Source organism: Sphingomonas sp. Marseille-Q8236, from assembly GCF_965112005.1.
In genome coordinates this window covers 752,501-862,090 of the sequence record NZ_CBCOPO010000001.1, presented here as the reverse complement: position 1 = coordinate 862,090, position 109,590 = coordinate 752,501, and the positions used below count along the sequence as shown (strand labels likewise).

Here is a 109,590-nt window from a genome sequence, read left to right as displayed (position 1 = left end):
TAGTCGGCGAACGCCTTGGCGGGCGCGGTGCCGCCATGAAGCCCCGCCACCGGGCGGTTGTTGTCGCGACCCATCCACACGCCGGTGGTGATCCCACTGGAGAAGCCCAGGAACCAGCCATCCTTGGAACTGCTGGTGGTGCCGGTCTTGCCCGCGACCGGGCGGCCGATCTGCGCCGCGCGGCCGGTGCCGGTGTTGACCGCCGTCTGGAGCAGATCGGTCATCTCGGCGGCGACGAAGGGGGCGACCAGCACATGGCTGCGATCCACCTCATGCGTATAGATGGTCTGGCCATTCGCCACGACCTTGGTGATGCCATAGGGAGTGACCTTCACCCCCTTGTTCGCGACGCTGGCAAAGGCGCTGGTCATGTCGATCACGCGCACTTCCGACGTGCCCAGCACCATCGAGGGGTGGGTGTTGACCGGCGTGGTGATGCCGAACCGGCGCGCCATGTCCGCGACGGTCTGGAAACCGACTTCCTGGCCCAGCTTGGCCGCGACGGTGTTCAGCGAATAGGCGAAGGCGGTACGAAGCGAGACGCTGCCCGAGTTGCGGCGCGAATCGTTGCGCGGGGACCAGCCATCGATGGTGACGGGTTCGTCGACCACCTGGTCCTCGGGCTTGTGCCCGGCCTCCAGCGCGGCGAGATAGACGAACAGCTTGAAAGCGGACCCCGGCTGGCGGACCGCCGTCACCGCGCGGTTATAGTTGGTGGAGACATAGTCCTTGCCGCCCACCATCGCGCGCACGGCGCCGTCGCGGTCCAGGCTGACCAGTGCGCCCTGCGTCCCCTCGGGCGCATCGGCGCGAATCGCGGCATCGGCGGCGCGCTGCATGGTGAGGTCGAGCGTCGTCCACACGTCGAGCGGGGCGGTCTGCTCGTCGATCAGCAGGTCGAGTTGCGGCAGCGCCCAGTCGGTGAAATAGCGGACCGAATTCTGCTTGGGCTCGGGCGCGAGCTTCAGGGCCTGGGGATCGGCGCCCGCAGCCTGCGACGCGGTGATGAAGCCGTTGCGCTCCATCTGGCTGATGACCACGCCCGCGCGCCCCACGGCGGCCTCGGCATCGGCGGTCGGGGAATAGTTGGACGGCGCCTTGACCAGCCCCGCGATCACGGCGGCTTCGGACAGGCTCAGATGATCCGCGCCGTGGCCGAAGAACTTGCGCGATGCCGCGTCGATGCCATACGCGCCACCGCCATAATAGACCTTGTTGAGATAGAGTTCGAGGATCTGGTTCTTGGAGAATTTCAGCTCCATCGCCAGCGCCAGGATCGCCTCACGGAATTTGCGACCGAACTTCTTCTGGTTGTTCAGGAAGATGGTGCGCGTGATCTGCTGGGTGATGGTCGAGCCGCCCTGTTTCCAGCGCCCCTTTTCCAGACGCACCTCGACCGAGCGCGCGATGCCGATCGGATCGACGCCGGGATGCTGGCGGAATCGGCGATCCTCCACCGCGATCGTGGCGTCGCGCATCACGATCGGGATGCGGTCATAGGGCAGCCACTCGCCATAGCTGGGCCCGAGCGACACGATCACCGTGCCGTCGGCGGCATGGACGCGGATCATCTGGCCGTTGGGCGAGGATTTGAGCTCCTCGAAGCTGGGCAGTTGCGACTTGGCGACAAAGACCGCGATCGCCAGCGCACCGACCGCCAGTACGGCCAGGCCGATCAGAATTTGCAGGGTTACGACGATCCGGCGCCGCCAGGGAGAGCGGGGCTTGGAGGAGCGGGGCCGGGGTGACCGGGAAGACGACGCGCGAGGCATGGGACAGATCGCGAATTACAGGGCTTTGAACATGACCACAAGACGGCGATGCCCGACCCCATATTGCGCCGTGATGAACCAAAGATCGGCACGTCTCTGCAAGGCTGTTAATTTTTTGTCCGTGATGCGTTAATAGAGAAGGGAAGCCGAATTCCGTCAGGGGGCGTAATTGGCGGGAAGGATAGGCATGGAACAGATCGAACAGCAGGAAAGCGCCTCGGCTGAACGTCGTTCGGGCCAGCGGCATTCGGCTGTACTTCTGCTTGGCAAGGTGTGCGGCGACGTGCCAGGCGTCTGCCTGGTCCACAATATCTCGGGCAGTGGCCTGATGGCACGGTTCGTCAACGTGCCCGCCGTCGGCGATTCCATCTGTATCGAGGTACGCGGCCTGCCGCCCGTTCCCGGCACGGTCCGCTGGGTCCGGGGACAGAAGGCGGGCGTGCAGTTCGACACGCCGCAACCCTATCAGAACATATTCTCGGCGGAGAACGAGGACGGTACGATCCCGCGCCCGCCGCGCTTTCCGGTGACGCTGGCGGCCGACGTGCGGCTGAGCGACCGGAAATTCGCCAGCGAGTTGATCGACGTGTCCGCCGGCGGGGCCAAGCTGGTCGCCAGCGGTGCGGTCCAGCCGGGGTTGGCGGGGCATATCATCATCCGCCCGATGGGCACCGCATTGTTCGGCACGATCTGCTGGGTGAAGGACGGGCGTTTCGGCTTTCGCTTCGTGTCGCCGCTGCCCCTCGATACGCTGGCTTCGATCGTCGCGACGCGGTGATTTCGGGGTCCCTGACGCCGGGACAGGATTTCATGCGGCCGGTCGCACGCTGATCGTCGCGGCTCCGAATGGAGACCCCGCGGGTCGGGATTAGCGATGTTCCGGGAAAAATCTGGTGCGGTCGAGAAGACTCGAACTTCCACGGCCTTTCGGCCACAACGACCTCAACGTTGCGCGTCTACCAATTCCGCCACGACCGCACTCGATAGTCACCACCGGCAAGCCGGAGGGCTGGTAGGCGGGTGCCCCTAGCAAAGCGATACGGGCAGCGCAATGCCTTTCGTGAGGCGATGTCGCTTCGGCGACAATCCATGGCTTTCGCGAATGGCGCTTCGGGCATAGGGGAGGGGCCATGACGTCCTTCCTCCGCCCCGATCGTGCCGAGGCGCGCCGTCTGCTCGGGCTCGCCTGGCCGGTGATGCTCACCAGCCTGAACTGGACCATCCTGCACGTCACCGATGTCGTGGTGGTGGGGCGCGTCGGCGAGCATGAGGTCGCCGCGCTCTCGGCCAGTCGTTCGCTGACCTATGTCGCGATCGTCACGGGGCTGGCCTGGCTGTCGGGCGTGCTCGTCCGTGCCTCGCGCGCCGATGGGGCGTGGGATTGGCCCGAGACCGGGCAGGCGCTGCGCGACGGACTGGTGTTGGGGCTGATCCTGGGTATCGCGGCCATGCTAATCCTGGGACTGGGGGGGGCCGGGCTGTTGCGGGGAATCGGCGTCGATCCCTCGCTGGTCGAGCCGGGCGCGCGGGTCGTCGCGGTGATGGCGCTGGGCTATCCGTTTCAGCTGGTGCTGGTCGCCGCCAGCTTCTTTCTGGAGGGGATCAGCCGCCCGCGACGGGTGACGATGGTCAATCTGTCGATCCTGCCGATCAACGCGGTGTTGGCCTGGGCGCTGGCGGGGGGAGAGATGGGATTGCCCGCGCTCGGTGCGGTTGGCGCGGCGCTGGCGACGGTGATCGCCTCGGCATTGGGGGCCGTCGCGATGGTGGCGAGCGCGATGACCCTGCCGCGCGGTGCCTTGCGCGGCGTGCGTCGGATGGACCGCGCCGCCTGGGCCCCGACCTGGCGCGGCGCGATCGGCCTGGCGCGGTTCGGCTTCGTCCCCGCCATCGCGTCGGGACTGGAACTGGCGGGGTTCGCCATCCTGATCGCGCTGTCGACCCGGTTGGGCGACGCCACCGCCCATGGTTTCCAGATCGTCTTTTCGGTCCACAACGTCACCTTCGCGCTGGCGCTCGGGCTGGGTTCGGCGGCGGGGGTGCGCGCGGGCAATGCGGTGGGCGAGGGCGTGGCGTCGGCCGCGATCGCCCGCACCCTGCTGGCGGTCGCGCTGGCGGCGCTGGCCATGGCCGCCTGCGGCCTGGTGATGCTCGTCGGTGCGGGGCCGCTGGTTGGGCTGTTCCCCGCCCAGGCCGATGCGCGGGCGGTGGCGGTGGCGATGCTGGTCATCTGGGCGCCGTTCATCCTGTTCGACGGAATCCAGGTGGTGCTGGTCTATGCGCTACGCTCGCTGGGGGATCAGGTGGCGGCGGGGATCAACAGCATCATCGCCTATTTCATCGTCACGGGCGGCGCCGGATGGTGGCTGGTCGCGCACGGGTGGGGCGCACAGGGGCTCGCCATCGCGTCGGGCGCCGGGATGCTGATCGCCGCGCTGCTCCATGGCGCGCGGTTCGGGATCGTCGCCCGGCGGCTTCGGCGGGCTTAGTTTCCGCTTCCCTCGCCCGCAAAGCTCAGGTCCAGCCGCTTGGAACTGGGCGGGACGTCGAGCTTGGCCGAGTTGAAGTCCATCGAGGCGCCCGGCCCCAGGGTCCGCTGCTGCGGCGCGATCGCCCAGGAGAAGACGACGCGCCCCTGCGCATCCTTCAGTTCGGCGCGCAGGTCCGGCACCCGCTGCTGCGTCGAGGAGGGGTTGATGATCTGGCCCGAAATGGCGAACAGTTCCGAGCCATTCTCCAGCTCGCGCCGCTCGATCGGGTTGGAACGGAGTTCCAGCGCCGACTCGGTGCTGCCCAGACCCAGCCAGCCGCCGATGCCCGGCATGCCGGTCCACAGGATCGCGGCCGTCGCGATCAGCATCAGCAGCCCCGCCGCGACCGCGCCGATCGTCCAGCGCCGCACGGGATTGCGCCGCGCGCGGAATGGCGGGCGATGCGCGAAGGCGTCGAAGCCGGGCTCGTCCTGCGACAGGATCGGCGGGGCGGGGGACGGCGCGACGATCGGGGGCGGTGGCGGCGGCGGCGGTGCCTCGACCGCATCGTCCGGAACCGTCTCATCCGGCTCTGCGGCCAGGACGGGCGGAAGGGGCAGTTCGGGATCGGGTGGCGACTGGAACCAGCTGTGTCGGCAATTGGCGCAACGCACGGTCCGACCCTCCAGCCCGATCGCGCTGTCGGGCACCAGATAGCGGGTGCGGCACTCGGGGCATTCGAGGATCATGCGGTCGGGCACTTCAACGGACAGGACGGATCGACAAACGGACAGGCCATCCGGATCAGGCCCCCCGAAAGTCCAGTAAGCACGCCGCCCATATGCGTGGCAAGCTTGAAGCGCGGGGCGGGCCATGCCAAGGCCATGAGAGCATGGCGAACATCGTCCAGTTCGAGAATGTCGGCCTTCGCTATGGTGCGGGCGAGGAAACCCTGTGCGACGTCAGCTTTACGTTGCGCTCGGGGCAATTCTATTTCCTGACCGGGGCCAGCGGTGCGGGAAAGACCTCGCTCTTGCGGCTTTTATATCTGTCGCAGCGTCCCAGTCGGGGAATCATCCGGTTATTTGGCGAGGATGCGGTGATCCTGCCGCGCGACCGTCTGCCGGGATTCCGGCGGCGGATCGGGGTGGTGTTCCAGGATTTCCGCCTGATCCCGCACCTGTCGGCGGCGGACAATATCGCGCTGCCCCTGCGGGTGGCGGGCATGGCCGAATCGGAGATTGCGCGGGCGGTGCGCGAGATGCTGGCCTGGATCGGCCTGTCCGAACGGTCGGGCGCTCGCCCGGCGACGCTTTCGGGCGGCGAGCAGCAGCGGGTGGCGATCGCGCGGGCCGTGATCGCGCGCCCCGAATTGCTGGTCGCGGACGAACCGACGGGCAATGTCGATCCGGTCATGGCGGAACGGTTGCTTCACCTGTTCAACTCGCTGCACCGGCTGGGGACGACGGTGGTGATGGCGACGCATGACTGGCATCTGATCGACCGGATTACGGGCGCGCACCATATGCATCTGGAGCATGGACGGCTGGTCGATCCCGAACCGCCCGAGGCGACCACCCCGCCAGGCGTCGCCCCCAGGGCCGAACCACCCCGGTCGACCATCGTGCGGAGCGGGTTGTGACGCGTACCGACACGACACGGCGCGCGACGGGGGCGGAGGCGCGGGCGCTGGACGATGTCGGCGGTGCGCATGTCATGAGTTGGGTGATCGCGATCATGTTGTTCCTGACCCTGCTGGCCGGGGCCGCCGGACTGGGCACGGCGCGGGCGGCGGGGGCGCTGGACCGACAGATGGCGGGGCGACTGACCGTTCAGATCGTCGAGGGCGAGACGCAGCGTCGCGACGCCGCGGCCGCGCGGGTGCTGGCCGTGCTGCGAACCCTGCCCGATGTCGCCCGCGCAACGCCGGTGCCCCAGGCCGAGCTGGCGCGGATGCTGCAACCCTGGCTGGGGGGTGATGCCGCCGCCGCCGGGCTGCCGGTGCCCGCGCTGATTGATGTCGATCTGACCAGCGACCGGAGCGGCGCCATCGCCCGCGTCGGCGCGGCGGTGGCGCGCACCAGCCTGGCGGCGCGGGTCGATGCCCATGCGACCTGGCTGGGCCCCGTCGGGCGCCTGCTCGACACCGCCGCCTGGCTGGCGGGGGCGATCATCCTGTTGATGCTGGGGGCGACGGCGGCGGTGGTCATGCTGGCGGCACGCGCCGGTCTGGAGGCGCACCGCGCGACGATCGAGGTCATCCATATGCTCGGTGCGACCGACCGGCAGGTCGCCCGGCTGTTCCAGCGGCGAATCGCGCTCGATGCCGGAATCGGTGCGGTGGTGGGCAGCGTGGTCGCGGGCGGCGCGATCGCGCTGGTCGCGCGGCAAGTGGGTGCGCTGGACTCGGAATTGCTGAGCGGCATGCGACTGGGGATGGGGGATGTGGCGATGCTGATCGCGCTGCCCTTCGCCTTCATCGCGCTGGCGGTGGTCGCGGCGCGGCTGGCGGTAATGGCCCAGATGCGGCGGATGCTCTGATGCTGCGCCTGTTCGGTCTGGCGGCGCTGGCGTGGTGCCTGGGGTTCGCGGTCTTCATGCTGACCCTGCCGCACCCGCTGGAGAACAACACCACCGATGCGATCGTGGTGCCGACGGGCGGCCCCGGGCGGATCGATCGGGGGATCGCGCTGCTCAAGGCGCATCAGGCCAAGCGGATGCTGGTGACGGGCGTCGCGCCGGGGGTGCGGCCTATCGATCTGGCGCGCACCTATCACACTTCGCCCACGCTGTTCGCCTGCTGCATCGATCTGGGCGGCGAGGCGGTCGATACCCGGTCCAATGCCGAGGAGACGGCGAACTGGGTCCGCGAACATGGCTATCGCACGGTGCGGCTGGTCACTTCCGACTGGCATTTGCCGCGCGCGAGGATGGAATTGACCGCGACCCTGGGCTCGCAGGTGCTGGTGCTGGGGGACGGCGTGCCGTCCGAGCCGCGGTTGGGGACGCTGGTCAACGAATATAACAAGCTGATCCTGCGCAGGGTCGCGCTTTGGACGGGGTTTGGTGCGTGATTCTGCTTCGTAACATCGTCTTCGTGGCGATCTTCTATCCGGTATCGGCGATCATGGCGCTGCTGTCGCCGGTGATCGCGCTGGGTGGGCGTCAGGCGGTGATCCACTGGGCGACCGGTTGGACCCGGTTTCACCGGATCTGCACCCGCTGGATCCTGGGCATCCGCGTGGTGGTGGAGGGGACGCGCCCGACCAGCCCGGCGCTCTACCCCGCCAAGCATCAGGCGATGTTCGAGACGATGGAGTTGCAGCGGATGCTGGGCGCGCCCGCCATGGTGCTGAAGCGCGAACTGGCGAATATTCCGCTCTGGGGCTGGGCGGTGCGCAAATATGGCGCGATCGTGGTGGACCGCAGCGCCTCGGCCAAAGCGATGCGCGGGATGATGCGCGACGCCCAGGTCGCGGTGGGCGAGGGGCGGGCGATCATGATCTTTCCCGAGGGGACGCGGGTGAAACCCGGCGAGACGCCGCCGCTGAAACCCGGATTCGCGGGACTATACCGGATGCTCAACCTGCCGGTGGTGCCGGTGGCGACCGATTCTGGGCTGGTCTGGCCGCGCAAAGGCTTGAAGCGGCCGGGCGTCGTGACGCTGCGCTTCGGCGAGGTGATTCCGCCCGGCCTGCCACGTGCGGAGGCGGAGGCCAGGGTTCATGCGGCGATGAATGCCCTGGAATCCTCGCCGGCGCGGGGCGGTGGCAGAGCATAAGCCCTGACCGAGAGGTGCTTTCGCAAGGGGCGCCCTTTGCGTCTCACCCCTCCGCCATGCTCCCCATGGCCTGGGGACGATTTATCCCCCGTGACTCCGCCCGAAATCCTCGCGGGCGTCGTCCTGGCCCTGGTCGATGATCGAGCGACGGATGGCGCGGGTGCGGCTGAACAGGTCGAACAGGGTATCGCCATCGCCCCAGCGGATCGCGCGCTGAAGCATCGTCACATCCTCTGTCAGGCGTTGCAGAATCTCCAGCACCGCCTCGCGATTGTTGAGGAACACGTCACGCCACATGGTCGGATCGGAGGCGGCGATCCGGGTGAAGTCTCGAAAACCGCCAGCAGAGAACTTGATGACTTCGCCTTGTGTCACGTCTTCCAAGTCGGAAGCGGTGCCCACGATCGAATAGGCGATCAGGTGCGGAACGTGGCTGGTCACCGCCACGACGAGGTCGTGATGGCGCGGTGTCATCAACTCGACATTCGCGCCCAGCGCTTCCCAGAAGGCGCGCAGCCTGGCAACCGGGGCTTCGGGGCAATTCTCCTCGGGGGTCAGGATGCACCAACGGCCGCGGAACAAGGTCGCAAAGCCGCTTTCCGGGCCGCTATTCTCCGTGCCTGCCACCGGATGGCCGGGTACCAGCATCGCATCCGGCAAGACGGAACGCAGCGCTGCGACCACACTTTCCTTCGACCCGCCGACATCGCTGACGATCGCCTCGGCGGGCAGGTCGTCGGCGAACGTGGCCGCGACCGCCGCCATGGCGCCGACGGGCACGCACAGCATCACCAGATCGGCATCGATCACCGCCGTACCCGCGCTGTCGGCGACATCGTCACACAGGTCGATCCGCCGTGCCGTCTCGCGCACGTCGGCATCGGCGTCATAGCCGGTGAGCCTCGCCGTGGGCATGTTCGCGCGCACCGCGCGCGCGACCGAGGAGCCGATCAGCCCCAGGCCGATGATGGTGATCCGGGCAAAGGGCAGCATCAGTCCGCAGCCATCCGGCGGAGCGCGGCGATCACGCCCTTCACCTCATCCTCGGTGCCGATGGTGATGCGCAGGGCATGGCCCAGCCCCTGGCTCGGCAGCCAGCGGACGATGTAACCCGCGTCCATCAGTCCATGATAGGCGCGCTCTGCGGTCAATTTGCCCTCGAACAGGACCAGCGAGAAATTGGCCTTGGATGGCACGCAGCGAAGCCCGGCATTGCCGAGGTTTGCGATCTGCTCCTCGAACCAGGCCAGCCAGCGGGCGTTATGGGCACGCGACGATTCTACGAAGGCGCGGTCGCGGATCGCCTCGATCGCGGCGTTCTGCCCGGCGATGGTCACGTTGAACGGCGCGCGGATGCGGTGCAGCGCATCGATGATCGGCGCGGCGGCATAGCCCCAGCCGATCCGCTCGGCGGCGAGGCCATGGATCTTGGAGAAGGTGCGCGAGACCAGCACGTTCGCCGCGCGTTCGGCCAGCGCCAGCCCGCCATCATCCTCGCCCTCGGCCAGATATTCGGCATAGGCCTGGTCGAGGACCAGCAGGACATGGGGCGGCAGCCCGGCGTGCAGCCGGGCGATCTCACCCGCGCCAGCATAGGTGCCGGTCGGATTGTTGGGATTGGCGACGAAGACGACCCGTGTCTTGTCCGTGACGGCCGCCAGGATCGCGTCGACATCGGTGGCGTATTCGTGATCGGCGACCACCACCGGCTCCGCCCCGACGCGCCGGGTGGCGATCTCGTACACGGAAAAGCCGTAGCGGACATGGATGACCTCATCCCCCGGCCCCGCGAACGCACCCGCCGCAAGGTGGAGAATCTCGTCCGAGCCGGTGCCATAGATGATTCGCGCCGGGTCGAGGCCGTGGACCGCGCCGATCGCCTCGCGCAGCGCGGTCGCGCCCGCATCCGGATAGCGCTCTAGATTCCGCGCGGCGGCGGCGAAGGCGGTGCGCGCCTTCTCGCTGGTGCCCAGCGGATTCTCGTTGGACGAGAGTTTGGCGACCTTGCGCCCGTCATCGGTCGTCGCGCGGCCGGGGACATAGGGCGCGATCGCCTTGACCCAGGAGATCGGTTCGGGGGCGGTAAGCTCGGTCATGGCAAACGCCATAGCGGCCATGGCCTTGCGTTGCCAAGCATCGCGGCCTAGCGGATAGGGCTCCATGGCCGCTTCCGTTTCCGCACAATCCCTTGGCGACGACCAGCGTTTCGGTCTGTCACGCCATATCGTGCTGCCCGGGCCGCTTCGGCTCGATGGCGGGGGGCTGCTGTCGCCGGTCGAGATCGGCTATGAGACCTATGGCACGCTGAATGCCGATGGCTCGAACGCGATCCTGATCTGCCACGCGCTGACCGGCGACCAGCATGTCGCCTCGCCCCATCCGCGCACCGGCAAGCCCGGCTGGTGGACGCGGCTGGTGGGGGAAGGCAAGCCGATCGATCCGGCGCGGCATTTCATCATCTGCTCGAACGTGATCGGCAGTTGCATGGGATCGTCCGGCCCCGCGACCACCGATCCCTCCACGGCCGAACCCTGGGGAATGCGCTTTCCCGTCATCACCATCCGCGACATGGTGCGCGCGCAAGCCATGCTGCTCGACCATCTGGGCGTGGGGCAGTTGAAGGCGGTGGTCGGCGGATCGATGGGCGGGATGCAGGCGATCAGTTGGGCCGCGACCTTTCCCGAGCGGGTCCGCGCCTGCGTCATGGTCGCCTCGACCGCTAGGCATTCGGCCCAGAACATCGCGTTCCACGAGGTCGGGCGACAGGCGATCATGGCCGACCCGAAATGGCGCGGCGGCGCCTATTACGAGGCCAACGATCCCCCGGCGGCGGGTCTGGCGGTCGCGCGGATGGCGGCGCACATCACCTATCTGTCCGAGGCAGGGCTGACCGAGAAGTTTGGGCGGCGGCTCCAGGCACGGCCCGATCGGCCGGACGGCGCCAAGAGCTTCGGTTTCGACGCCGATTTCCAAGTCGAAAGCTATTTGCGGCATCAGGGGTTGAGCTTCGTCGACCGGTTCGACGCCAATAGCTACCTCTACATCACCCGCGCGCTGGATTATTTCGATCTCGCCGAGGAGCATGGCGGGCTGCTTGCCAACGCTTTCCGGGGGACGAAGACCCGCTTCTGCCTGGTCAGCTTCGACACTGACTGGCTCTATCCGACCTCCGAGTCGCGTTCCGTGGTGCAGGCGCTCAACGCGGCGGGCGCGGCGGCGAGTTTCGTGGAATTGTCGAGCCCCTATGGCCATGACGCCTTCCTGCTCGAAGCGCCCGAGATGAACCGGGTGATCGACGGCTTCCTGCGGGCCGAGCCATGAGCGAGGTGCTTCGCCCCGATCTGGCGATCATCGCCGCGCATGTCGCACGGGGCGCTCGCGTGCTCGATATCGGATGCGGCGACGGGCAGTTGATGGCGGCGCTGCGCGACGATTCGGGCGTGGATGCGCGGGGGCTGGAGATCGACCCGGCCAACGTCGCCTCCGCCGTCGCGCGCGGGCTGGCGGTGGTGCAGGGCGACGCCGACGTCGATCTGGCGGGCTATCCCGACAAGGGGTTCGACTATGCGATCCTCAGCCAGACGCTTCAGACCGCGCGTGCGCCCGACCAGGTGCTCGACCATCTGCTGCGCATCGGCCAGCGGGCTTTCGTGTCCTTCCCCAATTTCGCGCATTGGCGGGTGCGGCTGTCGCTTTTGTGGGGCGGGCGGATGCCGGTGACGAAATTGCTGCCCGAACAATGGTATGACACGCCGAACATCCATCATGTGACGATCGACGACTTCCGCGCCTTCGTCCGGCAGCGGCGGATTACCGTGGAGGGAAGCTGGTTCCTGTCGCGCGGGCGCCCCACCAGTGCGGCGGCGGCGAACGTCCGCGCGGAGCACGCCGTATTTTTGTTGCGTCGTTAGAACCGCTACACAGTCGGAACTTTATTTCGATCAAGGCCGTTATTGGCGAAAGTGACGGGAATTTGACATGAGACAAACCGCCCTGATCGTGGAAGACGAAATTTTCGTGGCCCTCGATCTAGAGCGCATTCTGACCGATGCGGGCTATCAGGTGGCCGGCATAGCGGCAGACAGCCGCACCGCCTTTGAGACCGCGCCGGGTTGCTCCTTTGCCTTTGTCGATGTGAACCTGCGCGACGGGGCGACAGGCCCGGATATCGCACGTCGGCTGGCCGACGATTATGGGGTGAAGATCGTCTTCGTCACTGCCAACCCTGCCCAGATTTCGACCGATATCGAAGCGCTCGGCTATATCCGCAAACCGTTTAGCGAGCGGGCGATCCTGGCGGCGGCGGCCATGGCCACCGGTTCCGCCGCGGACATGATGTCCGAGGAATTGATGCCGCTCAAGCTGGCGATGTAAAGCCTTTCCCGTCGGGGCCTTTCATGGCCCAGGCCTCTTTGCCAACCCATGATCATGCGTTCGGAAAGCTGCTCAGCGGCAGGGGCCCAGCCCCGCCGGACGGCTGAACGCGGCCAGCGGGACCTCGATCGTCACGACCAGTCCTTCGGCACGCCAGTCGCGCCCGACCGTGCCGCCCAATTGCCGCACCGCCGACAGCTCGACCAGTTGCGATCCGAATCCGATCCGGGTCGGCGCGGCATCGAGCGCAGGGCCGCCATGCTCCTGCCAGCACAGCGTCACCATGTCGTCGCGCCGCGTCACCGTCAGCGCGACATGCCCGGTCATCACCGATAGCGCGCCATATTTGGAGGCGTTGGTCGCCAGCTCGTGGAACAACAGCGCCAGCGGCGTCGCCGAACGGTCGTCGACCGGCACATCGTCCCCGTCCAGCCGGATGCGCGCCTCGGTATCGCCGCGATAGGGCTCGAACAGATCGCCGAGCAGGCCGTGGAGCGAATCCTGCCGCGCCTTGGGCTGCGACTGCGGACTATGGGGGCGGACGAAGTCGTGCGCACGGCCCAGTGCGGTGATCCGGTCGCGCAGGTCACTGGCGATCGCGCCAAAGCCCGGATGGCTGCGCGCGGCAAAGGCGATCAGGCCGGAGATCACCGCAAAGATATTCTTGATCCGGTGGCTCAGCTCCTGGCTGACGATCTCGCGTTCTTCCAGTGCCAGCTTCTGTTCGTGAATGTCGGTGCAGGTGCCGAACCAGCGGGTGATCTGCCCGTTCGCGTCCCGGATCGGCAGCGCGCGGCCCAGCACCCAGCGATAGGTGCCGTCGCGATGGCGCAACCGATATTCGATCTGATAGGGATCGCCGGTCGCCAGGCTATGACGCCATCGCGTCCAGGCGCGCTGCTGGTCGTCCTCATGGAACATGCCGTTCCACGCCTCGCCATCGGTCGAGCCGTCGGGCATCCCCGTAAACTCGTACCAGCGCGCATTATAATAATCGTGAAAGCCGTCGGGCAGCGTCGACCAGACCATTTGCGGCATGGTGTCGGCCAGGGTTCGAAAACGCTGCTCGCTATCGGCGACGCGCGCCTCGGAGGCCTCGACCGTCTGTTCATGCTCGCGCTGGGCACGACGGTCCTGCAACCGGCCCATGACGGCGGTCGCCAGGATTTCCAGACCGCGCTGCTGGAATGGGGTCAGCCCCTGCGGTCGGGGCTCGGGCGAGATGACGCAGATCGCGCCCAGCGGTACCCCCTCATGCGACAGGAGCCGCGCACCCGCATAGAAGCGGATATAGGGCGGCCCCGTGACGAGGGAGAAATCGGCGAAGCGCGGGTCGGCGCGCGCATCCGGCACCACCATCGTCGCCTCGCGGCCGATCATCGCATGGGCGCAGAAGGATGTATCGCGAGGCGACTGATCCGCCTCCAGCCCGACCACGGCGAGAAACCGTTGGGTCTCCTCCTCGACCAGGCTGACCAGTGCCACCGGGGTTGCGCAGAGTTCGGCGGCAAAGGCCGCCAGATCGTCCAGGCGCCCGCTTTCGCGATACCCCGCCAGGTCATAGGATCGGATCAGCGCCGCGCGCCGTTCGTCCGTCATCACCGATGGGTCGAGCATATCCGTCTTCCCATCCGTCTGGCCGAATATCAGGCCGGTCCTAAAACCTTCTCGATCCATCCTCGCACCGTGGAACCCGTGCCCCGATCAGAAGGGAACGTCGTCATCCAGATCGTCGGCGAAACCGCCGCCCTGTCCGAACCCGCCACGATTGCCACCGTTCCCGCCCGAGGACGAAGAACCGCCGCGCTGACCGCCGCCATAGCCGCCGCCCGACGATCCGCCGCCGAATCCGCTCGATCCGCCGCCAAAGTCGCCGCCGCCGAAATCATCGCCACCGCCGAAATCGCCGCCGCCACGGCTACCGCCGCCGCCGCCCTGACCGCCGCCAGGGCCGTCGAGCATGGTCAGCACCGAGTTGAAGCCCTGCAGCGTCACTTCGGTCGAATAGCGGTCATTACCCTGCTGGTCCTGCCACTTGCGGGTGGTCAGCGCGCCTTCGATATAGACCTTCGAGCCCTTGCGCAGGAACCGCTCGGCGACGTTGGCGAGGCCTTCGTTGAAGATCTTGACCGTGTGCCACTCGGTCTTTTCCTTGCGCTCGCCGCTATTGCGGTCCTTCCACGATTCGGACGTGGCGATGCGCAGCTCGACCACCTTGCCGCCATTCTGGAAGGAGCGGCTCTCGGGATCGCGTCCCAGATTGCCGACGAGAATCACCTTGTTGACGCTGCCCGCCATGTATTCAGTCCCGTGCTTGGTTCAGAGGCCGGCGAAAACAGCCAGCCAATATGTGATGCCCGCCATGACATAAGCGGTTACGAAAAGGTACCCCACCATGAAGGCGGGCCAGCGCCATCCGTTGGTTTCCCTTCGCGTCACCGCGATGGTCGAGATGCACTGGGGCGCGAAGACGAACCACATCAGGAAGGCAAGCGCGGTGGGCAGCGACCAGTTGCGCTTGAGCTTGTCGGTCATCGCCTTCTGCCCGCCCTCATGCTCGGTATCGTCGATGGCATAGACGGTACCGATCGCGGCCACCGCCACTTCGCGCGCGGCCATGGCGGGGACGAGCGCCAGGGAGATATCGCGGTTGAAGCCGATCGGGCGCACCACGACCTCGATCCCGCTCGCGATGCGGCCCGCGACCGAATAATCGACCGGCGAGATGCCCGAGCCTTCCGGCGGCTTGGGGAAGGACAGCAGCGCCCACAGGATCACGGTGGTCAGCGCGATGGTGGTGCCCGCGCGCTTCAGGAAGATCAGCGCACGGCTCCACAGGCCGAGCAACACGTCGCGGATATGCGGCCACTGGTACTTCGGCATCTCCATCATGAAGCCCGACGAGGCGCCCTTGGTGACGGTGCGCCGGAGCAGCAGCGCGGCGACGAACGCACCGACAATGCCCATCAGATACAGGCCGAGCAGCACCAGCCCCTGTAGCCCGACAAAGGGCAGCACCTGCCGGTCGGGAATGAATGCGCCGATGATGATGGTGTAGACGGGCAGGCGCGCCGAACAGGTCATCAGCGGCGCGATCAGGATGGTGGTCAGCCGGTCCTTCTCGTCATCGATCGTCCGCGTCGCCATGATGCCCGGCACCGCACAGGCGAAGGACGACAGCAGCGGAATGAAGGCGCGGCCCGACAGCCCGACCTGCGCCATCAGGCGGTCCATCAGGAAGGCGGCGCGGACCATATATCCGCTCGCCTCCAGCACCAGGATGAACAGGAACAGGATCAGGATCTGCGGCAGGAAGACGATGACCGCGCCGACACCGGCGATCAGGCCATCGGTGATGAGGCTGCGAAACCAGCCCTCGGGTAGGGCGGCTCCGACCTGGGCCTCCAGCCAGACAAAGCCCTGCTCGATCCAGCCGACCGGCGCTTCGGACCAAGCGAAGACCGCCTGGAACATGACGAAGAGCAGCGCGACCAGCAGGATCGGCCCCGCAATGGGGTGCAGCGCGACCGAGTCGAGCATGTGCGTCCAGCGGCGGACGGGCGTCTCCGCCACGGTCGCCGCCGCCGCGATCTGGCGGGCGCGGCGTTGCAGCGTGACGATGTCGTCGATCTGGTCGGCAGGGGCGATCGGACGGGCACGCTCCTCGGACACCAGCCGGTCGACCTCGGCCTTCAGCACATCGAGGCCACGGCGGCGCACCGCGACGGTCGGGATCACCGTCACGCCCAGTTCGCGCGCTAGAATATCGGGATCGAGCGTCAATCCGTCGCGCTCGGCCAGATCGACCATGTTCAGCGCGACCACCACCGGCAGGCCCAGCGCGATCAGTTGCAGCGCGAAGCGCAGATGATTGTCGAGATTGGCGGCATCGACCACCACGACCAGCGCATCCGGGCGCCGCTCGCCCGCTTGCGACCCCATCACGACATTGCGGGTGACCTGCTCGTCCAGGCTGCCCGGATCGAGACTATAGGCACCGGGCAGGTCGACCAGTTCGACCGGTCGGCCATCCTCCAGCACGAGGCGGCCCGAATGACGCTCGACGGTGACGCCGGGGTAATTTCCGACTTTCTGCCGCGCGCCGGTCAGCGCGTTGAACAGGGCGCTTTTGCCGGCATTGGGATTGCCGACGAGCGCAACCAGCGGTGCGGCGTTCATCAGATCAGGCGAACCTCAAAAATTCAGGCGCCGGTCGCGACGCGGATCGATGCCGCAACCCGGCGACGCAGCGCCACGGTCATCCGGCCGATCCGGCAGGCGATCGGCCCACCGCCCAGCGTTGCGCGGTGCAGCACTTCCACACCCACGCCTTCATCGAAACCCAGTTCGCGCAGCCGGCGCGCCTCGGGCAGCGCCAGTTGAGCCCAGTCGATCGCGGCCACGGTCGCCGGTTGCCGCCGGGGAAGGGTTTCGAGACTGCTGAGCATCGCCATGGGGACTACATAACCCCGGTGCGATTGATTATCAATTACCCGTTGATGAAATGGATGTCGGGGTTTGCGGGCCTGGCCTTCGACTTCGCTCAGCCTGAGCGAAGTCGAAGGCCAGGGGAATCCCTCAACCCCGAACCGCCTCACACCGCCGGATAGCGCAACCGCCCGATAAACCGCGACAGGCTGGGCATATTCTCGCCCCGCTTGACCATGCCGGCCTTCCATTTCTCGAACCGCATGATCCCCTCGATCCAGCGAGCCAGGAACGCGCGGGTGTCGGCATGCCCTTCGCTCTCGTCGTTCAGGAAGGCAGCGATGGTCGCGGCATAGACGGCGAATAGCGTCGCGCGCTTGGTATAGTGATTATAATCGGTCGCCGTATCGCCCGCCTGCGCCCAGATCGTGTCGACCGTCCGCCAGCCGAGTCGCGCCCCGCTCGCGGCATTTTGCGGCATGGCGAGAATGGTCAGCGCGCGGCGCAGCGCCTCGCGATTGGGGGCGAGCGCCGCCAACCGCGCCTCGACCAGTGCGGTGATGCGCTGGCGGATCTTCATCGCGGCGGCCTGTTCGCGCGGCACCGCCGCGACCATCGCGGCATCGATCGCGGCAAACCAGGCGTCGATCATCGCAACCGGCCCGTCCTTGAAGGCGAGCCGGGCGATGTCGCGGTCGATACCGGCCGCATCCGCCGCCATGTCGCGCGCTTCGTCACCCCAGCCGTCGAACGCGGCGTTGGACGCGATGCCGTCGGCCAGCGCAACGCGCACCTCGTCGAGGGTCAGGTTCTGAACATCGGTCATGGCAATCTCGGTCATAGGCTTCTCTCGTCGTCCCTATCGTCCGGCTTGGCAACCGCCTTGGATGATCCGCGCCGCACCAGCACCAGCGCGACCGCCACCATCGCTACCCCCGCCAGATCGGGCAGGGCCAGCGTCTCGCCATAGACGATCCAGCCGATCGCCGTCGCCACCATCGGCTGCACCAGCAGCGCGAGACCGACGACCAGCGGGCTGAGCAGCCCCAGCGCATAGATCATCAACCCCTGGCCGATGATCTGGCTCCCCAGCGCCAGCAGGATCAGCGGGCTCCAATGATCGGGCCACACCCGCTCGCCCAGTACCACCGCGAAGACGAACAGCGGCACGATGCTCGCCAGTGTCGACCAGGCGAGCGCCGGCACCGGCGGCATGGCGACGCGGACCCGCGACATCAGGATGAAGTAAAAGGCATACAGCACCCCCGCGAGCACGCATAGCAGATCGCCGACCAGATGGCGCGGGTCGACCTGATAGCTACGCCCCATCAACAGCCCGGCCCCCACCGCCGCCAGGATCAGCGCGATCCCCTGCATCCGCGAGGGCCAGGCGCGTGCGACCAGAAAGCCATAGAGCGGGAAGATGAAGGTCGCCGAATTGCCGAACAGCGTGGCGTTGGCCATCGTCGTCTGGCGGATGCCGATATGCCAGGCGCCCAGATCGCCCGCAAAGGCGATCCCGCCGATCAGCAGCAGCGCCCAGAGCCCGGCCTGCCCCCGGCCCGGCATACGCGGCCGCGCAGAGCCGAGCAGCGTGACCAGCACCAGCACGGGCGCGGCCAGCGTGATCCGCCAGAAGGCCGAGGCGACCGGCCCGGTATCGGCCATCCGCACCAGCAGCGGCCCGAAGGCGAGCGCGACATTGGCGAGGATGACCGCCGCGAAGGCCAGAGGCGGCGTGGTGGTGGGCCCGCTCCGGTCCGAAAGACGAACGCTTTCAGACAATTCACTTTTTCTTGGGGGGGCGGATACGGGCATGGGCTCCCTTAACGCCCTATCTGCGTTGCGTCAGGCCGGAAAGGCCACAGAAGGATTTGATTTTGATGCCAACGCTGTTCGATCCCATCGATCTGGGTGCCATTCACGCGCCAAACCGCATCCTGATGGCCCCGCTGACCCGCGCGCGGGCGACGCGCGAGGCGGTGCCGACGCCGATCATGGCGCAATATTATGCCCAGCGGGCGAGCGCGGGCCTCATCATCTCCGAGGCGACCGGTATCAGCCGCGAAGGCCTGGGCTGGCCCTATGCGCCGGGCCTGTGGACCGACGAACAGGTCGAGGCGTGGAAGCCCGTTACCGCCGCCGTGCACAAGGCGGGCGGCCGGATCGTCGCGCAGCTCTGGCATATGGGCCGTCAGGTGCACAGTTCGGTGACGGGGATGCAGCCGGTCTCGTCCTCGGAGACCCGGACCGAAGGTCAGGCGCATACCTATGAGGGCAAGCAGGAATTCGAGACCGCCCGGCCGCTCGAACTGTCCGAAATTCCGCGTCTGCTCGACGATTATGCGCTCGCCACCCGCAATGCGCTGGCCGCCGGGTTCGACGGGGTGCAGATCCATGCCGCCAATGGCTATCTGATCGACGAATTCCTGCGCGACAACGCCAATCATCGCGAGGATGAATATGGCGGCTCGCCGGAGAATCGCATCCGCCTGCTCCGCGAGATCACCGAGCGGGTGATCGCGGTCGCGGGCAAGGAGCGGGTCGGGGTGCGCCTGTCCCCCAATGGCGACAGCCAGGGCGTGGACGACAGCGATCCGGCCTCGGTCTTCGTGCCCGCCGCGAAGATGCTGTCGGACCTCGGCATCGCCTTTCTCGAACTACGCGAGATCGGGCCGGACGGCACCTATGGCAGCACCGACGTACCCAAGCTGTCGCCGCAGATCCGCAAGGTCTTTACCGGTCCGCTGATCCTCAACAGCGACTTCGACAGCCGGGAAAAGGCGCAAGGAGCGCTCGATTCGGGCGTGGCGGATGCCATCGCGTTCGGACGCACCTTCCTGGCCAATCCGGACCTGCCCGAACGCCTGCGCACCGATGCGCCGCTGACCCAGAGCGACATGAAGACTTGGTACAGCCAGGGGCCGGAGGGATATATCGACTATCCCACGCTCGACGAGCAGGCCCGCGCGGCGTGAGCGATGGGGGGCGGGGGGTGATTCTCCCGCCTCCACAGCATCCCTGCTGACCTATATTCCCTGTTCCGTTCAGCCTGAGCGAAGGCGAAGGCCAAGGGAGTCCGAAGCGTAGGCTGCGACTTCGCCCAGCGTGAACGGAGGTAGGGTTATTCGGTGGTATCCAGCCCGTCGAGAAAGGCGGTCACCTGATCGCGCACCGTCTCGCGGGTCTTGGAATTGAACAGCAGCAGCGGTGCTCCCCAGGCGATGGGAATGGCGAACGCCAGAACCACCCAGATGACCACCATCGCCACCAACCCGGCCCCGGCATAGCGCAGCTTCTGCATCGCGCCTGTATCCAGCGTCAGCGTGCGCGGCCCTTTGGCGTCGTAGAAGCTATCGGTCGCCCAGCTTCCCCCGCCGTCGAAGCGCAGCTTCTCCGGTAGCTGGAATCGCGGCTTGCTCGGCGAGGCGATCGGGCGCGGCGTCGGCGTCCGCTGCGCGGGCGGCGATTTGCCCGCCTGGGTGTCGATCACTTCCAGCCGCCGGCCCCGCTCGACGACGCGAAAGCGGGTGGGCGGCATGTCGGTCATGCGGAGGCTGTATCTCGCCGGGCGCGCCACTGGTCGGCGCTTTGGCCCCAAGCGTCCACCCGGAAACTCTCCAGCGGTGCGGGCAGGCGAGTCGGTCCCTCGTTCACCGCCCCCAGCCGCTGCGCCAGCCTGATCGAGCCGATATTCTCCGGGTCGATGGTGTGGATCACATGGTCCCAGCCCAGCACATCGATGGCATAGTCGATCGCCGCGACCGCCGCCTCATGGGCATAGCCGCGCCCGGCGAATTCCCGCGCCACGCCCCAGGCGACTTCGTGGCCCGGCCAGCCCTCGGGCTGCCATGGCCCGATCCGCCCGACCCAACGCCCGGTGTCGCGCTCGATCACCGAGAACATGGCGAAACCGCGCACGCTCCACGCGCCCACCATGGTGCACAGGCCTCGCCATGCCGCACCGCGCGCCTGCACGCCGCCCAGGAAGCGCATCGTGTCCGCCTCGGCATGGAACGCCGCCCAGGCCTCGAAATCCTCCGCCGAGGGCAGCCGTAAGGTCAGCCGTTCGGTCTGGAGGACAGGCGATGTCACCCGAACCGGCCTTTCAGCGCCAGCATGGCGAGCGCCGCCTTGGCCGCCTCGCCGCCCTTGTTCTTCTCGTCCGGCTTGGCACGGGTCAGCGCCTGCGCTTCGTTCTCGGTGGTGATGATGCCGTTGCCGATCGGCAGGCCATCCATGGTCAGCGCCATCAGCCCGCGCGCGCTCTCGTTCGAGACGATCTCGAAATGATAGGTCTCGCCGCGGATCACCACGCCGATCGCGACGAAGGCGTCGTAACGCCCCGTGTCCGCCGCCATCGCCACCGCGCCCGGAATCTCCAGCGCGCCGGGGACGGTGATCGTCTCATGGCTGTGGCCCGCCTCCTCGATCGCGGCGCGCGCGCCCGACAGGAGCAGGTCGTTCAGATGCTCGTAGAAGCGCGCCTCGACGATCAACACATGCGCCATCAGGCGTCTCCCTCAAAATTCTCGATGCGACGTTCGCCGACGATCGACAGGCCGTACCCGTCGAGCCCGATCAGCGTGTGATGGGTGTTGGTCAGCAGCACCATGTCCTGCACGCCCATTTCGGCCAGGATCATCGCGCCGACGCCGTAATCGCGCAGTTCCTCCATGTCGATCTGCACCTCCTCGCCCGCTTTCAGCCGGACGGCGGTGGTGAAGGCGTCGGTGCGCGGGCGGTTGATGACGACGATCACGCCCGAGCCCTCCTCGGCGATCATCCGCATCGACTTGGCGAGCAGATGGCCCCGCGGCCCGGCCTCGCCGAACATGTCCGCAAAGGGCGTCATGGCGTGCATCCGCACCAGCACCGCCTTGTCGGTGTCCAGCTTGCCCTTGACCAGAGCGACCTGCTCGGTGCCCGTCGCCTTGTTGCGATAGGCACGCGCGGTCCAGGTGCCGCCCCATTCGCTCTCGAACGTGGCTTCGGATTGCAACTCGACCAGATGGTCGTAGCGGCGACGATAGGCGATCAGGTCGCGGATCGTGCCGATCTTGAGATTGTGGAGCTGCGCGAAGGAGACGAGGTCGTCCATCCGCGCCATCGTCCCATCCTCGTTCATGATCTCGCAGATCACGCCCGAGGGGTTGAGCCCCGCCAGCCGCGCGACATCGACCGCCGCCTCGGTATGCCCGGCGCGCACCAGCACGCCGCCGTCGCGCGCGACCAGCGGGAAGACATGGCCCGGCGTCACCAGCGAGTCGGGGCCTTGGCTCGCGTCGATCGCCACCGCGATGGTCCGCGCGCGATCGGCAGCCGAAATGCCGGTCGTCACGCCATCGCGCGCCTCGATCGAGATGGTGAAGGCGGTTTCGTGCCGCGTCCCGTTCTTGGGGCTCATCAGCGGCAGGCCGAGCGTGTCGACCCGCTCGCGCGTCATGGCGAGGCAGATCAGGCCGCGCCCGTGCCGCGCCATGAAGTTGACCTTCTCGGGCGTCGCCATCTGCGCGGGGATGACCAGGTCGCCTTCGTTCTCGCGATCCTCGTCATCGACCAGGATGAACATGCGGCCATTGCGCGCCTCGTCGATGATCTCTTCGGGGCTGGACAGGAAGCCGCGCCGCAGGCCGGCCAGAGCGTCGGGATTAGCGGCCACGATAATGCTCCATGCGCTGCAGGTAACGGGCAAGCACATCGATCTCGATATTGACGCGCTGGCCTTCCACGATGCCGCCCAAGGTGGTGACCGCGGCGGTGTGGGGGATGATGTTCAGACCGATCACCGTGCCGTCGTTCGTATCCTCGACACTGTTGACGGTCAGCGAGACGCCGTCGATCGTGACCGAACCCTTGGTCGCCATGAAGGGGGCGAGGTCGGACGGAACGGCCACGAAGACGCGGTGCGATCCGCCTTCCTCGGCGACCGACACGACGGAGCCGACGCCGTCGACATGGCCGGTGACGATATGACCGCCCAACTCGTCGCCCAGCTTCATCGCGCGTTCGAGGTTCAGGCGCTGGCCGCTGATCCACTGGTCGGCGGTGCGCCCGATCGTCTCGGCCGAGACGTCGACCGCAAACCAGTCGGGGCCCTTCTCGACCACGGTCAGGCAGACGCCCGAACAGGCGATCGACGCGCCCAGGTCGATGGTCGCCGTATCATAGGCGGTGGCGATGACGACTCGCGTGTCGCCGCGCGCCTCGACGGCGGTGACGGAGCCGATGTCGGTGACGATCCCGGTAAACATATCAGTCGCGCTCGTAGACCTCCAACCGGTCGCTGCCAAGCATCCGCGAGTCGGCAAGGCGCCAGCGGCCATGCGCATCGGCCAGCCTGTGCAATCCGATATCGCCCAGCGCCGCGCGACCCTCCCCAATCAGGATCGGCGCGCGATAGAGGAGCAGCCGATCGACCAGATCGGCGGCGAGAAAGGCGGACGCGGTTTGCGCCCCGCCCTCGACCATGAGACGGTCGACGCCCGCCAGATCGGTGACGGCATGGGGGGAGGGGATGGTTTCCCAACCGGGCGCGGGGGTGCGGGAGAGCAGGATTCGGCGGGGGCTGCGGTCTTCCAGGCCCGGCAGGCGGACGTCTAGCCGGGGCGAATCGGCCTCCAGCGTGCCGCGCCCGACCAGGATTGCCTCATGGCGGCTGCGCTCCAGATGGGTATGAGCGCGCGCCTCGGGCCCGGTGATCCAGCGGCTCTCGCCATCGGGCCGCGCGATCCGGCCGTCGAGCGAGGTGGCGAGCTTCAGCGTGACGAAGGGGCGGCCTTTTTCCCGGCGAGTCAGGAAGCCCGCAATCATTGCGCGGGCTTCCGCCTCGCGAATGCCCGTCGTCACCGAAATCCCGGCGGCGCGGGCGCGGGCAAAACCCTGGCCGTTGGTCCGTGGATCGGGATCGCCCATCGCCGCGACGATTCGCGCAACTCCGGCGGCGATCAGCAGGTCGGTGCAGGCAGGGCCGCGGGGCGAGATATGGGCACAGGGCTCCAGCGTGACATAAGCGGTCGCCCCACGCGCCGCCTCGCCCGCCTCCGCCAGCGCCATCGCCTCGGCATGGGGGCGCCCGCTTGGCTGCGTCCATCCGCGCCCCAAGACGCGACCGTCACGAATCAGAATGCAACCGACATTGGGATTGGGCGCGGTCCGCCCGACGCCGCGACCCGTCAGGGCCAGCGCGGCGCCCATCCAGCGATGATCGGTCAGATGCCCCACTTGTTCAGCGCATCGTCCACGCGTTTGAATTCGGCCTGGCGCTGATCCTTGGCGGCCTTCTCCTCGGCCAGCCGCTGCTTTTTCTTCCCATAATCGATCTTCTGCTGCGCCCGGATCTCCGCATCGGTGCGGTCGGCGCGCCATTGTTCGACATAGATGATGTCCGGCTTGTACGGCACCGGCACATAATCGTCGCGGGCAAAGGCATAGATGAAGAAGCCGGTGATCCCGACCGCGATCATCAGGAAGACCAGCTCATAGGGCTGGCGCTGCGACAGGAAGAATCGCAGGTCGCGGATCGCGCGAACGGGGGAGAAGCGGCCGAAGAACGACATCGAGAGAAGATAGGCGCGGCGCGCGCGGGATGCCAGTGGGGATGGAAATACGGCTCGGCGTCATTTTCGGAAAAGCCCCTCTCCCGGCCCGGGGACGGAGGGGGGGAAAAGCCGTTCGCGGCCCGCCTGTCCAATGGGCGCAATCCACCACACGCACGAAAAAGGGCGGCCGCATCGGCGACCGCCCTCTTCACTTTGGTGATGGAACCCTTCGCGGATTAGGCGACGGTCTTCATCTTTTCGGCGGCGACCGCGAAGCGGTTGCTCAGCGGCTGAGCGATCTCGCCGGCCAGCTTCATCATCGTCTCGGTCGAGCGCGAGGTCTGCGCGACCATCGAGTCGAAGGCCGAACGGGCGAAGTCCGACTGGAGCTTCAGAAACTCGGTCGGCGACTTGACCGACGACAGGGTCTGGAGCGTCTGGGTCGCGGTTTCGAACGAACGCTTGGCATAGTCCGCTGCGCCCTGGCCGAGCGACTCGGCGCCCTTGGCGGCGATCTTCGACGATTCGACGACCGCTTCCAGATTGCCCTTGTTGAAGGCGACCATGTCCTCGAACAGCTTGGCGCTCTTCTCCATGGTGGCCTGGGTGCGGGCCTGGGCGTCGCCGAAAAAGGCCTGGGTCTTGGCGGCGGTGTCCTGGGCGGCGTTTTCGATGGTGCTCGTGGCGTCCATGATCATGTCCTTGGGCTTTGAGTCCGCCGAAACCGCGGCGGTCGGGGAAGAAATTTCGGGGGCCTCCGCCACCGGAGCCGGTGCCGGAGCGGGCTTGGGCGGCTCCACCGGCTTGGCTTCGGGCGCCACCGCCACCGGCTTGGGGGCAGGCTTGGGCGCGGCGACCTTCGGAGCCTTGGGCGTCGGGGCAGGCTGCGCGAGCTTTACGGCCAGCGGCGCGACGGGCTTGTCGGCGACCGGTGCGGCGGGCTTGGCCGACTGGCTTAGCGGCAGGCTCGGGCTCTCAGGCGCGGCAGTCTCGATGGCGACGGGCTTGGCGGTCGGCGTAGGATCGGAAGGAAGGCCCGGCAGCGTCTTGGCGGCGACCGGCTTGGCCGCGCGACGCGCTTTGGCCGCTGGCTTGGCAGCGGTGACGGTCGGCTTGTTCTTGTCCAACAGCACTCTCCCGATTTGTTGCGCTGCACAATAGCGATTCGCGGGCGAAAATCAAGTCCATTGTGCAGTGCAGCAAAAGCGGATCAGCGTTGCCTGACGTAAAGTCCGGGGGCGTCTTCGAGGGCGGGGAGAGAGCCTTGTCCTGGTATGCGCGCGCCTTCCGCCACGATGGTGGCGGCGTCGCGGGTGCGAAGCCACTCCGCCCAATCGGGCCACCAGCTACCCTTCGTCTCTTTCGCCCCGGCGACGAACTCGGCGAGCGTTTCGGCGGGCGTATCATTGGTCCAATATTGATATTTGCCCGCCGCCGGAGGATTTACCACGCCCGCAATATGCCCCGACCCCGCCAGCACGAAGCGCAAGGGGCCGGTAAAGGCCTCGGTGATCTTCCACACGCTTTCGGGTGGGGCGATATGATCCTCTCGCCCCGCCTGGATATAGGCCGGGGTCGCCACCTTGGTCAGATCGAGCGGCACCCCCGCCACTGCCATCGCGCCCGGCGTCATCAAAAGATTGTCGCGGTAAAGGTCGGTCAGGTAGCTGAGATGCCATTTGGCGGGCAGGTTGGTGACGTCGCCATTCCAGTGGAGCAGGTCGAACGGCATATAATCGCGCCCGAGCAGATAGTTGTTGGTGACGTAATTCCAGATCAGGTCGCGCCCGCGCAACAGGTTGAAGGTCGCCGCCAGATAGCGTCCGTCGAGGAAACCATCGGGCGACAGCGCGCCGATCAGCGCCAGTTGCTCGTCATCGACGAAGTGGAGCAGCTCGCCCGCCTTCGAGAAATCGACCTGCGCGGTGAAGAAGGTGGCGCTGGCGACCTTGGCCGCCTCGCCTTCGGCCGAAAGATAGGCGAGCGTCGCGGCGAGCGTGGTGCCCGCGACGCAGTAGCCGACGGTATGGACCGCTTCCACGCCGAGCAGGTCGCGCACCGTGTCGATCGCGTCGACCTGCGCGGTGACGTAATCGTCCCAGATCACGTCCTTCATGGTGGCGTCGGCGGATTTCCACGACACCATGAAGACGCTGAACCCCTGGTCGACCAGCCATTTGATCAGGCTTTTCTCGGGCGCGAGGTCGAGGATGTAGAAGCGGTTGATCCAGGGCGGAAAGATCAGGATCGGCACCGCCGCCACCTGTCCGGTGGTGGGCGTGTACTGGATCAGTTCGTAAAGCGGCGTGCGCTTCACCACCTTGCCCGGCGTGGCGGCCAGATTGCGGCCGACCTCGAATGCGCGCGAATCGCTATGGGTGAGCTGCCCGCGGCCCAGATCGGCGAGCATGTTCTGCAAGCCTTTCAGCAGATTCTCGCCGCGCGTCTCGACTATCTTGTCGAGCACTTCCGGGTTGGTCGCGGGAAAATTGGTCGGGCTCATGGCGTCGACAAAGGCGCGCGCGGCGAAGCGGATCTGCTCCTTCTGCTTGGGCTCCACCCCCTCCAGCGCGTCGACGCCGCGCAGCATATGGTCGGAGATCACCTGGTAGCTTTGCCGAATCCAATCGAAGAGCGGCGACTGCCACTGTTCCGCCTTGAATCGACGATCGGGCTTGGGGGCGACGCTGGGTTCGGCGGCCGGGTCGATGAAGCGTTGCCACAGCTTCATCGAGTCGGACCAGAAGTCGCGGACCCGTTCGACGGTGGCGGGGTCATTGAAGCCCGGCACCACCGGCACGCCCTCGGGCGGCGGGGTCAGCGCGGCCTCCATCATCATCTGCTGCGCCCGGCCCATCACCCAGGTCCAATGCTGCAATTCTTCCAGGGTCGGCAGGGCACCTGTGGAATTGGGGGCTGTCGCGTGAGCGGCCGTCATCGCATCCTCTCGTTCGTTTGGGCCCACTCTAGCGTCAGGATATTGCGCCGTCATGTCGGGTCGCGTTGTTCAACGAAAGGCGCTAAGTATCGGGTCCCAATTCGTTACACAGAGGGACCCATGTCCGAAGAGTTCTACCGCATCAAGCGCCTGCCACCCTATGTCATCGCCGAAGTCAATGCGATGCGGGCGGCGGCGCGCGCGGGGGGCGAGGACATCATCGATCTGGGCATGGGCAATCCCGACCTGCCGCCGCCAGACCATGTCCTCGACAAGCTGGTCGAGGTGGCCAAGAAGCCCGACGCGCACGGCTATTCCCAGTCCAAGGGGATTCCGGGCCTCCGCCGCGCGCAGGCGAACTATTATGGCCGCCGCTTCGGCGTCGATCTCGACCCCGAGACCGAGGTGGTCGTCACCATGGGGTCGAAGGAGGGGCTGGCGTCGCTGGCCACCGCGATCACCGCGCCGGGCGACGTGATCCTGGCGCCCAATCCCTCCTATCCGATCCACACCTTCGGCTTCATCATCGCGGGCGCGACGATCCGCGCGGTGCCGACCACGCCCGACGAAGCCTATTTCGAGAGCCTGGAGCGGGCGATGCACTTCACCGTGCCGCGCCCCTCGGTGCTGGTCGTGAACTACCCGTCCAACCCGACCGCCGAGACGGTGGACCTGGCCTTTTACGAACGGCTGGTGGCGTTCGCAAAGGAGCATGAGCTGTGGATCCTGAGCGACCTCGCCTATTCCGAGCTATATTATGACGGCAATCCGACCCCCTCGATCCTGCAGGTCAAGGGCGGCAAGGACGTCGCGGTCGAGTTCACCTCGCTGTCCAAGACCTATTCGATGGCGGGCTGGCGGATCGGCTTCGCGGTCGGCAACAAGAAGCTGATCGCGGCGATGACGCGGGTGAAGTCCTATCTGGATTACGGCGCCTTCACCCCGATCCAGGCGGCGGCCTGCGCCGCGCTCAACGGGCCGCAGGACATTGTCGAGCGGAACCGCCAGCTTTACCACAAGCGTCGCGATGTGCTGGTCGAAAGTTTCGGGCGTGCCGGGTGGGACATCCCTTCCCCCCGCGCCTCGATGTTCGCCTGGGCCCCGCTACCCCCCGCACTGGCGCATCTGGGCAGCCTGGAATTCTCCAAGCAGTTGCTGACCGAGGCCAAGGTCGCGGTGGCGCCCGGCGTCGGTTATGGCGAGAATGGCGAGGGCTTCGTCCGCATCGCCATGGTCGAGAACGAGCAGCGCCTCCGCCAGGCAGCGCGCAACATCAAGCGCTATCTGCAATCCATGGGCGTCAACACGCCGGGTTCGGCCAAGGCGCTGTAAGGATGCGGGCGGCGGCAGGGTGATTCCCCGCCGCCGCTTGGCCTGTCGCATAGGCGACCGGGCTGCCGGCGTGGCGAACGCGCTTGATCGCATACATGGCGGCATCCGCCTGCTCGATCAGGGAATCGAGATTGCCATTGACCCACCCCCGCGACAGGCCGATGCTGAGCGAAGGATAAAGGGGTCCGTCCGCCAGGGCCGCGACCGCGCGGTCGAAACGGTGGGACAGCCGGGTCGCGATCGACCGCACCGTCATTTCGTCATGATCCGGCAGGATGCACAGAAACTCGTCGCCGCCGATCCGCACCAGGGTGCCGCCCGTTCCCATTTCCCGCTGCGCGAGATCGGCCAGCATCCGCAGCGCCGCATCGCCCGCCGCATGTCCCTGTCCATCGTTCAGCGCCTTGAACCGGTCGATGTCGATCAGCAGCAGCGTGACCATGCCGCGAAGCTTCGACTCGATCTCTCCCATGCCGAACCGGTTGAGCGCCCCGGTCAGATGATCCCGCGAAGCCTGCTCGCTCAATCCGCGTTGCACCCGTTCCGCATTGATCAGCAACAGCGCGAAATGGCTAAGCGAGACGAGGATGATTGCGATGCCGATGCTCCAATCGGCGGTCCATTGCGCGGTGTCGGCCCAGCTCGGGTCGTTCCACGCGGCCAGCAACAGCGTGGTGCGCACCACGAACAGCGGTACCGATGCCGCGAACAACAGCCCCATGACCCAGGCAGTCCGCAGCTTTTCCGCTTGCGCGATGGAGATCAGCATCCAGGCGGTGGTCGCGTTCAACACCGTCCGCGTGCCGCCGAGCACGACGATCGGCAGCCGGTAATCATGATCGCTGTACAGCAACAGCAGCACGCTGAAGCTCATCATCCCCGCCAGGAAAAAGATCATCGCGGGTGGCAGGCGACGTCGCGAGAAGATCGACAGGCCGGTGACGCACAAACACAGGCCGGTGAGAAGGAACAGGTCGCTGATCCGCTCGAGAAGGGAAAGCCGGCTGCCGTCAAAACACAGGCCCAGGGCATTGCTCGCGCCGACCAGGATCTTGCCGGTGCCCCACCAATAGGGCCAGCGTCCGGGCTCACGAGTGACCATGCCGGGGAAAAAATGGATCAGCCCGGATAATATGCTGCCGAGCGCCGCCACGACTTGCAGGCTGGCTATATCAAGTGTGAGCAATCCGGCCCCCGATTCGTGTCGGCGGCCCCCCGGCGAACACATGCTGGTCTTAATGCAGGATAAGTTACCAGGTCATTTCGTGAAGATGGTAAATTTAACGCGGGCCTCGTGGGTTTTGCGCGACCCGGGAGGCCGGTGACCGCGTGAAGGATTGATCCGGGCCACCCCTAGCCGCTACGGCGGGGGCAATCCCGCAAACCGGTCCGGCTCGCCCTCTTCGGGGCGGACCATGCGGCCGACGGAGTGAAGAGTGAGCAACGAACTCGAAAACATGCGCGAGCATCTGCTCGTCGCGATCGCCGCCGCCCCCGCGCTCGACGCGCTGGAGGTGGTTCGCGTCGATGCGCTGGGCAAGCAGGGGCGGATCACCCAGCTGCTCAAGACGCTGGGCAAGATGAGCCCCGAGGAGCGACAGGTCGAAGGCCCCAAGATTCATTCGCTGCGCGAGGCGGTGACCGAGGCGCTGGCGACCCGCAAGGCCGCGCTGGAGCAGGCGGCGCTCGACGCGCGGCTGTCGTCCGAGCGGCTGGACATGACCTTGCCGGTCGAGGGAAGCGGCTTCGGTACCGTCCACCCGGTCAGCCAGGTGATGGACGAACTGGCCGAGATCTTCGCCGATCTGGGCTTCGCCGTCGCGACGGGGCCGGAGGTCGAGACCGACTGGCACAATTTCACCGCGCTCAACATTCCGGAGACGCATCCGGCGCGCGCGATGCACGACACCTTCTATCTGGCGGGTGTCGAGGCGGGCGGCGACGAGCGGACGGTGCGCCGCGTGCTGCGAACCCATACCTCGCCGGTGCAGATCCGCACCATGCTGGACCAGAAGCCGCCGATCCGCATCATCGCGCCCGGCCGCACCTATCGCTCCGACTCGGATGCGACCCACACGCCGATGTTCCACCAGGTCGAGGGTCTGGTGATCGACAAGGGCATTACGCTCGGCCATTTGAAATGGACGCTGGAGACCTTCCTCAAGGCGTTCTTCGAGCGCGACGACATCGTGCTGCGCCTGCGCCCCAGCTATTTCCCCTTCACCGAACCCTCGGCCGAGGTTGATGTCGGCTACACCATCGAGAAGGGCAAGCGCGTCATCGGCGGTTCGGGTGGCGGTTGGATGGAGGTTCTCGGCTCCGGCATGGTCCACCCCAAGGTCATCGAGGCATGCGGGCTCGACCCCAATGAGTGGCAGGGCTTCGCCTTTGGTTGCGGCATCGACCGCCTCGCCATGCTGAAATACGGCATGGACGATCTGCGCGCCTTTTTCGACGGCGATATCCGCTGGTTGAAGCATTACGGGTTCGCGAGCCTCGACGTACCCACGCTGTCGGGAGGAGTCGGCGCATGAAGTTCACCCTGGGCTGGCTGAAGAGCCATCTGGACACCGACGCCTCGCTCGACGCGATCGTCGAGGGGCTGACCCGTATCGGCCTGGAGGTCGAGGGCGTCCACAATCCGGGCGAGGCGCTGTCCTCGTTCCGCGTCGCGCGCATCCTGTCGGCCGAGCGGCATCCGCAGGCGGACAAGTTGCAGGTCCTGTCGGTCGATGCGGGTGACGGCCCGATGCAGGTCGTATGCGGCGCGCCCAATGCCCGCGCAGGCCTGGTGGGCGTGTTCGGCGCGCCGGGGGCCTATGTCCCCGGTCTCGACGTGACCCTCAAGGTCGCGGCGATCCGCGGCGTCGAGTCGAACGGCATGATGTGCTCGGCGCGTGAGTTGCAGATCGGCGAGGGCCATGACGGCATCATCGAGCTGCCCGAGGATGCGGTGGTGGGCACGTCCTTCCCCGATTATGCGGGGCTCAACGATCCGGTCATCGACGTATCGATCACGCCCAACCGGCAGGACTGCATGGGCGTGCACGGCATCGCGCGCGACCTCGCGGCTGCTGGCTTGGGCACGCTGATCGCGCCGACCGTGCCGGACGTGAAGGGCGAGGGGGTTGGTCCCGACGTCCGCATCGAGGATGCGGAGGGCTGCCCGGCCTTCTACGCGCAGGGCGTATCGGGCCTGACCAATGGCGAGGCGCCCGAATGGATGCGCCAGCGGCTGACCGCGATTGGGCAGAAGCCGATCTCTGCCTTGGTCGACATCACCAATTACATGACGGTCGATCTCGGTCGCCCGCTGCACGTCTATGACAAGGCCAAGCTGTCGGGCGCTCTGGTCGCGCGCAAGGCGCGTGAAGGCGAGACCGTCGAGGCGCTCAACGGCAAGACCTATACGCTGTCGGAAGGCATGACCGTCATCGCCGACGACGTGGCCGTGCACGACATCGGCGGCATCATGGGTGGCGAGCATTCGGGCGTGTCGGAGACGACCACCGACGTCATCATCGAATGCGCGTACTTCACCCCCGAGGCGATTGCCCGCACCGGCCAGAAGCTCGGCCTGACCTCCGACGCGCGGACGCGGTTCGAGCGGGGCGTGGACCCCGCCTTCCTGGACGACGGCCTCGCCATCGCGACCTTCCTCGTCCAGCATATCTGCGGCGGCAAGGCGAGCAACGTCACGCGGGCCGGTGAGCCGCCGGTCGTGGCGAAGACCATCGCCTATGATCCGAACCTCGCCGAGACGCTGGGCGGCCTCGCCATCGCGCCCGATCGGCAAAAGGCGATCCTCGAATCGCTGGGCTTCACCGTCACCGCCGACTGGCAGGTCACGGCGCCGAGCTGGCGTCGCGACGTGGACGGCCCCGCCGATCTGGTCGAGGAAGTCATCCGCATCGAGGGGATCGACCATGTTCCCCCGGTCGCGCTCCCCCGCGCCCCCGGCGTCGCGCGTCCCACCGCCACGCCGCAGCAGAAGCTGGAGCGTCGCGCCCGCCGCGCCGCCGCCGCGCGTGGGCTCGATGAAGCGGTGACGTGGAGCTTCATCAGCGAGGCGCAGGCTGCGCCCTTCGGCGGTGGCGCCTTCACGCTCGCCAACCCGATCAGCGAGGATCTGAAGGTCATGCGGCCCTCGCTCCTTCCCGGCCTGCTCGCCGCGACCGAGCGCAACATCAAGCGCGGCGCGACCAGCGTGCGGCTGTTCGAGATCGGCCGCCGCTATCTGGAGGAGGCCGAGCGGCCGACTTTGAGCGTGGTGTTGGCGGGCGACAAGACGCCCCGCAACTGGCGCTCGGGCAAGGCGCAGGGCTTCGACGCCTATGACGCCAAGGCCGAGGCGATCGCGCTGCTGGCGCAGGCCGGTGCGCCTGTGGATAACTTGCAGGTGATGGGCGAGGCGGGCGAGGCCTGGCATCCCGGCCAGTCGGGCACGCTGCGGTTGGGGCCGAAGACGGTGCTGGCGGCGTTCGGCATGGTCCACCCCTCGGTGCTCAAGGCGTTCGACCTTGACGGCGCGGTGGCGGCGGTGGAGCTCTATCTCGACGCGATCCCGCCCAAGCGGGCCACTGGCTTCATGCGCCCGGCCTACACCCCCCCGGCGTTGCAGTCCGTGAAGCGCGACTTCGCCTTCCTGGTGCCCACCGATCTGGCGGCCGACCAACTGATCCGCGCGGTGCGCGGCGCGGACAAGGCCGCGATCACCGCCGCGCGCGTGTTCGACGTATTCGCCGGACAAGGCGTGCCCGAGGGGCACAAGTCGGTCGCGGTCGAGGTGCTTCTGCAACCTTCGCAGAAGAGCTTCACCGACGAGGAACTCAAGGCCATCGCCGACAAGATCGTCGCGGCGGCCGCCAAGCAGGGAGCGCAACTCCGTGGCTAATGAGGAAAACTGGGTCCGCATCGGCAACGACCATCTGTCGGCGGCGATCAATCCGTTCGGCGCAGAACTGTCGTCATTGCAGGACGCCGAGGGTCGCGAGCTGATGACCAATGCGGACCCGGCTTTCTGGACCGGCCGCGCGCCCTTGCTGTTCCCAGTGATCGGCGTGACCCGCGACGGCATCCGCCTGAACGGCCAGCACTACCCGATGGCCAAGCACGGCTTTGCCCGCCACTCCATGTTCGAACTGGTGACGCACGAGGCCACCCGCGCGGTCTTCTCGCTGGGCGACAGCGAGGAAACGCGCACCTCCTATCCCTTCGCCTTCCGGCTGGAGGCGGAGTTCCGGCTGGAGGAGGCGACGCTGGTGATGGAAATCCGCGTCCTCAACCGGGGCGAAGAGCCGATGCCCGCCAGCTTCGGCTTCCACCCCGCCTTCGCCTGGCCGCTGCCCTATGGTGAGGCCCGCGCGGACCACCGCATCCTCTTCGAGAAGGACGAGCCCGCCCGCCTGCGCAAGATCGCGCCCGATGGCCTGATCGCCGAGGATCGCCGCGATAGCCCGCTCGACGGCCGCGTGCTGCACCTGGCCGACGATCTGTTCACCGACGACGCGCTGGTCTGGGACCCGGTCGAGAGCCAGTCGCTGACCTATGGCGTCAAGGGCGCGCCGCAACTCCGCATCGCCTTCCCCGACACGCCCAAGCTCGGCATCTGGACCAAGCCGGGGGCCGCCTATGTCTGTGTCGAGCCTTGGCACGGCATTGCCGACCCGGAAGGGTTCGACGGCGACTTCGCCGACAAGCCCGGCGTCTTCGTCGTGCCGGTCGGGGGTGAGAAGGTCATGCAGATGACGGTGACGCTGGCGGGGTGACACCTCTGTAGCCCCTCCCCTTCAGGGGAGGGGTTTGGGGTGGGGCCTCGCCCCAAACCCCGCGCCTGCGGGTCCGCCCCACCCCGGCCCCTCCCCTGAAGGGGAGGGGAGCTTTGTGAGGGCCTGTCTTGTGCCACAATTTGCTGTAACAGGCGCAGCATATCGGGCGCTCGGATGCGCCATTTCCCTATTCGACAGAGCCGCCCATGACTTCCCCCCGCCGTACCTTCGCGATCATCTCGCACCCTGACGCCGGTAAGACGACGCTGACCGAAAAGCTGCTCTATTTCGGCGGCGCGATCCACTTGGCGGGCGAGGTCAAGGCGCGCGGCCAGAACCGGCGCGCACGGTCGGACTGGATGAAGATCGAGCAGCAGCGCGGCATCTCGGTCACGTCCTCGGTCATGACGTTCGAGAAGGACGGCGTGACCTTCAACCTGCTCGACACGCCGGGCCACGAGGATTTCTCGGAGGACACCTATCGCACGCTGACCGCGGTCGACTCGGCCGTGATGGTCATCGACGCGGCGCGCGGTATCGAGGCGCAGACGCGGAAACTCTTCGAGGTGTGCCGCCTGCGCTCGGTGCCGATCATCACCTTCGTCAACAAGGTCGATCGCGAGGGCCGTCCGCCCTTCGAGCTGCTCGACGAGATCGCCGACATCCTGGCGCTCGACGTCGCGCCGATGAGCTGGCCGGTCGGCATGGGCGGGCTGTTCGAGGGTATCCTCGACCTGACCACCGGCAAGGTCAGCCGTCCCGAGGGCGACAGCCGCGCCTTCCTGGGCAAGGTCGACGACGCGCCAACGCTGCCCGCCGAAATTGCCGAAGAGGTTGAACTGGCCCAAGCCGGGTACGCTGCATTCGATGGCGAGGCCTATCGCAACGGCGACCTGACGCCCGTCTATTTCGGCTCCGCGCTGAAGGATTTCGGGGTCGCCGAGCTGATCGACGCGCTCAGCCGCCACGCGCCGCCGCCCCGGCCCCAGCCTGCCGAGCCCGCGCCCGTCGCGCCGGAGAACAAGGAAGTCACCGGCTTCGTGTTCAAGGTGCAGGCGAACATGGACCCGCAGCACCGCGACCGAATCGCGTTCATGCGGCTCTGCTCGGGCACCTTCAAGCGCGGCATGAAGCTGACCCCCACGGGCCATGGCAAGCCGATCGCGGTCCACTCGCCCATCCTGTTCTTCGCGCAGAATCGCGAAGTCGCGGACGAGGCGTTTCCGGGCGACATCATCGGCATCCCCAATCACGGCACGCTCCGTGTGGGCGATACGCTGTCCGAAAAGGCGGATGTCCGCTTCACCGGCCTGCCCAATTTCGCCCCCGAAATCCTGCGCCGCGTCGCGCTCAAGGACCCGACCAAGACCAAGCAGCTGCGCAAGGCGCTGGACGACATGGCCGAGGAGGGGGTGACCCAGGTCTTCTACCCGGAGATCGGGTCGAACTGGATCATCGGCGTCGTCGGGCAGCTCCAGCTCGACGTGCTGCTGTCGCGGCTCGATGCGGAATATAAGGTCGCGGCCGGGCTGGAGCCTGCGCCGTTCGACACCGCGCGCTGGATCACCGCCGAGGACCCCGCCGACCTCAAGGCGTTCATGGACCTCAACCGTTCGGCCATGGCCAAGGATCGCGACGACAACCCCGTCTTCCTCGCCAAGAGCGCCTGGGAGGTCGGCTATGTCGCCGATCGCTATCCCAAGGTCCGTTTCCTCGCCACGCGCGAACGATAAGGGAACCGGCGGGCCGTTTCGCGGCTTCAACGGTCCATGCACGAACAGGGACCCATCATGGACCGTACCGCGATCGAAGCGACCTTCGAGGCCAATGAGAAGCTGATCCGTCGCCGCGCGTTGAAGGCCGGAGCGAAAGCGCTGACCATCGGCACCGAAAGCCTGGCGGAGATGATCGACCAGATCGGCGATGCCTATGGCCTGACCGGCGCGCAGCGGCGTCAGCTGGAACCCGGCATGGCGATCGAGGCGCAGGAGATCGCGGCCAAGCTCAAGGGCTTTGTCGGCCCGGCCGCGATCCTCGGCGACCTGCGTGGCGGATCGGGCCTGTTGTCGCAGGCGCGGGCGGCGGGAAAGCTCGCCAAGACTGCGCGGCGGATCGGGAAGGGCGGGCTGGCCGCTGGTCGGATCGCCGCGCGTGGCGGACGGGCGGCGCGGGCTGTTCCGTGGGCGGCGCTCGGCGTGGCGGCTTGGGGCGTGGGCAATGGCGGCTGGTTCTGGTGGCGTGCCCATGCCTATAACCGGGCGTGCCGGGATTTGCTGCTGGGCGGGCAGGGCGGCGTGATCGAGCCGGCTAGATAGGGCGAGCGGGTTTCGACGTCGTTCGGCCTGAGCCACGTCGAAGCCCACGCCTGCAAATCCTATTTTTCCGCCCGGTCATCCCATGCCAGCGCTTCGGCCAGCGAATCGCGGATATGGCGTAGCGTCGTCGCCGGGTCGTCCTTGACGCGGGTTTCGCTCTCGAACAGTTGCTGCACCCCGCGTACGGTATAACCCTGCTGGTTGAGCAACCGGTCGATCCGGCGGATCAATGTCAGGTCGGCGGCACGATAATAGCGCCGGTTGCCCGCCCGCTGAACCGGCTTGAGTTGCGGAAAGCGGCTTTCCCAATAGCGCAGAACATGTTGCGCTACGCCGGTCTCGCGCGAAACCTCGCCGATGGTGCGCAGCGCACCATCGGTCTTGCCGCCGTCCGAGGGGCGTTCGGGTCTATCCAGCCGCGACAATACGATCGCGGATCATCTGGCTCGCGCGGAAGGTCAGGACGCGGCGGGGTGCGATCGGCACCTCGATCCCCGTCTTGGGATTGCGGCCGATCCGCTCCCCCTTGTCGCGCAGCACGAAGGTTCCAAAGCCCGAAATCTTGACATTCTCTCCCCGCGACAGCGCATCGCACATCTCGACGAGGATCTGCTCGACGATATCCGCCGAATCGGCGCGGGAAAGCCCCACTTCCTGATGCAGCGATTCAGCGAGATCGGCGCGGGTCAAAGTTCCGGCTTTGGTCATTTTCCATCCCCCAATGGTGTAATCGATCGCCTAACACATCGACTAATGGGACCGAAAGGGATTTATCTTGGTTAATGTCAATCGATTGTTTAAAAGCGAATGACCGCCGCCCCCCATGTAAACCCGCCGCCCATCGCCTCCAGAACGATCAGATCATTCTGCCGGATACGTCCGTCGCGAACGGCCGTATCCAATGCCAGAGGAACCGACGCCGCCGAGGTATTGGCGTGTCGGTCGACCGTGACGATGACTTTCTCCGCAGGCAGGTTCAACTTGCGTGCAGTGGCGTCGAGGATGCGGGCATTGGCCTGATGCGGCACGATCCAGTCGACATCCTGGGAAGACAGGCCGGCAAGGCCCAGCGCTTCTTCCATCACCTGCGCCAGATTGACGACGGCGTGGCGGAAGACCTCGCGGCCTTTCATCCGAAGCTTGCCGACCGTGCCGGTGGTGGAGGGGCCGCCATCGACATAGAGCAGGCCGTTGTGGCGGCCATCGGCGTGGAGCTTGGTCGCCAGGATGCCGCGACCGCCCTTTTCGTCGCTCTCGCGCGCTTCCAGGACCATCGCGCCGGCACCGTCGCCGAACAGGACGCAGGTGGTGCGATCTTCCCAGTCGACGATGCGGCTGAAGGTTTCGGCACCGATCACCAGGGCGCGACGCTGCACGCCGCTGCGCAGCATCGCATCGGCGACCTGCACGGCATAGAGGAAGCCCGAGCAGACCGCCGCCACGTCGAACGCGACGCAGTCGTCGATGCCCAGCATCGTCTGGACCTTGGTGGCGGTGGCGGGAAAGGTCTGGTCCGGGGTGGCGGTCGCCAGCACGATCAGATCGATATCCTGCGCCGACAGGCCCGCCGCCGCGATCGCGGCCTTGGCGGCGTCGGCGGCCAGCGTGGCGGTCGTTTCCTCCGGCCCCGCGATATGACGGAAACGGATGCCGGTACGCTCGACGATCCACTCGTCGGACGTGTCCACCTGCTGCGCCAGTTCCTCGTTCGATACCCGCCGGGTTGGAAGCGCCGAACCCGTACCCGTGATGATCGAACGAATCATGCGGCATCCTCGAAATTCAGGAGATCCTCGGCGATACGCCGGGTCAGGTCGGCGCGCACCATCTTGGCCGCATTGCCGATCGCGGTGGCGACGCCCAGTTCGGTCGCGCCGCCATGGCTCTTCACCACCACGCCGTTCAGGCCCAGAAAGACCGCACCATTATGATTGTTGGGGTCGAGGTGATCGCGCAGCAATTCGGTGGCGGGGCGCGAGATCAGGAAGCCGATCTTCGACCGGGTCGAGGAGCGGAAGGCGCGCTTCAGCAGATCGCCGACGAAGCGCGCGGTGCCCTCGGCGGTCTTCAGCGCGATATTGCCGGCAAAGCCGTCGCACACGATCACATCGACATCACCACGGGCGATCTGGTTGCCCTCGATAAAGCCGGTGAAGTTCAGGGGCAGATGGCTCTGTCCGCGCAGCACGGCGGCCGCGTCACGAATCTCGTCGGTGCCCTTCTGATCCTCGGACCCGATATTGAGCAAAGCGACGCGCGGATTGTCGAGTTCGAGCAGGATGCGGGCATAGGCCGCGCCCATCACCGCGAACTGGACGAGGTTGCGTGCATCGCACTCGGTATTTGCGCCGAGGTCGAGCATGACGACGTCATTGTCGCCCAGCGTAGGCAGTGGCGCGGCAAGCGCGGGCCGGTCGATGCCGGGCAGGGTGCGCAGGGACAGCTTGGCCATCGCCATCAGCGCGCCAGTATTGCCCGACGACACGGCGGCGGCGGCGCGGCCACGCTTCACCAGATCGATGGCGATACCCATCGATGTCGTGCGCGCACGCCGAATCGCCTGGCTCGGCTTCTCGCTGGAGCCGACCACTTCGGGCGCGTGCACGATTTCGGACGCGGCGGACAGATTGGGATGGGTCTTCAACCCCTCCGCAATCTGCGCCTCGTCCCCGACCAGCAGGAAGCGCATGCCCTCGAAACGGCGTCGCGCTCTGGCGACACCGGCGAGCATCACCGCCAGCCCGTCGTCGCCGCCCATCGCATCGACGGCGATCCAGGCGTTATCGGCCATGCGTTCCTCTAACGGTCGTTCAGTTCAAAGGTAGAGGGATCAGCCCTCGACCGACACGACCTCACGGCCGTTATAGTGGCCGCAAGCGGTGCACAGATTGTGCGGACGCTTCAGCTCGCCGCAGTTCGGGCATTCCTGGAACGCGGCGATCGACAGCGAGTCGTGGCCACGGCGCATGCCGCGCTTGGAGGGCGAAGTCTTTCTCTTGGGGACGGCCATTGCGGCACCTTATCAATTCGAACAATGGGTGGAATACGCCACGGTCAGCACCCATTGCGCGCCCGGATCGAAGACCCGGCCGCGTGAGCACCCAGCCGGACGCATCGCGAAGCCCCGCGCCTATAGCGAGTTTTGCCGATGTTGCAAGCTTTGCCACGGAATGGCAGGCGGTGTTCGGGTTCAATATACGGAGAATGCGGCGCTTATGGTCTTACCCGTCACGCTCAGCATCGCGGCGGCGGCCGCATTGGTCAATTTATGGCTCGCGCTGCGAATCGTGGTCGGGCGGGTAAAGGGCAAGGTTCTGCTCGGCGATGGCGGCGATTCGCGACTCGCCAGCGGCATGCGGGCACAGTCGAATTTCGTCGAATACGCTCCCTTCGTCCTGATCCTGATGGGACTGGTCGAGCTGGCGGGTGGGTCGCCCTTCTGGCTGTGGATATTGGGCGGCGCGTTCATCCTGGCGCGCATCGGCCATGGCTGGGGCATGATGCGGCCCGCGCCCAATGTCGGGCGCGCGGGCGGCGCGATCGGAACCTGGGCGATACTGGCGCTGTTGGCGGGCTGGGCGATCGGAATCGTCTATACCGCTCAGAGCGCGCCCGCGCCGACCACCACCATTGTAAGGATCGACCGCTGATGATTCGCTTCCCCCTCATCGGTCTGGCCGCCGTCGCGCTGACTGCCGCCGCACCCGACCCCATCTCGCCGTCGCGCCTGTCGGCGGATGTGAAGGTGCTCGCCTCCGACGGGTTCGAGGGGCGCGCGCCCGGCACCCCCGGCGAAGCGAAGACCGTCGACTGGCTGGTCGCGCAGTTCAAGGCGATGGGCCTCCAGCCCGGCGGCCCGGATGGACAGTGGACGCAGGCCGTGCCGCTGATTCGCACCCAGATCGGTCAGGGCGGGATGCGTGCGGGGTCGATGCCGCTGGTGCAGGGGCAGGGCGTCTATGTCTCGACCGTCCGTCCGGTCGACCGGGTCGCCATCGCCGATGCGCCGATGGTCTTCGTCGGCTATGGCGTCCATGCGCCGGAGCGCGGCTGGGACGATTTCAAGGGCGTCGACCTGAAGGGCAAGATCGCCGTCTTCCTGGTCAACGACCCCGATTTCGAGGCGGTCGATGGCGACGATGCCAAGGGCAAGTTCGGCGACCGGCGGATGACCTATTATGGCCGCTGGACCTATAAGTTCGAAGAAGCGGCGCGGCAGGGCGCGGTGGGTGCGCTGATCGTCCATGACACGCCGGGCGCGGGCTATGGCTGGGCGACCGTCACTGCCCCGGCCGGCGAGAATTACGACATCGTCCGCTCCGATCCGACTTCGCGTGTGCTGCTGCAAGGCTGGCTGTCGGGGGAGTCTGCAACGAAGCTGTTCGCCGCCGCCGGGCTGGACCTGGCGCAGCAGCGCAAGGCTGCGCGACGGGCCGATTTCCGCCCCGTCGAATTGAACGGCCAACGATTCTCCGCCGATCTGCCGGTCACGACGGTGCGGGCGGAGAGCCGCAACGTTCTGGCCCGGCTGCCCGGCAAAACCCGTCCGGACGAGGTCGTCATGTTCGGCGCGCACTGGGACGCCTATGGCAAGGGCGCGGCGGATGCGGACGGACGGGTGATCCGCCCCGGCGCCAATGACGATGCGCTGGGCGTTGCGGGGGTGCTGGAACTGGCGCGCGCGTTCAAGGCCGCGCCGCAGACCGACCGCAGCCTGGTCTTCGCGCTGTGGACGGGCGAGGAGCGCGGGCTGCTGGGGTCGGAAACCTATGCGGTGAAGCCGGTCTATCCGCTTTCCAAGACGGTCGCGAACCTGACGCTGGACATCCTCCAGACGGCGGGGCCTGCCAAGGACGTGATGCTGGTCGGTGACGGGCAGAATGATCTGGAAGACCGGCTGAAGAGCGCGGCCGCCGCACAGGGGCGCAGCGTGACGCCCGAGGCGCTGCCCGAACGCGGATTATTCTACCGCGCGGATCATTTCTCGGTCGCGCGGCGGGGCGTGCCGACGCTGCTGCTGATGGCGATCAGCGGGGCCCCAGATCTGGTCGAGGGTGGGCGTCCGGCGGGGCAGAAGTGGCTGGACGGCTATATGCGCTGCTATCACCAGACCTGTGACGCCTGGGACGCCAACTGGGATTTGCGCGGGGCGGCGGCGGATGTCGGGCTGTTCTATCGGATCGGGCGGGGCCTGGCGGATAGCCGGGACTGGCCGGAATGGCGTGCGGGTTCGGAGTTCAAGGCGATTCGGGCGGAGAGTGTCGCGGAAAGGAAGTGATTCCCTTGGCCTTCGACTTCGCACAGGCTGAACGGGGTTGGGGAAGCAATCCTACCCTCCGTTCAGGCTGAGCGAAGTCGGAGCCCACGCGAACCGCTTACCCCAGACCCAATACCCGGTCCGCCACGAACGCATTGCTCTGCCGCTCATGCCCGAAGGTGCTGGGCTGGCCGTGCCCCGGAATGAACGCCGTCTGATTCCCCAGCGGCCAGAGCTTCTCCACGATCGAGCGGATCAGCGTATCGTGGTCGCCACCGGGCAGGTCCGAACGCCCGACCGAACCCTGGAACAGCACGTCGCCGACCAGCGCGAAATGCGAGGGGGCATGGTGGAAAATCACATGCCCGCGCGTATGCCCCGGCGTCTCGTACACATCGAGCGTCAGATCGCCGATCATGACCGTATCGCCCTCCGACAGCCAGCGCGTCGGCTCCAGCACCTGCGCCGGGATGCCATAGGCCTGCCCGTCCTCGTCCAGCCGGGCGAGCCAGAAGCGATCCTCTTCCTGCGGTCCCTCGACCGCTACGCCAAGCGCATCGGACAGCGCCTTGGCACCGCCCGCATGATCGATATGGCCATGGGTCAGCAGGATCTTCTCCACCGTCACGCCGGTCTTGGCGATGGCGTCGTGGATGCGGGGCAGGTCGCCGCCGGGATCGACCACCGCCGCCTTCATCGTCGCGGTGCACCAGACGATCGAGCAATTCTGCTGAAGCGGGGTCACGGGGACGATCGCGGCGCGCAGCGGCGGGTTCTGGGGGGCATTAGTCATGCAACCTGGGATAGAGACTGGGACAGTCGCGGCCAATCGATACTTGCATGCGCGGGGGAGGGCCGTGCATGGATCGTCCCCCATGCTGCGCCTCGATGCCCCTTTCGTGCTGCTCGACGACGCCCGTGACGGAGGAGCGGCGGCGCGGCTCTATACCGCACCGGTCGACATCGTGGTCGCGCATCTGCCGCACGAGGTCGCGCCCGCGCTGGAAAAGCTGCGGCAGGCGCGGTCGCGCGGGCTGCACGCCGCCGGGATGATCGCCTATGAGGCGGGAGCGGCGCTGGAGCCCGGCGTGCCAGCCCCGAAGGCGGGGGACGGGCCGCTTTTGTGGTTCGGGCTGTTCGAGGATTATCGAAACCTGTCGGTCGAAGGCGCACTGCCCGATCCGGCGGGGGCGTGGATCGGCGCCTTGCGGCCCGAATGCGACGAGGAGCGTCATGCCGAGCAGTTCGCCGAGGTGCAGCGGCTGATCACGGCGGGGGACCTTTATCAGGTCAATCTGTCCTTCCGCGCGACCGCGCCGGTGCTGGGCGATCCGCTGGCGCTCTATGCCGCCTTGCGCGCCCGGTCGCGGGCGGGATGGGGCGCGGTGGTCGCCACCGGGGAGGCGACGATCCTGTCGCTGTCGCCCGAAATGTTCTTCGCGCTGGAGGGCGGCCGCCTGACCGCGCGGCCGATGAAGGGCACGGCGCGGCGCGAGGAGGACCCCCGTGCCGATGCGCGCGCCGCCCGGACGCTTCACGGCGATCCCAAGCAGCGCGCCGAAAATCTGATGATCGTCGACCTGATGCGCAACGATCTGTCGCGGGTCGCGCGGGCGGGCAGCGTCGCGGTGCCCGAACTGTTCGCGGTCGAACCCTATCCGACCGTGCACCAGATGGTATCGACCGTCACCGCCGATCTGGCCGAAGGGCGCGACGCGGTGGACGTGCTGGCCGCGCTCTTTCCGTGCGGCTCGATCACCGGCGCACCCAAGATTCGCGCGATGCAGGCGATCGCCGCGATCGAGGATTCCCCGCGCGGGCTTTATACCGGTTCGATCGGGCGGCTGGACGCGGATGGCGACGCGATGTTCAACGTCGCGATTCGCACGCTGACCTGGCCCAATGGCGCGACGGACGTGACGCTGGGGATCGGATCGGGGGTGGTCGCCGACTCGGCGGCGGCGGCCGAATGGGACGAATGCCTCGCCAAGGCGGCCTTCCTGTCCGGGGGCCAGCCCGATTTCGACCTGATCGAAACCATGGCCTTCGATCCGATCGAGGGCATCCAGCATCTGGAGGCGCATCTCGCCCGGATGAAGGCGAGCGCGGCGGCATTGGGCTTTGCCTTCAACCGGCATGATGCGCGCAACGAGTTGCAGGCGGCGACCTTCCGCCTGCGCGATGCGCGGCGGATCCGCCTGTTGCTCGCGCCCGGCGGGGCGCTGGTGGTCGAGGTGGCGCCGCCCCCCGCTCCCTTTGACGGGGTGGTGCCGGTGCGCATCGTGCCGCTCCCGGTCTCCCCGGAGGATCTGCGGTTGCGGCACAAGACCAGCGCACGGGGTTTCTACGATGCCGCGCGGGCCCGAGCAGGGACGGCGGAAGTCGTGTTCGAGGCCCCCGATGGCAGCCTGACCGAGGGCAGCTATACCTCGCTGTTCGTGCCGCGTGGCGACCGGCTGGCGACGCCGCCACTGGCCCATGGGTTGTTGCCCGGCGTGCTGCGCGGCCATTTGATCGAGTCGGGGCAGGCGGTCGAGGAGCGGTTGACCCGCACCGATCTTCGGGATGGATTCTTGCTTGGCAATGCGCTTCGTGGATTGTTTCGTGCGGAGGTGGTTGCGGATTGACGCGACGGCGGGCTAAAGCGCGCCCGCACTCTCCTGTCGCAAAGGTTCCGTTCCATGCAGCCCTCCGCCGCGCTCGGCCGTATCAGCCCGTCCCCCACGCTCGCCATCACCAGCCGCGTGATGGAGCTGAAGCGCGCCGGCGTCGACGTGATCGGGCTGGGCGCGGGCGAACCCGATTTCGACACGCCGGACTTCGTGAAAGAGGCCGCGATCCAGGCGATCCGCGACGGCAAGACCAAATATACGAACGTCGACGGCACGCCCGAACTGAAGGCCGCGATCGCGGCGAAGTTCGCGCGCGACAACGGCCTGACCTACAAAGCCGACCAGATCAGCGTGAATGTCGGCGGCAAGCACACCCTGTTCAATGCGATGGTCGCGACGATCGACGCAGGAGACGAGGTGGTGATCCCCGCGCCTTACTGGGTCAGCTATCCCGACGTGGTGCAGTTCGCGGGCGGCGTGCCGGTGATCCTGAAGGCGGGGCCGGAACAGGGTTACAAGCTAACCCCCGAGGCGCTCGATGCCGCGATCACGCCGAAGACCAAGTGGGTCATCCTGAACTCGCCGTCCAATCCGACGGGTGCGGGCTATACCGCCGACGAGCTGAAGGCGCTGGGCGAGGTCATCCTTCGCCACCCGCATGTCTGGGTCTTTGCCGACGATATGTACGAGCATATCGTCTATGACGGCTTCCGCTTCGCCACCATCGCGCAGGTCTGCCCCGAACTCTACGAGCGCACCCTGACCGTCAACGGCTGTTCCAAGGCCTATGCCATGACCGGCTGGCGCATCGGCTATGCGGGCGGCGCGCCCTGGCTGATCAAGGCGATCGCCAAGCTCCAGTCGCAGTCGACCTCCAACCCCTGCTCGATCGCGCAGGCGGCAGCGACCGCGGCGCTGACCGGCGACCAGAGCTTCCTCGCCGAGCGCAACCAGGCGTTCCAGGCGCGGCGCGACATGGTCGTGTCGATGCTCAATGCAATCGACGGCATGACCTGCCCGACGCCCGAAGGTGCCTTCTACGTCTATCCGTCCTTCGCACCGTTGATCGGCAAGACGACGCCCTCGGGCCGATTGATCGATAGCGACGAGGCGTTCGTCGGCTATCTGCTCGACGATGCGAAGGTCGCGGCGGTGCAGGGCGCGGCCTTCGGCCTCTCGCCCGCGATGCGGATCAGCTATGCGACCTCGAACGCGCTGCTTCGTGAGGCGTGCACCCGCATCCAGACGGCCTGCGCCGCGCTGAAATAAATTTTCGCTTTTGCGATGCGAAAGCCAGTCGATCGGGCCAAGTGGCTCGGTCGGCTGGCTTTTTCATTGGCGACCATGCGCCGCAGCAATATGGCTTAACTGTGGCATGAACGACACGTCCACGTGCCGTTAATGCTGTGTTTCTATAAACGCCATTGTCGGAACGGCGCCGATCGACCAGATGGCGCCCGGAAGATCGCCGCCCATTCGGGGGCGACCCGTTTTAGACAGGTGAAGACGAATGCGTGCCCTCCTCAAGTCCAGCTTCGTGTGGCAGTTCGCCGGCGGATTTGCGCTTGGCGCCCTGGGTCTCGTGGTGCTTCACCCGGGCGAGGCGCCCAGCCGTTATGCTTCGGCCCCGGTTGAGGCGGTTCGCTAAGACGGATTGCTGGCGAGGTGATTCCCATGGCCTTCGACTTCGCTCAGGCGGAACGGGGGCTGGGCAATAGTCCTGCCCCATAACAGCCGTTCACGCTGAGCGAAGTCGAAGGCCGCGCTGACACACCAGCCCCTGGCCGAACCCCAAAAACACCCCATATTCCGGTGATGCGCAATAGACTCTGCATCGCCTTGGCCGCGACCGCATTCGGAGCGGTCGCCTTGTCCTCGCTTCCCGCACGCGCCGAACGCGCCGTGCCGCTGCCCAAGGCGACGATCGACCTGCCTGCCATGGGTCGGTCGCAGACGGCGGTGCTGGCGGGCGGGTGCTTCTGGGGCATGGAGGCGGTGTTCGAACGGGTGAAGGGTGTGCGCGGCGTCACCGCCGGCTATGCCGGGGGCGGGGCGGCCGATGCCAATTACGCTGCCGTCTCGACCGAGCAGACTCGCCATGCCGAGGCGATTCGAATCACCTACGACCCCGCTCAGGTCTCCTACGCCACCCTGCTTCGCGTCTATTTCTCGATCGCGCATGATCCGACCCAGGTCGGCGGTCAGGGCCCGGACCGGGGGCCCAGCTATCGCTCCGCGATCTTCGCCCAGTCGCCGCAACAGGCGCAGGTCGCGCGCGCCTATATCGCGCAACTGACCAAGGCCCATGCCTTCGCCAGACCGATCACCACCCGCATCGAGCAGGGTGGCTTCTTCCCGGCTGAGGCCGAGCATCAGAATTTCTACGATCGCAATCCGATGCACCCCTATATCATGCGCTGGGACAAGCCCAAGGTCGCGGGGTTCCGCGCGGGCTTTCCCGACCTCGCACGCGCCGGATAGGCGTCAGGCCGCGACGGGGAAGCGCAGCATCCGGTCGCGCACCGGGACCAAGGCTTCCGCCGAGCGCCCCACCGCCTCGATCAGCGCGGGGTGATCCACGTCCAGCCCGCCGGTCAGCGCCCCGAAGGCGGGCAGGACGAGCTTGTTGACGGTGCCGACGAAGCAGCGGCGCGCGACCAGCTTGCCCCGCACCCGCAGGCGAAGCTTGGGATGGAAATGGCCCGACAGTTCGGGCCGCGTTTCCGCCGGATCGGCCTCGTGGCGCAGGATCAAGCCATCGACCAGCGCCTCGTCCACCACCGCGCCGCCGCATCGGTCGCGAAGCACCGGGTCATGATTTCCCGTGATCCAGGTCCAGTCGGTCGCCTCGGTCAGCGCCAGCAACATCGCCCGCGCTTCGGGAAGCAGCCGGTCGCACCCTTCCGCATCGTGAAAGCTGTCGCCCAGGCACCAGACCTCCCGCGCGCCCGTTCGCGCCACGATCGCGGTTAACTCGCTCAACGTGGCGAGCGAGTCGTACGGGGGCAGCATCTGCCCACCCCCCGCATACCAGCTCGCCTTTTCCAGATGCAGGTCCGCGACCAGCAGCGCGGCCCGCGCGGGCCAGAACAGCGCGCCATCGGCCAGCGCCTGAAACGCATGCCCGCCGAACGAAAAGGGAACCATTTGCCGTCCATGCGCTTGACGCTCGGCAATATCAAGCGTTTGCAAAGGGTATGGGAAAGCCCTTGCTTCCGAGACGGAGAAGCGTAAAGCGCGCCGTCCTTTTGGCTCAGGGGGTTCCGGCGGACATGACGGGGACGGCAACCGACATTACGAGCGACCAGACCGCGGCGGAGACCGCGCACCGTCACCCCGCGCTGGCCGCGCTGACCATCGGGGCGATCGGCGTGGTGTTCGGCGACATCGGCACGAGTCCGCTCTACGCCTTTCGCGAAGCCCTGTCGCAATCCGCTGGCGACGGCATCGACCCCAGCGAGATCCTCGGCGTGCTCAGCCTGGCGCTCTGGTCGCTGATCCTGGTGGTCACGATCAAATATGTCGTCTTCCTGATGCGCGCCGACAATCAGGGCGAGGGCGGCGTGCTGGCGCTGGCCGCGCTGGCCCGCCGCTCGGTGGGGATTCGGTCGAAACTGGCGCTGGTCCTGGGGGCGGCGGGCGCATCGCTCTTTTATGGCGATGCGATCATCACGCCCGCGCTGTCGGTCCTGTCCGCGATGGAGGGGCTGCACACCATTCCCGCCGCCGCGTCGATCTTCAACGAAGACGTGATCCGGATGTGCACCATCGTCATCCTGGTCGCCTTGTTCTTCATCCAGTCGCGGGGCACCGCCTCGGTATCCAAGCTGTTCGGCCCCATCTGTATCCTGTGGTTCCTCGTCATCGGCGGGCTGGGCCTGTGGCATATCGCCGACGAACCCTCGATCGCGCGGGTGATCTGGCCGGGCTATGGCATCAGCTTCTTGGCGAGCCATGGCGTGGTCGGGCTGTTCGTGCTGGGCGCGGTGTTCCTGACCGTGACGGGGGCCGAGGCGCTGACCGCCGATATGGGGCATTTCGGGCGATTGCCGATCCGCATCGGCTGGTTCTCGCTGGTGCTGCCGGCGCTTGCGCTCAACTATTTGGGGCAGGGGGCCTTTGCCCTGTCCGCGCTGGAGCAGGCGAGCGCCAATGGCCAGCCCTTTACCAATCAGGACTGGTTCTTCCTGATGGCGCCCGAGGCGTTTCGCCCCGCGCTGATCGTGCTGGCGGGGCTCGCCACGGTGATCGCGGCGCAGGCGGTGATCACCGGCGCCTTTTCGCTGACCCAGCAGGCGATTCAGCTCGGGCTGCTGCCCCGATTGCGCGTCCGTCAGACGTCGGCTGATTTCCAGGGGCAGATCTATCTGCCGGCGATCAACTGGCTGTTGCTGTTCGGGGTGCTGGTGCTGGTCATCCAGTTCAAGACCTCCTCGGCCATGGCCGCCGCCTATGGCATCGCGGTGACGGGCACGATGGTGGTGACGACCTGCCTCGCCTATCTGGTCGTGCGGCATCGCTGGTGCTGGTCGCGTCCGCTGGCACTGGCGGCGATCCTGCCCTTCCTGGCGCTCGATCTCGTCTTCTTCGGGGCCAATATCCTGCGCGTGATCGAGGGGGGCTGGGTGCCCCTGCTGGTCGGCGCGGCCGTCGGCACGATCATCCACACCTGGGTGCGGGGGCGCGGCATCGTCGCGGCCTTCGAGAAGCGGCAGGCCATCCCCCTCGCCGACCTCGCCGCCGCGCTCGCCAAGCGTCCGCCCGAGCGGGTGCCGGGGACGGCGGTGTTCCTGACCGCCAATCCCGCCTCGGCACCCGGCGCGCTCCTTCACAATCTCAAGCACAACAAGATCCTGCACGAGCAGAATCTGATCGTGACGATCCGCACCGCCGACCGCCCCGTCGTGTCGAGCGAGCGGCGGGCGCATGTCGAACGGCTGGACGACAATTTCGCCACTGTGGCGCTGACCTATGGCTTCATGGAAACGCCCGACGTGCCGCGCGATCTGCCCCGCGACCTGGGGGTGGAGATGCGTTCCTCGGGGCTGGACCCGATGAAGACTAGCTACTTCATCGGCCGCAACACGCTGAAACCCGAAGCGGAAAAGGGCATGCCGCCCTGGCAGGACCGGCTGTTCATGTTCCTTCAGCGCAATGCGAGCGACCCCACCGACTTCCTGCGCATCCCGCCGGGCAAGGTGCTGGAGCTGGGCGAGCAGGTGACGGTGTAGGCGACCACCACCGGGCTCTTGCCCGGTGATGGGGCGGCTATAGCCCGTCCTTTGTTACAGCAAGACCTTGGGCGGCTTGGCGGCCTCGACCGCGACCAGCACCATCTTTTCCCAGACCGCAGGGTCGCCTGCCTCGGCCATCGCCTGATCGGGTTCGCGCAGGGTGCGCAGGACCGCCAGCGCATCGGCCATATGCTCGCGCCAGTGATCGTCGACCAGCCGCGCGGCCGATTCCGAATCGCCCCCGGCATTGGCGCTGAGCCGTTGACCGCACAGCACGCGCGCGATGCGTTCGGCGGCGGGGGTGTGGGCAATATCCATGGCAACCTCTCCTGATGCGCGGATCGTTACGCGATCAACGCGGGAGAGGGGTGGGAGTTCACATGGCGGCGTCCGGCCAATGGCGAAGGGCCCGGCCTTCGCGATGGGCGTGGGACAGCCGTTCGGCGGAGAGCTCTATGGCTCTCCGCCGCATCGAATCAGCCCTGTGCGCCGCGACCGGCACCACCGCCGCCACCAGGGCGACCCTGACCGCCACGGCCACGACCGCCGCCGCTGCGACGACGCGGCTGACGGCCCTGCGGCGCGCGGGCATCGGTCGCGCGCGGGGAATGCGTGGCGCGGGGCCGCGCCGGATCGCGCGGGCGGTCGACGCGGGGCGCGGGATCAGCGCCGATCGCCTTCACCCGCTGCGACTTGATCGTTTCGGCGCGCTTCACGAAATCGGCGGGCAGCGGCACGACGGTGATCTTCTGCCGCGTCAGCTTCTCGATATCCTTCAGATACGGACGCTCATCCTCGGCGCAGAAGGCGATGGCCAGGCCCGACCGACCCGCACGCGCGGTGCGGCCGATGCGGTGGACATATTGCTCCGCGACATTGGGCAGCTCGAAGTTGAAGACGTGGCTGACGCCCGGAATGTCGATGCCGCGTGCGGCGATGTCGGTGGCCACCAGCACGCGGGTCTGGCCCGACCGGAACTCGCCCAGCGCGCGCTCGCGCTGGCCCTGGCTCTTGTTGCCGTGGATCGCATTGGCCGCGATGCCGTTGCCCGCCAGCAGCTTCACGACGCGGTCCGCGCCATGCTTGGTGCGGGTAAAGACCAGCGCCAGCTCGATCGCGGGATCGGCAAGCAGGATGGTCAGCAGCGCCTGCTTTTCCTGTTGCGTGACGAAGGTCACCGACTGCTCCACGCGCTCGGCGGTGGTCGAGACCGGGGTCACGGTGACGGTCGCGGGATTGTCGAGGAACTTGTCGGCCAGGTCCCGGATCGCGGCGGGCATGGTCGCCGAGAAGAACAGCGTCTGGCGCTTGCGCGGCAGCATCTTCACGATGCGGCGCAGCGCGTGGATGAAGCCCAGGTCGAGCATCTGGTCGGCTTCGTCCAGCACCAGGATTTCGATCATCGACAGGTTCAGGAAGCCCTGCTCGACCAGATCGATCAGACGGCCCGGCGTCGCGACCAGGATGTCGACGCCGCGCGACAGGTCCTGACGGTTCTTGTTCAGGCTGGTGCCGCCAAAGACGGTCGCGACCGCCAGCTTGGAGAATTTGGCATAGCCCTTCGCATTCTCGGCGATCTGGCTGGCCAGTTCACGGGTCGGGGCGAGCACCAGCATCCGGCAATGGGTCGGCAGGACGCGCTTGTTCGCCTCGACCAGACGCTGGATCGACGGCAGCACGAACGCGGCGGTCTTGCCGGTGCCGGTCTGCGCGATGCCCAGCAGGTCGCGGCCTTCCAGCAGCGTCGGGATCGAATCGCGCTGGATGGGGGTGGGTTCGGAATAGCCCTTGGCCTCGAGCGCGCGGACGAGCGGCTCGGCAAGGCCGAGTTCGGAAAAGGACATGGAATTGCTTTCGATCATGGCGCGCGAGTCACGGAAGGGCCGCGAGGAGCGGCGCCGGGGTTGATGACACCCCGCGTGACAAGGGAAGCCTGAAGACAGGGTCGGGGCGGAGCCGGGACCAGATGGTCCGTTCACGCTGCGAGTGGACGCCTCGACGAGTGGGCATGTGCTCCCTGCCTTGCGAAAAGTCAAGTTTAAGGCAGGATCGGCATGCGGTGGCGTGACAACCGTGGGCAGATGGTTACATCTGATACCAAGCAGCGAAGAGGAGCCCTGATGAAACTCGCCAGTCTGAAACACGGTCGCGACGGCAAGCTGGTCGTCGTGTCGAGCGACCTCGCCTGGTATGCGGATGCGGACCATATCGCCCCGACCCTGCAGGCCGCGCTCGACGATTGGGACCGGGTCGCCCCCGCGCTCGCCAATCTGGCGACCGACCTGGATCACGAAGCCATTCCGCGGGCGCGCTTTCATGAGCATGACGCGGCCTCGCCCTTGCCGCGCGCCTATCAATGGGCGGACGGATCGGCCTATGTGAATCATGTCGCGCTCGTCCGGCAGGCGCGGGGCGCGGAACTGCCCGACAGCTTCCGGCACGACCCGCTGATGTATCAGGGCGGGTCGGACGGGTTCCTGGGGCCGCGCGACGCGATTCCGCTGGCCGACGAAAGCTGGGGCTGCGACCTGGAGGGCGAGGTCGTCGTGGTCACCAGCGACGTGCCGCTGGGTGCGAGTCGAGAGGAGGCGCTGGCGGCGATCCGGCTGGTCGGGCTGACCAACGACGTGTCGCTCCGGGCGCTGATTCCGAGCGAGCTGGCCAAGGGGTTCGGTTTCTTCCAGTCCAAGCCCGCCTCGGCCTTTTCGCCGGTGTTCGTGACGCCCGAATCACTGGGCGACTGGTGGCGGGACGGCAAGCTGCACCGGGTGTTGAAGGTCGATCTCAACGGCCAGCCCTTTGGTCGCGCGGATGCGGGGCAGGACATGACCTTCGACTTCGGCACGCTGGTCGCTCATGCGGCGAAGACCCGCGCGCTGGGGGCGGGGACGATCATCGGTTCGGGCACCGTGTCCAACCGCGACGCCGATGGCGGGCCGGGCAAGCCCGTCGCCGAGGGTGGTGTCGGCTATAGCTGCATCGCCGAGGTGCGGATGATCGAGACGATCCAGGGCGGCGAGGCCAGGACGCCGTTCCTCAAGAAGGGCGACACGGTGCGCATCTGGATGGAGGACGACCGCCACCATCCGATCTTCGGCGCGATCGAACAGACGGTCGAATAAGAGCCGATCCTCCCCATCGGCGATGGGGAGGATTCATGCGGGTCAGCCCACCAGCGCGTCGATGGCCTCGGCCATGTCGATGTCACGCGCCGACAGGCCGCCCGCATCATGGGTGGTCAGCATGATGTCGACCCGATTCCAGACATTGGACCATTCGGGATGATGATCGGCCTTTTCCGCCAGCAAGGCGACGCGGGTCATGAAGCCGAACGCCTCGTTGAAATCGGCGAAGACGAACCGCCGGGTGATCGCATCGCGCGCCTCGTCCCAGTCCCATTCGGGCAGGCCGTCCAGCGCCTCGTCCCGGTCCAGATCGTTCAGCCGCTCCACCATCGCCGTCCCTTTGCTTCTCTTGTCCTTTTGGCGGGCACAGCGGTATGACGACGCGCATGAGCGGGCAAGACGGGATCGGCGAACCACCGGGTGCCGAGGTGATCGAGGCGATCGCGCGGGCCACGATCGCACGCCTGCCCGCCGCATTCGCCGCGCACCTGCGCGACGTGGTGTTGATCGTCGAGGAATATGCCGATGGCGAGACGCTGGCCGCGCTGGGCATAGAGCATCCGCTCGACCTGACCGGGCTGTATCATGGCCGTCCGCTGGGCGAGAAAAGCTCGATGGATTCAGGCGGACTGCCCGATCGCATCCATTTGTATCGCCGCGCGATCCTGGACGAATGGATCGACACCGGCGTCCGGCTCGACGATCTGGTGGCGCATGTGACGATCCATGAGATCGGCCACCATTTCGGCCTGTCCGACGATGATATGCACGCGTTGGAAGACGCGGTGGATGTGCCCGCCCCGTGATCCTTTCATTGTCCGATGTCGCCTGTGCGCGGGGTGGGCGGCTGTTGTTCGCGCGATTGTCGCTGACGCTGGCGGCGGGGGAGGCGGTGGTCGTCACCGGCCCCAACGGCATCGGCAAGTCCAGCCTGTTGCGGCTCGCCGCCGGGTTGATCGCGCCGTTCGAGGGGCAGGTCGAGCATCGGGGACCGACCGCGCTGATGGTCGAGGATTTGGCGCTCGACAGTGACCGGAGCCTGACCGGCGCGCTGTCGTTCTGGGCCAGGCTGGATGGTCGGGACGACCCTGGCGCGCGGGTGGAGGCGGCCTTGGCAGAGGTCGGCCTAGCCGGTCTGGCGGCGATACCGGTGCGGCTCCTGTCCACCGGCCAGCGGCGGCGCGCCGCACTGGCCCGCGTGCTGGCGTCGGGGGCGGCGCTGTGGTTGCTCGACGAACCGGGCAATGGGCTGGATACCGCGGGGCTGGCGATGCTGGAAGAGGCGGTGGCACGGCACCGCGCCGGGGGTGGCGCGGTGATGCTGGCGACCCATCAGCCGCTGGCTGTGCCGGGTGGCAAAGCCATCGCTCTCGATACCCTGGTTCCCGCTTGAGCGCGGCGCTGACCCTGATCGCGCGCGACGTGCGGCGTGGCTATGCCGGGGGCGGGGCGGCTTTGGTGTCCGGCTTTTTCCTGCTGGCGGTGGTGCTCTTTCCCTTTGCCATCGGTCCCGACCGGATGATGCTGATGCGGATCGGGCCGGGGGCGATCTGGGTCGCGGCCCTGCTCGCGGCGCTGCTTCCGGTCGAACGGCTGGTCGCGCCCGATTGCGAGTCGGGATGGTTCGACCAGATTCGGGTCCATGGCCTGTCGCTAACGCTGGTGATGGTGTTGCGGATCGTAGCGCATTGGCTGGCCTTCGCGCCGCCATTGATGATCGCGGCGCTGATTGCGGGGGGCTTGTTCGGGCTCGACGCGGCGGCCCTCGGGCGGGTCGAACTGGCGCTGCTGCTCGGTACGCCGGGTCTGGCGGCGCTGGCGGTGGCGACGGCGGCGCTGACGGCGGGGTTGCGCGGCGCCGGGGGGATTGCGGGGTTGCTGTTGCTGCCCTTGGCCTTGCCCCTGCTGATCTTCGGTGCGGGCGGCGCGGATCTGGGTGCGTTCAAGCTGCTGGCGGCGGTGTCGCTGATGCTGGTGGCGGGCGCGCCCTGGCTGGCGGCGGCGGCGATTCGGTCGGTACGCGATTGAACGGGGCGGTGGCAGTGGTGACGGAGCATACCCCGACCCGGATCGCGCGCGCCTTCGACGGGGCGGCGGCCTATGACGTGCATGCGGTTGTGCAGCGGCAGGTCGCCGACTGGCTGGCCGAGCGGATCGTCGCGGTCGCGCCGCCCGGTCCCCGCGTGCTGGAGGTGGGATGCGGCACCGGGTTCCTGACCGGCGCGGTTCGGCCCCGGCTGGAGGGGGCCGATTGGCTGATGACCGACATCGCTCCCGCGATGCTGGCGCGCGGACTGGCGGGGCAGCCGGGCGCGCGGGGGCGGGTGATGGACGGCGAACATCCCGACCTGCCCGACGAAGCGCCGTTCGACCTGATCGTCAGCAGCCTCGCGGTGCAGTGGTTCGCCGATCTGGCCAGCGGGTTGCAGCGGCTGGCGGGCCTGCTGCGCCCCGGCGGGCGGATGCTGGTGACGACGCTGGTCGAGGGGACGTTCGCGGCCTGGCATGAGGCGCATGCGGCGGAAGGGTTCGTGGCGGGGAGCCCGGTTTATCCGCCGGTCGGGTCGCTGGGTTGGCCGGTCGAGACCCGGCGGTTCGAGCAGCGGCACGGCTCGGCGGCCGCGTTCATGCGCGCGCTCCGGGCGATCGGGGCGGGAACGCCGCGCGAAGGGCACCGACCGATCCCGCCGGGCGCGATGCGGCGGATCGCGAAGCGGTTCGAGGCTGGGGGTGCGGTGGCGACCTATGAGGTCGCTTTGATCGAAATCGCCGCGCCGCAACCCCCGCTACGTTCGTGCTGAGCGAAGTCGAAGCACATGCCCCGCCGCTATGACCGTGCGTGGCCTTCGACTTCGCTCAGGCTGAACGGAGGGTGTGTCTTTACCGGCTCCACCGCGCCCAGATGGCGGTGGGCAGGGTCAGGGCGCGCGCTTCCTCGCGCACGCCGAGTTCGCCGCATTCGACCTTGCCGGGCAGGTCGGCCATCACCTGGCGCATCATCTCGCCGATCGCCATCGCCGACATACGCACCGCATACACCGTCAGGAACAGGAAGCGCGAATCACCGTCGAGCAGCTGGCGGCAATTGGCGATCAGGCCGGGCAGGTCTTCCTCCAGCCGCCACACCTCGCCCTCCGGCCCACGGCCGTATTTGGGCGGGTCGAGCAAAATGCCGTCATAGCGCCGTCCGCGCCGCACCTCGCGCGCGACGAACTTGGCGGCGTCGTCGATGATCCAGCGGACCGGCGCGTCGCCCAGGCCCGACAGCATCGCATTGCCCCGCGCCGCCTCGACCGATTTCTTCGACGCGTCGACATGGACCATCTTCGCGCCCGCGCTCGCCATCGCCAGCGTGCCGACGCCGGTATAGCCGAACAGGTTCATGCACTCCGGCTCGGCGAGGCCATCGACCTGCTCGCGCATCCAGCTCCACACAGGGGCCATGTCGGGGAAGAAGCCCAGATGGCGGAACGGCGTGTTCTGCGCGGTAAAGCGCACCTCGTTCCACTTCAGCGGCCAGCCCTCGCGCGGGACCGGCTCGTTGAAGTTCCAGCGGCCGCCGCCATCCTCGTCCGAACCGGGCACGAACTCGGCCGCAGCGCGCCAGTCGCTGGTCGCCGGGGCCCACATCGCCTGCGGTTCGGGGCGGATGAAGCGGAACCGGCCATAGCGTTCCAGCTTGCGGCCATGGCCGGAGTCGACCAGCCCGTAATCCGCCCAGGGCTCGCCGATCATCGTTTCGAGTTTCATACGTGCTGCGTTAGCGCAAACCGTGCCCGTCGATAAAGGCCGTCACCGCATCGAAGGTGGCAGGCAGGGTGGTGAAGCGTTCCTCGCGCTCGAACAGGTCACCGACGCGGGGGGGCAGCGGCGGCCGGACGCCGGTCGCACGTTCGACCGCATCGGTGAATTTGGCCGGGTGCGCGGTGGCCAGCGTCACGACCGGCGCGCTGGTGTCGCTCGCCCGTGCGGCGGACAGCGCGATGGCGGTGTGCGGGTCGAGGATCTGCCCGGTCGACTCGGCGGCCCAGCGCATCGCGCGGCTCATATCGTCGGCATCGACCCGCGCGCTGGTGAAGAGCGGGGCGATATTCTGGCTCTGCGCATTGGTCAGCCGCATCGCGCCCGACGCCTCGAACCCCTTCATCTGCGCCGCCAATGCAGCGCCGTCGCGGCCGTTCGCGTCGAACAGCAGCCGCTCGAAATTGGAGCTGACCTGGATGTCCATCGACGGCGTCGCGGTCGCCTGCACCTGCCCCTTGGAATAATCGCCCGAGGACAGCGCGCGGTGGAGGATGTCGTTGACGTTGGTCGCGACGATCAGCCGCTCGACCGGCAAGCCCATGCGCGCCGCGACATAGCCCGCGAACACGTCGCCGAAATTGCCCGTCGGCACCGAGAAGGCGACGGCCTTGCCCGGCGCGCCCAGCCGGACGGCGGCGTAGAAATAATAGACGACCTGCGCCATCAACCGCGCCCAGTTGATCGAGTTGACCGCCGACAGGGTATGGCGATCGGCAAAGGCGCGGTCGTTGAACATCGCCTTCACCAGCGCCTGCGCGTCGTCGAAATTGCCCTCGATCGCGATGTTATGGACATTGGGGGCGAGGACCGTGGTCATCTGGCGCCGCTGGATCTCGGTCACGCGCCCCGCCGGGTGCAGCATGAAGATGTCGATATTGGCGCGTCCCGCCACCGCGTCGATCGCCGCCGATCCGGTATCGCCGCTGGTCGCGCCGACGATGGTCAGCCGCGTCTCGGTGCCGCGCAGGAACCGCTCGAACAACAGCCCCAGCATCTGGAGCGCCACGTCCTTGAAGGCGAGGGTGGGGCCGTGGAACAGTTCGAGCAGCCACTGGTCATGGTCGAGCTGGACCAGCGGCGTCACGGCGGCGTGCGAGAAGCGGCCATAGGCGGCGTCGCACAGTCCTTGCAGTTCCTCCGCGCTCAGGCTGTCGACGACGAACGGCGCCATGATCTTCGCGGCGGTCTGCGCATAGGTCAGACCCGCCAGCCCGGCAATCTCGTCGGCGGTCAGGCTCGGCCACTGTTCGGGGACATAGAGCCCGCCATCGCTGGCAAGACCGGCAAGGGTCGCCCCACGGAAATCGAGGACGGGGGCGGAGCCACGGGTACTGAGATAGCGCATGATGCGCTGCGGCTTAACGGCGTGCGTCGGTCACGACAACCGTTCGATTGCGCCGAAGGACGGCCAAAACATAGATTGTTGCGGCGATGGCGGCGAACAGGAACCATTGCACGGCGTAAGCGAGGTGATTGTTGGGGACGCCGCCAATGTCGGGGCTGGGATTGGCGTCCAGACCGGGCGCGGGCGAGTCGGCGACCAGCAACATCTCCTGCGGGCGGTGGTCGAAGGCGGACTCGATCAGCGATCGACTGTCGGGCGCGTGGGAGACATAGCCGGTCACACCCCCGCCCGGCCAAGTGGTTTCGGCGCGCGGATCATGGGTGGTGCCGAGCTGAACCTGCATCTTGCCTCGCGGTACCGAACAGGTGGCGATCAGCCGGAAGCCCGCCGCGCCCGCGCCCGCGCGCCGGATGACGATGGGTGGGCGGCAATCGGCGACGGTGCGGCGGAAGAGCAGGCGGTCATCGGGATAAAGCGGGAAGGCAATGGCCGGTCGCACCGGGTTGGCGGCGAGTTGCGCGAGATAGGCCTGCTTTTGCGGCAACCGGTCGAGCCATTGCCAAAGGCCCAGCGCGATCATCGCGGCCACCGCCAGGCCGACGATCAGCGTGGGAAGGATCGGCACCCGCCTCATGCATCCTCGTCCCCGGTACGGACGATGGCACCCTCGCGCGCTTCGTTGCGATATTCCGCCGCCATCAGCGCGCCCTTGGCGAGCCGCAGGCTATAGACCACGCCCACCGCCGTCAGCGGCAGCCAGATCAGCATATGCAGCCAGAGCGGCGGGTGCAGCGTTATCTCGACAAGGATCGCCGCGATGGTGATGACCGTCCCCAGGATCAGGGTCAGGAACGCCGCCGGGCCGTCCCCCACATTGAACCGGGTGAAGTCGAGCCCGCAGGCCGCGCACCGATCGGCGAACCGGACCGGTCCCGCAAACAAATGGGGCTGGCCGCAACGCGGACACAGCCCCTTGAGCGCGGCCTGCGCGATGGTCGGGGACGCAGGCTCAGCCACTATGGACCGGCGCGCCCCAGCCACCCCAGACATAGATGGTGACGAACAGGAACAGCCACACCACGTCGACGAAATGCCAGTACCAGGCCGCGGCCTCGAACCCGAAATGCTGGCGCGGGGTGAAGTCGCCGCGATAGGCGCGGATCAGGCAGACGATCAGGAAGATGGTGCCGACGATGACGTGGAAACCGTGGAAACCCGTCGCCATGAAGAAGGACGCGCCATAGTTGATCCCCTTGAAGGGGAAGGGGGCGTGCATATACTCATAGGCTTGGATCGCGCTGAAGATCAGGCCGAGCACGACGGTCAGCCATAGTCCCTTCAGCACGCCGTCGCGGTCGCCGACGCCCAATGCACCCCAAAGACCGCGCTTCTCGCCGCCCCGCTGGTTGTGGATCAGCGCATGGTGCGCCCAGGTGACGGTGGTGCCGCTGGTCAACAGGATCATCGTGTTGAGCAAGGGCAGCTTGAAGGCGTCGATCACCTCCAGCCCCTTGGGCGGCCAGGCCGCGGCGATGGCGGCGGCGCCTTCGGTCGCGCGCTCCACCTGTCCGTCGACGAAACTCATCGCGGTCGGGAACAGCGCGAAGTCGAAAAAGGCCCAGAACCAGCCGACGAAGAACATGACTTCGGACGCGATGAACAGGATCATGCCATAGCGGAAGTGAAGCTGGACCACCGGCGTATGGTCGCCGTGATGCGCCTCGCGCACCACATCCGCCCACCAGCTTCCCATGCAGAACAGCACCGCCGCCAGTCCCGCCAGGAATGCCCAACCTCCGCCGGGCGCGCTGTGCATCCACATGATCGCACCCGAGGCCATCAGCAGCGCCGACATCGAACTGGCCAGCGGCCAGGGGCTCGGCGGCAGGATATGATAGTCGTGGTTCTTCGCGCCAGCCATGATCCCGTCCCTATATTTTGCTATTTTGAGGACAGGCTAACCCGCTTTCTTCGCCGAATCCACCGGGTAAAATGTGTAGGACAGGGTGATGGTTTCGATGTCGCGCGCGTCGGGATCGTTCAGGATCTTGGGATCGACGAAGAAGATGACCGGCATCCGCACCGTCTCGCCGGGTTTGAGCGTCTGCTGGGTGAAGCAGAAGCACTGGATCTTGGTGAAGTAGCGCCCCGCCTGATCGGGCGTCACGTTGAAGGTCGCGGTGCCGGTGATCGGCACCTTCGCATTGTTGGTCGCGGTGAAGAACACCATGTCGCGCGCGCCGATATCGACCGTTTCGTGCGGGTTTTCAGGCTTGAAGGTCCAGGCCAGGCGCGAGGAGACATTGGCGTCGAAATCGACGCGAATCTGCTTGTGGACGCTGCCCGGCGCCGCCAGTCCCCGCTGCGTCGTGCCCTGATAGCCCGTCACCTGGCAGAACAGGCGATAGAGCGGCACGCTGGCCCAGGCGAGGCCGGTCATGAACACCACACCGAACAGAGCGAACACCACGGTCCGGCCCTGGCGCGTCAGCCTCATCCGTGCATCCCCGACCGGATCTTGGACAAGGTGATGAAGAAGATCAGCACCACCAGGAATCCCAGCAACAGCGCCATCGCGGTGGCGCGGGCGCGCTGCTTGGCGCGAATGCGATTCGAATCGTCGGGCGTCATGCCCAACGATCCACCACCAGCGCGCCGAAGAGAAGGAAAAGATAGAGGATCGAATATTTGAACAGCCGCTTTTCGGGCTTCATCGCATCGTCGGGCTGGGTGTGGCGAAAGGCTACGATGGCGGCGTAGAGCGCGAACAGCGCGGTCCCCGCTGTCGCGATGAGGCCATAGACCGACCCCGTCAGCCCCAGCGGCCAGGGCGCGACCGCCGCGATCGCCATGGGAATGGTGTACAGCCCGATCTGCGCCCGGGTCACCCGCTCGCCCGCGACGACGGGGAGCATCGGCACGCCCGCATTGGCGTAATCGGTCTTCACGAACAGGGCCAGCGCCCAGAAATGCGGCGGCGTCCAGAGGAAGACGAGGCTGAACAGCAGAAAGGGCAGCAGCGCGATCTGCCCCGTCGCCGCGGCCCAGCCGATCAGCGGCGGAAACGCCCCCGCCGCGCCGCCGATGACGATATTCTGCGGCGTCCGACGCTTCAGCCAGACGGTGTAGACGAGGACATAGAACAGGATCGAGACGGTCAGGATTCCGGCGGCGACGTAATTGACCGCCAGCCCCATCAGCAGGACCGAGAAACATGCCAAGCCGACGCCGAAATGCAGTGCCGACTCGCGGCTCATCCGCCCGGCGGGCAGGGGGCGTTTGGCGGTACGCTTCATCAGCGCGTCGAGATCCGCCTCATACCATTGGTTGAGCGCCCCCGCCGCGCCCGCCCCCAGCGCGATGCACAGGATGGCGGTGAAGCCGATCACCGGATCGACCCTCACCGGCGCAGCCAGCATCCCGCACAGGCCGGTGAACACCACCAGCGTCATCACTCGCGGTTTGGTCAGGGCGAGGAAGTCGCGCCAATCGGCGGGAACGAAGACGGAGGAGGGAACGCTGGACATGGGAGCCCTGCATATAGGCGTTGGCGGCGGGGCGGGCAAATTGAAGCGAATGCAAATTCCTTCCCTGCAAGGGGAGGGGGACCATGCGCAGCATGGTGGAGGGGTGTCACCCTGTCGAGAACGGGACACCCCTCCGTCAGGCCTTCGGCCTGCCACCTCTCCTTAAAGAGGAGGAATAGGGTCGGCTCAATCCTTCAACGTCGCCATGTCGATGACGAAGCGATATTTCACATCGCTCTTCTGCATCCGGTCATAGGCGGTGTTGACCTCGTCCATCGCGATCATCTCGATATCGGCGGTCAGGCCGTGTTCGTGACAGAAGTCGAGCATCTCCTGCGTCTCGGCGATGCCGCCGATCAGCGAGCCCGCCAGCGCGCGGCGGCGGAAGACGAGGTTGCCGACCGAAGGCGACGGATGCGGCGAGTCGGGCACGCCGACCAGCGTCATCGTCCCGTCGCGCTTCAGCAGCATCAGGAACGCATCCAGGTCGTGCGGCGCGGCGACCGTGTTCAGGATGAAGTCGAAGCTGTTGGCATGGGCGGCCATCTGCTCCGGGTCCTTCGACACGATCAGCTCCTTGGCGCCCAGCCGCTTGGCATCCTCGGCCTTGTTGGGCGAGGTCGAGAAGACATAGACCTCGGCCCCCATCGCGGCGGCGATCTTCACGCCCATATGGCCCAGGCCGCCCAGACCGACGATGCCGACCTTCTGGCCTGGCCCGACCTTCCAGTGACGCAGCGGCGAATAGGTGGTGATGCCGGCGCAGAGCAGCGGCGCGACGGCGGCGAGATCGGCGTCGTCATGGTTGATCTTCAGGACGAAGCCTTCCTTGACGACGATATGGTCCGAATATCCGCCGAAGGTGTGGCCGCCCATGACAGGATCGGGGCCGTTATAGGTGCCGACGAAGCCGGTCGTCTCGCAATATTGCTCCTCGCCGTCATGGCAGGAGGGACAATGGCCGCAGCTGTCGACCATGCAGCCGACGCCGACCAGATCGCCGACCTGGTATTTGGTGACGGCATCGCCGACCGCAGTCACCCGGCCGACAATCTCGTGTCCCGGCACACACGGATATTGGGTGCCCGCCCATTCGCCGCGTGCGGTATGCAGATCGGAATGGCAGACGCCGCAATAAAGGATGTCGATGGCGACATCGTCGGCTTGGGGGTCGCGGCGCTCGAACGAGAAGGGGGCGAGTGCGGCATCGGCCGACTGGGCGGCATAGCCCTGGGCGGGAGTGGGCATGGAAGCTCCTCTGAAATGGGGGCGACCATATGGTCGCGGCGCCCATATGGGGCCCGCCGGAGTCCATGCCAGCGAACGACCTGGCCAGTTTTTCCGATCGCGGCTGATCGGAAAGTTACGCAAGCGCAATATGTTATATCGTTGCGATAGGCTCGGTGTGCCGGTCGCTTACCCCATGAAGCCCTGATTCCAGGTCGAGGCGTCGTAATTGCCGATATTGGGCAACACGGTGCGCAAACCGCCCGAGTCGATGCCGAACCAGCTGGCCAGCGTCGCGGCATATTGATCGACCGACATGGTGGGGATCAGTCGACCCTGGCCGACATCGTCGTCGGTGTTGGTGCCGACGATCGGTGCCTTGCCATAGAAGCGCTGCCCCCGCACCGCGCCGCCGACGATGAAGTGCATCCCGCCCCAGCCATGGTCCGATCCGTCGTCGTTCGACTGGAGCGTGCGGCCGAAATCGGATGCGGTGAAGCTGGTCACCTGGTTGGCGAGTCCCAGTGCGGCGGTGGTGTCGTAAAAGGCCTTCATCGCCGCCGATAGCTTGGCCAGCAGACCCGGATGCTGCGCCACCAGATTGTCGTGCAGGTCGAACCCGCCCATCGATACGAAGAAGACCTGCCGCTTCAGCCCGAGCGTCTGGTTCACCGAGATCATCCGCGCGACCATCTTCAACTGGTCGGCGAGCGAATTGCTGGAGGGGAAGAGCGGGAAATTGGCGGCGGGCGCCCCGGCCAGTGCACTGCTCAACTGCGCCTGGATATCCAGTGCGCGCTTGCTGATCCGGGCGTGTTCGTTGGCCATGACCGGCCCCGATTCGGTCGTCATCAGCGCGCGCAGCGTGTCGAGCGCGCTCGACGAGCCGTACAGCGTGCGGCTGCTGTTCAGCAGGGCGATCGGGCCGCCGGTGCCGACCGAATATTGGATGGCATTGCGCCCGGTCAGATAGACCGCATTGCCGCTGGTGTTGATGCAGGTGAGCGCGGCATTGCCATTGCCGTTCTGGAACACGTCACCGATCCGCCCGCCCCAGCCGCTGCCCGCACCCTCGGGGCTGGACGCCTGGAAGAAGCTCTGCTGGTCGTTATGGCTGAACAGCTTGGGAGGCAGTTGCACGCTGCGCCGTTGATATTGGGATTTGCTCGTTGGTTCGACCAGCGTGCCGACATTGAGCGCGACGGCCATCTTGCCGGCCGCGAACAACTGGCTCATTTCGGGCATGCTGGGCGACAGGGCATAGGCGCGGCCGTCGGGCAGCGCGACCGAGGGGCTCAGGACCGTCCCCGCCAGCGCATCGCGCTGATAGCCGATATTGGCGCGCGCGGTGCGATAGGCGGCAAAGCTCGCCTCGTCATAGGGGACCAGCGTGTTGGCATAGTCGTTGCCGCCATAGAGGAACACGCACACCAGCGCCTTATAGTCCGACGCGGTGGCGGCGGCGGCCTCGCCGATCGCGGCCAGGCTGGAGACGAAGGGGGTGGCGGTCCCGGCCAGGCCGAGCAACGCGCTGCGCTTCAGGAAAGCGCGCCTGGACTGATCATGGGGGGATTGGTCTTGCATCATGCTCATCACCGCAGGGTCAGGTAATCGGGGGAGGCCATGGTCAGCAGGATCGCGATGCCGACCCGGTTGATCGGGCCGTTGGTCGCGGTGGCGGACACGCTGTCCACCGCCGCGCGGATCGATGCCTGGGTAGCGCTGGACAATTGTCCGGCGGCGAGGATCAGATTCACTTCGTCCACCAGCGTCTTGCTGTCGGCGGCCAGCGTCAGCATCGCGGCGTAATCGGCCTTCACGTCGCCGATGCCGTTGGCGATCAGGCCGTACATGAAGTTCACATAGCCGATGACGCTCTGTTCGTTGGTGATCTGGAACTCCGGCGCGACCAGCCCGCTGCTCGCCAGGCTGGTGCCGGGCGGTGCATAGCCGGGGCGGTAGAAGTTGAAGACCGAGGGGCTGTGCCCTTTGGCCTGGCCCAACCGGTTGGACGGATTGCTGGTGTCGCCGATCGCCCAGGCGCTGGACGGCGAACTGGCCTTGAACGCCCTGGCCCAGCCGGTCAGGCGCAGCACCGGTTCGCGCAGCTTGCCCGCGGTGGCGGCGGTCGGCAGGGTGCGCGCCTCGCTGTCGAGCAGGATGGCGCGGATCACCGCCTTCATGTCGCCGCGCACCCCCTGGCCATTGTCGGCGAACTTGGTGGCGACGCGGGTGACATAGGCGGGCGACGGATTACTGGTCACCAACCGCTGGATCAGCTGTTTTGAAATGAAGGGCGGCACATTCGGATGCGCGAAGATCGCATCCAGCGCGGCGTTGATCGCCGCCATGCCGCCGCCGCTGACCGTCGTGCCCAGAAAGGTCGAGGCGCCGGTCTCGTTGTTCGCCGCGTTCATCACCAGCGGCTGGCGCAGGCGCGCAGGCGTCGAATTGTCGCTGCTGGCCGGCACCAGGCCGGTGAAGATCCGCGCCAGTCCCGTCACATCGGCCTGGCCATAGGTGTCGATCGACTGTCCGCCGTTCAGCTTGGGCGTGCCGTCCATGTTCAACTGACTGAGGCCCAGGGTGAACAACTGCATCAATTCGCGCGCATAATTCTCGTCCGGCTGGGCACCGGTCGAGGCATTGGCCTTGCGATTGTGCAGATAGGTCATGAAATTGCCCATCGCGTAATTGGTCGTCACCGCGCCCAGCAGGGTGCGGTAATTGCCGAAGGCGTTGTCGAGCAGAAGGTCGACATAGGCCCCCATCGCAAAGGCGCGCCAGTTATCGCTGGACGTGTCGATACCGACGACCAGAATGTCGAGCAGCGCCATGCCGATCCGCTGGCGAAGCTGGTCGGGCTCGACGATCATCTGCCGCCACATTGACGGGTCGAAACCGTTGATCGAATTGCTCTTGGCGGTGTCGTACCCGTTCGCGGTCAGCCAGTCCCAATGGCTGGTCGCCCGTGGCAGCGCGAACTGGTCGGTCAACCAGCCGTCATAGCCGCGCGAGAGCACCGCATCGATGTCCGCCCGCGTCGCGCCCATGCTGGCCTGTGCCAGGAAGCGGCTGGCCTCGGTCGCGGTGGGCGGTTGGGTGACGACGACGATCGGGGCGGAGGTGTCGGCCGGGGCGCTCGAACCACCCGCCGGGGTCGCCGCCGTCGTGCCGCCGCCCCCACCGCCACCACCACAGGCAGCCAGCGCGAATAGCGGGAGCAGCGAAGCACCACTGCTGGCGCGTGCCACGGCGGCGTTCGTCCCCTTCGGCATCGCAGGCGCGCCCGCCTCTTCGGTGGTGGCCGCCATCCCTGGCGACCCGTACCGTTCGTCCCACCCCGTCATTAATTGAATCCCGCAAAGCCCGCTCATTGCGGGCCACGCTCAAAATGCGGCGAGCATGGCTAATAAAGCGTGAAATGGTTCCTCGACTCGTCGCATTATTTGCGAAGTTGATCTCCGGTGAATTATTACGGAGTTGCAACAAAAAAGGCCCCGGAGCGATGCTCCGGAGCCTTTCGGGACTGGTGAGATCGAGGTCAGTCGATGCGTGGCAGCGTCTCGAACTGGTGATAGGGCGGCGGGCTGGACAGCGTCCATTCCAGCGTCGTTGCGCCATCGCCCCAGGGATTGTCCCCGGCGGGCTTGCCCGCGACCAGCGACCAGATCAGGTTGACGAAGAAGATCGCCATGCCTGCCGCCATGATCTCATAGCCATGGGTGGCGACCGCGTTCCATGTCGCATAGGCGTCCGGATAGTCGGGATAGCGACGCGGCATCCCCTGCAACCCCAGGAAGTGCATCGGGAAGAACAACAGGTTCACACCGATGAAGAACACCCAGAAATGCAGCTGGCCGAGCAGCTCGCTATACATCTTCCCCGACATCTTCGGGAACCAGTAATAGAAGCCCGCGAACAGTGCGAACACCGCGCCCAGCGACAGGACATAGTGGAAGTGGGCGACGACATAATAGGTGTCGTGCATGTAATCGTCGATGCCGCCGTTCGCGAGCACCACGCCGGTCACGCCGCCAACCGTGAACATGAAGATGAAGCCGATCGCCCAGACCATCGGGGTCTTGAACGATAGCGAACCACCCCACATGGTTGCGATCCACGAGAAGATCTTGATGCCGGTGGGCACCGCGATGATCATCGTCGCGGCGGTGAAATACATCTTGGTGTTCACGGAGAGGCCGGTGGCGAACATGTGGTGCGCCCACACCACGAAGCCGACCACGCCGATCGCGACCATGGCATAGGCCATGCCCAGATAGCCGAAGACGGGCTTGCGGCTGAAGGTCGCGATGATCTGGCTGACGATGCCGAAGCCCGGCAGGATCATGATGTACACTTCGGGATGGCCAAAGAACCAGAAGAGATGCTGGTACAGGATCGGGTCGCCGCCCCCGGCGGGGTCGAAGAAGGTCGTGCCGAAATTGCGGTCGGTCAGCAGCATGGTGATCGCGGCGGCCAGCACCGGCAGCGACAGCAGCAGCAGGAAGGCGGTGACCAGCACCGACCAGACGAACAGCGGCATCTTGTGCAGCGTCATGCCCGGCGCGCGCATGTTGAAGATGGTAGTGATGAAGTTGATCGCGCCCAGGATTGACGAGGCGCCCGCCAGATGGAGCGCCAGGATCGCCATGTCCACCGATGGCCCCGGCTCTCCGAAGGTCGATAGCGGGGCGTAAGCGGTCCAGCCCACGCCCGCGCCCGACCCGAAAAAGGGCGAGGCGAGCAGCAGCGTGAAGGCCGGGATCAGCAGCCAGAAGGACACGTTGTTCATACGCGGGAACGCCATGTCGGGCGCACCGATCATGATCGGCACGAACCAGTTGCCGAACCCGCCGATCATCGCGGGCATGACCATGAAGAACACCATGATCAGGCCATGCGCGGTGATCAGCACGTTCCACAGGTGCAGCGACTGATCGAGGCTCTGCGCCCCGCCGTGCAGCATCCCCGCCCAGATGCCCAGATACTGGATGCCGGGCTCCTTCAACTCGGCGCGCATCAGGCCGGAGATCGCGCCGCCGATGATCCCCGCGACGATCGCGAAGATCAGATAGAGGGTGCCGATATCCTTGTGGTTGGTCGACAGGAGCCAGCGCGCGAAGAAGCCCGGCTTGTGATCGGCATCATGATGCGCGTGGTGATGGTCTTCATGACCGACGAAAGCCGATCCGGGGTGAAGTGCGGTGTCGGTCATGGCTTATTGTCCAGCGTTGCCGGGGCCCGCCGGATTGCCGGTGGCGCCTTGCGCGGAAGAAGGGGATATGGCGGGCGTGGAGGCGTTGTCGGCCGGACCCGTCACCGCCTCGGAGGCATTGGCCTGCGCGGCTTCGGAGGCCGAGCCCTCAGCCCCCGGCTGCGGGATCACCGAGGAGGAGGGGGCGGCCGAACCCGGCATCTTGCCGCCCTTGGCCGCGACCCAGGCGGCGAATTGCGCCGGGGGCACCGCCTGCACCGCGATCGGCATGAAGGCATGGCGCGCACCGCACAGTTCGGAGCATTGCCCGAAATACAGGCCCGGCTTCTCGATGGTGAAGCTCGTCTCGTTCAACCGGCCGGGCACCGCGTCCAGCTTCATCCAGAAGGCCGGGATCGCCCAGCTATGGATGACGTCGTTGGAGGTGGTGATCAGGCGGATCGGCACGCCGACGGGCAGGACGATGCGATTGTCGACCGCCAGCAGGCGCGGACCGTCGGCATCGGTGCGCGCCCGCTCGCCCGGCGCCACCTGATCCTTTTCCTTCAGCATGTTGGCGGTGATCTCGATCCCGCCATGATCCGGATATTGATAGGTCCAATACCATTGGTTGCCGATCGCCTTCAGCGTGACGGCCCCGGCGGGGGCGGGCTTGAACTGCGCCTGGAGCAGCCCGATCGAGGGGATGGCGATCAGGACGAGGACGACCACAGGGCCCAGCGTCCAAAGCACCTCGACCAGCGTATTGTGGCTGGTCTTGGACGCCACCGGATTGGCGGCGCGGCGATAGCGGAACACGACCCAGGCCAGCAGCAGCAGGACGAGCACGCAGATGGCGGTGATGACCGGCATCAGCACGCCATTGTGCATCCAGTGCGCGAACTCGCCGTTCTTCGTCACCTGCGGCTGAAGCCCGATGCGGCCGTCGATCGGCAGACCGACCTTGGGATCGATCGTCGTGGCGGGGGCTCCGTCCCGCGCCAGCAGCGGACTGGTCGGCGCGGCGGTGGCGGGGGCGGCGGCGCTGGTCGGTGCGGTGTTGGAGACGCCCTGGCCTTCGGCGGCGGTCTGGGGGGCGGCCTGCGGCGCGGGGGAGCGGCCGGCGTGGCGAAGGCGGCACCCGACAGCGCGGCACATCCCAGTCCGGCGGCGATCGCCAGCGCCTTCATCCGTTTCGGCATCCTCATCCTCCGGGGTCCGGACATGCGCTTGACCTCGCTCATCCCGCTCTCGTCTCCCATCTCCCTCGCCTGTCCATCGATGGTCCGACGGGCTTTGACGGGGCATCCTGTCGTTTTTGTTAGGCGGACTATAGCACGGGACCGCGCCCCCTCAAGCCATAGCTGTCGTATGCGCGATTGCGTGCGGCGAGGGCCGATCCTATGAGGCCGGGTCATCCGCTATCGCACCCGCAGGAGTTGCCCCGCATGACCGATGAAGACGTCCTCGCCGAGTTCCGCGCCGCAGAGGCGTTGCTCGAAGGGCATTTCATCCTCTCCTCGGGGCTTCGCAGCCCGCGTTACCTGCAATGCGCGCGCGTCCTGATGGACCCGGCCCGCGCGGCCCGGCTGTGCGAGGCGGTGGCAGCGAAGATCCCGGCCGAGATCAAGGCGCAGATCAGCGCGGTCGTCGCCCCGGCGATGGGCGGCGTGATCGTCGGCTATGAAATGGCGCGCGCACTCGGCGTGCCGGGTATGTTCCTGGAGCGGCCCGATGGAACCTTCCACCTGCGCCGCGGCTTCCGGCTTGATGCAGGTCAAAAGGTGCTGATGATGGAGGATGTGGTCACCACCGGGCTGTCCAGCCGGGAGGCGATCGCGGCCATCGCGCGCGAAGGGGGCGAGACGATCGCCGCGGCCTCGCTGGTCGATCGGTCCAACGGGACGGCCGATCTGGGCGTACCGTTCTTCCCGCTGATCCGGCTCGACGTGCCCAGCTACAGCCCCGACGCCCTGCCGCCCGAACTGGCCGCGATCCCCGCCATCAAGCCGGGGAGCCGAGCGGCGGCATGACCGATCACCTGCGGTTGGGGGTCAATATCGACCATGTCGCGACCGTGCGGAACGCACGCGGGGCGGGCTATCCCGATCCGGTCAAGGCGGCCTTGATCGCGGCCGAGGCAGGCGCCGACGGCATCACCGCGCATCTGCGCGAGGATCGGCGGCACATCACCGACGACGACATTGCGCGCCTGTCCGCCGAGCTGACCGTGCCGCTCAATCTGGAGATGGCGGCGACCGAGGAGATGCTGGCCATCGCGCTGAAGCATCGCCCGCACGCCGCCTGCATCGTCCCCGAAAAGCGCGAGGAGCGCACGACCGAGGGCGGGCTGGATGCCGCCGGGCAGCGCGAATGGCTGGCCCCCATGGTGGCGAAGCTGGGCGAGGCGGGCATCCGAGTCTCTCTGTTCATCGAACCCGATCCCCGCCAGATCGAAGCGGCGCTGCATCTGGGCGTTCCCGTGATCGAACTCCACACCGGCCGCTATGCCGAACTGGACGGCGAGGGACGCACCGCCGAGCTGCGTCGCCTGTCGGACGCCGCCGCGCTGGCGGCCAAGAACGGGATCGAGGTCCATGCCGGTCACGGCCTGACCTATGACAATGTCGCGCCGATCGCCGCGATCCCACAGGTGCGCGAGTTGAATATCGGCCATTTCCTGATCGCCGATGCGGTGTTCGTCGGCCTTCCCGAGGTCGTGCGCAAGATGCGCGCCGCGATGGACATCGCGCGGTGAATCCTCCCCGGCACGGGAAGGGGGACCAGCCGCAGGCTGGTGGAGGGGGAGCACCCCATAGGACTTGCATGGTGGAGAACCCCCTCCACCATCGCTGCGCGACGGTCCCCCTCCCCGTGCCGGGGAGGATTTTATGATCATCGGCCTCGGCTCGGACCTGTGCAACATAGAGCGGATTCAGGCCGCGCTGGACCGGCACGGTGCTCGGTTCGAGGCGCGCTGCTTTACCGAGGTGGAGCAGGCCAAGGCGGCCAAACGCCCCTTCACCCGTGCGGGCACCTATGCCAAGCGCTTCGCCGCCAAGGAGGCTTATTCCAAGGCGGTCGGCACCGGCTTTGCGCAAGGGGTGTTCATGCGCGACATCGGGGTCGTCAACAAACCCGGCGGCGCGCCCACGCTGGTGCTGACGGGCGGTGCGCGCGAACGACTTGACGCGATGACCCCGGCGGGCCACGTCGCCCATATCCATTTGACCATGACCGACGATCACCCCTGGGCGCAGGCCTTTGTCGTGATCGAGGCAAGACCGGAAGTTTCCGCATGAAGGACGCGGTGTTGGACACGAACCAGGGCTCGCCTGCGGATCAACCGGAGGCCAGGCCGCTGGAATCCAAGCCGCAGCCCAAAAAGGGCACCGACTGGTGGTCCGAGGTCAAGGGGCTGTTCTGGCTGCTGCTGATCGTCCTGGGCTTTCACAGCTTCATCGCCAAGCCCTTCTACATCCCCTCCGAATCGATGCTGCCGGGCCTTCGCGTCGGCGACCGGCTGGTGGTGAGCAAATTCGCCTATGGCTGGTCCTATATCTCGCCGACCATTCCCAACCCGATCGCCTTCTTCAAGTCGGTCGTGCTGCACGAGCCCGAGCAGAGCTGGAGCGCGCAACTGCCCTTCATCCATGGCCGGTTGTTCGGATCGCTGCCGACGCGCGGCGACGTGGTGATCGTGACCCCGCCGGGCACGCATAACGACTATATCAAGCGTGTGATCGGCCTGCCCGGCGACCGGCTGGAGGTGCGCGACGGCGTCGTCATCCTGAACGGCAAGCCGGTGCAGCGCGGTCCGCTTCATTATGTCGATATTCCGGTCGACACCAACAGCCCGTGCAAGGCGGCCGACTATGGCGAGGAGGCCAAGGTGCGGCTGCCTGACGGCCAGTGGGTCTGCCATCTGCCGATCGTGACCGAGACCTTGCCCAACAATCGCCGCTACGACACGGTCGAGCTGGGTTGGAGCCCGGGGGACAATTACGGGCCGATCACCATTCCGGCCGACCATGTCTTCCTGATGGGCGACAATCGCGATCGTTCGGCCGACAGCCGATTCTCGCTGGCCGAACTGGGGCTGGGCGGGCCGGTGCCTTATGAGAATATCGGTGGCCGCGCCGAGTTCGTGACCTTCAGCCTGGACGGCGACGCGACGCTCAACCCGCTGACCTGGTGGGGTTCGCTACGCTCGGGCCGGGCGGGCAGTTCGCTTCATCCGATCACGGTGAAGCCCGGATCATGAGCGATCCCACCCCGCTGACCGATGCCCCCGCGCCCATCGAGTTTCGCGAGGGCTTTGTCCGGCGGGAGTTGACCCGCGCCGCGATCTGGCTGGGCCTGATCGCGGCGATGGCGGTGGCGGTGCTGCTGGTCCAGCCGCTGCTGGTGATCTTCGCCGGGCTGGTCTTCGCGACCCTGCTCGACGGCGGTGTGCGGTTGCTGGGCCGGGTCCTGCCGATCGGGCGCGGCTGGCGGCTGCTGATCGTCGTGCTGGCGGTGGCGGCGTTCCTGCTCGGCACCTTCTACCTGACCGGGGTGGAAGTAACGCAGCAGGTGACCCAGCTTCGCTCGACGCTGGAGACTCAGGCGGGACGGCTGACCGGCTGGCTGGCGGAACAGGGGCTGATGCCCCAGACCTCCGACATCAACGGGTTGCTGAAGCAATCCATGGGCTCGATCGGGAAGCTGACCTCCTGGGTCGGGACCGCCGTCGGGGCGGTGACGTCGCTGTTCATGATCCTGGTCATCGGCCTGTTTCTGGCGATGGATCCGGCGGGCTATGCGCGGGGATTGCAATGGATCGTGCCGCGTTCCGCCCGCGCCGAGTTCGCGATCACGCAGGGCCGCGTCATGGATACGCTGCGCAAGCTGCTCGCCGGACGGTTGCTGGGCATGGCGTTCGAGGGGGTGCTGACCGGTATCGCGCTGATGATCGGCGGGGTGCCGATGGCGCTGCTGCTGGGCATCATCGCGGGGATCCTGGCCTTCATTCCCAATATCGGGGCGATCATCACCGGCGTCCTGATGGTCGCGGTGGGCTTTTCGGCGGGAACCGATGCGGGCTTCTGGGCGATCGGCACCTATCTGGTCGTGCAGACCTTCGACGGCTATGTCGTCGTGCCGATGGTCGCTAAGCGCACCGTCGACCTGCCGCCCGCGCTGACCCTGTCGACCCAGATCATGGCGAGCGCGCTGTTCGGCATACTGGGGTTGGCGCTGGCCGACCCGATGACCGCGATGATCAAGTCCGCGCTACAGCGCCGGTCGGAGCGCGAGGCGGCGCGCGACGGCGACAGCGCGCGAGCCGAGGCCGACATCGCCTGATGCGGCATTGTCGCGTCGCTGGCGCGCGGTGACGATCGAATCGAACAGCGCCAGATAGCGTTCCGCCGAATCCTGCCCCGGCTGCGGCACCGGATCGGGACGCGGCACCACCGGGCTCAACCAATGGCGCAACCCGGCGACCAGCGCCTGCAGATCCTCACGCGGGACGATGGTGCCGAGCGACGGGTCGGAGACGATCTCATGTACGGCGGGGCTCGAATCGGTGGTCACCACCGGCGTGCCCACCGACAGCGCCTCGCGCAGCACGCCCGGCACGCCCTCATAGTCGGACGGGAGCGCGAGCACCGGCGCGGCGGCCATGGCGGCGGCCGGATTGGCGACATGACCGGGCAGCGACACGCGATGCTCCAGCCCCAGCACCGCGATCTGCGCGGTCAGGGCGGGACGAAGGCTGCCCTCGCCCAGGATGGTCAGCCCGACGTCCTCGGGCAAATGGGTCAGCGCGGTGATCAACCGGTCCCAGCGCTTCTGCGGCTCCAGCCGCCCGACGCCCAATATCCGTCGCCCGGGCGGCAGGATCGCGGCGGTCTCGCCACCGGGCAGGGCGGAAGGGGGATTGGGAATGACCGCGACCGACAGGCCGGTCGCCTCGCGCGCGGCGCGCGCGGTCGCCGGGGTCATCGCGACCAGCGAATCGAGGAACAGCCGGTGCCGGGCCAGCCATTGCCGCTGGCCCCAGGCGAACAGGGGGTGATGGTCCCCCCGATCGACCGCGTTGGACATCTTTCCGACGATGGGCGGGCACGACCCCGCCAGCCGCAGCCGGGCCCAGGCCGCCATGCTCGTATAGTGGTTGCCGGGGCAGAAGATGATGTCGGGCCGCACCCGCTCGATCATTGCGGGCAGGGTGGTGCATAGCCCGGTATAGCGCTGGTGCCCCAGCGTCACTATCTCCACGCCGGATGGTACGCCGCGCTGGAACTGGCCGCTTTCCTCGCCCAGGACCAGCGTCACCCGCCGTCCATGGTCGAGCCAGCCTTGAAGCATTCGGGCCAGGGCGGCTTCCACGCCGCCACGCATCGCCAACGCATAAGTGAGGATGTGATCGGCTGGCATGAGTTCCGGTAACGGATGAGGAAAGGATCGGGTACCGGGGTTAGGTGCGGCTTGTCGCGTAAATATGTCAGTTTCAGCCCTAAGGTGGACACAATCGCACTACAGAGGTGAATTCTTATTCAGGTGCGAGAAAGCAGTGTTGAGGTTAGCGGGCGCCACCGGCGAACGCCGCCGAGGAATCTCCCTAACGTGCAGAATGAACGAGATGATTCTATGACCCCGCAACAGGCCGTGCCTGTCGGATCGCCGGCCGGGACCGGTGCTCCGGTGGCGCGCGACATCGCCGCGCTCGAACCGCTGAAGACGGTCAAGCGGCGCTGGCCCGCCATAATCGGCGCTCTTCTGACGATCGCGATGGTCGTCGGTCTGGGCCAGGAACTGCTTGGGCGCGGGCTCGTGGGGTTGAGCCATTCGGTGCCGACCAACCCGCTTTTCTATGTCGTGTTCGTCGGGCTCTACATGGCGCTGCCGATCGGCGACTATATCATCTTCCGCCGCCTGTGGGGCATTCCGGTCAGCGGTCTCGCCGCGTTGATTCGCAAGCGGATCGCGAACGAGGTCGCGTTCAGCTATTCGGGTGAGGCCTATTTCTACGCCTGGGCGCGGGCCCATGCGAAGATGGTCGCGGCCCCCTTTGGCGCGGTCAAGGATGTCGGAATTCTGTCGGCGATCGCGGGCAATGCGATCACGCTGCTCATGATCGGCCTCGCACTGCCGGTTGGGCGCGAGTTGTTGACGGCGGAGCAGTTGCGGCTCGTCTGGGGATCGATCGCGATCGTCATGGCGACCTCCCTGCCCTTCCTGATCTTTTCGCGGCGGGTCTTCTCGCTCGACCGCAAGACCCTCTGGTGGATCTTCACGGTTCACTGCGTCCGCCTGATCGCCAACTCGCTGCTCGTCGCGCTGGCCTGGCATTACGGGATGCCGAGCGTGTCGCTGGGGATGTGGCTTTTCCTGTCGGCGGCGCGGCTGCTCGTCTCGCGTTTGCCGCTGGTGCCCAACAAGGACCTTCTTTTCGCCAATTTCGCGATCCTGTTGATCGGGCAGGATCAGGAGTTGAGTGAGCTGATCGCGTTCACCGCGGCGCTGACCCTGTTGGTCCATGTCGTCCTGATCGCAGGCTTTGGTGTGATGGAACTGGTGAAGAGGGTACGGGCATGACCCGCACGATGACGATGATGATGGCAGCCGCCCTGGGCATGGTCGCGATGCCGCAAACCGCCCCGGCGCAGATCCTGGGCAGCGATGCGGCGGCTTGCGCCAATGGCGGCCCCGCGATCCTGGCGCGGATCGAGGGGCTGAAGGATCGCAAGGGCAATCTGAAGCTGGAACTCTATCCCGCGAACGACGAGGATTTCCTGGCCGATGACGGCGTGCTGGAGCGCGCGGGCAAGACGTTTCGCCGGGTCTCGGTGCCGACCCCGGCGGGGGGCGGGGCGATCGCCATGTGCATCCGCGTGCCGCGCCCCGGCCGCTATGCGTTGCTGTTCACCCATGACCGTGACGGCAAGAACAAGTTCAATTTCTGGAGCGACGGCGCGGGCTTTCCAGCCAATACCAAGCTGGGCCGCCGCAAGCCGCCACTCGCCTCCGCGCTGATCGATGTGCCCAATGGGGTGGCGACGACGACCATTCGCGCCCAATATCTGCGCGGGCTGGGTGGTTTCGGTCCGGTGGACGCGAACTGAAGGCGGAGCGGAAAGACGATGCGCATTGTCGACGTCAATGAATTCTACTCCCCCACCGGCGGGGGCGTGCGGACCTATATCGACCGCAAGATGGCGATCCTGGCCGAGATGGGCCATGAACTGATCGTCCTCGCCCCCGGCACCGAGGATCTGGTCGAGGAGCGTCCGGGCGGCGGCAAGATCATCTATATCAAGGCGCCGCGCCTGATCCTGGACACCAATTACGGCATGTTCTGGGACTCCGCACCGGTCTGCCAACTGCTCGACGAGCTGGACCCCGACATCGTCGAGGTCTCTTCGCCCGCCAAGCCCGCCTGGTTCGTCGCCAGCTGGCAGGGGCGGGCGAAGAAGGTCTTCTTCATGCACAACGACAATGTCGGCACCTATCCGGTCCGCTGGCTGGACGGCATCGTCGCGCAGGAACGGGTGGAGGACTGGTTCAGCTGGTACAGCCGCTACATGAACCGCTTCCTCGACCATTACGACCTGGTGCTGTCCAACGGCCCGGCGCTGGTCAAGCGGCTGGGCAAGCGCGGCGTGCGGGTGGACGAGGGGATCCCGCTGGGGATCGAGCGGCATTTCTTCTCGCCCGATCACCGCGACGATAAACTGCGCGCCGCGCTCCTTGCCCAATGCGCCTTGCCGGAGGACGCGCATCTGCTGCTCGGGCTTGGGCGGCATCACCCGGAAAAGCGGTGGCCGATGGTCATCGACGCGGTCGAGCGGGTGGCGTCGAGCCGCCCGATCGGCCTGATCCTGATCGGTGGCGGCGTCGCCAGCCGGACGCTGGAAAAGCGCATTGCGGGCAGCCCCCATATCCGCCTGTTCCGCCCCGTCTATGACCGCCCGCGCCTGGCGCGGATCATGGCGAGCTGCGACGCGCTGGTGCACGGGTGCGAGACGGAGACGTTCGGTCTGGTCGCCTCCGAAGCACTGGCCTCCGGCCTGCCGCTGGTGGTGCCCGATTATGGCGGGTGCGCCGAGGTCGCCAGCCCGCTCTTCGCCGAAACCTTCCGCGCGCGCGACGGTGCGGCCTGTGCCGAGGCGATCGAGCGGCTCCTGTCGCGCGACCAGCGGGTGCTGCGCAACGCCGCGCGCGTCGCGGCGGCCAAGGTGTTCAGCGACCGCGACCATGCCGAGGCGCTGATCGCACGCTATCAGCAGTTGCTCGATGGGGAGATGGGCGAGCGGGCAGCGGCCTGAGGCTCGCTTTCTCCCGCCCCCGTTCAGCCTGAGCGCAGTCGAAGGCCACGCTTCAACGCTTGCGGCTAACGATTCCCTTGGCCTTCGACTACGCTCAGGCCGAACGGAGGTGGGGCTTAAGCCGCCAGCAAATCCGCATAGCGCGACGGCGTATGGGTCTTCGCCAGCCGTGCATAGGTCTTGTCGATACTGTCGAGCAGCGCGGGCACGCCATTGTCGCCCGGATGGACCGCAACGCGCGCGACCGGAGTCGGGCGCAGGCCGTGGCGCAGTACGGCGGCGGCGGCGAGCGAACTCAATTGCCGCCCGCGCGAGCGACTCGCCCAGGTGACGACCGGCCCGCGCGCGACGATCCTGCCGTCGGTCGGGGTCCAGACGCGGAAATGATCCTCAGCAATGCCAAAGCCCGCATCGCCCAGCGCCGCCCGCGCCTCGTCCGAATAGAGCCAGGCAGGAGCGATGAAGCCGGTCGCGCGGCGGCCGATGATATCCTCGATCAGCGCGGTGCCGCGCTTCATCCGGCGAAGCGCCTCGGCGTGGGGCAAGCCGACGAACTCGCCTTCGCCCGCGGTCATGTGCTTGGCCTTCAGCGCGGTCTTCTGGTCGGTGTGGACCATGTCGTCCTTGTGCGACCAGCCATGGACGAACATCTCGATCCCCATGTCCGCCCAGTCGCGCAGGCGGGTGGCAAAGGGGGTGCCCGGCGCGATCGGCGCGCTGTTCCAATGGTCGGGGATGACCAGCATGGCTAGGCGCGGTCCGCCGAGATGGCCCGACAGCCGGTCGAACAGCGCATCGACCGCCCCCTCGAAACGGGGGGACACGTCATGGATCGAGGCGAGAAGGCGTTTCATCGCGTGGATTTATAGACGCTGATCATCTCATTGCCCATCGGCAGTTTCGCGGTCAGCCGGTATCCGTCCGCCATCGCCGCCAGCATCCGGGCATGGGCCTCCGCCCGCTCGCCATTATAGGGCGGGCGCATCACGACGACGGCGGGGTGTTGCGAAAGGATGCGGGTGATCTCGGCATCCTGGTCGACGCCGGTGGCTCCGGCCTCGCGCGCGCGGCTGAGATGCGCGGGCACGATCCAGCGCGACAGGGTGCATCGCTCGGTCGCGACGTACAGCATGGTGCTGCCCGAATAGACGTACAGACAACCCGGCCCCTTGCCGACCGCCTGGGTGAGTGCGGCGAACTCGGTCGCCTCGCCCCGCTCGTGGCGCAGGCTGAACAGCACGATCTGCCCGGCAAGTGCCACGGTGAGCAACAGGGCAGGGGTGTAGCGCCGCCGCCACGCCGCGCTACCCAGCATCGCGGCGGCGGCCGTACAGGCGGGCAGCAGGACCGGCAGGCCATAATGGTCGAACCACGGCCGGAACAGCAGCACGCCGATCACGGCCGCGCCCAGCCAGACCGCGAGGAAGGTCCGCTCCCGATCGCGCTCCGCCCGTTTGAGGCCCAGCACCGCCAGCGTGACGATGGGGGAGAGGATCAGCACCATCTGCCCCAGATTGCCCGCCAGTTCCGCGATGGGATCGGGGTTGCGATGGAAGATCGACAGGAAATTGGCGTAGAGGAACGCGTCCCACTGGCCGATCATGGCATAGACCCCCGCCGCCAGCGCGGTCGGGACCAGCGACACCAGGACCAGCGCCGCGCCGTACAGGACCAGCGCGACCGGGCTCCGGCTCCGCCGCCACTCGCCGGCCAGCAGCCAGAGGCCGAAGACCATCCCCTCGAACACCGCCGAATATTTGATCTGGAGGACCACTCCGACCAGCGCCATCGCGGCCAGCCCCAGGCTGCGCACCCCCCGCCGATCCGATTCGAGGATCGCCCAGGCCGCGCCCATCATCAGCAGATTGTAGAAGACCGGCGCCTGCCCGCCCTGTCCGCCGAGCAGGCCGAGCCACAGGATATAGGCGATGCCCGCAGCCGTCGCGCCCGCGCCCCAGCCGAGTCGCTCCGCCATCCGCGCGATCAGCCATCCGGTTGCGACCACGCTGGCCAGTGCCATCGCCTGATAGACCCAGATGCCCGCCGGAAACCCGAATGCGGCGGGTACGGCATAGAGGAGGAACAGCCCGATCGGCTTGCGGTCCCACACATCGACGAAGGGCCACGCGCCCTGCCACATCGCATGGCCGGTGAAGAAGTAGAATTCCTCGTCCACATGGACCACCGGATTGCCGAAGGTCGCCACGCGGGCGAGGATCGCTACGGCGAGCAGGATCAGGAGGCGGTGCGATCCTGACGCGGCCGGACGGTTCGCGGATGATATTGGACGTGACGACATGAGGTGAATCCAGAGGAACCCGCCCCCTCGCAGCGGATCTTGACGAAAATTGGGCCTTCCGCTCCCACACGCCCCACCCCGGCGAAGGCCGGGGTCCAGCGGTGAGACGGTGGCGAGACTATTGGCGCTTCCCCAACTGAATCCCGGCCGTCGCCGGGATGGTCCGATGGTTTGCAGCAGGGGCTAAACCCAAATTACCGCGTCGTGGTGACGAAATAGTCGAGCGCGGTCGAGTCGCTGACCATGAACCCCTTGGTCGGCGAATAGCTCAGCCCACGCACGTCGCGCACCTTCAGTCCCGCCTGGGTCAGCAAGGCGGTCAGTTCGTCGGGGGTCAGGAATTTCGACCAGTCATGCGTGCCCTTGGGGATCGCGCCCGTCCCTTCCGCCAGCGTGATGAGCGCCAGTTTCGACAACGGCGTGCGGTTCGGGGTCGACAGGATCATCAGCCCGCCGGGCGCCAGCGCATCGGCCAGGCCGCGCACGAAGCGCGCCGGATCGGCGACATGCTCGATCACCTCCAGCGAGGTGACGAGATCGAACGTCTCACTTGCCAGCCCCTCGACGCTGCCCGCACGGTAATGGATGTTCAGTTCCGACTGGGCGGCATGGGCGGCGGCGACTGCGACATTTTCCGCTGCGGCGTCCAGCCCCGTCACCTCGGCCCCGAGCCGAGCGAGCGGCTCGCACAACAATCCCGCGCCGCAACCGACATCGAGCGCGCGCTTGCCCTTGAGCGGGGTGAAACCCTGTCCATCGGCATCCCAATGCAGGTCGATCTGCTCGCGGATATAACGGAGTCGGGGCGGGTTCAGCCGGTGCAGCATCGCGCTCGACCCCTTCGGGTCCCACCACTCGGCCGCCATCTTTCCGAAATGTGCGGCTTCGGCGCCGATAATGGTAGAATCGTTCAAATGGCTTGCGTTCGTCATGGGGGCTACCTATCAGGACCGCCGTTTTACCCCAAGGAGATTGGCAAAAACCGCATGGCCCGTATCGTGATGAAGTTCGGCGGCACCTCGATGGCCGGAATCGAGCGCATCCGCAACGTGGCGGCGCGGGTCAAACGCGAGGTGGAGGCTGGGCATCAGGTCGCGGTCGTCGTCTCCGCGATGGCGGGCGAGACCGACCGACTGGTCGGTTTCTGCCGCGAGGCCTCGTCGCTTTACGATCCCCAGGAATATGACGTCGTCGTCTCGGCGGGCGAACAGATCACCAGCGGGCTGCTGGCGATCACGCTCCAGGCGATGGGCGTCCCCGCGCGCTCGTGGTTGGGTTGGCAATTGCCGATCCACACCGACACGGCCTTCGCCAAGGCGCGGATCGGCGAGATCGACACGACCGCGCTCGACGAGAGCCTGGCGGCGGGCGTGGTCGCGGTCATCCCCGGCTTCCAGGGCGTGGCCGAGGGCAACCGGGTCACGACGCTGGGTCGCGGCGGTTCGGATACCAGCGCGGTCGCGGTGGCGGCGGCGATGAAGGCGGAGCGGTGCGACATCTATACCGATGTCGACGGCGTCTACACCACCGACCCCCGCATCGTGCCCCGCGCGCGGAAACTGTCGAAGGTCACCTATGAGGAGATGCTGGAACTCGCCAGCGTCGGCGCCAAGGTGCTCCAGACCCGCTCGGTGGGTCTGGCGATGAAGGAACAGGTGCGCGTGCGGGTGCTCAGCTCGTTCGACGACGCACGGGACGAAGACGGACATCGCGGCACGTTGATCGTGGGCGAAGAGGAAATCGACGATATGGAACGCCAGCTCATCACCGGCATTGCGCATGACAAGAACGAGGCCAAGATCACCCTGACCGCCGTGCCCGACCGGCCCGGTGCGGTGGGTTCGATCTTCGCGCCGCTCGCCGATGCAGGCATCAATGTGGACATGATCGTCCAGAACATCGCGCATTCGACCGGTTCGACCGACGTGACCTTCACCGTGCCGTCGGCGGACCTCGCGCGCAGCCTGGACGTGCTGGAAAAGGCGAGCGGCGAGATCGGCTATGCCACGCTGGTCCACGATACCCGCGTCGCCAAGATCTCGGTCGTCGGCGTCGGCATGCGCAGCCATGCGGGCGTCGCCTCGACCATGTTCCAGACGCTGGGCGCGCGCGGGATCAATATCCTCGCGATCACCACGTCGGAGATCAAGGTCAGCGTGCTGATCGAAGAGGACTATACCGAACTGGCGGTGCGCGTGCTGCACACCGCTTATGGTCTGGACGCCGAGGCGGCGTAACGACCCGACCGATGCCCCGTCGCCCCAGCGAAGGCTGGGGCCTCTGGCCCGGATACGATCCCGCCCGCCAAAGATCCCAGCCTTCGCTGGGATGACGGTCATAGGGGATGGGTTCGCGCGAAGCCGCGAAGACGCGAAGCGTTTGAAGAATAATGGTGCGCGCGGAGGCGCGGAGACGCGGAGGTGGTGTATCCGGCCGCGCCGCCGCTCCTTTTTCAACCATCGCTGATGAAGTGATGGCGCTGCCGCGCACAGATCATCTCCGCGCCTCCGCGTCTCCGCGCGAACAAACTCTTCGCGTCATCGCGGCTTCGCGTGAACCAAATCTTGCCGTCCGCCGCGCTCCACGGCATGGAGCGCCGATGACCGACACCCTCAACACCACCACCGGCGAACAGCGTCTCGCCACCCGCATGGCGCGCGGCGCGGAATTTCTCGGCGCCGACATGGCGATCATGGCGGGTGCCATGTCCTGGGTGTCGGAGCGCAACCTTGTCTCCGCCATGTCGAATGCGGGCGGCTTCGGCGTGATCGCGTGCGGCGCGATGACCCCCGAACTGCTCGACACCGAAATCGCCGCGACCAAGGCGATGACCAGCCGCCCCTTCGGCGTGAACCTGATCACTATGCACCCGCAGTTGTTCGACCTGATCGCGGTGTGCGGCCGTCACCAGGTCGGCCATGTCGTGCTCGCCGGCGGCCTGCCCCCCAAGGGCGCGCTGGAGGCGATCAAGGAGACCGGCGCCAAGGTCATCTGCTTCGCGCCCGCGCTCAGCCTCGCCAAGAAGCTGATCCGCTCGGGCGTCGATGCGCTGGTGATCGAGGGGATGGAAGCGGGCGGCCATATCGGCCCCGTCTCGACCAGCGTGCTGGCGCAGGAAATGCTGCCCGAGATCGCGGCCCAAGTCCCCGTCTTCGTCGCGGGCGGCATCGGCCGGGGCGAGGCGATCGCCGCCTATCTCGACATGGGCGCGGCGGGCGTCCAGCTTGGCACGCGCTTCGTCTGCGCGACCGAGTCGATCGCTCACCCGAACTTCAAGAAGGCGTTCATCCGCGCCTCGGCCCGCGACGCGGTTGCGAGCGTGCAGATCGACCCGCGCCTGCCGGTCATCCCGGTTCGCGCGCTCAAGAATGCGGGCGGCGAACTCTTCACCGCCAAGCAGCGCGAAGTCGCCCAGTCGCTCGACGAGGGCAAGGTCGCGATGGCCGAGGCGCAGCTCCAGATCGAGCATTACTGGGCGGGCGCGCTGCGCCGCGCGGTGATCGACGGTGATGTCGAACATGGCTCGGTGATGGCGGGCCAGTCGGTCGGCATGGTCACGAAGGAAGAGCCGATCGCCGACATCCTGGCGCAACTGATGGCCGAGGCTGCCGCCGCGCTGGTCGCGCGCACGGCCTGAAGTTATTCCTCCCCTGCAAGGGGAGGAAATTTGCGGCCTCGCCGAACCCTCTGACATACGGCTCGTTTCGTCGCACGGCTTACGACGTGTTAACCTTGATTCGGCATGACGTACGCCAATAGCCGGGGGGCGGACTTTTCCGAGGATCGGGTTATGGCGAAGTTGCGTATTGTATCGGGTATCGCGATCGGTCTCTCGCTGGCGGGATGTGCCGCGCGCGAAACCGCCAAGGTCGCGCCGCCGCCGGTGATGGTACCCGCCCCGCCGCAGGTCGCCCGCGCGCCGCTGCCCCCCGGCGCCACGCCGGGGATGCGGATCCCTGCGCTGCTCCCCGATGGGAATTACGAGACCCCGAATCGCTCGCTGACCAGCGCGGCGACCATCTGGCACCTGCGTTCGGCGTTGAACGTCGCGGCGCTGGCCTGTCGCGGCGCGGATGAGGGGCAGATCGTCACCCGATACAACACGATGCTGACGGTGCAGCGTATTGCGCTGGCGGCGGCGGAAAAGCGTTATTCGGCGGAATATCAGTCGCAGGGCGGCGACTGGCGCGATCGCTATGACGATGCGATGACCCGACTTTATAATTTCTTCTCGATCACCCCGGCGCGCAAGGGCTTCTGCGCCGCCGCCGAACAGGTCCTGTCCGACATCAGCGCCGCGCCGGCCGATAGGTTTGAAACCCGCGCCGCGGTCCATCTGGATCAGTTGAACGCACCCTTCGTCGCCTTCTTCCGCGCCTATGATGCGTGGCGTGCAGGCACGATGGTGCCGGTCCAGCAGGCCGCGTCGCCCTTGAGCATCGCCACCAGTGCCAATCCGCCGGTCGCGCCGCGCGCGGCCAGCCAGCCGATAGTGTCGAGCCAGCCGGTTCCCGCTGCCAAGCCCTATGCGCCGCCGGTCATCAATCCGCCGAGCCTGACGGTAAATCCGGCCGCCATCCAGTAAACGGCCGGATCATCCCTCGATCCAGAACAGCGATTCGACCGATCGGCCCAATGCCCGCGCCAGCTTGAGCGCGAGCAGGGTCGAGGGTTGAAAGACGCCGTTTTCCACGGTGTTGATCGTCTTGCGGCTGACCCCGATCACCTCGGCGAGCGCGCCCTGGGTCAGTCCCGCCGATTCGCGCGCGGCCTTCAGGTCGTTGCCCAGCGTCTCGTTCATCGGCTGGCGCGCAGTTCCAGCGTGGCGAAGGCGATCAGCGCGGCCATCAACCCGGCGGTGATGACGATGCGGCCCGTCATGATCGCGTCGACAGGCTGGAATGTGGCCACCGAGATCGTCAGGGCAGAGGCTAGCAGCATCGCCCAAAAACCGGCGGCAAGGCTCGACCGTCGGTGATCGCGGGTCGTCTCGTCATTGAGCAGGGCCGCCATGCCGTTCCATTTCCAGAGCCGGAAGGGCGCGCTCGTCAGGTTGAGCGCGGCGGCACCGACCATGACGAACCAGGGAATGAGGCGGGTGGAAGCGCCATCGAGATGCTGGGGAGACGTCATGGCCGGCATCAATAGGCAAAGCGCCAAAAGGTAGAAGACGATCGCCCGGTCTCGGGTCTTCCGCTCGGCCTTTTCCACCAGATTCATGACGACCTCCTGTAACCTATAGGTATCATGTAACCTGTAGGTAACAGGCGCGCAAGTGCCTTTCTTCCCCCGAACGGATAGGTTAACGGGCATGCACCATGACGGTGACGGGAGAAGACCAGCCGATCGGCGGCCGCTTCGAGGGGCATGAGCATCGCTTCGCGGTGCGCGTCTATTTCGAGGATACCGACCTGTCGGGCGTGGTCTATCACGCCAATTATCTCCGCTACATGGAGCGCGCCCGCTCGGATATGCTGCGCGTGGCCGGGATCGACCAGCGTGCCGCGCACGAGGCGGGGCAGGGCGCCTATGCCGTCACCGACATCGCCATCCGCTACGCCGCCTCGGCGCGGCTCGACGACGACCTGATCGTCACCTCGCGACTGATCCAAGTCAGTGCGGTTCGCGTCGTCATTCATCAGACAGTCAGGTGCGGCACGGTCAAGCTGACCGATGCGCGCGTGACCGTCGCCTGGGTCGGCCGGAACGGTCGCCCGCGTCGGCAACCCGCCGATTGGATCGCCATCTACCAACGCCTTGTCTGGCAGGGGGACACCGAACACCCATGAATCCCGTCTTCAACATGGATGCCGCTTCCTTGTCGCCCGTCGCGCTGTTCATCCACGCCGATTGGGTGGTGAAGATCGTGATGATCGGGCTGCTGCTCGCCAGCATCTGGACCTGGACCATCATCGTCGCCTTCTCGCGCAAGCTGGCGCGGACGAAAAAGGGCATGACCCGGTTCGAACGCGATTTCTGGAAGGCGGAGGATATCGACGCCTTTCACCGGATGGAGCAGGACAGCGAACTGCCCTCGGCGCGAGTCTTCTCGGCGGGCGTGCAGGAATGGCGGCGCTCGACCGCGGGCGGGCATATCGACCGCGACGGCACGCGCGAGCGGCTCGCGACCGCGATGGGATCGGCGGTCGCGGGCGAGATCGACAAATTGTCCGACCGGCTGAACGTGCTGGCGACGGTCGGCTCGGTCGCGCCGTTCGTCGGGCTGTTCGGCACCGTCTGGGGCATCATGCGCAGCTTCACCGGCATCGCCCAGGCGCAGAACACCTCGCTGGCGGTCGTCGCGCCGGGCATTTCGGAGGCGCTGTTCGCCACCGCCATCGGCCTGTTCGCCGCCATCCCGGCGGTCATCGCCTATAACCGTTTCAGCCACAGCGTGAACCGGGTCGAGGCATCGCTCAACCGCTTTGCCGACGGTTTCCACACCACGCTCAGCCGCCAGCTCGATCAGGCGCGTTGAAGGGGTCGCCGCGATGGCCATGAACCTTCCCTCCCGCTCCGGCCGGGGTCGCCGTGCGCCGATGGCGGACATCAACGTCACGCCTTTGGTCGACGTGATGCTGGTGCTGCTGATCATCTTCATGGTGACCGCGCCGCTGTTGACCACCGGCGTGCCGGTCAACCTGCCCGACAGCCGCGCCAAGGCCCTGGAGCAGGAACAGAAGCCCGAACAGATTTCGATCGACGAACAGGGGCGGATGTACCTGAACGAGGATGAGATCACCGAGGCCGACCTGCCCGCCCGGCTGGACGCGATCGCAGCGCGCAAAGGCCCCGACGGGCAGGTGCCGCAAGTCTATCTGCGCGCCGACCGGGCGCTGGACTATGGCCGGGTGATGCGGGTGATGGGCGAGTTGAACCGCGCCGGTCTCAACCGCGTATCGCTGGTGACGGTCGAGGGTGGTGCTGGCGAGGGGGCGGGCCCCCGCTGATGGAGCGTGGCGAGCGGATCGGATTGGCCGTTGCGGTCGCGGGGCATATCGTCCTGTTCGGCCTGTTGTCGGTCGGCTTTCTGTCGACACCGAATCCCGAAAAGCTGAAGGTCACCCCGATCGACATCTCGCTGGTCAAGGATGTCGCGCTGGAGGCCGAGTCGCCCACGCCTAACCAGCAACCGGCCCAGTCGATCGCGCCGGAGGAGGGCGCACCCGAGGACGCCGCCCCGCCCGAGCCGGTCGAGGCCGAGCCGGAGCCCCAGCCCGCGCCGCCTCCGCCCGCGCCCCAGCCGAAACCGCAGCCCCAGCCCCGGCCAAAGCCCCAACCGGCGCCCGCCCCCAAGCCCGAGCCGCGCCCCGTGCCCAAGCCGGAACCCAAGCCGCAACCGCGCCCGAAGCCCGCGGAAAAGCCACAGCCCAAGCCGCAACCGGCCAAGCCCCAGCCGACGAAGCCCGCGCCTGCGAAACCGGCACCGGCCAAGCCTGCGCCCGCCAAACCGGCTCCGGCGGCCAAGCCCTCCGCGCCTGCCCGGCCCAGCCAGTCGGCGGCCAAGCCGTCCCCCACCAGGCCAGCGACGCCCGCGCGCGGTAGCGGCAGCAGCGCGACTGCGACGGCCGCCAAGCCGCGCGGATCGCGACTGGGCGACAATTTCCTGAAGGGCCTCTCGCCCGACGCGTCGCCGTCCAAGTCGACCGCCGCCCCCGCCGCCAAGATCGGCGCACAGCAGCTCGCCAATATCGCCTCGGCGATTCTCCGGCAGGTGCAGCCCTGCGCCAATCGGCAGGTAACGCCGGGGCCGGGCGCGGAGCGGATTCGCGTGACGATGAATTTGCGGCTCAACCGCGACGGCAGCCTGGCCGGCGAACCACGCGTGATGGGGCATAGCGGCGTCGACGGCGAGAATGAACGCTATGTCGACCGCGTCGACGCGCTGGCGATCGCGACCTTCAAGGGGTGCTCGCCGCTACGTGGTCTGCCCACCGAACTTTATGACGTACCGGGCGGCTGGAGCAATTTCACGCTGCGCTACAAACTTCCGGGTTGAGGATGATGCTTATGCCCCGTTCCCTGCTGACTCTTCCGCTCACTCTGGCGCTGGCGGCCAGCGCCGTGGGTGCACAGGACGTGCCCGCGCCCCAGCCGCAGGACCAGGCCGCCCCGCCCGCCGGGCAGCAGCCCGCGACCGCCCCCGCCAATGGCCAAGAAGGGCTGGTCGTCGATGTCGAGGGCGGCATCTCCGCGCCGATGCCGATCGCCATTCCGGCGATGCCGACCAGCGCGGTGGTCCAGACGGCGGCGGGCACGACCGATGTGGTCGGCCAGCAATTGTCGCAGATCATCGCCAACGACTTGCGCAATTCGGGGCTGTTCACGCCCGTCCCGCCCGCGCAGCTTCGCACCGTGTCCTTCCCGGAAGTGACCGCGCCCGCCTTCGACTATTGGAACGGCACCGGCGCCCAGGCGCTGGTCCAGGGCTATGTCCGCGCCAATGGCGACGGGACGCTGACGGTCGGTTGCTATCTGTACGACGTGCTGGCGCGCAGTGAATTGGCGCGGCAGGGTTTCGTGGTCCCGCCTTCCGACTGGCGGCGCGCGGCGCATAAATGCGCGGACACCATCTATACCAAGCTGACCGGCGAAGGCCCCTATTTCGACAGCCGCGTCACCTATGTCTCGGAGACGGGCCCGAAGGCGCGGCGGATCAAGCGGCTGGCGATCATGGACCAGGACGGCGCGAATCATCGCTTCCTGACCAACGGCCAGTCGATCGTGCTGACCCCCCGCTTCGCGCCGAACCAGCAGTCGATCGTCTATATGTCCTATATCGACAAGCGGCCCGCCATCTATGTCTATGACATCGGATCGGGTCGCCAGCGACTGGTGGTGCAGAATGCCGCGACGACCTTCGCGCCGCGCTTCTCGCCCGATGGCCGCTGGATCCTGTTCTCGATGGCGCAGGCGGGGAACACCGACATCTATCGCGTCTCGGCGCAGGGGGGCACGCCGCAGCGGCTGACCAACGCGCCCGGCATCGACACCGGCGGCAGCTATTCCCCCGACGGTGCGAAGATCGTGTTCGAGAGCGACCGATCGGGCGGACAGCAGATCTACGTGATGAACGCCGATGGGTCGAACCAGCAGCGGATCAGCTTCGGCGGCGGGCGCTATGCAACGCCGGTATGGAGCCCGCGCGGCGACCTGATCGCCTTCACCAAGCTGGGCGGGGCGTTCCGCATCGGCATCATGAATCCGTCGGGCGGCGGCGAAAAGCTGCTGACCAATAGCTGGCAGGACGAAGGGCCGAGCTGGTCCCCCAATGGCCGCGTCATCACCTTCCAGCGTTCGACGCAAGGCGCGTCGGGCAAGGCGGACGTGTGGATGGTCGACCTGACCGGGGTGAATGAGCGTCGGATTCCGACGCCGCTCGACGGATCGGATCCGGCCTGGGGGCCGTTGCGACCGTAAGCGTTTACGAGCAAGAGTTTCGGGGGCGAAACGAACCTAAAGGGAGTGATAGTCCAGTGACCAAGATCAAGACCACGCTCGTCGTCGCCACGATGGCGCTCGCGATCGCCGGCTGTGCCAAGAAGCGGCCCGAAGTGCTGCCGCCCGCGCCGGTGGACCAGAATGCGGGCGTCGACCCCAATGCCGGTGCGAACACCAGCACCGACGGCGCGATCGTGCCGGGTTCGGACGCGGACTTCCGCCGCTCGGTGACGTCGAACACGGTTCATTTCGGGCTCGACCAATATGACATCGATCCCGAGGCGCGTGCGATCCTGGACAGCCAGGCCGCCTGGTTGCAGCGTTATCCCAATGTCCGCCTCACCATCGAGGGGCATTGCGACGAGCGCGGCACCCGCGAATATAATCTGGCGCTGGGCGATCGCCGTGCGAACGCTGCCAAGAACTATCTGGCCGCGCGGGGCGTATCGCCGGACCGAATGAACGTCATCAGCTATGGCAAGGAGCGCCCGATCGCGCTGGGTTCGGACGAAGCCAGCTATGCGCAGAATCGCCGCGCGGTGACGGTGGTGTTGAGCTGATGTGAAAAGGCCCGGTCTTCCAAAAGGAAGCCGGGCCTTTTTTCTCGGGTTCGCGCAGAGGCGCAGAGGGATTGCCCGCCCGGCGGGCCATCCCCAAAATTCCGTTCAGCCTGAGCGAAGTCGAAGGCCACGGGACGCGCTTTCTTCACGCTCCAGGGCGCGGACTTCGACTTCGTTCCGTGCGAACGGGTGTCGGGCGTTCAGCCTCTGAAGGCCTGGTTCAGCAGCTTCGCCAGCCGCAACCCGCCCCGCTTCACCTGCTCGCGCTCGACCGGGGCCATCGCCCGGATCGCGGCGTCATCCATCTTCATATGCGCGGGGGTCGGCTGGCAGGGATCGCCGCCCATTGCGGCGGCATAGGCGCGCTTGGCGACCGCCCAGTTCTCGCGGCTCCAGGCCATCACGCCGCCCGCCGCCTCACGCCGCCGCTCGGCCGCCGGATAGGCGCGGACCAATTTAGGGGGTGTCGAGATCGCCCGCTCGGCCAGCAATCCGTCCCAGATCGAATGCAGGTTCAGCCGCGCGGTCGCATAGTCGCCATAATCGACATGGGTATCGTTGCCGCCCTTGTCGCCCTTATCCCCGGCATGGAGCGGCTGGTGAAGGTCGCCGACGAAATGGACCAGAAAGGCCAGCGCCATCACCCTGTCCTTCGGGCTGCCGTGCTTGTCCTTCAGGATCGCAAGCTGCCGCGGAATCTGCGCCGATACGCAATCGCCGGTGTCGCATGCGGGCGGCAGGCGAAAGGGCTGGCAGATGTCCACATTCTGATAATGCCAGCTATAGGCATAGCCGAAGCGCGACTTGCCATCCGCGTCCTTCAGCGGCTTGACGCAATCGGGCCAGACGCTGGCTTCCTCGATCGTCCGCACCGGGCAGGTCGGCGTGTCGAGCTCGCCTTCCGCGCGCAGGATCCGGCGGATCTCGGCGCGCGCATGGGGCGTGATATTGGCCCAGGCGATGGCCGCGACGGTCTCATGCCCAAATTCCCAATAGGCGGCGGCGGGGGAGGAGAGGAACGACGCCGCGATCATCGCGACGAAAAGGCGCAAGTGCTTCATGGCGCGGGTTTTATCCCTCGTCGGCGTAGATCGCCACCCTGTGTTCGCCGCCACTCGTCGCACGGCCGCGATACATGCCCGCGGTCGTCATGCTCCATGCAATCGTGCCATCGGGCCCGGCCAGGATAGTGCCGCCGGTGCCGCCCAGCGCCTTCACCTCGGCCAGCACCAAGTCGGCGGCGGCCTGGAGGCTGTCGCCGGTGAAGCGGCGGCGTGCCGCGATCTCATGCCCGACGCCGACCCGGATGAAGACCTCGCCCGATCCGGTGCAGGACACCGCGCACGCCCGGTCGTCGGCATAGGTTCCGGCTCCGACCAGCGGCGAATCGCCGATCCGGCCCCAGCGCTTCCCCGTCACGCCGCCGGTCGAGGTCGCGGCGGCGACATGGCCCTGGGTGTCGCAGGCGACCGCGCCGACGGTGCCATATTTCATGTCGCTGTCGAACGCGTCGGCGTTGCGCGACAGGAGTTCGTCGAGTTGGCGGCGGCGTTCGTCGGTGTGAAACCAGGCGGGATCGACCTGTTCGACGCCCTGTTCGATCGCGAATCGGTCCGCCCCCGCCCCGGCGAGCAGGACATGCGGGCTGGCCTCCATCACCTTGCGGGCGAGCGACACGGGATTGCGGGTGCGGGTGATGCCCGCGACCGAGCCCGCGCGCCGGTCGCGCCCGTCCATGATCGCGGCGTCGAGCTCGTTGGTGCCTTCCCGGGTGAAGCAGGCCCCGCGGCCGGCGTTGAAATGCGGGTCGTCCTCCAGCACGCGCACCGCCGCCTCGACGGCATCCAGCGCGGCGCCGCCCGCCGCCAGCACCGCCGACCCGGCCTTCAGCGCGGCGTCGAGGCCGGCCCGCGCGCCCGCATCCTGCTCGGGCGCCAGGACGTCGCGCGTGATCCGGCCCGCGCCGCCATGGATGACCAGCGACCAGCAAGCGGACATGGACGAAGCTCCGATAAACCAAAGGGGGAAATTGCCCCGCGCCCCTATCAGATCGCGGCTTTCCTGCCATCCCCCACCGGCCCCAGATCGACCAGCGGGCCCTGGGCCGTAGGCCGATCAACGGACCCTAGGCCGTAGGCCGATCAACGGACGAAGCCAGCGCACCTCGCGTCCGATCCGGTAGAAGGCCCAGCATCCCGCCACGGTCGCGGCGATCAGCACCAGCGCGTCCAGCCATAGCGGCAGCCCGGACCGCCGCAGATAGAAGGCGACGAGGATGATGATCGTCTGGTGGATCAGATAGAAGGGGAAGACCGCCTCGGTCAGCGTCCGCCGCCACGGATGGTCGCGGTTCCAGAATCGCTCGGCGATGCCGATTAGCGCGACGACCGCCATCCAGCCCTGCACCGCCCGCGCGCCCGCGAAGACGATGCCGAAGCCCGGCGGCGCCCCCGCCAGACCGGGCCAGCGCCATTCCAGCCCCGCCGCCACGCCATAGCTGGCAAGCGCGATCAGGCCCGCCACCGCCCAGCCGCGCCGGAAGCTGTCCAACACCCGCTCCGACCCCGCCATGCCCAATCCGAACAGCAATGCGGGAAAATAGATGGCATGGGCCAGCCAATCGCCGAGCAGGGCATGCGTCTCCGACTGGCCGGGGAAGAAGCGAATATCGACCAGCATCAGCCAGACTAGCGGCAGCACCGCGCCGCCCCATCCGCCAAATACCCGGTCGAACAGGCGCTGCGCCGCCGCCGCAAAGGGACGGCCCAGCGCCAGCATCGCCGCCACCGCCATGGTATAGGCCCAGAGATAACCGACGAACCACAGATGATTCCAGGCGGGTGTCGGCACCACGCCGCCGATCGCCCGAAAGCCCAGCCAATCGTGCAGCCAGAAGGTCGCGTAGGAGCCCGGATAGCTATATTTGCTCGCCAGCTCCGCCCAGATTTGCGGCGGCACCAGCACCACGATGCCGAACAGCAGCGGCACGAGAAGGCGCAGGCTTCGTCCCCGCACAAAGCTGAGGATCGTCGGATGCCGAACCGCCAGCGCGCGGGTGGCGTAACCCGAAACGACGAACAACAGCATCAGCCGCCACGGATTGCTCGCCAGCATCGGAATCGCGACCCAGGGCAGCCGGGCGAGCTGCACATGGAACCCCCAGGGCACGAACACCATGCCGATATGATAGAGGATCAGAATGGCGAAGGCGCCGACGCGCAACCAGTCTAGGCCGTAATGGCGGGGGATGGGGGCGGCGGCGGTCATGGGGTCGTGGTCATTTTGGAAGGTCTGGTACAGCACTGACTTTGAACCGCAACTCGCAGCGCGTATATAAGGGCCCATGTCCATTCGTCCCTGGCGCGACATCGTCCGCCGCCAAAGCCGTCAGATCATGGTGGGCAACGTGCCCGTGGGTGGCGACGCCCCCGTCACCGTGCAGACCATGACCAACACTCCGACCAGCGATCCGGTCGCCACGATCAACCAGATCCGGCGCTGCGAAGAGGCGGGAGCGGACATCATCCGCGTCTCCTGCCCCGACACCGATTCGACCGCCGCGCTGGCCAAGATCATCAAGGCGGCGCGGGTGCCGATCGTCGCGGACATCCATTTCCACTATAAGCGCGCGCTGGAAGCGGCCGATGCGGGCGCGGCCTGTCTGCGCATCAATCCTGGCAATATCGGATCGTCCGAGCGCGTCGCCGAGGTGGTGCGCGCCGCCAAGGCCAATGGCTGTGCGATCCGAATCGGGGTCAATGCCGGGTCGCTGGAAAAGGACCTGCTCGAAAAATATGGCGAGCCCTGTCCCGAGGCTTTGGTCGAATCGGCGCTCGATCATATCAAGCTGCTCCAGGACCACGACTTCCACGAATATAAGGTCGCGGTGAAGGCGTCCGACGTCTTCCTGGCGGTCGCCGCCTATCAGGGGCTGGCCGAGGCGACCGACTGCCCGCTGCATCTCGGCATCACCGAAGCGGGCGGGCTGATCGGCGGAACGGTCAAGTCCTCGATCGGTATCGGCTCGCTGCTATGGTTCGGGATCGGCGACACGATCCGCGTCTCGCTCTCGGCCGAGCCCGAGGAGGAAGTGCGCGTCGGCTTCGAAATCCTGAAGGCGCTGGGCATCCGCAATCGCGGCGTGCGCGTCGTATCCTGTCCGTCCTGCGCGCGGCAGGGTTTCGACGTGATCCGCACCGTGCAGGTGCTGGAGGAACGGCTGCAGCATATCCGCACGCCCATGTCGCTGTCGGTACTGGGCTGCGTCGTCAACGGTCCGGGCGAAGCGCGCGAGACCGATATCGGCGTGACCGGCGGCGGTAACGGCAAGCATATGGTCTATCTGTCCGGCCTGACCGACCACACGGTCGAGGATGCCGACATGGTCGACCATATCGTCAAGCTGGTCGAGGCCAAGGCCGCCGAACTGGAAGCCGCCGACGTCGCCAAGGCGGCGATCACGGCGGAGTAGCCTGTTCCAGCCCGCGAGCCAGGATGTCCCTTGTGCGTGGGGACGACGCGCCGTTACGGTGCCGGCATGACCGTCATCCGCATTGCCGCCGCCGTGATCGAGGATCGAGCGGGACGCGTGCTGCTGGTCCGCAAGGCCAGCAGCCGCTTCTTCATGCAGGCGGGCGGCAAGATCGAACCGGGCGAGGAACCCGCCGCCGCGCTGGCCCGCGAACTGCACGAGGAAATCGGGCTGATCGTCGCTCCTTCCGAATTTCGGCTGCTGGGACGATTTTCGGCACCGGCGGCCAATGAGCCGGACCACTTGGTCGATGCGCACGTCTTCCATCTGTGTACCGATCACGATCCGGTGCCGGCGGCCGAGATTGCCGAGGCCTTGTGGGTCGATCCGGCTGAGGCCGACGCCTGCCGCTCGCTCCGTTGACCCGCGACCATATCCTGCCACGACATCGGCAGGGTTGCTGAAGCCCTTTCCGCCGGGGTGGGATCGCAATTACAGCCGCAGCCCCAGCCGAACGCCCGCGGCGGCATCGGGCGCGCCGCGACTGACCCCCGCACTGCCCTGGACGCCCAGCGACAGGCGTTGCGACAGCGCCGTGTCGAGCCCCGCGCCGACCTCCTGCCGGTCGGTAATCTGGTCGCTGACCCGTGACGCGTAATTGTACGACACGCTGACCTCGCTGGCCTTGCCGACGCGCAGGGCAACGCCGCCGCGAGCGCTGGTGACGTCACGCAAGGCATAGCCGTCGGGCTGGCCGACAAAGCTGTGGCCGACGGCGGCGAAGGGGGTGACCTTTCCTGGCACCGCCGCTTCCGCCGCCACCGAATAATCCGCCTTGCCCGTGCCGAGCCCGCGCGCGGCCGAGGCGGTGGGCAGCTTGGCGCTGCCGGTCAGAGCGAGGGCGAGGTGATGCGGACGTGGCTCGACCAGTTGGACCGACGCGCCGACCACCGCATCGCCCAACCCACTGCGCCGGACGCGGGTGGCGGGTCGGGTGGGGTCGGTGAAGATCGGCAGGCCCAGCGGCCCGCCCGGTGCGACGACATTGCCCGGCGCATCGACCTGTACCACCGGCAGCGCGGCAAAGACGGTCACCCGCTTGCGCCTGGCCCGCAGGGACGCGGTGGAACTGGCGCTGCGTACCAGCTGGCCGGTGCCATATTTGCCCGCCGCATAGTCCGCCCCCACCGATGCGGTGACCTGTGCCCCCGCCGGTGCTGCCGCCAACATGATCGTCGCCGCGCTTGCGATCAGAGCCGTCTTCATACCCTTTGTCCCCTGGTGCCGGTTTCCAAGGGCGAACGGATGCGGCATGCGATTTAATCCCGAGGCGGCTTCGACGATGGCCCGATCCCGACCCTGCTAACCGGGGAAGGGCGCTCTCGCCTTTGCCGTTGCGCGCCGGTAACGCGTGGGGAATGAGTGCTCGGACCTCCCCCGTCATCGCCTTTGGCGCGGCCGCCCTGGGCATCGCCGTCTATTCGGTGATGGACACGCTGATGAAGCAACTGTCGATCGACAGCGGTGCTTATAGCGCGGTGTTGTGGCGGTCCTGGGTCGGGGTGGCGATCACCGGGGCCCTGTTCCTGGCGCGCGGCGGGCGCTGGCCGGGGCGTGCCGCGCTGAAACTTCATATCGCGCGCGGGGCGGCCGGGGGCGCGTCGGTTCTCTTGTTCTTCTGGGGGCTGGCGCGGGTGCCGATGGCGCAAAGCGTCGCACTGACCTTTCTGGCCCCCCTGATCGCACTGTTCCTGGCCGCGGTCGCCCTGGGTGAGCGGATCAGGCGCGCCGCGATCTGGGGTTCGGCGATCGCGGCGACGGGGGTGCTGGTGATCGCGGGAGGCGAGGTGCAGGCGCAGGCCTCGACCCAGGTGGTGCTGGGGTCGCTGGCCATCTTCGCCGCCTCGATACTCTATGCGGTCAGCCTGGTGTTGCTGCGGCGGCAGGCACAGGTCGCGGGACCGGCGGAGGTGGCGTTGTTCACCATGCTGGTGATCGCCGTGCTGATGACTCCGGCGGCGCCCTTCGCCTCCGGTTGGCCTGCCATGGGGCAGTGGCCCGCCATCGTCATCGCCGCCGCGCTGGGCAGCCTGTCGGCGCTGCTGATCGCCTGGGCCTATGCGCGGGCGGAGGCGCAGATCCTGGCGCCGGTGGAATATACCGCCTTCGTCTGGTCGGCATGCCTGGGCTATATGGTGTTCGGGGAACATGTGTCGCCGTTCACGCTGGTCGGGGCGGTGCTGATCATCGCGGGGTGCGTCGTCGCGGTGCGGCCGGGGTCGGAAATCAAATTGGCACCCCAGAGCGAGGCGGGATTATGAGCATCACCATCCGGGCGGCGGAACGCACCGATAGCGCGACCATATTGGGCTTCGTTCGCGAACTCGCCGCGTTCGAGCGCGAGCCCGACGCGGTCGTTGCGACCGAGCCGATGCTGGCGGCGGCCTTGTTCGGCGAGCGACCGGCGGCGGAGGCGGTGATCGCCGAGCGCGACGGCGAACCGGTCGGCTTCGCGCTGTTCTTCGCCAATTTCTCGACCTGGACCGGGCGGCAGGGGCTTTATCTGGAGGACCTCTACGTCACCCCGGCGGCGCGCGGAGCGGGCGTCGGCAAGGCGTTGCTGGTCCATCTGGCCGGGATCGCGCGCGACCGGGGCTGGGCTCGGTTCGAATGGTCGGTGCTCGACTGGAACACGCCCGCCGTGGAATTCTATCGCGCGATGGGTGCACGGCCGATGGACGAATGGACCGTCCAGCGGGTTTCGGGCGAGGCGCTGGAGCGACTGGCTGGGCGCTAGGCCGAAGCTGGCTTCGCCTATCGATGCCGCAGCGAGCTACTCCCCGCTCCGTTCCGCGTGAGAGGCACAAAAAACGCCCCGGCGCTTTCGCACCGGGGCATTCTCTCAACCCATCAAGCTGAAATTAGGCGCGGCCGGGCACGTCGTGATCATGGGGCTCTTCGCCCTTCGCCTTGGCGTCGTCATAGCGATCGATCGCCTCGACGACGATGCGCCGGGCTTCGTCACGGTCGCCCCAGGTGCCGATGCGCACCCACTTCTTCTTCTCCAGGTCCTTGTAATGGGTGAAGAAGTGCTCGATCTGCTGGAACACGATCTCGGGAAGGTCGTCGCGACCGCCGACATTGGAATAATAAGGGAAGGTCGAGTCGACCGGCACGCAGACCAGCTTCTCGTCGCCGCCGGCTTCGTCTTCGAGGTTGAGCACCGCGATCGGACGCGCGCGGACGACGCAGCCCGGGATGAACGGCGTGCGCGACACGACGAGCGCGTCGAGCGGATCGCCATCGGGGCTCAGCGTGTGCGGCACGAAACCGTAATTGGCCGGATAGCGCATCGGCGTGTGCAGGATGCGGTCGACGAACAGCGCGCCCGACGCCTTGTCGAACTCATATTTCACGGGCTCGCCGCCGGTCGGCACTTCGATCACGACATTGATGTCGTCGGGCGGGCTCTTGCCGACGGGAATGAGGTCGATACGCATCGATCGGTCTTTCTTTGCCAATGAACCGGAAGAGTTCCGGTGGAAAATCAATGGCGGGTGCGATAGCGCAACCCGCCATAGGGTGTCGATAGAGGACGGTGACGCCGTCGTCAGGAAGACGTCAGCGTGCGGTCAGCAAACGATCGAGCCCGGTTTCGCCCGTCCCGACCTTTTGCAGACGCGGATAACGCGGCCCGCCGGTATAGTTGAGCGTCACTTCGCGGAAGCGATCTTGGTTCTTTATCACCAACTTGACCGGCTTGGCCGGATCCTTGGCAGCCAGGATCGCGGCCTTCAGGCGATCACCCGAATAGCTTTCGCCATTCACCGCCTGGATTTGCGTGCCGACATCGATCCCCGCCTGGAACGCCGGACTGTCCCAAATTGAACTGGTGACGTCGCCGCCGTTCGACACCGTCATGCCCAGCGAATAGGTGACATTGGTGCTGCCCTTTTCGCCCTGCTTGAAGGTCGCGGTCGGCTCGGCCGTGTAGACCAGCTTATAGCCGTTCATCGCAAAGCCGTTGATCGGCGCGGGCTTGCCCGTCTCGGTGATGCGCTGGCGCAGGAAACCCGCCCAGTCATAGGGCACGATGCCGTTCAGCGTGTCGGCGACATCCTGGAACGTATAGGTCACCTCGCCCCAGTCGCCGTTGCGGATACCGAAGAACGCCTTGGCGAAGTCGTCGATCGACTTGGTGCCGTTCGACTTCTGGCGGAGCATCGCATCGACCTCCATCCAGACCATCAGGCCTTCATTGTAATAATCCTCCGACCGCTGCCAGCTGGTCCAGCCCTTGGGCTTGCGCGACGAGATGATGGGGTCGTTGGTGGTGTCGAGCAGGTCGCGCCATTGCCGCGCGGGCGCGGTATCGTAGATGCCCAGGATCGAGGCATATTGGTCCAGCGTATCCTGCTTCGACACCAGCCCCGCGCGCGCCTGAAGCACATAGCCCCAGAATTGCGTCTGCCCCTCATAGACCCAGAGCAGCGAGTTGCGCATCGGGGTGCGGAAATCGGGCGTCCACAAATCGGCGCCGCGCCGGAACTTGCCGTCCCAGCTATGGGTGAACTCGTGCGGCAACAGGTTGCGGCGGCCCGGCCCCGAATCCCATTCGGTGAAATAGCCCGGCGTCACGCCATTTTCGGATGAGCGGTGATGCTCCAGCCCGATGCCGCCCAGCTGGTCGCTGATCGACAGCAGGAATTCGTAATGATCGTAATGCTGCGCGCCGAACGCCTTGACCGCCTGATCCACCAGACGCTGATGCGCGGCGATCTGCTCGGGCTTGGCGGCGAGTTCGGCGGGGTTGTCCGCAAAGACGTTCAGGTTCACGCGCGGGGTCAGCGGGAAGACCTTGCCGTACTTGCCCGCCAGCACCGGCGAATCGACCAGGATCTCGTAATTGGTCGTGTCATAGGTGTAGGTCGATCCCGACGCCTTGGCCGGAACCGCGCCCGCCGCCGTCCAGCCGGTCGGGAAGATCGCCGTCATCTGGATCGGAATCTGGCGCGTGTAATAACCGGCCGGATAGAGGCTGACCGAATTGGGTTGCAGCGAGATCATCGTCGGGGTGACCGCGATGCGGCCCTGATCGGGCTTGGTCGCCGACAGGAACTGGAATTCTAGGTCCAGCTGCTTCGCGCCTGCCGGCACATCGATATGGAAGGCGAAGACGTCGACCGGATCGCGCGTCCAGGGCAGGGTGCGGCCATTCGCCTTGATGACCAGGCCTGCCAGCTTTTCGATCTCGCCGCGCGGATTGTGCGCGCCGGGCAGCCATTTCGGGAAGAGCAGTGCCATCGGCCCCGCCTTCGCGACGGGGATCGTTTCCTTCACGCGGAAGATGCCGCGATCGGTATCGGTGGCGTCGACCACCAGCCTGATCGTGCCCGGATAGGGGGTGTCGACCGCATCGGGGATGGTGTTGACGAAGGGCAGGGGGGCCGCCGGGGCGGAATTGCCCGAGGGAACCTGGGCCAGCGAGACGGCGGCGGACGAAAGCAGGGACGCAACGATCAGCGAGCGAAACACGGGACGGATCATGAATAGCCTTTTGCGGCGAAAAGAGATGCGGGCAGGTTAGGCACCCGATAGGCCAGTCGTCCAGACCCTTTTGGCGGTCGCCTGGGTAGCGCAACCTGCAGCCTAACTCCCGCCGCCCAACACGTTGACGGTGAAGGCGACCACGCCGAGGTTGAAGATGAACGCCGCCAGGCACTGGCCCGTCACCACCCGCCGCATGCCGCGCGAGGTGATCGAGACGTCCGATGTCTGGAAGGTCATGCCCAGCGTCACCGAGAAATAGAGGAAATCCCAGTAATCGGGCTCCGGCGTGTCGGGAAATTGCAGGCCCCCAACATCCCCCTTCTCGCCCGCGCTATAGAAGAGATGCGCATAATGCAGCGCATAGACGATGTTCGAGAACAGCCAGGCGAGGATCAGCGTGCCGACGACCAGCGCGATGGTGACGACGCTGTTCCGCCCGCGCAATTCGCCGCCGACCGCGACGAGAATGACGAACAGCACCACGCCGCAAAAGACCAGCAGGACCGCGCGATTGGCGTCGTTTCGCGCCGCCCGCCGCCGCATCCGCGCCGCCTCTCCCTGCCGCAGCAACGGTATCAACGACGCCAGGAACAGGAACGCCGCCAGATCGAACCCGGCCAGGATGCCGCGCGTCAGCCCCAGCGTCGGGATCAGCAGCGCCCCTGAAAGGAGGAGGATCAGCGCGAAGGCCACGAAGCGCGGCGGCGCGATGCGGTCGCCGATATGGGTCTTCAGGCGCTGCCAGCGGGTGGTGGTCATGGACGCCTTTTTAGGCGCGCCGGGACAGGCTTGGCTATGGCCGGGTCAAGAGGACCAGGCCAGATGCAAAGTGTAATCCGGCAGGTGAAAACCGGCGCTGTCCCAACTCATCAAGATTTGAGCGGGGACCATGGGCAGGCCCGAGATCAGTAGCATAAGGAAGGCCCGCTTGCGTCCCCGATCCGTCAGGCGCTCCCATAGCCATCCCGACGCTAGATATAGAGGAATCGCGGCCAGCCAGCCCCACGCCACGCCGATCGCCATCGACATGCGGTCATGCACGATGCTGCCGGACCATAAGGCGGACAGGCACCATCCCAGTCCGAAATAGCTCCCCCAGATCACATTGCTCCCCCACTGCCCCAGCCAGAGGCCGAACAACAGGGTCGGCAGAACCGAGCAGGCGATCATGGGCAGGGCCACGAAGCAACACCGGAATGCCGTCTTGTCCACGAAGATCGCCCTGCCTTTGCTGCCGACCCCATGGGGCATGGCGGGCAGGATCGGGCAAGGCCTGTTCGGCGGCGTGCGGGGGGATGGATGGAATGAAGACAGACCCTGCATCGGCCATGCACAGATGGCCCATATCGGAGAGGAAGCGGGGCGCCCGCCCCCTCCCCGCGACGAACTTAGTTGCGCAGGCTGTCCGGTACGATGCCGCCATTTTCGGCCAGCTTGGCCATTACCGCCTTGTGAAGCGCGATATTCTGTTCGGCCGAGCCATCCTCGGCGGCGTGCACGCCGAGTTCGTCGGCCAGTTCCTTGCGCGCGGCCAGGCTGGAATCCAGGTCAAGCAGCTTGAGCAGATCGACGATCGAGCTTTGGTAATTGCCGCCGCCATTCTTCATCGACGCCATCTCGGCGAGCACCGCGCCGACGTCGACCGATTGCGGCGCAGATGGCGCGGCGGGCGTCGCCTCCGCCACCGGAGCAGGGGCGGGGGCCGGCTGCTGCGGAGCGGCCTGGGTCGTGGTGGGCGCGGGGGCCGGTGCCGCATTGGCGGGCTTCGCGCCGCCATGATGGAAGATCTTGCCCAGAATATTGCCGAAGATGCTCATAACGCAGACTCCCTCATCGATTTGCCCAGCGGCATTGCCAGGCTCCAACGATGCGATCGGCATTCGGGTCCGATGGGCGACGGAACGTCCCGCGTCACGGCGCGCTTAGACGCCTAGTCGAATAATCTTAGGAGCTTAATGGCATGAGCATTCGCGCAACCGCCCTTGGTGCCGCCGCCCTGCTGGCCCTTGCGGGCTGTAACCGCAGCGAGCCGCAGGCGCAGAGCAACGCCGCCACCGACATGACGGTCGACAACGGCATGACCGAGGCCTCGCCCAATTCGGGCGCCACGGCGGCCGCGCTTCCCGCCGCCCAGGTCTTCGCCAATGCGGCGGCGGCAAGCGACGCCTTCGAGATCGAGACGTCCAGACTGGCCCTGACCAACGGCGCCTCGGCATCGGTCAAGTCCTATGCGCGCAAGATGATCGAGGCACATACCGCCTCGACCGCCAAGCTGAAGACCGCGGCGGGTTCGGCCACCCCGGCGATCACCCCCGATCCCGCGTTGAACGCCGAGCAGCAGGCGAAGCTGGACCAATTGAAGGGGCTGAACGGCACCGCGTTCGACCAGGCCTATATCGCCGAGCAGACCGCCGGGCATCAGCAGACGCTCGACACGCTCAAGGCCTATGCCGCGACCGGCGACTCCGCGCCGCTCAAGACCTTCGCGACCGGCTTGATCCCGACGGTCACCGCGCATCTGAACATGGCCAAGGGCCTGAACGCCTGACGCCGACCCAGCCCCCTCTCCGCCTTGGGCGGGGTGGGGGCTGGGGCCATCCATCGCGGCGACTGAGATGGATCAACGCCGGACCGATCCGTTCATGGCATCTTGCCGCCATGGCCGATTCCGCCCCCCATTCCGCCGCGCTGATCATCATCGACATGATCAACGATCTTGATTTCGAGGGCGGCGAGCAATTGCGCGAACCCGCCGAGGCCGCCGCCCGGCGGATCACCGCGCTCCGCGACGAGGCGGATGCGGCGGAGGTGCCGGTCATCTATGTCAACGACAATTTCGGCCATTGGCATTCGGAGCGCTCCTCGATCGTGGAGCATTGCGACCGCAAGGACAGTCCGGGCCGCGCGCTGATCGCCGCGCTGCGTCCGCGCGACCGGGACTATTTTGTCGTAAAGCCCCAGTTTTCGGGTTTCTATGCGACCAACCTGCCGGTGTTGCTGCCGCAACTGGGGGTGAGCCGGGTGATCCTGACCGGGGTGGCGGCGGACATTTGCGTGCTATTCACCGCCGCCGATGCGCATATGCGCGAATATGAGCTGTGGGTACCCGGCGACACGGTGGCGAGCGAGAGCGACTCGCACCGTCGCTGGGCGCTGGAGATCATGCGGCACAGCATGTGCGCAGAAACCCGCACGACCGACAGGCTGGCACTTTCCGATTGGCTGGCCAAGGAGGCGTGATCGCACTCTAGCGCCGGGGCGCTCGCTCCCCTAGATACCGCCACCTCTATGGCACGGATCGAAACCCCCAAGCGCGTGCGCGGCACGCAGGACATCTTCGGCGACGAGCAGCGCCGCTTTGCGCATGTGCTGCGGACGTTCGAGCATGTCCACGCCCTCTACGCCTTTCAGCGGCTCGACCTGCCGGTGTTCGAGGATACGCAGGTCTTCGCCCGCTCGATCGGCGAGACGACCGACGTCGTGTCGAAGGAGATGTACACCTTCCCCGATCGCGGCGGCGACATGCTGACGCTGAGGCCCGAATTCACTGCGGGGATCGCGCGCGCCTATCTGACCGAGGGGTGGCAGCAATATGCGCCGCTCAAGCTCGTCACCTCGGGGCCGGTCTTCCGCTATGAGCGCCCGCAAAAGGGGCGGTATCGCCAGTTCCACCAGATCGACGCCGAGATCCTCGGCGCGGCCGAACCGGCGGCGGATGTCGAATTGCTGGTCATGGCCGACCAGTTGCTGCGCGAACTGGGCATATCCGAGGGCGTGACGCTCCAGCTCAACACGCTGGGCGATGCCGCGACGCGCGACGCCTGGCGCGACGCGCTGGTCGCACATTTCGAGGCGCACCGGGATCAGTTGTCCGAGGACAGTCTGGTGCGGCTGGAGAAGAACCCGCTGCGCATCCTCGATTCGAAGGACCCGCGCGACGGGCCGATCGCCGATGCCGCGCCGGATATCGATGCCTATCTGACGCCCGAAGCGCGCGCCTTTTTCGACGCGGTGACGGCGGGGCTGGATGCGGCGGGCGTCGCCTGGACGCGCAATGCGCGGCTGGTGCGTGGCCTGGATTATTATCGCCACACCGCATTCGAGTTCGTCACCGACCGGCTGGGCGCGCAAGGCACCGTGCTGGCGGGCGGCCGCTATGACGGGCTGATCGAGTCGCTGGGCGGCCCCGCCACGGCGGGCGTGGGCTGGGCGGCGGGTGTCGAGCGGCTGGCGATGCTGCTCGACGAGCCTGCCAAGCCGACCATCGATGCGGTCGTCGTGCCGATGGGCGCGGCGGCGGAGCTGCGCGCGACCGGCCTGGTCGCCGAGTTGCGGCGGGCCGGGCTGTCGGTCGATATGGCCTATAAGGGTAATATGAAGCGCCGGATGCAGAAGGCCGACGCCCAAGGCGCTCGCCACGCGATCATCCTGGGCGACGACGAACTGGCGGCGGGCGTCGCAGGCGTCAAGCTGCTCGCCGACGGCACCCAGACCCAGGTACCGCTGGCCGAGTTGGCGGGAGCGCTGGCGCAGGCATGAAGACCATCTCCGCCGAACGCATCGCGCAGATCGAGGCGCGACGCGACGAACTGCAGGCGATGATGGCCACCGGCGACCTGCCCTCGGACCGTTTCGTCGCGGTGTCGAAGGAATATGCCGAGCTGGAACCGGTCGCCAATGCCGCCGCCGAAGTGCGCCGGTTGCGGCAGGAGGCCGACAGCCTGGCCTTCATGGCGCAGGATGGCGACGACGAGTTGCGCGAGATGGCGGCGGAGGAACTCCACGCCAACCGCAATGCGTTGGCCGAGGCGGATCGGCATCTGGCGCTCGCCCTGCTCCCCCGCGACGCCGCCGACGAGCGTGCGGCGATGCTCGAAATCCGCGCCGGAACGGGCGGCGACGAGGCGGCCCTGTTCGCGGGTGACCTGTTCCGCATGTATCAGCGCTATGCCGAGCGGCAGGGCTGGCGGGTCGAACTGATCTCCGCCTCGGTGCCCGACACGGGTGGTTACAAGGAAGTCGTCGCCTCGGTCGCCGGGGCGGGCGTTTTCGCCAAGCTGAAATTCGAATCCGGCGTCCACCGGGTTCAGCGCGTGCCCGTCACCGAATCGGGGGGGCGGATCCACACCTCGGCGGCGACCGTCGCGGTGCTGCCCGAAGCGGAGGAGGTCGACCTCCAGATCGACGACAAGGATTTGCGCATCGACATCTACCGCTCGTCGGGCGCGGGTGGGCAGCATGTCAACACGACCGACTCGGCGATCCGCATCACGCACATTCCGACCGGCCTGGTCGTGATCCAGCAGGACGAGCGCTCGCAGCACAAGAACCGCGCCAAGGCGATGAAGGTGCTGCGGACCCGCCTGTACGAAGCCGAGCGCGAACGGCTGGCGGCGGAGCGGGCGGGGACGCGCCGATCGATGGTCGGCTCGGGTGACCGATCGGAGCGGATCCGCACCTATAATTTCCCGCAAGGCCGGGTGACCGATCACCGGATCAACCTGACCCTCCATCGCCTGCCCGAAATCCTGGAAGGCGAACTGGACGAACTGATCGGCGCGCTGCTGGCGGAGGATGAGGCCGAACGGCTCGCCGCGCTCGATGGGTGAGGGGGGTATCACCCTCACTGCCGACACGCGCCACCCCGGCGAAGGCCGGGGTTCAGGCGCCACGCCCTTCGAGGCGCGCCGTGACCTTCGCTTGCGAGCCGGCTGCGACTGGACCCCGGCCTTCGCCGGGGTGGTAGGTTTGGTGTAGTGGACGTCCGTACCGCGCTCTCCCAAGCCGCAGCGCGTTTCGCCTTTTCTCCCACCGCGCGGCTCGATGCCGAACTGCTGCTCGCCCATGCGCTGGGGATCGAGCGCAATGCCCTGCTGCTCGACCTGACCCGGCCCGCACCCGACGGCTTCTGGCCGCTGGTCGAGCGCCGCGCCGCACAGGAACCCGTCGCCTATATCACCGGCGTCCGCGGTTTCTGGACCTTGGACCTGATGGTCGGCCCTGGCGCGCTGATCCCTCGCGCCGATAGCGAGACGCTGATCACCGCGGCCCTGGCGCATTTCGGGGATCGCCCGCCCGCCACGCTGCTCGACCTCGGCACCGGACCGGGGACGCTGCTGCTCGCCTTGCTCGACGAATGGCCGGGGGCGAGGGGGCTGGGCGTCGACCGCTCGGCCGAGGCGCTGGGCTATGCGGTCGCCAATGCCTCCGCCTGCGGCATGGCCGATCGCGCGCGCTTCGTGCGCGGCGACTGGGCGAGCGCCTTGAGCGGGCCGTTCGACTGCATCGTCACCAACCCCCCTTATATCGGAACGGCGGAGCCCTTGTCCGCCGAGGTACGCGATTACGAACCCGGCGCCGCCTTGTTTGCCGGGCCGGACGGGCTGGCCGATTACCGGCGGCTCGCCCCCGAACTGCGCCGCCTGCTGGCGCCCGGCGGCGCGGCGGTGGTGGAGATCGGGCATGAACAAGCCGATGCCGTCACCTCGCTTCTGGAGGCGCAGGGATTCGCCGTGACGCTCCACCGCGATCTGGGCGGGCGGCCGCGTGCCCTATTGGCACATTGAACAATCGCGATGATGCCCCATATTTCGCTTGAAGGACATAGGTCCGACCCGCTAGAGCGGGCACAGGGGCACGCGAACATTCGGCACTCTCACCGTTTTTCGGGGTCGTTTGATTTCGGGCCGATGCCCATACCCTTCGTCATGCAGTCGCTGCTGTCCGGCGGCCGTGGCAAGCGCCCCCTGGGCGCCAGAGCTTCGCATCGCGCGGGACGCGCGGTGCCGGGAAAAGTGGACCTTGTTGGTTTGACGACTAAGGACGAACAGCTTGATCAATAATCGGCAGGCCGGCCGCCGTCGCGGTCGTGGTGGCGGCAATAGTGGTGGGCAGCGTCCGGGTGGCAATCCCGGCCGTTCCGACAATGGCAATCGCATCGACAACCGCGCGCGCGGCAACGCCAATCAGTTGTACGAAAAGTACAAGAATCTGGCGACCGAGGCGCAGCGTCAGGGCGACCGGGTCAACACCGAATATTATTGGCAGTTTGCCGATCACTATTTCCGGGTGTTGAGCGAAAGCCGCTCGCGCTTCGAGGAGCAGAATCAGCGTCGCCAGCGCGAGGATTCGCGCGACGACCAGTATGACGACGGCTTCGAAAATGAATCCGAGGATTATGGCGACGAGGGCGATCCCATTCGCCCCGGCGAACAGCAGGGCGAGGCCGAGCAGCCGCGTCGCGAGCGCCAGGTCCGCGACAGTCAGCCCCGCGAAATTCAACAGCGCGAAACCCAACAGCGCGAGCCTCAACAGCGCGAAGATCGCCCTCGTCGCGACCGTGACGAGCGCCCGCGCCGTGAAGCGCGTGACGATCGTCGCCCGGCCCGCGTCGAACAGCCGGTCATGACCGAAGAGGCACAACCGGTGGTCGCCGCCGAGGCTCCCGCGCCCCAGGTCGAGGAGGAAGCGCCCCGTCGTCGCGGTCGTCCGCGTCGCGAGCGCCCGGTCGAGGTTCAGGAAAGCGCCGAGCCTGCCGGCTTCGACGCCGACCGTCTGCCGCCCGCGCTCAGCCCGGCACCCGAGGCCGAGGCTCCCGTCGAGGAAAAGCCGCGTCGCCGTCGGGTCCGCGCGGCCGCTCCGATCGAGCCGGAAGCGGCGGCGGGCTGATCCGCCCACCCGGGCGCCATGCCCGTTCGGAACCGCAAAGGGCCGGTCTTCGCATCATGCGGGGACCGGCCCTTTCTCGTTCGGGGATCAGCGCCGGTAGACATCCTCGTCATGGCCTGACCCGGAGCTGAGGAAGACCAGCCCCATCAGCGCACCGGTCAGCAAGACCATGCCTCCAATTCCGCCGATCACCCCCAATATCGTCACCCCGTTGAGGGGGCCATGGACATGGGCCAGCACGGCCAGCGAAAAGCCGACCGCAACGGCGGCGGCCAGCGTCATCCACGCCATGATGCGACGGAACCGTGCCCAAGCGAAAGCCGCCTGCTCCGGATCGTCGAGACCGGGTGGGGGAGGGCTCATGCCCCGACTATGGCTGCGGTGCGCGGTCGGAACAAGCCGCTCCCATGGCGACCCCCGCGGCGATGGGGTCAGGTGGGTCGCCGGGTGGGGCGTATCGGTATCCTAGCCCAGATGCCCTGTGCGATCGCGTTGATCTCCAGCCGGATCGGGTGGCGCAACGCATAGATCACCGCCAGCCATGCGAGCACCCCCGCGATAGCGGACAGACACAGCAGCCCCAGCCCGACCGTCTCGGGCGCGGCGACCCAGCAATAGACTGCGAGCAACGGCGCCACCGTCGCCAGCGTCGCGCTCAGGCTTTGCGCATAGACGATCAGCATTCCGCGCCACCGGAATTGGGTCAGTGGTCGCATCAGCCCGGCATAGAGGATGAACCAGATCGCGCCATACAGGATGCGCGATGCCGCCGCCCATTCCAGGCCGATCGACGCGCCGAGCACCAGCAGCCCGATCGAGGCAATCGTGTCCAGCGCATTGACCAGCACCAGCCGCCGGATACGGCCGAGCAGGATCGGCAGTTCGAAATGCAACGGGATGGCGGCGAAGAAGAGCTGCCCGATCGCGATCCAGCTCAATAGCGGCGCGACCCCGGCCCAGCGGGGGCCGTAAAGCAGCAGCACGATCGGCGTCGCGGCGGTCGCCAGAAACGCCATGGCGGGCCAGGTCGCCCCGCTATAGGCGGCGACCACGCGCTGATAGGGCGCGGCCAGTTCGGCCCCCGCATCGCGCAACCGGGCAAAGGCGGGGTAGAAGACGCCGTCGACCGCCCCGCTGACCAGCATCTGCAACTGCGCACCCAGGCTGGAGCCACGGCTGAACAGCCCGACGGCGGTCAGGCCCAGAACGCGCCCGACGACCAGATCGGGGCTGCGTGAGCTGATCGCGTCGCTGATATAGAGGAGCGAACTGTTGGATCCGAAGCGCAGGATCGGGCCAATTCCCTTCAGGCTGGGCGGAAAGGGCGGGCGGATACCCGAGCGCCACTGGCCGATCAGCGCACGCGCGACCTGCTGTCCCACCGCGGCCCAGGCCAGCGCAAAGGCCGAGAATCCGGCCCAGGCCAACCCCAGCGACAGCGCCGCGTTGACCACCGCCGCGCCGACGCTGACCATGAACATCGAATAATAGTCCATCCTTCGTTGCAGCATCGCACTGGGCACGATGCCGAAGGGGACGATCAGATAGGAGCTGGCGATGATCACCAGCAACGGCGTCAACCGCGCATTGTCATAGAACCGCGCGACCGGCCAGGCGAGCGCGAGGATCAACAGGCCGATACCGAAGGCGAAGATCACCGAGACGGAGAAACAGGTCCGGATCTGCTCTTCGGTCAGATCGCGCTCCCCCGCGACGAAACGCCGGATGCCGAAATCCTGCAACGCCGACACCATCAGCGCGGCGGACAGGGCGATCGAGTAGAGCCCCATCTCCGGCGGAGACAGGAAGAAGCGGGAGATGAGCACGCTGACGATGAACTGGACTGCGAAGGCGATATATTGCGCGCCGATCGACCAAAGCGCCGCGCCGCGCACCGATGCACCGCTCATCGCCCGGTCTCCCGATCGGCCATGCCCTCGGTACGCGCCAGCCTATGGCACCGTGATATCCGGGTGGCCCAAGATCGCAGGAGTACCCGCCGCATCATGACCGCAGAATGGCAGAGTGGATATCGTAGGGCGAGCGTCTCCATCAGCGCGCTATGATCGCCACGTCCGACCTGGGTGATCCGGTTCAAGCTGGCGATCCATCTGCTCTTGGCCTGCCGGATTACCCGAATGCCCCGGTCGAGCAGGGCATAGCGCTCGATGATGGCGGACGAGCCATCAGTCGAACGGCCCTCGACGATCGCCAGCTCGAAGTCGCCGAAGCTTTGCGC

General features: G+C 66.9%; 115 protein-coding genes and 1 tRNA gene (2 of these 116 only partly in view). 54 read left to right on the top strand and 62 right to left on the bottom strand.

All coding sequences use genetic code 11. From position 1 onward, the window contains the following. On the bottom strand, positions 1-1,772 hold the 5' portion of the coding sequence (locus tag ACWPWT_RS04035; protein ID WP_454278673.1) for a transglycosylase domain-containing protein. Its footprint begins 445 nt before the window's first position; the window shows 1,772 of its 2,217 coding nt (coding positions 1-1,772); the start codon lies at positions 1,770-1,772; its stop codon lies off the left edge, out of view. Positions 1,773-1,959: 187 nt separating this feature from the next. Here ACWPWT_RS04035 and ACWPWT_RS04030 point away from each other — a divergent pair, with 187 nt between their 5' ends. Next, a complete protein-coding gene (locus ACWPWT_RS04030) occupies positions 1,960-2,550 on the top strand; it encodes a PilZ domain-containing protein (RefSeq protein WP_454278672.1) in 591 nt (196 codons plus the stop codon). Positions 2,551-2,663: 113 nt separating this feature from the next. Here the strand turns inward: ACWPWT_RS04030 and ACWPWT_RS04025 are convergent. Then, a tRNA-Leu gene (locus ACWPWT_RS04025) sits at positions 2,664-2,750 on the bottom strand. Positions 2,751-2,902: 152 nt separating this feature from the next. On the opposite strand from ACWPWT_RS04025, the gene ACWPWT_RS04020 reads away from it, so the two are divergent. Beyond that, positions 2,903-4,261, top strand: a complete 1,359-nt coding sequence (locus tag ACWPWT_RS04020) for an MATE family efflux transporter (protein WP_454278671.1) — start codon at positions 2,903-2,905, stop codon at positions 4,259-4,261. On the opposite strand, the gene ACWPWT_RS04015 is transcribed toward ACWPWT_RS04020, so the two are convergent. Further along, positions 4,258-4,992, bottom strand: a complete 735-nt coding sequence (locus ACWPWT_RS04015; RefSeq protein ID WP_454278670.1) for a zinc-ribbon domain-containing protein — start codon at positions 4,990-4,992, stop codon at positions 4,258-4,260. The two genes, ACWPWT_RS04020 and ACWPWT_RS04015, sit on opposite strands and share 4 nt — an antisense overlap. A gap of 143 nt (positions 4,993-5,135) precedes the next feature. Here ACWPWT_RS04015 and ftsE point away from each other — a divergent pair, with 143 nt between their 5' ends. The 4 genes from ftsE to ACWPWT_RS03995 are packed head-to-tail and all read left to right on the top strand — an operon-like array spanning position 5,136 to position 8,024. Further along, positions 5,136-5,885, top strand: a complete 750-nt coding sequence (ftsE, locus tag ACWPWT_RS04010) for a cell division ATP-binding protein FtsE (RefSeq protein WP_454278669.1) — start codon at positions 5,136-5,138, stop codon at positions 5,883-5,885. Next, positions 5,882-6,784, top strand: a complete 903-nt coding sequence (locus tag ACWPWT_RS04005; protein WP_454278668.1) for a cell division protein FtsX — start codon at positions 5,882-5,884, stop codon at positions 6,782-6,784. Before ftsE ends, ACWPWT_RS04005 begins: the two co-directional genes overlap by 4 nt. Next, positions 6,781-7,317 carry a YdcF family protein gene (locus ACWPWT_RS04000; protein WP_454279880.1) on the top strand — a complete coding sequence of 179 codons (537 nt, stop codon included), beginning with the start codon at positions 6,781-6,783 and terminating at the stop codon, positions 7,315-7,317. The genes ACWPWT_RS04005 and ACWPWT_RS04000 overlap by 4 nt, the downstream gene beginning before the upstream one ends. Further along, positions 7,314-8,024: a lysophospholipid acyltransferase family protein gene (locus ACWPWT_RS03995; protein ID WP_454278667.1), complete on the top strand. Its 711-nt coding sequence runs from the start codon at positions 7,314-7,316 to the stop codon at positions 8,022-8,024. The genes ACWPWT_RS04000 and ACWPWT_RS03995 overlap by 4 nt, the downstream gene beginning before the upstream one ends. 81 nt (positions 8,025-8,105) lie before the next feature. On the opposite strand, the gene ACWPWT_RS03990 is transcribed toward ACWPWT_RS03995, so the two are convergent. Both ACWPWT_RS03990 and hisC read right to left on the bottom strand, forming a co-directional pair. Beyond that, a complete protein-coding gene (locus ACWPWT_RS03990) occupies positions 8,106-9,017 on the bottom strand; it encodes a prephenate/arogenate dehydrogenase family protein (RefSeq protein WP_454278666.1) in 912 nt (303 codons plus the stop codon). After that, complete coding sequence (hisC, locus tag ACWPWT_RS03985) at positions 9,017-10,120, bottom strand: histidinol-phosphate transaminase (RefSeq protein WP_261268340.1); 1,104 nt, start codon at positions 10,118-10,120, stop codon at positions 9,017-9,019. The genes ACWPWT_RS03990 and hisC overlap by 1 nt, the downstream gene beginning before the upstream one ends. Before the next feature lie 64 nt (positions 10,121-10,184). Here hisC and metX point away from each other — a divergent pair, with 64 nt between their 5' ends. The 3 genes from metX to ACWPWT_RS03970 all read left to right on the top strand — a co-directional run bounded on the left by metX (position 10,185) and on the right by ACWPWT_RS03970 (position 12,398). Next, positions 10,185-11,345, top strand: a complete 1,161-nt coding sequence (gene metX / locus ACWPWT_RS03980; protein ID WP_454278665.1) for a homoserine O-acetyltransferase MetX — start codon at positions 10,185-10,187, stop codon at positions 11,343-11,345. Next, a complete protein-coding gene (gene metW, locus ACWPWT_RS03975) occupies positions 11,342-11,935 on the top strand; it encodes a methionine biosynthesis protein MetW (RefSeq protein WP_454278664.1) in 594 nt (197 codons plus the stop codon). Before metX ends, metW begins: the two co-directional genes overlap by 4 nt. 67 nt (positions 11,936-12,002) lie before the next feature. Beyond that, entirely contained in the window at positions 12,003-12,398 is a 396-nt protein-coding gene (locus ACWPWT_RS03970) for a response regulator (protein ID WP_261268337.1), read from the top strand. Between the two features lie 72 nt (positions 12,399-12,470). Here ACWPWT_RS03970 and ACWPWT_RS03965 read toward each other — a convergent pair whose 3' ends face one another. The 6 genes from ACWPWT_RS03965 to ACWPWT_RS03940 form a co-directional block, all read right to left on the bottom strand. After that, positions 12,471-14,015: a sensor histidine kinase gene (locus tag ACWPWT_RS03965; protein WP_454278663.1), complete on the bottom strand. Its 1,545-nt coding sequence runs from the start codon at positions 14,013-14,015 to the stop codon at positions 12,471-12,473. A gap of 87 nt (positions 14,016-14,102) precedes the next feature. Beyond that, the gene (gene ssb / locus ACWPWT_RS03960) at positions 14,103-14,696 is read right to left on the bottom strand and encodes a single-stranded DNA-binding protein (RefSeq protein WP_454278662.1); all 594 of its coding nucleotides are present in this window, start codon (positions 14,694-14,696) and stop codon (positions 14,103-14,105) included. Positions 14,697-14,717: 21 nt separating this feature from the next. Further along, positions 14,718-16,577, bottom strand: a complete 1,860-nt coding sequence (gene feoB / locus ACWPWT_RS03955) for a ferrous iron transporter B (protein ID WP_454278661.1) — start codon at positions 16,575-16,577, stop codon at positions 14,718-14,720. A 23-nt stretch (positions 16,578-16,600) separates the two neighbouring features. Beyond that, complete coding sequence (locus ACWPWT_RS03950) at positions 16,601-16,852, bottom strand: FeoA family protein (protein WP_454278660.1); 252 nt, start codon at positions 16,850-16,852, stop codon at positions 16,601-16,603. Positions 16,853-16,992: 140 nt separating this feature from the next. Continuing rightward, positions 16,993-17,667: a COQ9 family protein gene (locus ACWPWT_RS03945; RefSeq protein WP_454278659.1), complete on the bottom strand. Its 675-nt coding sequence runs from the start codon at positions 17,665-17,667 to the stop codon at positions 16,993-16,995. Further along, complete coding sequence (locus ACWPWT_RS03940; RefSeq protein ID WP_454278658.1) at positions 17,664-18,644, bottom strand: DMT family transporter; 981 nt, start codon at positions 18,642-18,644, stop codon at positions 17,664-17,666. The genes ACWPWT_RS03945 and ACWPWT_RS03940 overlap by 4 nt, the downstream gene beginning before the upstream one ends. 65 nt (positions 18,645-18,709) lie before the next feature. On the opposite strand from ACWPWT_RS03940, the gene ACWPWT_RS03935 reads away from it, so the two are divergent. Beyond that, positions 18,710-19,804, top strand: a complete 1,095-nt coding sequence (locus ACWPWT_RS03935) for an alkene reductase (protein WP_454278657.1) — start codon at positions 18,710-18,712, stop codon at positions 19,802-19,804. A gap of 146 nt (positions 19,805-19,950) precedes the next feature. Here the strand turns inward: ACWPWT_RS03935 and ACWPWT_RS03930 are convergent, their stop codons facing one another. The 9 genes from ACWPWT_RS03930 to ACWPWT_RS03890 all read right to left on the bottom strand — a co-directional run bounded on the left by ACWPWT_RS03930 (position 19,951) and on the right by ACWPWT_RS03890 (position 27,305). Then, positions 19,951-20,376 carry a hypothetical protein gene (locus ACWPWT_RS03930; RefSeq protein ID WP_454278656.1) on the bottom strand — a complete coding sequence of 142 codons (426 nt, stop codon included), beginning with the start codon at positions 20,374-20,376 and terminating at the stop codon, positions 19,951-19,953. Continuing rightward, complete coding sequence (locus tag ACWPWT_RS03925) at positions 20,373-20,921, bottom strand: GNAT family N-acetyltransferase (RefSeq protein ID WP_454278655.1); 549 nt, start codon at positions 20,919-20,921, stop codon at positions 20,373-20,375. Before ACWPWT_RS03925 ends, ACWPWT_RS03930 begins: the two co-directional genes overlap by 4 nt. Continuing rightward, positions 20,918-21,337 (bottom strand): 6,7-dimethyl-8-ribityllumazine synthase, encoded by a 420-nt coding sequence (gene ribH, locus ACWPWT_RS03920; RefSeq protein WP_076714215.1) that lies wholly within the window; start codon positions 21,335-21,337, stop codon positions 20,918-20,920. Before ribH ends, ACWPWT_RS03925 begins: the two co-directional genes overlap by 4 nt. Beyond that, positions 21,337-22,488: a 3,4-dihydroxy-2-butanone-4-phosphate synthase gene (gene ribB / locus ACWPWT_RS03915; protein WP_454278654.1), complete on the bottom strand. Its 1,152-nt coding sequence runs from the start codon at positions 22,486-22,488 to the stop codon at positions 21,337-21,339. Before ribB ends, ribH begins: the two co-directional genes overlap by 1 nt. Beyond that, complete coding sequence (locus tag ACWPWT_RS03910; protein WP_454278653.1) at positions 22,478-23,080, bottom strand: riboflavin synthase; 603 nt, start codon at positions 23,078-23,080, stop codon at positions 22,478-22,480. The genes ribB and ACWPWT_RS03910 overlap by 11 nt, the downstream gene beginning before the upstream one ends. Before the next feature lies 1 nt (position 23,081). Then, positions 23,082-24,023, bottom strand: coding sequence for a bifunctional diaminohydroxyphosphoribosylaminopyrimidine deaminase/5-amino-6-(5-phosphoribosylamino)uracil reductase RibD (gene ribD, locus ACWPWT_RS03905; RefSeq protein ID WP_454279879.1), 942 nt, complete (start codon positions 24,021-24,023; stop codon positions 23,082-23,084). 14 nt (positions 24,024-24,037) lie between these two features. Then, positions 24,038-24,385: a hypothetical protein gene (locus ACWPWT_RS03900; protein ID WP_454278652.1), complete on the bottom strand. Its 348-nt coding sequence runs from the start codon at positions 24,383-24,385 to the stop codon at positions 24,038-24,040. 218 nt (positions 24,386-24,603) lie between these two features. Beyond that, the gene (gene phaP / locus ACWPWT_RS03895) at positions 24,604-25,494 is read right to left on the bottom strand and encodes a TIGR01841 family phasin (protein ID WP_454278651.1); all 891 of its coding nucleotides are present in this window, start codon (positions 25,492-25,494) and stop codon (positions 24,604-24,606) included. Between the two features lie 83 nt (positions 25,495-25,577). Further along, on the bottom strand, positions 25,578-27,305 hold the full coding sequence (locus ACWPWT_RS03890; protein ID WP_454278650.1) for a PHA/PHB synthase family protein: 1,728 nt from the start codon (positions 27,303-27,305) through the stop codon (positions 25,578-25,580). Between the two features lie 120 nt (positions 27,306-27,425). Between ACWPWT_RS03890 and ACWPWT_RS03885 the strand changes: the two genes are divergently transcribed. Then, positions 27,426-28,637, top strand: coding sequence for an LL-diaminopimelate aminotransferase (locus tag ACWPWT_RS03885; protein ID WP_261268323.1), 1,212 nt, complete (start codon positions 27,426-27,428; stop codon positions 28,635-28,637). Here ACWPWT_RS03885 and ACWPWT_RS03880 read toward each other — a convergent pair. Then, a complete protein-coding gene (locus ACWPWT_RS03880) occupies positions 28,606-29,823 on the bottom strand; it encodes a GGDEF domain-containing protein (protein ID WP_454278649.1) in 1,218 nt (405 codons plus the stop codon). The genes ACWPWT_RS03885 and ACWPWT_RS03880 overlap by 32 nt on opposite strands. A 271-nt stretch (positions 29,824-30,094) precedes the next feature. Between ACWPWT_RS03880 and pheS the strand changes: the two genes are divergently transcribed. The 5 genes from pheS (at position 30,095) to ACWPWT_RS03855 (ending at position 36,720) form a co-directional block, all read left to right on the top strand. Further along, positions 30,095-31,171 carry a phenylalanine--tRNA ligase subunit alpha gene (gene pheS, locus ACWPWT_RS03875; protein WP_454279878.1) on the top strand — a complete coding sequence of 359 codons (1,077 nt, stop codon included), beginning with the start codon at positions 30,095-30,097 and terminating at the stop codon, positions 31,169-31,171. Next, complete coding sequence (pheT, locus tag ACWPWT_RS03870) at positions 31,168-33,531, top strand: phenylalanine--tRNA ligase subunit beta (protein ID WP_454278648.1); 2,364 nt, start codon at positions 31,168-31,170, stop codon at positions 33,529-33,531. The genes pheS and pheT overlap by 4 nt, the downstream gene beginning before the upstream one ends. Beyond that, entirely contained in the window at positions 33,524-34,405 is an 882-nt protein-coding gene (locus ACWPWT_RS03865) for an aldose 1-epimerase family protein (RefSeq protein ID WP_454278647.1), read from the top strand. Before pheT ends, ACWPWT_RS03865 begins: the two co-directional genes overlap by 8 nt. 206 nt (positions 34,406-34,611) lie before the next feature. Further along, positions 34,612-36,138, top strand: a complete 1,527-nt coding sequence (locus ACWPWT_RS03860) for a peptide chain release factor 3 (protein WP_454278646.1) — start codon at positions 34,612-34,614, stop codon at positions 36,136-36,138. 57 nt (positions 36,139-36,195) lie between these two features. Continuing rightward, positions 36,196-36,720 carry a hypothetical protein gene (locus ACWPWT_RS03855; protein ID WP_454278645.1) on the top strand — a complete coding sequence of 175 codons (525 nt, stop codon included), beginning with the start codon at positions 36,196-36,198 and terminating at the stop codon, positions 36,718-36,720. Between the two features lie 59 nt (positions 36,721-36,779). Here ACWPWT_RS03855 and ACWPWT_RS03850 read toward each other — a convergent pair whose 3' ends face one another. The 5 genes from ACWPWT_RS03850 to rpmF form a co-directional block, all read right to left on the bottom strand. After that, positions 36,780-37,145, bottom strand: coding sequence for a MerR family transcriptional regulator (locus ACWPWT_RS03850; protein WP_454278644.1), 366 nt, complete (start codon positions 37,143-37,145; stop codon positions 36,780-36,782). After that, complete coding sequence (locus tag ACWPWT_RS03845; RefSeq protein ID WP_261268316.1) at positions 37,129-37,428, bottom strand: integration host factor subunit alpha; 300 nt, start codon at positions 37,426-37,428, stop codon at positions 37,129-37,131. The genes ACWPWT_RS03850 and ACWPWT_RS03845 overlap by 17 nt, the downstream gene beginning before the upstream one ends. Before the next feature lie 89 nt (positions 37,429-37,517). Further along, positions 37,518-38,486, bottom strand: a complete 969-nt coding sequence (locus tag ACWPWT_RS03840; protein WP_454278643.1) for a beta-ketoacyl-ACP synthase III — start codon at positions 38,484-38,486, stop codon at positions 37,518-37,520. Next, entirely contained in the window at positions 38,483-39,511 is a 1,029-nt protein-coding gene (gene plsX, locus ACWPWT_RS03835) for a phosphate acyltransferase PlsX (RefSeq protein WP_454278642.1), read from the bottom strand. Before plsX ends, ACWPWT_RS03840 begins: the two co-directional genes overlap by 4 nt. Before the next feature lie 39 nt (positions 39,512-39,550). Further along, complete coding sequence (gene rpmF / locus ACWPWT_RS03830) at positions 39,551-39,730, bottom strand: 50S ribosomal protein L32 (RefSeq protein WP_230482852.1); 180 nt, start codon at positions 39,728-39,730, stop codon at positions 39,551-39,553. 205 nt (positions 39,731-39,935) lie between these two features. On the opposite strand from rpmF, the gene ACWPWT_RS03825 reads away from it, so the two are divergent. Both ACWPWT_RS03825 and ACWPWT_RS03820 read left to right on the top strand, forming a co-directional pair. Continuing rightward, positions 39,936-40,370: an MAPEG family protein gene (locus ACWPWT_RS03825; RefSeq protein WP_454278641.1), complete on the top strand. Its 435-nt coding sequence runs from the start codon at positions 39,936-39,938 to the stop codon at positions 40,368-40,370. Continuing rightward, positions 40,370-41,998: a M28 family metallopeptidase gene (locus ACWPWT_RS03820; RefSeq protein WP_454278640.1), complete on the top strand. Its 1,629-nt coding sequence runs from the start codon at positions 40,370-40,372 to the stop codon at positions 41,996-41,998. Before ACWPWT_RS03825 ends, ACWPWT_RS03820 begins: the two co-directional genes overlap by 1 nt. A 97-nt stretch (positions 41,999-42,095) precedes the next feature. On the opposite strand, the gene ACWPWT_RS03815 is transcribed toward ACWPWT_RS03820, so the two are convergent. After that, positions 42,096-42,770, bottom strand: coding sequence for an MBL fold metallo-hydrolase (locus ACWPWT_RS03815; RefSeq protein WP_454278639.1), 675 nt, complete (start codon positions 42,768-42,770; stop codon positions 42,096-42,098). 82 nt (positions 42,771-42,852) lie between these two features. Between ACWPWT_RS03815 and pabB the strand changes: the two genes are divergently transcribed. The 3 genes from pabB to msrA all read left to right on the top strand — a co-directional run bounded on the left by pabB (position 42,853) and on the right by msrA (position 47,070). Beyond that, the gene (gene pabB, locus ACWPWT_RS03810; protein WP_454278638.1) at positions 42,853-44,604 is read left to right on the top strand and encodes an aminodeoxychorismate synthase component I; all 1,752 of its coding nucleotides are present in this window, start codon (positions 42,853-42,855) and stop codon (positions 44,602-44,604) included. 54 nt (positions 44,605-44,658) lie between these two features. Next, complete coding sequence (locus ACWPWT_RS03805; protein ID WP_454278637.1) at positions 44,659-45,858, top strand: pyridoxal phosphate-dependent aminotransferase; 1,200 nt, start codon at positions 44,659-44,661, stop codon at positions 45,856-45,858. Positions 45,859-46,404: 546 nt separating this feature from the next. Next, a complete protein-coding gene (gene msrA, locus ACWPWT_RS03800; RefSeq protein ID WP_454278636.1) occupies positions 46,405-47,070 on the top strand; it encodes a peptide-methionine (S)-S-oxide reductase MsrA in 666 nt (221 codons plus the stop codon). Between the two features lie 3 nt (positions 47,071-47,073). On the opposite strand, the gene pdeM is transcribed toward msrA, so the two are convergent. Then, positions 47,074-47,736, bottom strand: a complete 663-nt coding sequence (gene pdeM / locus ACWPWT_RS03795) for a ligase-associated DNA damage response endonuclease PdeM (protein ID WP_454278635.1) — start codon at positions 47,734-47,736, stop codon at positions 47,074-47,076. A gap of 125 nt (positions 47,737-47,861) precedes the next feature. Between pdeM and ACWPWT_RS03790 the strand changes: the two genes are divergently transcribed. After that, positions 47,862-49,820: a potassium transporter Kup gene (locus tag ACWPWT_RS03790; protein ID WP_454278634.1), complete on the top strand. Its 1,959-nt coding sequence runs from the start codon at positions 47,862-47,864 to the stop codon at positions 49,818-49,820. Between the two features lie 54 nt (positions 49,821-49,874). Here the strand turns inward: ACWPWT_RS03790 and ACWPWT_RS03785 are convergent, their stop codons facing one another. After that, positions 49,875-50,141, bottom strand: a complete 267-nt coding sequence (locus ACWPWT_RS03785; RefSeq protein WP_454278633.1) for a hypothetical protein — start codon at positions 50,139-50,141, stop codon at positions 49,875-49,877. 158 nt (positions 50,142-50,299) lie between these two features. Beyond that, a complete protein-coding gene (locus ACWPWT_RS03780; protein WP_454278632.1) occupies positions 50,300-51,667 on the bottom strand; it encodes a DEAD/DEAH box helicase in 1,368 nt (455 codons plus the stop codon). A gap of 276 nt (positions 51,668-51,943) precedes the next feature. Here ACWPWT_RS03780 and ACWPWT_RS03775 point away from each other — a divergent pair, with 276 nt between their 5' ends. Beyond that, positions 51,944-52,945 (top strand): fumarylacetoacetate hydrolase family protein, encoded by a 1,002-nt coding sequence (locus ACWPWT_RS03775; RefSeq protein WP_454278631.1) that lies wholly within the window; start codon positions 51,944-51,946, stop codon positions 52,943-52,945. A gap of 42 nt (positions 52,946-52,987) precedes the next feature. On the opposite strand, the gene ACWPWT_RS03770 is transcribed toward ACWPWT_RS03775, so the two are convergent. Beyond that, complete coding sequence (locus ACWPWT_RS03770; RefSeq protein WP_454278630.1) at positions 52,988-53,278, bottom strand: 4a-hydroxytetrahydrobiopterin dehydratase; 291 nt, start codon at positions 53,276-53,278, stop codon at positions 52,988-52,990. Positions 53,279-53,334: 56 nt separating this feature from the next. Between ACWPWT_RS03770 and ACWPWT_RS03765 the strand changes: the two genes are divergently transcribed. From ACWPWT_RS03765 to ACWPWT_RS03750, 4 genes are read left to right on the top strand one after another with little or no spacing between them, the layout of a single operon-like run. Beyond that, a complete protein-coding gene (locus ACWPWT_RS03765; protein ID WP_454278629.1) occupies positions 53,335-53,754 on the top strand; it encodes a metallopeptidase family protein in 420 nt (139 codons plus the stop codon). Next, the gene (gene ccmA, locus ACWPWT_RS03760; RefSeq protein WP_454278628.1) at positions 53,751-54,341 is read left to right on the top strand and encodes a heme ABC exporter ATP-binding protein CcmA; all 591 of its coding nucleotides are present in this window, start codon (positions 53,751-53,753) and stop codon (positions 54,339-54,341) included. The genes ACWPWT_RS03765 and ccmA overlap by 4 nt, the downstream gene beginning before the upstream one ends. Next, positions 54,338-54,976, top strand: a complete 639-nt coding sequence (locus tag ACWPWT_RS03755) for a heme exporter protein CcmB (RefSeq protein ID WP_454278627.1) — start codon at positions 54,338-54,340, stop codon at positions 54,974-54,976. Before ccmA ends, ACWPWT_RS03755 begins: the two co-directional genes overlap by 4 nt. A gap of 8 nt (positions 54,977-54,984) precedes the next feature. Next, complete coding sequence (locus tag ACWPWT_RS03750) at positions 54,985-55,749, top strand: methyltransferase (RefSeq protein WP_454278626.1); 765 nt, start codon at positions 54,985-54,987, stop codon at positions 55,747-55,749. 79 nt (positions 55,750-55,828) lie between these two features. On the opposite strand, the gene ACWPWT_RS03745 is transcribed toward ACWPWT_RS03750, so the two are convergent. From ACWPWT_RS03745 to coxB, 13 genes are all read right to left on the bottom strand, one after another. Further along, positions 55,829-56,698, bottom strand: coding sequence for a class I SAM-dependent methyltransferase (locus ACWPWT_RS03745; protein WP_454278625.1), 870 nt, complete (start codon positions 56,696-56,698; stop codon positions 55,829-55,831). A 10-nt stretch (positions 56,699-56,708) separates the two neighbouring features. Next, entirely contained in the window at positions 56,709-58,097 is a 1,389-nt protein-coding gene (gene thrC / locus ACWPWT_RS03740; protein ID WP_454278624.1) for a threonine synthase, read from the bottom strand. 13 nt (positions 58,098-58,110) lie between these two features. Further along, a complete protein-coding gene (locus tag ACWPWT_RS03735) occupies positions 58,111-58,731 on the bottom strand; it encodes an SURF1 family cytochrome oxidase biogenesis protein (RefSeq protein ID WP_454278623.1) in 621 nt (206 codons plus the stop codon). Next, positions 58,728-59,147 (bottom strand): DUF983 domain-containing protein, encoded by a 420-nt coding sequence (locus ACWPWT_RS03730; RefSeq protein WP_454278622.1) that lies wholly within the window; start codon positions 59,145-59,147, stop codon positions 58,728-58,730. Before ACWPWT_RS03730 ends, ACWPWT_RS03735 begins: the two co-directional genes overlap by 4 nt. After that, entirely contained in the window at positions 59,107-60,018 is a 912-nt protein-coding gene (locus ACWPWT_RS03725; protein ID WP_454278621.1) for a cytochrome c oxidase subunit 3, read from the bottom strand. Before ACWPWT_RS03725 ends, ACWPWT_RS03730 begins: the two co-directional genes overlap by 41 nt. 36 nt (positions 60,019-60,054) lie before the next feature. Then, positions 60,055-60,594 carry a cytochrome c oxidase assembly protein gene (locus ACWPWT_RS03720; RefSeq protein ID WP_261268293.1) on the bottom strand — a complete coding sequence of 180 codons (540 nt, stop codon included), beginning with the start codon at positions 60,592-60,594 and terminating at the stop codon, positions 60,055-60,057. Continuing rightward, positions 60,591-60,728, bottom strand: coding sequence for a hypothetical protein (locus ACWPWT_RS03715; protein WP_261268292.1), 138 nt, complete (start codon positions 60,726-60,728; stop codon positions 60,591-60,593). The genes ACWPWT_RS03720 and ACWPWT_RS03715 overlap by 4 nt, the downstream gene beginning before the upstream one ends. Then, positions 60,725-61,624, bottom strand: a complete 900-nt coding sequence (locus tag ACWPWT_RS03710) for a heme o synthase (protein WP_454278620.1) — start codon at positions 61,622-61,624, stop codon at positions 60,725-60,727. Before ACWPWT_RS03710 ends, ACWPWT_RS03715 begins: the two co-directional genes overlap by 4 nt. Positions 61,625-61,810: 186 nt before the next feature. Then, positions 61,811-62,872: an NAD(P)-dependent alcohol dehydrogenase gene (locus tag ACWPWT_RS03705; RefSeq protein ID WP_454278619.1), complete on the bottom strand. Its 1,062-nt coding sequence runs from the start codon at positions 62,870-62,872 to the stop codon at positions 61,811-61,813. 168 nt (positions 62,873-63,040) lie between these two features. Beyond that, positions 63,041-64,438, bottom strand: coding sequence for a DUF1501 domain-containing protein (locus tag ACWPWT_RS03700; protein WP_454278618.1), 1,398 nt, complete (start codon positions 64,436-64,438; stop codon positions 63,041-63,043). A gap of 5 nt (positions 64,439-64,443) precedes the next feature. Next, positions 64,444-66,165 (bottom strand): DUF1800 domain-containing protein, encoded by a 1,722-nt coding sequence (locus tag ACWPWT_RS03695; RefSeq protein WP_261268288.1) that lies wholly within the window; start codon positions 66,163-66,165, stop codon positions 64,444-64,446. 230 nt (positions 66,166-66,395) lie between these two features. Then, a complete protein-coding gene (gene ctaD / locus ACWPWT_RS03690; protein ID WP_454278617.1) occupies positions 66,396-68,069 on the bottom strand; it encodes a cytochrome c oxidase subunit I in 1,674 nt (557 codons plus the stop codon). 3 nt (positions 68,070-68,072) lie between these two features. Next, entirely contained in the window at positions 68,073-69,206 is a 1,134-nt protein-coding gene (gene coxB, locus ACWPWT_RS03685) for a cytochrome c oxidase subunit II (RefSeq protein WP_454278616.1), read from the bottom strand. A gap of 290 nt (positions 69,207-69,496) precedes the next feature. Here coxB and pyrE point away from each other — a divergent pair, with 290 nt between their 5' ends. The 5 genes from pyrE (at position 69,497) to ACWPWT_RS03660 (ending at position 73,394) form a co-directional block, all read left to right on the top strand. Next, positions 69,497-70,081 carry an orotate phosphoribosyltransferase gene (gene pyrE, locus ACWPWT_RS03680; protein ID WP_454278615.1) on the top strand — a complete coding sequence of 195 codons (585 nt, stop codon included), beginning with the start codon at positions 69,497-69,499 and terminating at the stop codon, positions 70,079-70,081. Then, a complete protein-coding gene (locus tag ACWPWT_RS03675; protein ID WP_454278614.1) occupies positions 70,078-70,806 on the top strand; it encodes a pyridoxine 5'-phosphate synthase in 729 nt (242 codons plus the stop codon). The genes pyrE and ACWPWT_RS03675 overlap by 4 nt, the downstream gene beginning before the upstream one ends. Positions 70,807-70,939: 133 nt before the next feature. Further along, positions 70,940-71,350 carry a holo-ACP synthase gene (acpS, locus tag ACWPWT_RS03670; RefSeq protein ID WP_454278613.1) on the top strand — a complete coding sequence of 137 codons (411 nt, stop codon included), beginning with the start codon at positions 70,940-70,942 and terminating at the stop codon, positions 71,348-71,350. Further along, positions 71,347-72,312, top strand: a complete 966-nt coding sequence (gene lepB / locus ACWPWT_RS03665) for a signal peptidase I (protein WP_454278612.1) — start codon at positions 71,347-71,349, stop codon at positions 72,310-72,312. The genes acpS and lepB overlap by 4 nt, the downstream gene beginning before the upstream one ends. Continuing rightward, the gene (locus ACWPWT_RS03660) at positions 72,309-73,394 is read left to right on the top strand and encodes an AI-2E family transporter (RefSeq protein WP_454278611.1); all 1,086 of its coding nucleotides are present in this window, start codon (positions 72,309-72,311) and stop codon (positions 73,392-73,394) included. The genes lepB and ACWPWT_RS03660 overlap by 4 nt, the downstream gene beginning before the upstream one ends. Here the strand turns inward: ACWPWT_RS03660 and ACWPWT_RS03655 are convergent. Beyond that, entirely contained in the window at positions 73,323-74,471 is a 1,149-nt protein-coding gene (locus tag ACWPWT_RS03655) for a glycosyltransferase (RefSeq protein WP_454278610.1), read from the bottom strand. The genes ACWPWT_RS03660 and ACWPWT_RS03655 overlap by 72 nt on opposite strands. Positions 74,472-74,684: 213 nt before the next feature. Between ACWPWT_RS03655 and ACWPWT_RS03650 the strand changes: the two genes are divergently transcribed. Genes ACWPWT_RS03650 through ACWPWT_RS03640 form a run of 3 tightly spaced genes read left to right on the top strand, consistent with a single transcriptional unit; the run spans position 74,685 to position 77,362 of the window. After that, positions 74,685-75,632 (top strand): hypothetical protein, encoded by a 948-nt coding sequence (locus ACWPWT_RS03650; protein WP_261268280.1) that lies wholly within the window; start codon positions 74,685-74,687, stop codon positions 75,630-75,632. Beyond that, a complete protein-coding gene (locus tag ACWPWT_RS03645) occupies positions 75,629-76,159 on the top strand; it encodes a DUF2141 domain-containing protein (RefSeq protein ID WP_261268279.1) in 531 nt (176 codons plus the stop codon). Before ACWPWT_RS03650 ends, ACWPWT_RS03645 begins: the two co-directional genes overlap by 4 nt. An 18-nt stretch (positions 76,160-76,177) precedes the next feature. Continuing rightward, on the top strand, positions 76,178-77,362 hold the full coding sequence (locus tag ACWPWT_RS03640) for a glycosyltransferase (RefSeq protein WP_454278609.1): 1,185 nt from the start codon (positions 76,178-76,180) through the stop codon (positions 77,360-77,362). A gap of 116 nt (positions 77,363-77,478) precedes the next feature. On the opposite strand, the gene ACWPWT_RS03635 is transcribed toward ACWPWT_RS03640, so the two are convergent. The 3 genes from ACWPWT_RS03635 to ubiG form a co-directional block, all read right to left on the bottom strand. Continuing rightward, on the bottom strand, positions 77,479-78,216 hold the full coding sequence (locus tag ACWPWT_RS03635; RefSeq protein ID WP_454278608.1) for a DUF2334 domain-containing protein: 738 nt from the start codon (positions 78,214-78,216) through the stop codon (positions 77,479-77,481). Then, complete coding sequence (locus ACWPWT_RS03630) at positions 78,213-79,661, bottom strand: hypothetical protein (protein ID WP_454278607.1); 1,449 nt, start codon at positions 79,659-79,661, stop codon at positions 78,213-78,215. The genes ACWPWT_RS03635 and ACWPWT_RS03630 overlap by 4 nt, the downstream gene beginning before the upstream one ends. Before the next feature lie 194 nt (positions 79,662-79,855). Continuing rightward, positions 79,856-80,593 carry a bifunctional 2-polyprenyl-6-hydroxyphenol methylase/3-demethylubiquinol 3-O-methyltransferase UbiG gene (gene ubiG / locus ACWPWT_RS03625; RefSeq protein ID WP_454278606.1) on the bottom strand — a complete coding sequence of 246 codons (738 nt, stop codon included), beginning with the start codon at positions 80,591-80,593 and terminating at the stop codon, positions 79,856-79,858. A gap of 54 nt (positions 80,594-80,647) precedes the next feature. Here ubiG and ACWPWT_RS03620 point away from each other — a divergent pair, with 54 nt between their 5' ends. From ACWPWT_RS03620 to ACWPWT_RS03610, 3 genes are all read left to right on the top strand, one after another. Next, on the top strand, positions 80,648-81,898 hold the full coding sequence (locus ACWPWT_RS03620) for an aspartate kinase (RefSeq protein ID WP_261268274.1): 1,251 nt from the start codon (positions 80,648-80,650) through the stop codon (positions 81,896-81,898). Between the two features lie 362 nt (positions 81,899-82,260). After that, entirely contained in the window at positions 82,261-83,298 is a 1,038-nt protein-coding gene (locus tag ACWPWT_RS03615; protein ID WP_261268273.1) for an NAD(P)H-dependent flavin oxidoreductase, read from the top strand. Positions 83,299-83,451: 153 nt separating this feature from the next. Continuing rightward, positions 83,452-84,246, top strand: coding sequence for a hypothetical protein (locus ACWPWT_RS03610; protein ID WP_454278605.1), 795 nt, complete (start codon positions 83,452-83,454; stop codon positions 84,244-84,246). A gap of 9 nt (positions 84,247-84,255) precedes the next feature. On the opposite strand, the gene ACWPWT_RS03605 is transcribed toward ACWPWT_RS03610, so the two are convergent. Together ACWPWT_RS03605 and ACWPWT_RS03600 are read right to left on the bottom strand one after the other, a co-directional pair. Next, positions 84,256-84,462: a helix-turn-helix transcriptional regulator gene (locus tag ACWPWT_RS03605; RefSeq protein WP_454278604.1), complete on the bottom strand. Its 207-nt coding sequence runs from the start codon at positions 84,460-84,462 to the stop codon at positions 84,256-84,258. Next, positions 84,459-84,881, bottom strand: a complete 423-nt coding sequence (locus ACWPWT_RS03600; protein ID WP_454278603.1) for a hypothetical protein — start codon at positions 84,879-84,881, stop codon at positions 84,459-84,461. Before ACWPWT_RS03600 ends, ACWPWT_RS03605 begins: the two co-directional genes overlap by 4 nt. Before the next feature lie 98 nt (positions 84,882-84,979). Here ACWPWT_RS03600 and ACWPWT_RS03595 point away from each other — a divergent pair, with 98 nt between their 5' ends. Genes ACWPWT_RS03595 through pal form a run of 6 tightly spaced genes read left to right on the top strand, consistent with a single transcriptional unit; the run spans position 84,980 to position 89,662 of the window. After that, on the top strand, positions 84,980-85,450 hold the full coding sequence (locus ACWPWT_RS03595; RefSeq protein WP_261268269.1) for a YbgC/FadM family acyl-CoA thioesterase: 471 nt from the start codon (positions 84,980-84,982) through the stop codon (positions 85,448-85,450). Then, on the top strand, positions 85,447-86,139 hold the full coding sequence (tolQ, locus tag ACWPWT_RS03590; RefSeq protein WP_261268268.1) for a protein TolQ: 693 nt from the start codon (positions 85,447-85,449) through the stop codon (positions 86,137-86,139). The genes ACWPWT_RS03595 and tolQ overlap by 4 nt, the downstream gene beginning before the upstream one ends. A 13-nt stretch (positions 86,140-86,152) precedes the next feature. Further along, on the top strand, positions 86,153-86,611 hold the full coding sequence (tolR, locus tag ACWPWT_RS03585) for a protein TolR (RefSeq protein ID WP_454278602.1): 459 nt from the start codon (positions 86,153-86,155) through the stop codon (positions 86,609-86,611). After that, positions 86,611-87,660 (top strand): cell envelope integrity protein TolA, encoded by a 1,050-nt coding sequence (locus tag ACWPWT_RS03580; RefSeq protein WP_454278601.1) that lies wholly within the window; start codon positions 86,611-86,613, stop codon positions 87,658-87,660. The genes tolR and ACWPWT_RS03580 overlap by 1 nt, the downstream gene beginning before the upstream one ends. An 11-nt stretch (positions 87,661-87,671) precedes the next feature. Continuing rightward, positions 87,672-89,081 (top strand): Tol-Pal system beta propeller repeat protein TolB, encoded by a 1,410-nt coding sequence (gene tolB, locus ACWPWT_RS03575; RefSeq protein WP_454278600.1) that lies wholly within the window; start codon positions 87,672-87,674, stop codon positions 89,079-89,081. A gap of 56 nt (positions 89,082-89,137) precedes the next feature. Further along, positions 89,138-89,662, top strand: a complete 525-nt coding sequence (gene pal / locus ACWPWT_RS03570) for a peptidoglycan-associated lipoprotein Pal (RefSeq protein WP_261268264.1) — start codon at positions 89,138-89,140, stop codon at positions 89,660-89,662. Positions 89,663-89,862: 200 nt separating this feature from the next. On the opposite strand, the gene ACWPWT_RS03565 is transcribed toward pal, so the two are convergent. From ACWPWT_RS03565 to ACWPWT_RS03555, 3 genes are all read right to left on the bottom strand, one after another. After that, a complete protein-coding gene (locus ACWPWT_RS03565) occupies positions 89,863-90,723 on the bottom strand; it encodes a S1/P1 nuclease (RefSeq protein WP_454278599.1) in 861 nt (286 codons plus the stop codon). 10 nt (positions 90,724-90,733) lie between these two features. Next, entirely contained in the window at positions 90,734-91,660 is a 927-nt protein-coding gene (locus ACWPWT_RS03560; protein WP_454278598.1) for an isoaspartyl peptidase/L-asparaginase family protein, read from the bottom strand. 117 nt (positions 91,661-91,777) lie between these two features. Further along, complete coding sequence (locus tag ACWPWT_RS03555) at positions 91,778-92,929, bottom strand: acyltransferase family protein (RefSeq protein WP_454278597.1); 1,152 nt, start codon at positions 92,927-92,929, stop codon at positions 91,778-91,780. A gap of 76 nt (positions 92,930-93,005) precedes the next feature. Here ACWPWT_RS03555 and ispG point away from each other — a divergent pair, with 76 nt between their 5' ends. Further along, positions 93,006-94,133: a flavodoxin-dependent (E)-4-hydroxy-3-methylbut-2-enyl-diphosphate synthase gene (gene ispG / locus ACWPWT_RS03550; RefSeq protein WP_454278596.1), complete on the top strand. Its 1,128-nt coding sequence runs from the start codon at positions 93,006-93,008 to the stop codon at positions 94,131-94,133. A 66-nt stretch (positions 94,134-94,199) separates the two neighbouring features. Then, entirely contained in the window at positions 94,200-94,556 is a 357-nt protein-coding gene (locus ACWPWT_RS03545; RefSeq protein ID WP_454278595.1) for an NUDIX hydrolase, read from the top strand. A gap of 69 nt (positions 94,557-94,625) precedes the next feature. Here ACWPWT_RS03545 and ACWPWT_RS03540 read toward each other — a convergent pair whose 3' ends face one another. Next, on the bottom strand, positions 94,626-95,399 hold the full coding sequence (locus ACWPWT_RS03540; RefSeq protein WP_261268259.1) for a transporter: 774 nt from the start codon (positions 95,397-95,399) through the stop codon (positions 94,626-94,628). A 152-nt stretch (positions 95,400-95,551) separates the two neighbouring features. On the opposite strand from ACWPWT_RS03540, the gene ACWPWT_RS03535 reads away from it, so the two are divergent. Next, on the top strand, positions 95,552-96,454 hold the full coding sequence (locus ACWPWT_RS03535; RefSeq protein ID WP_454278594.1) for a DMT family transporter: 903 nt from the start codon (positions 95,552-95,554) through the stop codon (positions 96,452-96,454). Further along, on the top strand, positions 96,451-96,930 hold the full coding sequence (locus ACWPWT_RS03530; RefSeq protein ID WP_454278593.1) for an N-acetyltransferase family protein: 480 nt from the start codon (positions 96,451-96,453) through the stop codon (positions 96,928-96,930). The genes ACWPWT_RS03535 and ACWPWT_RS03530 overlap by 4 nt, the downstream gene beginning before the upstream one ends. Positions 96,931-97,054: 124 nt before the next feature. On the opposite strand, the gene ppa is transcribed toward ACWPWT_RS03530, so the two are convergent. The 5 genes from ppa to ACWPWT_RS03505 form a co-directional block, all read right to left on the bottom strand. Then, positions 97,055-97,633: an inorganic diphosphatase gene (gene ppa / locus ACWPWT_RS03525; RefSeq protein ID WP_454278592.1), complete on the bottom strand. Its 579-nt coding sequence runs from the start codon at positions 97,631-97,633 to the stop codon at positions 97,055-97,057. A gap of 121 nt (positions 97,634-97,754) precedes the next feature. Next, positions 97,755-99,680 carry a M61 family metallopeptidase gene (locus tag ACWPWT_RS03520; RefSeq protein ID WP_454278591.1) on the bottom strand — a complete coding sequence of 642 codons (1,926 nt, stop codon included), beginning with the start codon at positions 99,678-99,680 and terminating at the stop codon, positions 97,755-97,757. A gap of 102 nt (positions 99,681-99,782) precedes the next feature. Further along, complete coding sequence (locus ACWPWT_RS03515) at positions 99,783-100,442, bottom strand: DUF1345 domain-containing protein (RefSeq protein WP_454278590.1); 660 nt, start codon at positions 100,440-100,442, stop codon at positions 99,783-99,785. A gap of 45 nt (positions 100,443-100,487) precedes the next feature. After that, positions 100,488-100,895, bottom strand: a complete 408-nt coding sequence (locus ACWPWT_RS03510) for a hypothetical protein (RefSeq protein ID WP_454278589.1) — start codon at positions 100,893-100,895, stop codon at positions 100,488-100,490. A gap of 176 nt (positions 100,896-101,071) precedes the next feature. Continuing rightward, complete coding sequence (locus tag ACWPWT_RS03505; RefSeq protein WP_454278588.1) at positions 101,072-101,500, bottom strand: DUF3597 family protein; 429 nt, start codon at positions 101,498-101,500, stop codon at positions 101,072-101,074. 143 nt (positions 101,501-101,643) lie between these two features. Here ACWPWT_RS03505 and ACWPWT_RS03500 point away from each other — a divergent pair, with 143 nt between their 5' ends. The 6 genes from ACWPWT_RS03500 (at position 101,644) to ACWPWT_RS03475 (ending at position 107,351) form a co-directional block, all read left to right on the top strand. Then, a complete protein-coding gene (locus tag ACWPWT_RS03500; protein WP_261268252.1) occupies positions 101,644-102,231 on the top strand; it encodes a DUF4142 domain-containing protein in 588 nt (195 codons plus the stop codon). A gap of 110 nt (positions 102,232-102,341) precedes the next feature. Next, complete coding sequence (locus tag ACWPWT_RS03495; RefSeq protein ID WP_454278587.1) at positions 102,342-102,923, top strand: cysteine hydrolase family protein; 582 nt, start codon at positions 102,342-102,344, stop codon at positions 102,921-102,923. 48 nt (positions 102,924-102,971) lie between these two features. Further along, positions 102,972-104,222 carry a histidine--tRNA ligase gene (gene hisS / locus ACWPWT_RS03490; RefSeq protein WP_454278586.1) on the top strand — a complete coding sequence of 417 codons (1,251 nt, stop codon included), beginning with the start codon at positions 102,972-102,974 and terminating at the stop codon, positions 104,220-104,222. Then, on the top strand, positions 104,219-105,292 hold the full coding sequence (prfA, locus tag ACWPWT_RS03485) for a peptide chain release factor 1 (RefSeq protein WP_261268249.1): 1,074 nt from the start codon (positions 104,219-104,221) through the stop codon (positions 105,290-105,292). Before hisS ends, prfA begins: the two co-directional genes overlap by 4 nt. Positions 105,293-105,439: 147 nt before the next feature. After that, entirely contained in the window at positions 105,440-106,249 is an 810-nt protein-coding gene (gene prmC, locus ACWPWT_RS03480; RefSeq protein WP_454278585.1) for a peptide chain release factor N(5)-glutamine methyltransferase, read from the top strand. A 265-nt stretch (positions 106,250-106,514) separates the two neighbouring features. Beyond that, the gene (locus ACWPWT_RS03475; RefSeq protein ID WP_454278584.1) at positions 106,515-107,351 is read left to right on the top strand and encodes a DUF4167 domain-containing protein; all 837 of its coding nucleotides are present in this window, start codon (positions 106,515-106,517) and stop codon (positions 107,349-107,351) included. Between the two features lie 87 nt (positions 107,352-107,438). On the opposite strand, the gene ACWPWT_RS03470 is transcribed toward ACWPWT_RS03475, so the two are convergent. The 3 genes from ACWPWT_RS03470 to ACWPWT_RS03460 all read right to left on the bottom strand — a co-directional run. Then, positions 107,439-107,714 (bottom strand): hypothetical protein, encoded by a 276-nt coding sequence (locus ACWPWT_RS03470; RefSeq protein ID WP_454278583.1) that lies wholly within the window; start codon positions 107,712-107,714, stop codon positions 107,439-107,441. Positions 107,715-107,782: 68 nt separating this feature from the next. Continuing rightward, on the bottom strand, positions 107,783-109,261 hold the full coding sequence (locus ACWPWT_RS03465) for an oligosaccharide flippase family protein (RefSeq protein ID WP_454278582.1): 1,479 nt from the start codon (positions 109,259-109,261) through the stop codon (positions 107,783-107,785). After that, positions 109,258-109,590: the 3' portion of a glycosyltransferase family 2 protein gene (locus ACWPWT_RS03460; protein WP_454278581.1), read on the bottom strand. 81 nt of this gene lie beyond the right edge of the window; only the last 333 of its 414 coding nucleotides appear in the window; the start codon falls outside the window, past its right edge — the gene reads right to left on this strand; its stop codon occupies positions 109,258-109,260. The genes ACWPWT_RS03465 and ACWPWT_RS03460 overlap by 4 nt, the downstream gene beginning before the upstream one ends.

Bases quoted from the DNA above. Each gene is read 5' to 3' on its own strand.
- ACWPWT_RS03745 (WP_454278625.1), bottom strand. From the start codon at position 56,698: ATGAAACTCGAAACGATGATCGGCGAGCCCTGGGCGGATTACGGGCTG.
- ACWPWT_RS03555 (WP_454278597.1), bottom strand. From the start codon at position 92,929: ATGACCGCCGCCGCCCCCATCCCCCGCCATTACGGCCTAGACTGGTTG.
- ACWPWT_RS03470 (WP_454278583.1), bottom strand. From the start codon at position 107,714: ATGAGCCCTCCCCCACCCGGTCTCGACGATCCGGAGCAGGCGGCTTTC.
- ACWPWT_RS03675 (WP_454278614.1), top strand. From the start codon at position 70,078: ATGACCGATCACCTGCGGTTGGGGGTCAATATCGACCATGTCGCGACC.
- ACWPWT_RS03505 (WP_454278588.1), bottom strand. From the start codon at position 101,500: ATGAGCATCTTCGGCAATATTCTGGGCAAGATCTTCCATCATGGCGGC.
- ACWPWT_RS03970 (WP_261268337.1), top strand. From the start codon at position 12,003: ATGAGACAAACCGCCCTGATCGTGGAAGACGAAATTTTCGTGGCCCTC.
- ACWPWT_RS03720 (WP_261268293.1), bottom strand. From the start codon at position 60,594: ATGAGGCTGACGCGCCAGGGCCGGACCGTGGTGTTCGCTCTGTTCGGT.
- msrA (WP_454278636.1), top strand. From the start codon at position 46,405: ATGCGCAATAGACTCTGCATCGCCTTGGCCGCGACCGCATTCGGAGCG.
- ACWPWT_RS03615 (WP_261268273.1), top strand. From the start codon at position 82,261: ATGACCGACACCCTCAACACCACCACCGGCGAACAGCGTCTCGCCACC.
- ACWPWT_RS03780 (WP_454278632.1), bottom strand. From the start codon at position 51,667: ATGTCCTTTTCCGAACTCGGCCTTGCCGAGCCGCTCGTCCGCGCGCTC.
- plsX (WP_454278642.1), bottom strand. From the start codon at position 39,511: ATGGCCGATAACGCCTGGATCGCCGTCGATGCGATGGGCGGCGACGAC.
- ACWPWT_RS03535 (WP_454278594.1), top strand. From the start codon at position 95,552: ATGAGTGCTCGGACCTCCCCCGTCATCGCCTTTGGCGCGGCCGCCCTG.
- coxB (WP_454278616.1), bottom strand. From the start codon at position 69,206: ATGTGCCGCGCTGTCGGGTGCCGCCTTCGCCACGCCGGCCGCTCCCCC.
- ACWPWT_RS03600 (WP_454278603.1), bottom strand. From the start codon at position 84,881: ATGAATCTGGTGGAAAAGGCCGAGCGGAAGACCCGAGACCGGGCGATC.
- acpS (WP_454278613.1), top strand. From the start codon at position 70,940: ATGATCATCGGCCTCGGCTCGGACCTGTGCAACATAGAGCGGATTCAG.
- ACWPWT_RS03465 (WP_454278582.1), bottom strand. From the start codon at position 109,261: ATGAGCGGTGCATCGGTGCGCGGCGCGGCGCTTTGGTCGATCGGCGCG.
- ACWPWT_RS03545 (WP_454278595.1), top strand. From the start codon at position 94,200: ATGACCGTCATCCGCATTGCCGCCGCCGTGATCGAGGATCGAGCGGGA.
- ACWPWT_RS03885 (WP_261268323.1), top strand. From the start codon at position 27,426: ATGTCCGAAGAGTTCTACCGCATCAAGCGCCTGCCACCCTATGTCATC.
- ACWPWT_RS03790 (WP_454278634.1), top strand. From the start codon at position 47,862: ATGACGGGGACGGCAACCGACATTACGAGCGACCAGACCGCGGCGGAG.
- ubiG (WP_454278606.1), bottom strand. From the start codon at position 80,593: ATGACGAACGCAAGCCATTTGAACGATTCTACCATTATCGGCGCCGAA.
- ssb (WP_454278662.1), bottom strand. From the start codon at position 14,696: ATGGCGGGCAGCGTCAACAAGGTGATTCTCGTCGGCAATCTGGGACGC.
- ACWPWT_RS03560 (WP_454278598.1), bottom strand. From the start codon at position 91,660: ATGTCCGCTTGCTGGTCGCTGGTCATCCATGGCGGCGCGGGCCGGATC.
- ACWPWT_RS03845 (WP_261268316.1), bottom strand. From the start codon at position 37,428: ATGACCAAAGCCGGAACTTTGACCCGCGCCGATCTCGCTGAATCGCTG.
- ACWPWT_RS03890 (WP_454278650.1), bottom strand. From the start codon at position 27,305: ATGACGGCCGCTCACGCGACAGCCCCCAATTCCACAGGTGCCCTGCCG.
- ctaD (WP_454278617.1), bottom strand. From the start codon at position 68,069: ATGACCGACACCGCACTTCACCCCGGATCGGCTTTCGTCGGTCATGAA.
- ACWPWT_RS04020 (WP_454278671.1), top strand. From the start codon at position 2,903: ATGACGTCCTTCCTCCGCCCCGATCGTGCCGAGGCGCGCCGTCTGCTC.
- hisC (WP_261268340.1), bottom strand. From the start codon at position 10,120: ATGACCGAGCTTACCGCCCCCGAACCGATCTCCTGGGTCAAGGCGATC.
- ACWPWT_RS03515 (WP_454278590.1), bottom strand. From the start codon at position 100,442: ATGACCACCACCCGCTGGCAGCGCCTGAAGACCCATATCGGCGACCGC.
- ribD (WP_454279879.1), bottom strand. From the start codon at position 24,023: ATGGGCGCCGCGCTGGCCCTGACGGGTCGCGGCGTCGGGCGGACCGCG.
- ispG (WP_454278596.1), top strand. From the start codon at position 93,006: ATGTCCATTCGTCCCTGGCGCGACATCGTCCGCCGCCAAAGCCGTCAG.
- ACWPWT_RS03860 (WP_454278646.1), top strand. From the start codon at position 34,612: ATGACTTCCCCCCGCCGTACCTTCGCGATCATCTCGCACCCTGACGCC.
- ACWPWT_RS03940 (WP_454278658.1), bottom strand. From the start codon at position 18,644: ATGCCCGTATCCGCCCCCCCAAGAAAAAGTGAATTGTCTGAAAGCGTT.
- ACWPWT_RS03820 (WP_454278640.1), top strand. From the start codon at position 40,370: ATGATTCGCTTCCCCCTCATCGGTCTGGCCGCCGTCGCGCTGACTGCC.
- ACWPWT_RS04015 (WP_454278670.1), bottom strand. From the start codon at position 4,992: ATGATCCTCGAATGCCCCGAGTGCCGCACCCGCTATCTGGTGCCCGAC.
- ACWPWT_RS03775 (WP_454278631.1), top strand. From the start codon at position 51,944: ATGAAACTCGCCAGTCTGAAACACGGTCGCGACGGCAAGCTGGTCGTC.
- ACWPWT_RS03965 (WP_454278663.1), bottom strand. From the start codon at position 14,015: ATGCTCGACCCATCGGTGATGACGGACGAACGGCGCGCGGCGCTGATC.
- ACWPWT_RS03635 (WP_454278608.1), bottom strand. From the start codon at position 78,216: ATGAAACGCCTTCTCGCCTCGATCCATGACGTGTCCCCCCGTTTCGAG.
- ppa (WP_454278592.1), bottom strand. From the start codon at position 97,633: ATGCGTATCGACCTCATTCCCGTCGGCAAGAGCCCGCCCGACGACATC.
- ACWPWT_RS04030 (WP_454278672.1), top strand. From the start codon at position 1,960: ATGGAACAGATCGAACAGCAGGAAAGCGCCTCGGCTGAACGTCGTTCG.
- ACWPWT_RS03620 (WP_261268274.1), top strand. From the start codon at position 80,648: ATGGCCCGTATCGTGATGAAGTTCGGCGGCACCTCGATGGCCGGAATC.
- ACWPWT_RS03735 (WP_454278623.1), bottom strand. From the start codon at position 58,731: ATGAGGCGGGTGCCGATCCTTCCCACGCTGATCGTCGGCCTGGCGGTG.
- pheT (WP_454278648.1), top strand. From the start codon at position 31,168: ATGAAGTTCACCCTGGGCTGGCTGAAGAGCCATCTGGACACCGACGCC.
- ACWPWT_RS03650 (WP_261268280.1), top strand. From the start codon at position 74,685: ATGACCCCGCAACAGGCCGTGCCTGTCGGATCGCCGGCCGGGACCGGT.
- ACWPWT_RS03935 (WP_454278657.1), top strand. From the start codon at position 18,710: ATGCCAACGCTGTTCGATCCCATCGATCTGGGTGCCATTCACGCGCCA.
- ACWPWT_RS03500 (WP_261268252.1), top strand. From the start codon at position 101,644: ATGAGCATTCGCGCAACCGCCCTTGGTGCCGCCGCCCTGCTGGCCCTT.
- ACWPWT_RS03695 (WP_261268288.1), bottom strand. From the start codon at position 66,165: ATGGCGGCCACCACCGAAGAGGCGGGCGCGCCTGCGATGCCGAAGGGG.
- tolQ (WP_261268268.1), top strand. From the start codon at position 85,447: ATGAATCCCGTCTTCAACATGGATGCCGCTTCCTTGTCGCCCGTCGCG.
- pabB (WP_454278638.1), top strand. From the start codon at position 42,853: ATGCTGCGCCTCGATGCCCCTTTCGTGCTGCTCGACGACGCCCGTGAC.
- ACWPWT_RS03900 (WP_454278652.1), bottom strand. From the start codon at position 24,385: ATGTCGTTCTTCGGCCGCTTCTCCCCCGTTCGCGCGATCCGCGACCTG.
- ACWPWT_RS03715 (WP_261268292.1), bottom strand. From the start codon at position 60,728: ATGACGCCCGACGATTCGAATCGCATTCGCGCCAAGCAGCGCGCCCGC.
- metW (WP_454278664.1), top strand. From the start codon at position 11,342: ATGAGCGAGGTGCTTCGCCCCGATCTGGCGATCATCGCCGCGCATGTC.
- ACWPWT_RS03705 (WP_454278619.1), bottom strand. From the start codon at position 62,872: ATGCCCACTCCCGCCCAGGGCTATGCCGCCCAGTCGGCCGATGCCGCA.
- ACWPWT_RS03630 (WP_454278607.1), bottom strand. From the start codon at position 79,661: ATGTCGTCACGTCCAATATCATCCGCGAACCGTCCGGCCGCGTCAGGA.
- ACWPWT_RS03700 (WP_454278618.1), bottom strand. From the start codon at position 64,438: ATGATGCAAGACCAATCCCCCCATGATCAGTCCAGGCGCGCTTTCCTG.
- ACWPWT_RS03660 (WP_454278611.1), top strand. From the start codon at position 72,309: ATGAGCGATCCCACCCCGCTGACCGATGCCCCCGCGCCCATCGAGTTT.
- ACWPWT_RS03530 (WP_454278593.1), top strand. From the start codon at position 96,451: ATGAGCATCACCATCCGGGCGGCGGAACGCACCGATAGCGCGACCATA.
- ACWPWT_RS03815 (WP_454278639.1), bottom strand. From the start codon at position 42,770: ATGACTAATGCCCCCCAGAACCCGCCGCTGCGCGCCGCGATCGTCCCC.
- ACWPWT_RS03805 (WP_454278637.1), top strand. From the start codon at position 44,659: ATGCAGCCCTCCGCCGCGCTCGGCCGTATCAGCCCGTCCCCCACGCTC.
- ACWPWT_RS03655 (WP_454278610.1), bottom strand. From the start codon at position 74,471: ATGCCAGCCGATCACATCCTCACTTATGCGTTGGCGATGCGTGGCGGC.
- metX (WP_454278665.1), top strand. From the start codon at position 10,185: ATGGCCGCTTCCGTTTCCGCACAATCCCTTGGCGACGACCAGCGTTTC.
- ACWPWT_RS03990 (WP_454278666.1), bottom strand. From the start codon at position 9,017: ATGCTGCCCTTTGCCCGGATCACCATCATCGGCCTGGGGCTGATCGGC.
- ACWPWT_RS03725 (WP_454278621.1), bottom strand. From the start codon at position 60,018: ATGGCTGGCGCGAAGAACCACGACTATCATATCCTGCCGCCGAGCCCC.
- ACWPWT_RS03840 (WP_454278643.1), bottom strand. From the start codon at position 38,486: ATGATTCGTTCGATCATCACGGGTACGGGTTCGGCGCTTCCAACCCGG.
- ACWPWT_RS03645 (WP_261268279.1), top strand. From the start codon at position 75,629: ATGACCCGCACGATGACGATGATGATGGCAGCCGCCCTGGGCATGGTC.
- ACWPWT_RS03610 (WP_454278605.1), top strand. From the start codon at position 83,452: ATGGCGAAGTTGCGTATTGTATCGGGTATCGCGATCGGTCTCTCGCTG.
- prfA (WP_261268249.1), top strand. From the start codon at position 104,219: ATGAAGACCATCTCCGCCGAACGCATCGCGCAGATCGAGGCGCGACGC.
- pheS (WP_454279878.1), top strand. From the start codon at position 30,095: ATGCGCGAGCATCTGCTCGTCGCGATCGCCGCCGCCCCCGCGCTCGAC.
- tolR (WP_454278602.1), top strand. From the start codon at position 86,153: ATGGCCATGAACCTTCCCTCCCGCTCCGGCCGGGGTCGCCGTGCGCCG.
- ftsE (WP_454278669.1), top strand. From the start codon at position 5,136: ATGGCGAACATCGTCCAGTTCGAGAATGTCGGCCTTCGCTATGGTGCG.
- thrC (WP_454278624.1), bottom strand. From the start codon at position 58,097: ATGCGCTATCTCAGTACCCGTGGCTCCGCCCCCGTCCTCGATTTCCGT.
- ACWPWT_RS03495 (WP_454278587.1), top strand. From the start codon at position 102,342: ATGGCCGATTCCGCCCCCCATTCCGCCGCGCTGATCATCATCGACATG.
- ACWPWT_RS03605 (WP_454278604.1), bottom strand. From the start codon at position 84,462: ATGAACGAGACGCTGGGCAACGACCTGAAGGCCGCGCGCGAATCGGCG.
- ACWPWT_RS03765 (WP_454278629.1), top strand. From the start codon at position 53,335: ATGAGCGGGCAAGACGGGATCGGCGAACCACCGGGTGCCGAGGTGATC.
- ACWPWT_RS03945 (WP_454278659.1), bottom strand. From the start codon at position 17,667: ATGACCGAGATTGCCATGACCGATGTTCAGAACCTGACCCTCGACGAG.
- pdeM (WP_454278635.1), bottom strand. From the start codon at position 47,736: ATGGTTCCCTTTTCGTTCGGCGGGCATGCGTTTCAGGCGCTGGCCGAT.
- ACWPWT_RS03580 (WP_454278601.1), top strand. From the start codon at position 86,611: ATGGAGCGTGGCGAGCGGATCGGATTGGCCGTTGCGGTCGCGGGGCAT.
- ACWPWT_RS03785 (WP_454278633.1), bottom strand. From the start codon at position 50,141: ATGGATATTGCCCACACCCCCGCCGCCGAACGCATCGCGCGCGTGCTG.
- ACWPWT_RS03770 (WP_454278630.1), bottom strand. From the start codon at position 53,278: ATGGTGGAGCGGCTGAACGATCTGGACCGGGACGAGGCGCTGGACGGC.
- ribH (WP_076714215.1), bottom strand. From the start codon at position 21,337: ATGGCGCATGTGTTGATCGTCGAGGCGCGCTTCTACGAGCATCTGAAC.
- ACWPWT_RS03825 (WP_454278641.1), top strand. From the start codon at position 39,936: ATGGTCTTACCCGTCACGCTCAGCATCGCGGCGGCGGCCGCATTGGTC.
- ACWPWT_RS03910 (WP_454278653.1), bottom strand. From the start codon at position 23,080: ATGTTTACCGGGATCGTCACCGACATCGGCTCCGTCACCGCCGTCGAG.
- feoB (WP_454278661.1), bottom strand. From the start codon at position 16,577: ATGAACGCCGCACCGCTGGTTGCGCTCGTCGGCAATCCCAATGCCGGC.
- ACWPWT_RS03930 (WP_454278656.1), bottom strand. From the start codon at position 20,376: ATGACCGACATGCCGCCCACCCGCTTTCGCGTCGTCGAGCGGGGCCGG.
- ACWPWT_RS03730 (WP_454278622.1), bottom strand. From the start codon at position 59,147: ATGTCTGGGGTGGCTGGGGCGCGCCGGTCCATAGTGGCTGAGCCTGCG.
- hisS (WP_454278586.1), top strand. From the start codon at position 102,972: ATGGCACGGATCGAAACCCCCAAGCGCGTGCGCGGCACGCAGGACATC.
- ACWPWT_RS03565 (WP_454278599.1), bottom strand. From the start codon at position 90,723: ATGAAGCACTTGCGCCTTTTCGTCGCGATGATCGCGGCGTCGTTCCTC.
- ACWPWT_RS03640 (WP_454278609.1), top strand. From the start codon at position 76,178: ATGCGCATTGTCGACGTCAATGAATTCTACTCCCCCACCGGCGGGGGC.
- rpmF (WP_230482852.1), bottom strand. From the start codon at position 39,730: ATGGCCGTCCCCAAGAGAAAGACTTCGCCCTCCAAGCGCGGCATGCGC.
- tolB (WP_454278600.1), top strand. From the start codon at position 87,672: ATGCCCCGTTCCCTGCTGACTCTTCCGCTCACTCTGGCGCTGGCGGCC.
- ACWPWT_RS03855 (WP_454278645.1), top strand. From the start codon at position 36,196: ATGGACCGTACCGCGATCGAAGCGACCTTCGAGGCCAATGAGAAGCTG.
- ACWPWT_RS03520 (WP_454278591.1), bottom strand. From the start codon at position 99,680: ATGATCCGTCCCGTGTTTCGCTCGCTGATCGTTGCGTCCCTGCTTTCG.
- ACWPWT_RS03950 (WP_454278660.1), bottom strand. From the start codon at position 16,852: ATGGCGATGCTCAGCAGTCTCGAAACCCTTCCCCGGCGGCAACCGGCG.
- ACWPWT_RS03710 (WP_454278620.1), bottom strand. From the start codon at position 61,624: ATGTCCAGCGTTCCCTCCTCCGTCTTCGTTCCCGCCGATTGGCGCGAC.
- pyrE (WP_454278615.1), top strand. From the start codon at position 69,497: ATGACCGATGAAGACGTCCTCGCCGAGTTCCGCGCCGCAGAGGCGTTG.
- ACWPWT_RS03595 (WP_261268269.1), top strand. From the start codon at position 84,980: ATGACGGTGACGGGAGAAGACCAGCCGATCGGCGGCCGCTTCGAGGGG.
- lepB (WP_454278612.1), top strand. From the start codon at position 71,347: ATGAAGGACGCGGTGTTGGACACGAACCAGGGCTCGCCTGCGGATCAA.
- ACWPWT_RS03540 (WP_261268259.1), bottom strand. From the start codon at position 95,399: ATGAAGACGGCTCTGATCGCAAGCGCGGCGACGATCATGTTGGCGGCA.